The following is a 115,343-nucleotide window of genomic DNA, read 5'->3' as shown; positions in this document are numbered from 1 at the left end:
CTATTGTGTTCATTTACCGAAATAAGCAAACCGTCGGCAGCCTGAATGTGTTTGTATATTTGATTGATAGACGATGGAAATCCGTTATCGCGTTGCTCATCTTCACTATAAACAATCAAATCCATATCGGATAATTTGAACAATTCGAACGAAGTTTGTTGTAGTTGAGTGGTTAAATAAGTTACTAATTGGTGGTTGATGGAAGTAGAAGAATTACTTCCGGCAAAGGCTAAAATAGTTGACATAAAAATTCTTTTTGTAAAGGTACGGAAGAAATAAATTCAATTCAAATTAAGGTTTAATTACTTTTTAAAAATAAAACTACTCGTCTTCATCAAAGTCATCCTGATTAAAATCTTCAAAAAAATCGTCGAAATTTACCGGGTCTTGATAAGCATTTGGATCTGGCGGAATAGCTCCGGGCGGATTGAATAATTCCCATTCATCCCAATAATGATTATTCTTATCAAATCCGGCTACCCAATCGATGAACAAATGCCGGAATTCATCAATTTCTGTTCTAATCAAACGAACAAAATCTTTGTCTTTAAAATTTTCATGAAAACGAAGACTGCCTACTTGCACATATAAGTGCATTGCATAGTCACGAATGATGGCGGCGTTTTGCATTCGAATAGTGTACTCATTACCACCTTCAGCACCGGCAATTTTGGCACAAATGATAGCGATATCATCTCGCATCATATATTTTGTGTGTGATAAATAATCATCTTCTTCGGGAATTGTTTGTAACAATCCGTTAATCATTTTTAGTATTTCTTCGGCTTTTTGATAAATTGGTAAGGTATTTAATTTGTCTCTTCTGCTCATAATTAAGAAATGATTGTGAATACTGATAATAAAAAAATAAAACTACAAAAAAATCATACAATATTTCAAATGTTAAAAAATAAGGAATTTTCATTTTGTTATAAATATCACTAGAACATTTATAAAACACAAAATCCGTAACATTTTACAAAGAATAAGATTACATTATCGATGAACGGCATAAATCAACATTTTATTTAACATTTTATTATCTTTTTTTGCTTAAAATTCTGTTAAAAATGGTTAGGTTTGCAATACCCAAATTACTAAAAACTTGACTACTCATTATAAAAAAGAGCATCGTTATGCTCATGAAAGATATTGCACTGTTCTAAAGATTCCTTCTTGTAGGCTGTATCTCAATTACTTAGAAATGGTTTGCTTCGCATCCTTTAGTCTCATTGACTTTAAGGTATATTTTTCTATTGTTTCAAATTTTTTCCGCCCCTTTACAAAACCGCTATATATTGATAATAAATATTTCTTTAAATACCTAAAAATGGGTTTTGAAGATGGTTCTTGAATCGTGTTTTATTTCGGCAAAAAAAGATGACTACTTTAAAACAGATCTTTGAACAGGTCACAAAGTTATCACAACTAACTGAATCACAGCGACAAAACAACTGAATAAACGTAATTTTGCCGCCAATTTAAAAAGCTCCCAAAGCTTAACTAAAACTTAAAATACAAATAGCATGAATACTTACACTTCAAACAGATTCGTTTCGAAGGTTAGAATAAATCCAAAAATCGGTGGTTTACTGATTTATATTTTGGTTTTGTGTTTTGGTTTGTTTATTGTCCACCTAAGATCTGAGATCATCATAAAAAACAGGCAAAATGAAATGAGCAGCTTACTTTCAATTGCTCAAAAAAATATTCAACAATCGCTAAATAATTCATATACCGCCAATTTAACTTTAGCCTTAACAATAGCTCACAACAATAAACCCCGTGATTTTGAAAAGGTAGCAAGAGAAATTCTTAAACAAAACCCAACCATCGATTTGGTTCAGTTAGTTCCAAATGGCGTAATAACACATGTATATCCTTTAAAAGGAAATGAAAGTGTTATAGGATATAACATTTTAGATAGTACCATAAGTCCTATTATTAGAAATGAAGCTTTAAAAGCAATCAGCAATCGAAAAATGTTTTTTGCCGGTCCTATTGAATTAAAACAAGGTGGAATTGGAATCATTGGTCGTCTTCCAATTTTTAATAATAATGAATTTTGGGGATTTTCAGCTGTAATTATTCGAATCGAAAGCTTGGTTAAGGCTTCAGGAATTGAACATATTAAATCGAAACAGTATTATTTTCAGCTATCTAAATATAATCATGATACTAAAAAAGAGGAATTCTTTTTTGAAAATAGAAAGGAAATAAAAAACAATAGTTATAAAGTTGTAAATATTAACGATGAAGATTGGAAACTTTATATTGTTGATAAAGAAGAAAATCAACTTTTAGCAGAACTACTTCCGTCGCTACTACTTGCACTCTTATTATCCATTGTTTCAGGTCTATTTGCCTATTTTATCTTTAAAAGACCTGCAGATTTAATTCGTTTAGTAAAATTGCAAGCCAAAGAAATAATTAAAACCGAAAGTCTCTTTAAAACTATTTTTGATAAAGCTGCGGTTGGGATAGCCAAAATTTGTGTGCAACAACAAAGATTTGATACTGTTAACCAACATCTTGCCAACATCTTAGGATATTCAAGGGATGAATTGAAATCTAAAACCTTAACAGAGATTACACAACAATGCGATTATATTCGTGTGGAGGAAAAAGAACAACTTCTTAAATCTGGCGAAATTGAAGATTATACCATCGAAGTAAGATTACGAGCAAAAGACAACCGAGAAATTTGGGTAAATTTGATTGTTTCTACGGTTTCATCTTCCGTTAATATTGCTATTTTTGAAGATATAACAGAAAAAAAGGAACGTGAAAATCAAATTATCGAAAGTAATAAACGCTTAAAAAGTTTGTTTGAAGATTCGCCGATTCCTATTTGGGAGGAAGATTTTTCGGAGGTAAAAAAATACCTAAGTTCAATTAATTTAATTGGTAAAACCAAAAAGGAGATTGAGGTATATATCATTGAACATCCCGAAATCATTATAGAGTGCGTCAAACGGATTCGAATTATCAATATGAACCAGCAATGTCTCACTCTTCATGAAGCCGAAAATAAAGCTGAATTGATAGATAATTTCCAATCCATACTAACCGATGAATCGCTACAAACCGTTAAAAAACAGATTGTTATGATTTGCAAAAACAAATCTTCTTTTGAAACCACAACTAAAATTAAAACGCAAAAAGGAACTGAAAAATTTATTCATTTGCAATGGAATGTGATTTCCGGTTATGAAGATACGTTGGAACGAGTTATCATTACAACAGAAGATATAAGCGAACGAGTTATAGCATTGAGCAAGTTGGAAGAATCTGAGAAAAAACTCAACGAACTAATTAATTCAATCGATGGAATTGTGTGGGAATTAAATCAAGAAAATGGTAAATTTAGATTTATAAGTGACAAAGTTGAAACAATGCTAGGATATTCTAAAGAAGAAATTCTCCTTCATAATTCATTTTGGGAAGAACACATTGCTTCAGAAGATCAAACAAGGGTTTTAACACAAATTAAAGCTCTCAATAGTAAAAACAACTATTTAGATATTGAATACAGAATGATTTCTGCTCAAGGCAAAACGATTTGGGTTCGAGGAATAATCAACTTCCTTAAAAATAAAAGAACAAATAAAAAACTAATTAGAGGTGTAATCATTGATATCACAAAAGCCAAACAAATTGAAACCAATCTTTATCAATCATTAGATATTGTGACTGAACAAAATAGACGGATTTTTAATTTTTCACATATCGTATCGCACAATTTGCGTTCACACACAAGCAACATCCAATCAATTATTAACTTATTGGAAATAACGCAAAAACCCAAAGATCGTGAAGAACTTTTAGATATGCTTAAAGAGGTTTCATCGGATTTAGATGATTCTGTACATCATTTAAATGAAATTACAAGTATTTATACTAACATAAATATTGAAAAGCAAAAGATTCAGCTTAAACTGGCTGTAGAAAGTGTACTCTCTAACCTAGACAACATAATCACACTAAGAAAAGCAAAAGTCACAAACCTTCTCACTAATAATTTGGTTATTCATCATAACAAACTATATCTCGATAATATTATCATGAATTTCGTGATGTATATTTTAAAGAATAAAGATTTAAAGACAATTCCGAACATCGAAATTAAATCATATTTAGAAAATAATTATGTTGTTTTAGAAATAAAAGATATAGGAAACGGTTTGAATATTGACCGAAATAGCGATAAAATTTTCAGCCTTTTTCAATCACCGGAAAATGATACAGATATTAACCATGGTTTTGGACTATTTATTGCAAAATCTCAGATTGAAGCCTTAAATGGAAAAGTACAGGTAGAAAATTCAAAAAATGAAACTACTTTTAAAATTTATTTCAAATGAAAAAATCAGTTTTAATTATTGACAACGATCCAATATACCGAACAATTTCGCATAAAATCATAGAGAAGCTTGATTTAGCAGAAACTATTTATGTAGAGAAGAATGGTTATACAGCCATTCAATTTTTGACCAACTTGATAGAAAATAAGTCGTCTGTGCCCCAAATTATTTTATTGGATATAGAAATGCCGGTAATGAATGGCTGGGAATTTATGGATGAATATTGCAAATTTGAAAATATTCTGCTTCAGGAAATCGACATATTTATTGTAAGTTCATCTATTTCTCAAGTAGATAAAGACAAAGCTAACACCTATTCTGAAATTAAAGGTTTTATTTCAAAACCATTGACAATTGACACGTTAAAATCCCTTTTGAGTGATTGATAGCAGTTTTCTGTGTTCAAAATTGAAGTAGAAACTTTTCGGGATTAATTTATAATGCTAAATTTGAATAATCATTTAATCAAAAACAAATTGTTGGCATGAAAAAAATATTGTTTTGCTTATTCCTATTTTGTATTCTCTCGTCAAAAGGACAATCCTATAAAATTACTTACGAAAAATGGAGCAACGGAACTAAAATTGAAAATCAAGATCCTATTTTAGTTTTCACCAATTCTTCGTTAACTTTTGTAACCTCTATGGGAATTATTCCAGGCAAAAACAACTTTCCGTTTGAAGAAACTTATATTGATCGTAGAAAACTTTCACTAATTCAATCGGCTCAATTAAATCAAAACAAATCCATTGCCACAAGAGATTCATTAGCATTAGGAAAACAAACATTTGAATTGTTGAATGAAACCAAAACTATTTTAGGTTATAAATGCCAAAAAGCAAAAACCATTATCAATTCTAATACAATTGAATTGTGGTATACAAAAGACCTCAGCGTTCAAGGATCTCCAACTGTTTTAGGTCAAAATTTGGGATTAGTTTTAGAAATGAACCGCAACGGTAACTTTGTTATTACAGCAACCAAAATTGAAAAACTAAAAAAATTACCTGCTGAAATTGCTTTGCCAAACTCCAATTTTTCAGACGGTTTAACCTATCGTGATTTATTATGGAAAAGTCGTTTTATCACACTTTCTGTTTTTGAAAACGAAACCATTAACTTTTCAGATAAATCAAAATCAAATGATAGTATTTTGCGATTTGCTAATGGAACAGTAATTTTACGAAAAGTGAAATTTCCTGAAATCAAAAATGGTAATCCGATTTTTGCCGAATTAAAAACAAATTCTACCGGAGATGCTTATGATCGAACCGGTTCATTGTTTGTAATTCCTATAAAAGCAAAAAACAGTTTTTTTGATGGTTTAGAAAAAGGCATCAACACTTTACCTATTTTTCAAAACGGCAATGGAAAATCATATCAAGGTGTTGTTTTAAAGGATGATTATCAACCGTTAACAGAGTTAATGCGATTTTTTACTCCTTTTGGAATAAAACAATATAATCATATCTCATTAAAAGATAAAAATTGGTTTAACGAAGTACCGTATCGTCAAGACATTTCAGAATTACAACCCATTTTGAGTGGTCAAGAAATGTGGGTGGGAGCTTTTATCGGAAATTATGATCAAGGCGGCCATCGGGTTTCGGTAGAAATTACGATTCATCCGCAAGAAAACGAAACTAAAAAAACAGCTTTTGCCTTGCCTCTTTTTAATACTACCAACGTAATGGAAATGGGTGGACAGGAATATGCAACCATGTTTTCAGATGAAAAAGGTTTAGAAGTAACTTTTACGTTAGATAAACCAATTAAAAATGCTCAATTGCGATACATTACCACCGGACATGGCGGCTGGGAAAACGGCGACGAATTTGTGCCTAAAAAAAATAGCATCTACTTAAACGAGCAACTAGCTTTTTCTTTTATTCCTTGGCGACAAGATTGTGGCTCGTACCGATTGTTCAATCCGGCCTCAGGTAATTTTGGCAATGGTTTATCGTCATCTGATTACAGTCGCTCCAATTGGTGTCCGGGTACGGTAACAAATCCAATGTTGATTGAATTGGGTGATTTATCTGTCGGAAAGCATACAATCAGGGTTCAAATTCCGCAAGGATTGCCGGAAGGTAGTAGTTTTAGTGCTTGGAATGTTTCGGGAATATTGTTGGGAGAATTGACAGAGTAAACATTTTGTATATCAATTTTATTTTTTAGTTTACGTAAACTCAATCTTTTCAAAAATTGAAATTATTTAATTTAATAGTTTATTTTTGAGTTTTTAAAATAATTCATAAAATGAAGAAATTATGCTTAATAATATGCCTAACAATCAGTTTTATAAATCAAGCTCAAGTTGTGAATATTCCTGATGATAATTTGAAATCAATATTATTGAGTGCCAATAATAGCAATCATATGGCATATGATTTAAGTAATAATGTAACATCAATAGATTTAAATAATAATGGAGAAATTGAATTAGAAGAAGCTCAACAGATTGCTTTTTTATATTTGTCTTGTGAATATTGTGATGAAAATTTAAAAATAAATTCTGTTGAAGGAATTGAGTACTTTTCTAACTTAATACATTTAGATTTAAGTTTTAATTCAATTACAACAATAAATTCTTTACCCACAAGTTTAGAACTTCTAAGTATCAATAATAATTTATTAAGTTCATTAAATCTTGAAAATCTTATTAATTTAGGTCATTTATCATGTAGTTTCAATCCTTTAGATTCATTGATTATTCCAAATAATATTCAATCTTTGTTTTGTTTTGAAAATAATTTAACCATTTTAGATCTTTCAAATGCTTCTCAATTATATGAACTCAGTACTGGTAATAACAATATCAGTTCACTTGACTTATCAAATTCACACATATTATTTCGAATAGATATTTCTAACACACCTTTAACAAATATATCTATTAATAGCAATCATTTGCGATTTCTTTATATAAATGATACTAATTTAGAAGATTTAAATTTAACTCAAACTGAAGATCTTTGGCAAATTTATTTAACCAACAATAATTTATCTACCTTATTATTACCTGAGGCAAATAATATTATGGAATTATATGTTCAAAACAATAACTTAACCAATCTTGATTTATCTAATTTATATTCCTTAAGAGTGTTTCATTGTCAAAACAATAACTTGGTTTCACTTGATTTTTCAAATTCTACTAACTTATATAATTTGAATTGTTCAAATAATTTGAATTTAAATTATCTAAATATAAAAAATGGCTCAAATAACGTATTTAGTAGCTATAATAATTTATTCAATATTCATAACAATACAAACCTAACTTACCTTTGTGTTGATGAAGATGAAGAAAGTATTGCTACTATCTATTTAGATATTTATTCCATCCAAAATTGTAATGTTGGAACCTATTGTAATTTCAATCTTGGAGGAGAGTATTTTATAGTCAATGGTGAAACAAAATTTGATTTTAATATAAATGGTTGTGATTCTTCTGACGTAAATTTTCCACACGTAAATTTAACAATTTCTGACGAAAATAACTCGGGAGCATTTATCTCAAATAATTCCGGAGAATATTTTTTTCCACTTCAAGAAGGTAGTTATACTATTACGCCTATTTTAGAAAATCCAACCTATTTTACTATAAATCCAGCAAGTTTTATCGTTGATTTCCCAACACAAACAAGTCCTTTATCTCAAGATTTTTGTATTACTCCAAATGGTATTCATCATGATGTAGAAGTTGTTTTTATTCCTACAACACCTGCTCGTCCGGGTTTTGATGCTCATTATAAAATTATTTATAAGAATAAGGGGAATCAAGTTGAAAATGGTTCTGTGTCATTAACTTACTATCAAAATCTTGTATTAGATTTAGTTTCATCAAATCCGATTTTTTCAGATCAAACAGATGATACATTAGAATGGAACTTCACCAATTTACAACCTAATGAAATCAGAATAATTGATGTTGTATTTAACTTAAATAGTCCAACAGAAGTTCCTGCAGTAAATATTGGAGATATGTTAATCTACAAAGCAACGATAATACCATTTTCTACTGACGAACATCCATTAGATAATTCTTCTGGTTTACAGCAAATTGTTGTGGGTTCTTATGATCCAAATGATAAAACTTGTATAGAAGGAACTGTTGTTAATATAGATATAATTGGTCAATACGTTCATTATGTTATTCGGTTTGAAAATACTGGAAATTATCCAGCAGAAAACATCGTGATAAAAGACATGATTGATTTAGCAAAATTTGATAGTACAACTTTAATTCCTTTGCATTCAAGTCACGATTTTTTCACCAGAATTAGTGGAAATAAAGTTGAGTTTATTTTTGAAGGAATCAATTTACCGTTTGATGATGCTACTAATGATGGCTATATAGTTTTTAAAATTAAAACTAAATCAGATTTAGAAGTTGGTGATTCTTTTAGTAATGAGGCCAACATTTATTTTGATTATAATTTTCCAATTACTACTAATACTTTTACAACAAATATCCAGATTTTGAGCATAAAAGACTTTGATTTTGGAACATATTTCACTTTACATCCTAATCCTGTGAAAGATGTTTTGAATTTACATTCTAAGAACACTATTTCTATTCACTCTATTGAAATCTACAACCCATTGGGACAAATAGTTTTAGCCATTCCAAATACTGTTTCAAAAATAGATGTATCAAGATTACAAACAGGAAATTACTTTGTAAAAGTGAATACAAATTTAGGAACTTCAAATACTAGATTTATTAAAGAATAAACAGATTAAAATTGTTCTAATATAAGATTGGAATAAGGATTTATAGATTAAACTTCTCATTTACCACATTATTCAGTTTCAAAAATAACTAAAATAAAAATTATTTTTAAACATGAAAAAAACCTAAACATTTTGAATAGGGTTCTTGTTGATATAAGACCATAGGCACCTAAACAGATCAATTTAAAAGATTATAAGCCAAAGCCTTAACTCTTTATAAAATCGAAAAAAAAATTGAACGTTTTTCTCTTAGTTGTGTGACCAATCCATGCTTAGAAGAAACACCTAAAAAATAAAAAACTTGAACCCTAAAGCCGGATAAAGGCACTAAAACTAAGTCACTATTTTATCCATTACCCAATTGGTTTGAGCAGCATATTTTCCGAGTGAAGGATGATTAATTACACCTAACAAATGATCCCGCACATTTTGCACATGATAAAGTTGAATGTTTTCCGGATGTTCAATAAAGATTTCTTTTGTTCCGTTTTGATTAGTAAGCAAAAGAGGTTCTTCATCAAAAACAGCAAATTCAATTTTTCCTTTACTACCAATAATTTCTACTTTATCTTTACGTTCAAAACTACCAAAATTCCATGTTCCTGAACCGGTTACTCCCGATTCATGCAACCAATTAGCTACGATAGCATCTTTTGCAGAATATAATTTTTGTTGATTTAAACTGATTCCGTTAACCGACTTTATTTCTCCAAAATAATGAGCAAACAAATCGAGTCCGTGACTGGCTAAATCTTCAAAATAGCCGCCGGGAGCAATTTTTGCATCAGTTCGCCAATTGTAAGTTTGAGCTAAATCAATCGGAGAAGGAGTTTTACTTAAATACCAGCTAATATGACGTATTTTACCAATTTCATCAGTATCAATCCATTCTTTTATTTGATTAAATCGTGGCAAAGATCTTCTATAATAAGCAACAAATAAAGGCAACTTTTTTTCGTCAAAAGCTTTCAGAATTTCTTCACATTCGTGATAATCTACTGCCATTGGTTTTTCTATGCAACATATTTTTCCGGCTTGTGCCACTTTCAAAGCATAAAATTTATGTGTGTCGGGTGGAGTAGCAATGTAAACAGCATTAATTTCAGGATGATTTATCAACTCATCAGCATTTGAAAAATAATGCGGAACGTTGTGCCGAAGAGCATAATCTTTTACTTTTTCTGCATCTCTTCGCATTACAGCAAATAATTCAAAACCTTCTGTTTTAGAATAGGCCGGCCCGCTTTTTCGTTCGGTTACATCGCCGCAACCAATAATTCCCCATTTGACTGTTTTGTTGCTATTATTTATTTCAGACATAAATTTTGAATTTTAAATGCTAAAAATAGTTATTAAAATCCTTCGAATCACTACCAAATTTATTAAAAAATCATAATTTTTAATAAGTCAAAAATAAGTTAATACATGTAACAATAGTCTGATTTTTTGAATACTTTTGCAATCGAAATTTATAATCATAAAAAATGAAAAAAATAATTGTTTTGCTTATCACAGCTTCTTTATTTGTGGCTTGTAATAAATTAGGAGATAACGAATTTGTAATCAAAGGAACCATTGAAGGAATTGAAAATGGTAAATCCGTTATTCTTGAGACCCAAGATGAAAATATGGGCATTAAGTCTGTGGATACTGTAAAAGTTACAGATGGTAAATTTGAATTCAAAGGAACTACTGTTGAGCCGGTATTACATTTTTTACAAGTAGAAGAGGTTCAAGGAAAAGTGGTTTTTGTACTTGAAAATGGAGAAATTAATGTAACAGTTTATAAAGATAGTGTGAACAAATCTATCATTGGCGGAACTTTCAATAATGAACAATTTGCCAAATATAACAAAGAGCAAGGTAAGATTCAGAAAAAAATGGAGGATTACAGAAATGTAAACAAGGCGAAAATGGAAACAGCCGTTCAAGCAAATGATACAGTTGCTGTAAACCAATTAAGAGATGGTTTCTTAAAGTTAAAAGAAGAGGAAAAAAACTTTAATTTTACATTTTGTGAAGAAAATCCAAAAGCATTCATCTGTATCTTGATGATTCAGAGTATGCTTTACCAACCTGATGCCGATTTTGAAAAACTTGAAAAAATCTATAATGGTCTTGATAAATCGGTAAAAGAAACCAAACCAGGAAAAAGTGTGGGAGAAATGATTGGTAATTCTTCTGCTGCACAAGTTGGAAAAACTGCTCCGGAATTTTCTGCTCCAAATCCGGAAGGCAAAATGGTTTCGTTAAAAGAATCTTTAGGAAAAGTAACAATAATTGATTTTTGGGCTTCTTGGTGTGCCCCTTGTAGAAAAGAAAATCCTAATGTTGTGGCTTTATATAATGAATTTCATGATAAAGGTTTGAACATTATTGGTGTGTCTTTAGACAAAGAAGGAGATGAAACCAAATGGAAAGATGCCATTACAGCTGATAAATTAACTTGGCCACAAGTTTCTAATTTACAATATTGGAACGAACCAATTGCGAAAAAATATAATGTAAAAAGTATTCCGGCTGTATTTATATTAGATGCATCAGGTAAAATTGTTGCTAAAGATTTAAGAGGAGAAGAATTAAAAGCTAAAGTAATTGAGTTACTAGGTTCTTAATTTCATACCAATATAAAAAAGTTTATTAAATCCCCTATTTGGGGATTTTTTTATTCTACTCATATCCAAACGCTTATCAATTTATTGAAAATTATCAATAAAAAAGGTTTGCACAATGTAAAAACAATTCTATATTTGCAACCGCATAACGCAGGGGGGAGATACTCAAGCGGCCAACGAGGGCGGACTGTAAATCCGCTGATTACATCTTCGCAGGTTCGAATCCTGCTCTCCCCACAAAACAAAAATCCCTGACACGTCAAAAGTTTACTTTTGTAAGTGTCAGGGATTTTTGTTTTGGGTAAGGTTTCCTCCACTCAGGCTCACCGAAGGTAATCCTCTGTCGCCAGCAGATAATGTCCTATGAAATTCTAAGGAAACCTTACCACAAAAATTGAAATGAAAAAGCTTGCTTTTGTAAGTGTCGGGGATTTTTGTTTTGGGTAAGGTTTCCTCCACTCAGGCTCACCGAAGGTAATCCTCTCTCGCCAGCAGATAATGCCCTATGAAATTCTAAGAAACCATACTACAAAATTGAATTGAAGAAAGCTCGCTTTTGTATGTATCGGGAGTTTTTGTTTTGGGTAAGGTTTCCCTCACTCAGGTTCACCGAAGGTAATCCTCTCTCGCTAGCAGATAATTTCATCCGAAAAAATAAGAAACCTTACCACAAAATTGAATTGAAGAAAGCTCGCTTTTGTAAGTGTCGGGGATTTTTGTTTTGGGTAAAAAAAAGCCCACGTTTTAACCGTGGGCTTAGATTCTGTAAATATAATTTCGATAAAAATGTTACCTCGAATAATTCGGAGCTTCCTTCGTAATCGTCACATTATGCGGATGGCTTTCCCCTATTCCACTCGCTGTAATTCGCACGAATCTTCCTGTTTCTTGTAGGGTCGGAATATCTTTTGCTCCACAATAACCCATTCCGGCACGAAGTCCGCCAATGAATTGTTGCATACTTTCGTTTAATTCTCCTTTGTATGGAACTCGGCCCACAATTCCTTCCGGAACTAACTTTTTCACATCATCTTCCACATCTTGAAAATAACGGTCTTTTGAACCTTCTTGCATCGCTTCCACCGAACCCATTCCGCGGTATGATTTGAATTTTCTACCTTCAAAAATAATAGTTTCTCCCGGCGATTCTTTTGTTCCAGCTAATAACGAACCTAACATCACACAATCGGCTCCGGCAGCAATCGCTTTCGGAATATCTCCTGTGTATCGAATTCCACCATCCGCAATCACCGGAACTCCGCTACCTTTTATGGCAGCTGCCACTTCCAACACCGCAGAAAATTGCGGAAATCCAACTCCGGCAACCACTCGCGTTGTACAAATGGAACCCGGCCCGATTCCAACTTTCACCGCATCAGCTCCGTTTTCTACTAAATATAATGCTGCTTCCGGGGTTGCGATATTTCCAACCACCACATCCAAATCAGGAAATTTAGCTTTTACTTGTTTTAAAACCGTTACAACACCTTGTGTATGTCCGTGAGCTGTATCGATTATAACCGCATCCACACCGGCATTCACCAAAGCTGTGGCACGTTCTAACGCATCAGCCGTCACGCCAAGAGCTGCAGCAACACGCAAACGACCAAATTTATCTTTATTGGCAATTGGTTTTTGAGTCAGTTTTGTAATATCCCGAAAGGTAATTAACCCAACCAATTTGTAGTTTTTATCAATAACCGGAAGTTTTTCAATTTTGTTTTGTTGCAAAATTCCTTCCGCTTGTTGTAAAGTAGTTCCTTCCTCAGCTGTGATTAAATTTTCAGCCGTCATTACTTCTAAGATCGAACGGGAGTTAACCTTTTCAAAACGCAAATCACGATTCGTCACAATTCCTTTTAAAATTCCGTTTTCATCCACAACCGGAATTCCGCCAATGCTAAATTCACGCATTGCTGCTTTTGCATCGCCAACGGTTGCTGTTAAAGGTAAAGTTACAGGATCCAAAATCATTCCGGCTTCTGCTCTTTTCACTTTTCGAACTTTCGCAGCTTGTTGCTCGATTGACATATTTTTATGTAAAACCCCAATTCCGCCTTCTTGAGCCATCGCAATCGCCATCGAACTTTCGGTCACCGTATCCATTGCAGCAGAGGCAATTGGAACATTCAGCGTAATATTTCTGGAAAATTTGGATTGAATACTTACTTCGCGGGGTAAAACTTCAGAGTAGTTGGGAATCAGCAGAACATCATCGTAAGTTAATCCTTCGCCGATGATTTTTGTTGTGTGTGCTTTCATTGTTGCAATTTGTAGTTAAATTGCGTGCAAATATACAAAATTTAACGATACAAAATACGATGAATTAGCGGTTAAATTTAGAAGGTTTTTCTATCCGAACCAAAAAATAAGAAACCATACAATAATAGGTTGCCAATTGGAAGAAAATATTGATGTAATTAAACATATCAATCGGTTCAATAAAATGATAAAACGAATAAAATACGTCAGAAATCACGATACACAAAGCCATAATCGAAAAATACAATGCCGCTTTTGAAGCTTCTGAAAAGAAATTAATCAATGAAAGCACCGTGAGAATCAGCAATGTAAATCCGTAAAACAAAAAGATAATGTAACGTTCTGTGGATTCCGGTTCAATTAAATCGATGATGGAAAATAAGACAAATAATAAGAAAATAACAATCAAAATCCCTAAAATGATATTGGAAACAGAAAGTTTTTGCGGAACTAAATCATCAATTCCGAATTTAATCAGAATGCAATAACTAATAAAAAAGCAGAGAATTATCCATAAAACATCAAAATCAGGATCGAGTAAAACTAAAATATCGCCCACAAAACAAGCTAACAAAGAAACAGAAAACCACCAATTAATTCGTTTAAATCGATGTTGCAAATAATAAAAATAAATCGCAGGAATTACGATTGGTTTGGCGAAAAGTTCTAATTCTTGTAAATCAAAAAGTACGGCAATCACCACCAATAAACTGGAAATGAGATACAAGTACAATGCCGGTTTTTGCTTATTCATCGACCAAATGTATAAAAACTTTTTGCAAGATGAGAAGCTATTCCGTCTTTCCGCTCCAATTTTGTTTGTTCCGGTTTGTTTTTCTACAAAATCGGGAGAGCTTCCGTTGGTCGCTTCCCGCTTTTAAGAAAAAACTAAACCGCAACTGCACAAAGATTTCCGCTGCAATACGGGCTAGTAGATGAACCAAAAAAAATTCTCCTAACTAATAATTGCAATTTTTATTTAATTAACTTTCATTTTCTCAAATACTTTGTAATGGGACCACATTGTTTTAATTACATCCATTATTCTCAATGGAACAACAGGGTTACCTGGACTAAATGTAAATAGTTTATCACAAAGTACTCCTTTAAATGGTGCAAACTTTGAATTATATATTCCTCCATCATGCAAACTGTTTCTCGTATTTCGCATAACTTCAAATTCTTCAATAATTTGCAAATCATTTATTGGTTCTATTTTCTTGATTAAATCATCAAAAAGGTCTTTGATTTTAAACTTTTTCAGTCCAAAATCATTGTTACATTTTTCTCTAAGATATTTTTCATAAGCATTCCAAACAACTGAAAACTGTCCAATATTACTAATGCGAATATATTCTGGAAGTAATCCAGGTTGTCCAAAAAGTTCGTAATATTTGGAAGTGTCTGGAATTTTAGATAAATCAATCATTCTTGAATGGTCAAGTACGGTATGTGACAAATAATCGAAGTAAATAACAGATGTAAAATTCATTAATTCTTTTACAAAAGAAGTGTCAATTCCAAAATTATCAAACTCCTTTTGAATTTGAATAATTTCATTCAATGTATCTTGTATTGTGGCCATAAATTTTTACTATGTTGCCAAACTCGTAAATATCATCAAATTTGTTCAACATTATGAATTTCTACAAATTAATAAAATTTATTCATACATATTTAACAAATAAAATTTTCATTTCTTGCTAATTCCCAATCATCCCCAAAAAATCATCTTCACTAATAATTGCGATTTTTAATTGATTGGCTTTTTCCAATTTTGCCGGGCCCATATTTTCTCCGGCTACTACATAATCCGTTTTGGTGGAAATGGAACTTCCTACTTTTCCGCCGTTGTCTTCGATGGCTTTCTTTAAATCATCACGAGAAAATTTTTCAAAAACACCGGAAACTACAAATGTTTTTCCGGCAAACTTATCACTTACTTGTGTGTTTTTCTCCACTAATTCAAACTGAATCCCAACGGCTTTTAAACGTTCGATGGTTATTCTATTTTCAATATTCTCAAAAAATTCGATGACACTTTGGGCAATTTTATCACCAATTTCATCCACTAAAATCAAATCCATCAAACTGGCATTCGCAATAGCATCAATATTTTTATAATGTTTAGCTAACTTTTTAGCCACAGTTTCGCCTACATACCGAATTCCCAACGCATACAAAACCCGTTCAAATGGTACTTCTTTTGATTTTTCGATTCCGTTGATTAAATTCTCTGCACTTTTTTGAGCCATTCGTTCCAACGGAAGAATTTGTTCGATTTTTAAATCATACAAATCGGCATAATTTTTCACTAAACCATTTTGATAAAGCAACGCCACCGTTTCGCCACCCAAACCTTCAATATCCATCGCTTTTCGGGTAATATAGTGCTGAATGCGACCAACAATCTGTGGCGGACAACCATAAAAATTCGGACAATAATGATTGGCTTCGCCTTCTTTTCGCTCTAAAGCAGTTTGGCATTCGGGACAATTAGTAATGTAAACCGTTGGAAAAGATTCGTTTCCTCTTTCGGCAACGGCAATAATTTTCGGGATAATTTCGCCACCTTTTTCAACAAAAACTTTATCGCCAATGCGAATATCTAATTTTTCAATTTGATCGGCGTTGTGCAACGAAGCTCTTTTCACAATCGTTCCTGCCAATTGAACCGGCTCTAAATTAGCCACTGGCGTAATCGCTCCCGTTCTTCCCACTTGATACGAAATAGAATTTAATCGCGTAGAAACTTGTTCCGATTTGAATTTATAAGCCATTGCCCAACGAGGCGATTTTGCGGTATAACCCAATTCATCTTGGTGCTGCAAACTGTTGACTTTAATTACAACTCCATCTGTTTCATAAGGCAAATCATGTCGGTGAACATCCCAATAGGTGATGAATTCCAACACTTCTTGCATATTTTTGGCTAATTTGGCTTGCGTTGGTACTTTGAAACCCCATTTTCGGGCAGTTTCCAATCCTTCAAATTGTGTTTTGAAAGGAAGATTATTTCCCACAATAAAATACAACAAACAATCCAACGGACGTTTGGCGACCTCAGCACTATTTTGTAATTTCAAACTTCCGGAAGCGGTATTTCTCGGGTTGGAATAAGGAGTTTCACCGATTTCAATCAATTCCTGATTCATTTTTTCAAAACCGGAAAAAGGCAAAATAATTTCACCTCGAATATCGAATTTTGGCGGATAATTTCCTTTTAATTGCAGTGGAATGGAACGAATAGTTTTTACATTATTCGTCACCTCATCACCTTGAAAACCATCGCCTCGAGTAACTGCTTTTTTTAATTTTCCGTTTTCGTAAGTAATGCTTATAGAAGCTCCGTCATATTTTAATTCACACGTATATTCCAAATCAACATTTCCTAATATTTTTTGAATTCTGATTTCCCAATCCATTAAATCTTCGGTGGAATACGAATTATCCAACGAATACATCCGATGTTCGTGAGTAACGGTATTAAAATTTTTAGTGATGCTTCCTCCTACTCGTTGCGTTGGCGAATTTTCATCAAAAAACTCTGGATGTTGGGTTTCTAAATCTTGTAATTTTTTCAATAATTGATCAAATTCAAAATCGGAAATAGTGGGTTTATCCAACACATAATAGTTGTGGTTGTGCTGGTTGAGTTCTTCGCGTAAAGATTGAATAGTTGATTGAATATCCATAGTCTGAGTTGGTGAGATGCTGAGTTGCTAAGTTGCTAAGATGCTGAGTTGCTAAGTTTTTAGTTTGTGTTGACTATTTTATCAATTTGTTGGTACAATTGTCCGTCACTTAAAATCGCTCCTTGTTGGATGATGTCAAAGATGGCAGCATTTCGTTCGCCTTGGTATTCTTTTCGACCAACGTGAATGTCGATTGCATCGGTGAACAAATTTTTCACCATCCATTCCAAACCTTGTGACGTCATAAAATCGACTTCGGGTTCCAATGTTTTTAAAACAATGGATTTGACTTCTGTTTCCAAACAATGAAATAGAAAAATATGGTTTTTGGAAAAATGTTCTAAATAATTGGTTTGAGCTAAAACACCTTCCCAAATTAAATCAGAGAAAACGTCGAGTTCTTGTTCAGCTACTTCCGGTTTATTGGTTTTTATTTCATCCCATTCTTTTTTATCAATGGATTGTGTGGCTAGAAAATTAGCAAATTCTTGATGAAGGGCTTCAAATTGTTCTTTGGTTAGTCTTGAATATTTCATTTTTTTCTGAGTTGCTGAGATTCTGAGTTGCTGAGAAACTGAGAAGCTTAGTTTTTTTTAATTATTCATTATTTTTTATGAGATTCTTCCTGCGTCGGAATGACAAAATTGAGAGAGCTACTATTCAAAATTGGTTTTTATTAATCAATTTCCTTTTACCCATTACCTTTCACCAATCACCTTTTTCTAACCAATAACGTCTAGCTTCGCAAACCGAAGCAATAACTTTTTAATCCCACCCACATCAAATTTGATCTCGGCTTTTTTGTCTGCTCCTACTCCTTCAAGGTTTAAAACTTGACCTTTACCGAATCGTTCGTGCATGACGATGTTACCGGGCACTAAACCGGAATCAAACAAATTATTTCCCGATGGTGCGTTGCTGGAAACGGGCTTTAGTTTTCTAATTGTTGACGAAGGTTCTTCGCCATATTTTTTGGGTGGCGTTCCATTGGTTGGTTTTGCCAATCGCAATCTTGACTTATCTACATCGCCAAAAATATCATTGTCAATCATCGGTTTGTAGCGATAACCGGTTTCTACCGCACTGATGTATTCCAAATAGCGATCATCAATTTCTTCGATAAAACGAGAAGGTTCGCTGTCCATTAATTTTCCCCATCGGTAACGGGACTGAGCATAAGTGAGATAAGCCTGATGTTCAGCTCGGGTTAATGCTACGTAGAATAAACGACGTTCTTCTTCCAATTCGCTTCGGGTGTTCAAACTCATCGCACTTGGAAACAAATCTTCTTCCATTCCCACAATAAAAACAGTTGGAAATTCTAATCCTTTTGCTAAGTGAATGGTCATCAAAGCTACTCGATCATCGTCGCCCGTGTCTTTGTCTAAATCGGTTGCCAAGGCTACATCTTCTAAAAATTCGGATAATGCTCCTCGTGCTCCATCAATTTCTTTTTGTCCTTCGATGAAGTCTTTGATACCGTTTAGTAATTCTTCGATGTTTTCAATTCTCGCAATTCCTTCGGGAGTTCCATCTTTTTTGAGTTCTTGCACCAAACCTGTTTTCTTAGAAACGTGATCGGCAAGAAAAAAAGCATCTTGGTTTTCGTTGATGACTTGAAAACTTTTGATCATCATCACAAAATCTTCCAATTTTCGTTTGGTTCCGGAATTGAGTTTGAGGTCAATTTTATCAATATTTTCCATTACTTCAAAAATGGAACGCTTGTAGTGATTAGCTGCGACAGTTAACTTTTCAATAGTACTGTCTCCAATTCCACGAGCAGGATAATTGATTACTCGCACTAATGCTTCTTCATCTTTAGGATTAATCACCAATCGCAAATAACACAAAACATCTTTTATTTCTTTGCGTTGGTAAAAGGATAATCCTCCGTAAATTCGATATGGAATGTCACGTTTTCGCAACGCATCTTCCATCGCACGGGATTGAGCGTTGGTTCGATATAAAATAGCGAATTCACCGTTTTTCATTTGGTTTCGCATTTTTTCATCGAAGATGGTGGAAGCGACAAAACGACCTTCTTCTCCATCGGTAATGCTGCGGTTGACTTTTATTTTTGGGCCGTCTTGATTGTGCGTCCAAACGACTTTGTCCAATTTAGTTTTATTTTTATCGATGATGGAATTTGCTGCTTCCACAATATTTTTGGTTGAACGATAATTTTGCTCTAATCGAAATAATTGCACATCAGCATAATCTTTCTGGAAATTCAGAATGTTGTTGATATTGGCTCCACGAAACGCATAGATACTTTGAGCATCATCACCCACAACGCAAATATTTTGAAAACGGTCAGACAATGCTCGAACGATTAAATACTGTGAATGATTGGTATCTTGGTACTCATCCACCAAAATATAACGAAAACGGTCTTGGTATTTGGCCAATACATCCGGAAAACGATTCAGTAATTCGTTGGTTTTTAATAACAAATCATCAAAATCCATTGCTCCCGATTTGAAACAGCGTTCGACATAATTGTTATAGATTTCACCAATTCGCGGTTTTTTGCTCATTGCATCTTGCTCCATCAATTCCGGATTATTGAAATAGGCTTTGACGGTAATTAATGAATTTTTGTAGGATGAAATTCGGCTAAAAACTTGTTTTGGTTTGTAAATATCTTTGTCGAGTTGCATTTCTTTGATGATGGCTCCGATGAGGCGAACACTATCTTGAGCATCATAAATGGTAAAATTGTTTGGATAACCTAATTTTTCAGCTTCGATACGAAGAATTTTCGCAAAAACCGAGTGAAAAGTTCCCATCCAAAGGTTTTTAGCTTCGTTACTGCCCACGATATCGGAGATCCGTTTTTTCATTTCGCGAGCCGCTTTGTTAGTAAACGTGAGCGATAAAATGTTGAACGCATCAACTCCAAGGCTCATTAAATAGGCAATTCGCATCGTGAGCACACGCGTTTTTCCGGAACCTGCACCGGCGATCACAATCATTGGGCCGTCTTTTTGTAGCACGGGTGCACGTTGAGCTTCGTTGAGTTGATTTATATATTCTTGTATCATAGTTTTTTTAGCAAAGCTCAAAAATAAGCTTACTTATGATTTATTACAATTAAAATTGTAACGAATTATCAACTAAAATTCTATTTTTGCAGTAAACGTTCTAGCCCCGATTGAAGTGGAAAACATTTTTTTGGCAAATCTATTTTTTCTTGGCAAAAAAAAGCGACCAGCGGAAGCTCTTTTTTTGGCATTAGAAAAAAAGATTTTGCGGAAAAATTTTGGAACGGAAAGCAGGAAATAGCTCCAAATTAAAAAACTAAAAAATATGGAATCAATTAAGTGGATTGAACTTTTATCGTATACTTTGCCGGCGATTATTACCGGAATTGTGGCTTATTCATTTTTTCATCTGCATCATAAAGGTCTGGAAGACAGGCGAAAACATTTGATGCGAAAGGCATTGCAAAAGGAGTCGTTGCCGATTCGTTTACAGGCGTATGAGCGAATGGTTTTGTATTTGGAACGAATAAATCCGGCGAAATTGTTGATTCGAGTGGCACCGTATTCGGATGATAAAAACACGTATGAAAACCAATTAATTCAGCAAATTGAGCAAGAATTTGAGCATAATTTGACACAACAAATTTATATCACGGAAGAGTGTTGGACGGTGATTACGACCGCAAAAAACACAATTATTCAATCGATTAGAAAGTCGAATATGAGTGATCGCGTGGATACTTCGCACAAGTTAAGAGAAGTGATTTTGAGTGATTTATTAGACAAGCAATCGCCTAGTTATGTGGCAATTAGCTATTTGAAATTTGAGGTGATTCAGATGATGAGTTAGTTTTCGAGTAATCGTTTTAACTGACTTTGTTCGGCGGAATTTATCGTTGGTAACATATCTTGAAAGAACTTTTTGTGTCGTTCGGTTTTGATTAACTCACGAATTTGATTGCGTGCAAAAAGTGTAAACTGCCATTTGTGATGCGTAGTGGCGTTGACCAAATTTTGAAGAATATTTTGGTCGTTTGGATTGAGATACAACAAGTTGGTTAACGAATTTTGACGAATTGAACTTTCATATTTTGAGGAAGAATAATCTAATAATTCGTCATAAAATTTCACTTTGTTATTTACTTCGTAACCTTCTGAAATTAAGGCTAATGTGAGCCACAGAATTCGCAAGTTTTTATCATTAAATCCGACCCAGTTTTTGGATAAATTGAGGTAATGTTCTTGTCGTTCTGGGAATAATTTCCATAAAGTTCCCAATGCGATTTCTTTAGTAATATAAGAATCATCATTGAGCAATGTTTCGTATTCCGACTGAAAGTTCCGTGGAATTTCGATCATAATTCTAGAAACTGCCTGACGTATTTTTATATTATTGGAAGCTAAAGCTAGGTTTAACAATTGTTCTTTTTCTTCAAAAGGAATTTCTGCCAATTGAAAAATGACCTCTTCTTTGATGGGATAAAAATCGTTGCTTTTTAAAATGGTTTCAAACAAGGCTGACTTTTCTTCAAATGGTTTTGGCTGTAATTGAACCAATTCTAAATACGATTTCATAAAGGCATTTTTCTTAAGTAAATCGAGTGCTTGGTTGACTTGAAATCCTGATTTTTCAAGCCAATTTTGTTGAAAAGTTGCTGTGTCAAAATTGGAAACGGCGTTGACTTCTTTCAGAAAATTGGTTGTATTGACGTTTTTAAAACCATATTTTTTCAAGTAATTTTTGACTGCTTTTTGAAAGTTTTCTGCTCCGATGTTTTTACGTAAATAATGCAAAGCCCAAGCTCCTTTTTGATAAAATGTGAGCGAACTCGCTTTTTCATTCAGTAACGGAATCGTATCAGTTTTGGAGGCTTGTTGCAAACGCTCTGCCATTTCATACAATTCCCATTGAAAATAATCGTCGCCAAAAAGTTCTTTTTCAGCCAACAAAGCATAGTAAGTGGCGAATCCTTCTTGCAACCAATGGTGTTTTCCGGTTTCGGCCGTGATGAGATTGCCAAACCATTGGTGAGCGAGTTCGTGTGCGTTGACGTTGATATACGTTTTGTCATTAAAACCGATATCATCCACCACAAAATCTTGTGAAAAAATGGTGGAAGTGGTGTTTTCCATACCGGAATACAAAAAATCACGAACGGGCACTTGTCGATAAATTTCCCAAGGATACTTCACGTCTATTTCTTGTTCAAAAAAATCGAAAATTTGAGTGGTGTATTTGTACGTTGTTTCAAATTTATTAGCATCTTTTTGATCTAAATAAAATTCTAATGGCGTTCCCGATTTGGTTTTAGTGGTTTGTTTGGTGAATTTTCCGATTGCCATCATTACTAAATAGGACGACATGGGTTTGGACATCTGATAGTTCCAATTTTTGATATTGCTATTGTTATTGATATTTTTCAACTTTCCATTTGATAAAACTGTAAATTTTTCATCAAATTCAATCGATAAATTAAAGATGATTTTCTCGTTCACATCATCAAAACTAGGCAACCAATGACTCGTGTATTTTCCTTGACCTTGCGTCCAAATTTGTAAATTTTCGCCTTCTCCAATAAAATAAAGAGTTTGTTTTGGAATGGCTTTGTAATTAAAAGTAAGCGTGTTTTTTCCTTTTTTAAAACCTTCAAATAATTGTAACGCTTTTTGTGAATTTTTGAAATTTACAGTTTTTCCGTTAATTTTTACGTTAGAAAAATCCATTCTAATGGCATCAATAGCAATGGTATCGATGGAAGATAGAACTTGAAATTCATATTTCACTTCACCTGAAATGGATTTTTCAATTTGATTTGGAAGTAAAATGGCGTGTAAGGTTTTAAAATCAACTTTTTGAGATTGTTGAGCGAAGGAGATGGAGAAAAAAAGTAAAAAAAAGTATCGCATGAATTTTTTAAATGATAAACAAAGATACATAGTTTCGTTTTGATGATTTATAAGTTTAAGAAAATCAATAGAAATTTAAAAATTAACTCAAATTAACTCCACAAAAAAAGCCTCGAGTTTCCTCGAAGCTTTGCATTTCTGGGTGAAAGACGGGTCTCGAACCCGCGACCTTCGGAACCACAATCCGACGCTCTAACCAACTGAGCTACAATCACCATTTGTTTTTGCTATAAAACCTTTTCTGAAAATAAATTCGTCAGGGCTTCATTTGCGAGTGCAAATATAGTGCAATCCTTGAATTCTGCAAAGATTTTTTTGCAATTTTACATCAAATCTTCTAAGCTATTGACAGCCAAATATCTTTCTGCTGTAAAACCTTCTGCAAAATCAGTTCCGATAAGCCTTCCCATGTCTTGCGAACGGTATTTTATGCTATCTAAAAAGTTCTTTGTAGCAATTGGTGTAACACTATCATTTGTGTTTGGATTATAAAATTGTGAGTCGTATGCCATAATAGCTTCCACTTTTATATCCATAAATCCGGTAATATCTACCACAAAATCAGGTTTTAAATCTTTCCATTGAATATAATGATACACGACTTGCGGTCGCCAAGCTTCTTGCTTTTCACTATTCAAAACGGTTTCAATTCGTTTTAAACCGGATAAAAAACACGCATCAGAAACTAATTTTGCTCCTTTTCCATGATCGATATGACGGTCGTCAACTGCATTGCACAACACGATTTTCGGACGGTATTTTCGAATCATTTTTATCACTTCCATTTGGTGTTCTTCATCATTTTTGAAAAAACCATCTCGCATTTTTAGGTTTTCACGAACGGAAATACCTAATATTTCGGAAGCTTTTGCGGCTTCTTTATAGCGAATTTCAACAGAACCTCTTGTGCCTAGTTCACCTTCGGTTAAATCGATGATGCCGACTTTTCTTCCTAACGAAATTTCTTTGGCTAATGTTCCGGCACACCCTAATTCCACATCATCGGGATGGGCTCCAAAAGCCAAAATATCTACTTGTATTTTCATTTTTATAAAATGGATTTCATGATTTGTGATTTATGTTCGGTTTCAAAAAATTCTTTCTCCGGGTCACTTTCTCCAGTGATTCCGCAACCGACATAAATGTTTATTTTATTTTCCTCAACTTCTAAACAACGTAAATTTACAAAAAGATTGGCAGATGTTTCTTCTTCATTCCATAAACCTAAATAACCGGCATAGAATTTTCGCTCATAATTTTCATTTTCTGAAATAAACTGCAATGCTTTCTCTTTCGGGAAACCGCAAACTGCAGGCGTTGGATGTAAATTTTGAATGATATTTTTGGTGTTTTCTAACGAATGAACTTCAGCTGAAATAATTGTTTTTAAATGAACTAACGAACCGGCTTCCACTGTGAATGGTTCTGATACTTTCAAAGAAAGTACTTCTTTATGCAAACTATCCAAAATATAATCGGTCACAATTTGTTGTTCATTTATTTCTTTGGCTGACCAATTTTCAAAACTACTTTTTTGATGTGTTCCTGCCAATGAAACGGTTTCAAAATGATTTTTTTCCACTTTAATCAATTGTTCCGGTGTGGCTCCCATCCAACAACCAATTTGCGGATGATAAAAAAATGAACGAAAAGCAGTTGGGTAACGGTTGATTAATCTGAAAAATGTTTCAATCAAATCAATCTTTTTTTCAATTTCAATTTTTCTGGAAAGAACGACTTTTTCAAAATCGCCATTTTGAATGGATGTTATTGCTTTTTGAACAATATTTTCAAAATGATTTTTTTCATTTTCTGAAAAACCAATTAAATCTTCAGTCTGATTTACAGCATCAAAACTAAATTCCTCTTCCAAGAAATCTGAACTTTCGAAAGGAATTACATATTTTTTATAATCATCAAAAGAAGCAAAAACAAATCCGCTTTGACCTTTAAAATCGTGTATAGAATTGTCCTTTTGAAAAATACCACAAATCGTTTTTTGATTTGGAAGCACATACAAAGCAAAAGGCAATTTTTGTTCTAATTGTAATTTAATTTTTGACAAAATTGCCATCGTTAAGAAGTCTTTTTAGGTAAAACAATGTTTGACAATTTGCAAAGACAGATTAGTTTTCCTTCTTCATCTTCAATTTTAATTTCCCAAAGATGAATACTTCTTCCTTGATGAATGATTTTAGCGGTGGCAAAAACAGTTCCTTCTCGCTTACTTCGTAAATGGTTTGCTGAGATTTCAATGCCGCGTACTTCTTGTTTTTCGGCATTCACAAACAACATCGAAGCAGCACTCCCCACACTTTCGGCTAACGCCACTGAAGCTCCGCCGTGCAATAATCCCATCGGTTGATGAATTCGTGAATTTACAGGCATTTTGGCTTTTAAAAAATCTTCTCCCACATCAATGAACTCAATTTCAAGGGTTTCCATCAACGTATTTTTACTGAAATCATTACAATTTTGAAGAATTTTGGCTTTATCTAAAGTCATCTTATCTATTTTTTGGTAAAAATAAAGATTTTTCAATGGTGCATAAACTAAAATCCTCTTAAATTCGTTTACTAATTTGATTTTGCTATTTCAATTTAATGGTTAATTTTACCAAAAATCAGGCTCATGCGTAATTTACTTTTTCTATTTTTTATCATTTCTGCCATTTCTTTAACTTCATGTAGAAATGATTTTGAATTCAAACCCAGTTCAGGCGGATTGGAATTTTCAAGAGATACTGTTTATTTTGATACTGTTTTCAGTAATATCGGCTCAAGTACATATACATTAAAAGTGTACAACCGTTCCGATGAAGACATTAGTATTCCTTCTATCCGTTTAGGAAAAGGATTGGATTCTAAATACCGTATGACCGTTGACGGAATGGTAGGCAACAACCGCATTTTTGAAAATGTGGAAATGCTCGCCAAAGACAGTATGTATATTTTTATTGAAACTACGGTGGATATCGCAGAAGCCAATCCAACCGATTTTTTATATACCGATCAAATACTTTTTGGTCAAGGAACTTCAGAGCAAAAAGTAGAATTAGTTACGTTAATTCAAGATGCTTATTTTCTTTATCCGCAACGATTTGATGATGGATCATATGAAAATATAAACATTGGTGGAACTCCTCAGCGAGGCTTTATTTTAGATGAAAATGACCCTATTAACGGAAATGAATATATTTGGAACAATTCAAAACCCTATGTCATTTATGGTTATGCAGCCGTTCCTGCCAACAAAACATTAGTTGTTGAAGCTGGGGCTAGAATTCATTTTCATGCGGAATCAAGTTTGATAATTGGTGACCAAGGTAGTATAAAAGTCAATGGAGGAATTTCTAATAATCCTGATAATCCATTAGAAAGTCATGTCATTTTTCAAGGCGACAGATTAGAACCTTTATATGAAGATGTTCCGGGACAATGGGGAGCAATATGGTTGACAGAAGGAAGTAAGAACAATGAGTTTACAAATTGTATTATTAAAAACGGTGTAGTTGGACTTTTAATCGACGGAAACACCGGTTTAACAAATCCTGAAGCTGATGTTAAATTAAGGAACGTGCAAATTTACGATCATTCCAATTTTGGAATTTTAGCCAGAACAGCTTACATTTCAGGTGAAAATGTGGTGATAAATAGTGCCGGACAATTTGCTTTGGCATGTACTTATGGAGGAAAATATAATTTTAATCATTCTACTTTTAATAACAATTGGGCAAGTTCGAGACAGCTTTCGGTCTATTTGAATAATTTCTTTGATGGTGCAGAACCTGAAATTTTACCGATAGAAGAAGCTACTTTCACCAATTGTATTATTTATGGCTCAAACCAGATTCAAATGTTGATTGATAAAAGAGGAGATGGTGTTTTTAATTATAAATTTGACCATTGTTTGATTAAGTTCAATAATATTAACAATACTTACACAAACAATGAACTTTATCTATTTGCAACTGATATTACACGTTATGTTAATTGCATTATCGCTACAAATAATTCAATGGCAAATCCACAGTTTTTGAATGTGATTAAAAACAAATTGATTATTGGTGATGATTCGGCTGCAAAAGGTCAAGCAAATCCTATTTTTTCAACATTACCTGATATTTTGAATCAACCGCGAAATCCACCATTAGATATTGGTGCTTATAATTCGACAGTTTTTGAAGAAGATTAAACTTATTTTCATAATTTTACATGACAAACCTAACAAAACAATAAAATTATGAAACTAAAATTTTTATCACTAATTGCGATTATTTCGCTGGTTTCTTGTGAAAAAAAAGCGGAAACTACACCAGACACAACCGTTGTAAAAGACACAACAATTGTTGAAGAAACTACGGTAACTATTCCGGACTCTACTACAATTAGCAATGCGTGGAATGACTATATGACGCCAGGAGAACCGCATAAAATGCTAGCTTTAGAAAGTGGTACTTGGCACGAAGAAATGACTATGTGGATGGAACCCGGTGCAGAACCGATGAAAAACACTATGACGGCTGAATCAAAAATGATTTATGGTGATCGCTTTCAAGAAACTACTCACAAAGGTGATTTTATGGGAATGCCATTTGAAGGAAAAAGTACGTTGGCTTACAACAATGCTTCACAAGAATATACTTCCACTTGGATTGATAATATGAGTACCGGTATTATGGTTATTACGGGAAAATATGACGAAGCATCCAAAACCATCAATTTCTCCGGAACTACTGTAGATCCGGTTACGAAGAAAGAAAAACCAATTCGTGAAACGTACACTATTGTAGATGAGAACACTCGAAAAATGGAAATGTTTGACGTAGATTATAGCGGAAAAGAATACAAAAGCATGGAAATTATCATGACACGAAAAAAATAAATTTTGATATTTTAATTTTTAAAAGACTGTTTAACCCACAGTCTTTTTTTGTTTACAACTTAGTGAAAAAATATACTTTGAAACTACCTTTTTTCGACGTAAATTTGCACCTACAACAACACAAATATTTTTTATATGATTCATTTCTTCGGAAACGAAAGTACTAACGTTTTTGCCGTTCAGTCGCAAAACGAACTTTCGGCTCAGGACATCGCAAAATTAAACTGGCTTTTTGGCAATACAAATAAAATAGAAAAATCCGTCTTAGCGGATTTTTTTGTTGGACCTCGTGCCGCTATGATTACGCCTTGGAGTACCAATGCTGTGGAAATTACGCAAAATATGGGTATCGAAGGCATCATTCGAATCGAAGAATTTCATAAAGTAGAAAGCAATCATTCTGACTTTGATCCGATGTTATTTCAAAAATATACTGAATTACATCAAGACATTTTTGCTATCAATATTCAACCCGAATCCATCAAAGAAATTGAAGATATTGCTGCATACAATAAACAAGAAGGTTTAGCTTTAAGCGAAGAAGAAGTTAATTATTTGAATACGTTAGCCATAAAATTGAAACGTAATTTAACTGATTCCGAAGTTTTTGGTTTCTCACAAGTGAATTCAGAACATTGCAGACATAAAATTTTCAATGGTACGTTTGTGATTGATGGTGAAGAAAAACCTTCTTCCTTATTCAAATTAATTAAAAAAACATCCGCAGAAAATCCGAACGATATTGTTTCAGCATACAAAGATAATGTCGCGTTCATCAAAGGTCCGAAAGTGGAACAATTTGCTCCAAAAAGTGCCGATAAACCTGATTTTTATCAAACGAAAGAGTTCGATTCAGTTATTTCGATAAAAGCAGAAACACATAATTTCCCAACTACGGTTGAACCATTTAATGGAGCCGCAACCGGTTCAGGTGGAGAAATTAGAGACCGACTTGCGGGTGGACAAGGTTCGTTGCCATTAGCGGGAACAGCAGTTTATATGACTTCTTATTCTCGTTTGGAAGAAAATCGTCCGTGGGAAAATGCAATGGAGGAGCGAAAATGGTTGTATCAAACGCCAATGGATATTTTAATTAAAGCTTCAAATGGTGCTTCTGATTTTGGTAATAAATTCGGTCAACCATTAATTACCGGTTCGGTTTTGACTTTTGAACACGAAGAAGATGCCCGAAAATTAGGTTTTGATAAAGTAATAATGTTGGCGGGTGGAATCGGTTACGGAAAAGCCGACCAAGCTCAAAAACAAGAGCCAAAAATTGGCGATAAAATTGTGATTTTAGGTGGTGAAAATTACCGAATCGGAATGGGCGGAGCTGCCGTTTCATCAGCAGACACAGGAGCTTTCGGTTCTGGAATCGAATTAAATGCCATCCAACGTTCCAATCCGGAAATGCAAAAAAGAGCTGCCAATGCCATTCGTGGTTTGGTGGAAAGTGACGAAAATCCGATCGTTTCCATTCACGATCACGGTGCGGGTGGACACTTAAACTGTTTATCCGAATTAGTTGAAGCAACAGGTGGATTAATCGATTTGGATAAATTGCCTGTGGGCGACCCTACTCTATCTGCCAAAGAAATAATTGGCAACGAAAGTCAGGAACGAATGGGCTTAGTCATCGGTCAAAAAGATATAGAAACGCTACAACGCATTGCCGACAGAGAACGTTCGCCAATGTATCAAGTGGGTGACGTAACCGGAGATAATCGTTTTACATTTGAATCGAAAACAACGGGAGCAAAACCAATGGATTTTGAATTGGCTGATATGTTCGGAAGTTCGCCAAAAGTGATAATGAATGATGTTTCGATAGAACGAAATTTTACCGAAATTAATTATAAAGAAGCCGATTTTGAAACCTACTTAGAACAGGTTTTACAGCTAGAAGCTGTTGCCTGCAAAGATTGGTTAACCAATAAAGTCGATCGTTGTGTAGGTGGAAAAGTAGCCAAACAACAATGTGTCGGTCCTTTACAATTACCATTAAACAATGTAGGTGTAATGGCGTTAGATTATAAAGGAAAAGAGGGGATTGCTACGACAATTGGACACTCACCTGTTTCTGCTCTAATTGACCCAAAAGCCGGAAGTCGAAATGCAATTGGTGAAGCTTTGTCAAACATCGTTTTTGCACCATTAAAAGACGGTTTAAAAAGTGTTTCGCTTTCTGCCAACTGGATGTGGGCTTGTAAAAATGAAGGTGAAGATGCTCGTTTATATGAAGCTGTTGAGGCTTGTTCGGAATTCGCTATCGAATTAGGAATCAACATTCCAACCGGAAAAGATTCGCTTTCAATGAAGCAAAAATATGCCGATGCCGAAGTAATTGCTCCGGGAACGGTGATTATTTCTGCTGCCGGAAATTGCAATGATATTACGAAAGTAGTTGAACCCGTTTTTCAAAAAAATGCCGGTTCTGTTTATTATATTAATTTGTCGCAAGACGAGTTTAAATTAGGTGGATCTTCTTTTTCACAAGTTAGAAATGCAATTGGAAAAGAAACACCGACCATCAAAAATGTAGCTTTCTTTAAAAAAGCATTCAACGTTATTCAGGAATTAATCAAAAATGATGAAATTACTGCCGGACACGATATTGGAAGTGGTGGATTGATTACGACACTATTAGAAATGTGTTTTGCTGATAACAATTTGGGTGCGAAACTTGATTTTTCATCATTTGAAGAAAAAGATGTATTGAAAATTTTATTCGCAGAAAACATCGGAATTGTGCTTCAGGCGAATGATGATAATTTTTTTGAATCATTCTTGAAAGAAGAAAATATCGCTTTCCATAAATTAGGAAATGTTACTGAATCGAATATTTTAGAAATTGAAAATTATTCTTTAGACATTTCAAAATTGAGAGATATTTGGTTTAAAACTTCCTATTTATTAGATCAAAAACAAACCAAAAACGGAAATGCAACGGCACGATTTATCAATTATAAAATGCAAACGTTGCAGTATCAATTTCCATCTCATTTTAATGGAAAAAAACCGGAAGTTGATTTTTCAAAACCAAGACCAAAAGCAGCTATCATTCGTGAAAAAGGAAGTAATTCTGAACGCGAAATGGCAAACGCAATGTATTTAGCCGGATTTGATGTAAAAGATGTGCATATGACCGACTTAATTTCGGGCCGTGAAACATTGGAAGACATTCAATTTATTGGTGCTGTGGGCGGATTTTCAAATTCAGATGTATTAGGTTCTGCCAAAGGTTGGGCCGGAGCCTTTTTATACAATGAAAAAGCAAAAACAGCGTTGGATAATTTCTTCAAACGAGAAGATACGTTGTCTGTCGGAATTTGTAATGGTTGTCAGTTGTTTATGGAATTGGAAGTCATCAATCCGGAACACGAAATTCACGGAAAAATGCATCATAACGACAGTCAGAAACACGAAAGTATTTTTACTTCTGTGAAAGTTCAGGAAAACAATTCGGTTATGTTAAAATCATTAGCCGGAACTACGTTAGGCGTTTGGGTTTCACACGGCGAAGGAAAATTCAAATTGCCGTATGAAGAAAGTCAGTATCAAATTGTAGCCAAATACGGTTACGAAAATTATCCTGCCAATCCAAATGGTTCCGATTTCAACACGGCGATGCTATGCGACAAAACCGGTCGTCATTTGGTGATGATGCCACACATTGAACGTTCGACTTTCCCTTGGAATTGGGCTCATTATCCAAAAGACAGAAACGATGAAGTTTCACCTTGGTTAGAAGCTTTTGTGAATGCTAGAAAATGGTTGGAAAAACGTTAATAAAAGATTAAGCTACTGTTAAGCTAATTTTAATCAATTTGTGTTTTTACGAGAGTACATTTGACTTCCGTAAAATATCAAATGAAAAATTTATACTTTTTAAAACCTATCATAATATTTTTCTGCTTAGGGATTTTGATTACATCGCTAAGCAGATTTTTTTTATTCATTTATTTCATAGACAGAGTAATAGAAACCGAAAACTATTGGACTATTTTTCCAATAGGATTACGTTTTGATATTATTCTTTTAAGCTATATTTCATTTTTGCCTTTTGTGGTAATGACATTTATTCCTGATAAATTTCTAAAATATGTTCAAAAACCAATCTCTTTTTATTTTCTATTTTTCTTGTTTCTTATTTTATTAACCGAAATAACTTCTGCTAATTTTATAAATCAATATGATACAAGACCAAATAGAATTTATATTGATTATCTAATTTATCCCAAAGAAGTAATTGGAACTCTCGTTAAAAGCTATTTACCATCAATTATCATTACTATAATTATCTTGATAATAAGTGTTTACTTTGGAATTAAAAAGAGCAAACAACTTTTTACAGTTCATTCAAATTCTCTCTCGATAAGATTACTCTTGATGCCCATTTTTTTGTTTTTATTGATTTTTGGTGCACGGTCAAGCTTAACTTCAAAACGACCTATAAATGCGAGTAATGCAATTTTTTCAACAGATCAAATGACTAATTCGTTAGGATTGAATTCCTTATATACACTAGGATATGCAATTTATTCAATTAAAAATGAAACTGATATTTCAGATTTATATGGAAAAATGAATATCCAGGAGGCCAATGCTCGGGTTAAAAAATACATGACAACAAAAGAAAGTGGATTCACGTTTGAAAGTATTCCTTTTCTACATAAAAATAAATCAGATAGCATTTCCAACAAAAAATATAATGTTGTTATTATTTTAGAAGAAAGCTTAGGAGCAGAATTTGTAGGTTCTTTGGGTGGATTACCCTTAACACCTGAATTTGATAAACTTACGAAAGAAGGATTACTTTTTACTAATTTATATTGTACAGGAACGAGAAGTGTTCGAGGTATAGAAGCAGTGATTTCTGGTTTTCTTCCTTCTTCAGCCGAAAGTGTAGTTAAACTAAGTAATTCGCAAGAAAACTTTTTCACAATTGCCTCAGTCTATAAAAATGAGGGATATGATACCAGTTTTATTTATGGAGGAATGGCAAATTTTGATAACATGGCTTCATTTTTTAACGGAAACGGATTTCAAAACATAATTGATGAAACAGATTTTGATAAAGACAATCAAAAATATGCTTTAAAAGGAACTTGGGGATATTGTGATGAAGATTTGGTTGTAAAAGCAAATCAATATTTTAAATCGTTAGACGGAAAACCTTTTTTTTCATTGCTTTTTTCAACATCAAATCATGAACCTTTTGAATATCCTGACGGAAGAATAAAACCCTACGAAAAAAATAAAAATACGGTTAATAATGCCATCAAATATGCTGATTTTAGTATCGGAAAGTTTTTTGAATTAGCCAAAAATGAAGCCTATTATAAAAACACAATTTTTGTGATAATCGCTGATCATAATACCAGAACATATGGTAAAAATTTAGTTCCTATAAAAAAATTCAGAATTCCGGCCTTAATCATTGGTCCAAATGTTCCAAAAGGAATAGCGTTTAACTTACAATCAAGCCAAATAGATATTGCACCAACTCTATTAAGTTACAGTGGTGTAAAAGTGGAAACGCCCATGATTGGGAGAAGTATTTTCGAAATAAATTCTGAAACAAAAGGAAGAAGTATTATGCAATTTCATGATAATTTTGCTTTTCGAGTTGAAGATGACATTATTATTTTACAACCCAAATCTAAACCTTTACAATTTAAGGTGATAAATGATAGTATTCTTAAACCAGCGAAATTAGACATTGAATTATCTAAAGATGCTTTGGCTCATCTCATTGTTGCTGAGAATTTATATAAAACTAGAACCTACAAAATCAGGAGTATTAAAACTGCAAAAAACAATTAAATTTCTAAAAATAATATAACTCTAAACTTCGTTTATTTCATATAAATCAAGGAGTTGACAAATTTCAGCTCCTTTTTTTATTAAAATGATTTGAAAATGATTGTTTTTTCTCTAATTTGCATCAAATTCTTTTAAAAGATGATTCAAATAACCCGACTTTTTGATTTTCCGTACTATCAACTTGCGAAAAATAATGTTCCTGATTGCTTGGTTACTAAATACAATGGCGAATGGGTGAAAACTTCTACGCAAGAATATGTTGACAAAGCCAATGCAATTTCAAGAGCATTCATTCATTTAGGTGTTCAAAAAAATGATAAAATCGCCATCATTTCTTCAAACAATAGAACGGAATGGAATATTATGGATATTGGCTCACTTCAAGTGGGAGCACAAACGGTTCCGATTTATCCAACAATTGCAGCAGAAGATTATGAATATATTCTAAATCACTCTGAATCAAATTATTGCATTGTTTCTGACCAAGTAGTTTATGATAAATTAATCGCAATTAGGAATAATGTTCCAACTTTAAAAGATATTTATTCTTTTGATGAAATTTCAGGTTGTAAAAATTGGAAAGAATTGTTAGAATTAGGTTCTAACACATCCAATCAAGATGTGGTAGAAGACCGAAAAAACAATGTAAAGCCGGAAGAATTAGCCACAATCATTTACACATCCGGAACCACAGGAAGACCAAAAGGCGTTATGCTTTCTCACAATAATATAGTTTCAAATGTGTTGGATAGTGCTCCGAGAATTCCGTTTGCAGAAGGAACAAGCAAAGCTTTGAGTTTCTTGCCGGTTTGCCATATTTTTGAACGTTTGATTTTATACATTTATCAATATTATTCAGTTTCGATTTATTTTGCCGAAAGTATCGAAAAATTGACCGATAATTTAAAAGAAGTTCATCCCAATGTGATGACAGTTGTTCCACGTTTATTGGAAAAAGTATATGATAAAATTTACGCCAAAGGAGCTGAATTAACCGGAATCAAAAAAACACTTTTCTTCTGGGCAATTAATTTAGGTTTGCGATATAAACCATACAAACAAAATGGCTGGCTCTATGAAAAACAATTAGGGATTGCTCGCAAATTGATTTTCAGCAAATGGAAAGAAGCTTTAGGCGGCAATTTAGATGTGATGGTTTCCGGAAGTGCTGCTCTTCAACCGCGATTAGCCAGAGTTTTTGCCGCTGCCGGAATTCCGGTTATGGAAGGTTATGGTTTAACCGAAACTTCTCCTGTAATTTCTGTAAACGACATGCGAAATGGCTTATTCCGTATTGGTACAGTTGGAAAATTAATTAAAAATGTAGAAGTAAAAATTGCCGAAGACGGAGAATTACTTTGTAAAGGTCCTAATGTCATGATGGGTTACTATAAAGACGAAACGCTTACAAATGAAGTAATTAAAGATGGCTATTTTCACACCGGTGATATTGGTGAGTTTGATAGTGATGGGTTTCTTCGCATTACCGACCGCAAAAAAGAAATGTTTAAAACGTCCGGAGGGAAATATATTGCACCGCAATTAATTGAAAATAGACTTAAACAATCTTTCTTTATAGAACAAGTAATGGTGATTGGCGATGGCGAAAAAATGCCGGGAGCTTTTATTCAGCCTAATTTTGATTTTGTTCGAGAATGGGCAAAAAGACATCAGGTAACTGTTTCAGATTCTAATGATGATTTAGTAAATAACCCAAAAGTAATTGAGCGTTTTCAAGAAGAAGTTGATCATGCAAACGAAAAATTCGGAAATTGGGAGAAAATCAAACGTTTCGAATTAACTCCGGATGTTTGGTCAATAGAAGGTGGTCATTTAACGCCGACTATGAAACTAAAACGGAAAATTGTTAAAGAAAAATACAAACACCTTTACGAAAAAATTTATAATTCATAATTCAAAAGCTCTCCTATCCGAGAGCTTTTTTATTTTTTAAAAACACTTAACACAATAATAACAAGCCAACTGACATACTTTTCGTAATTTAGACAAAACTTAAATCAACAACTATGAAAAGACATGCAACAGCCGTTTGGAACGGTTCAGGAAAAGAAGGAAAAGGAAATTTAACCACACAAAGTACCGTTTTAAATAAAACACAATATTCATTTGGCTCCCGTTTTGAAGAAGGAATCGGAACCAATCCAGAAGAATTAATCGCTGCTTCACACGCAGGGTGTTTTACAATGAAACTTAGTTTCAATTTAGGAGAAGCAGGTTTTGTACCAACCGAATTAGAAACAAAATGCCATATTACGTTTGAAGACGGAGCGATAACTAAATCACATCTTACCCTTACTGCTACTGTTGACGGAATTTCTGAAGACAAATTTGCCGAATTGGTAAAGGATGCTGAAAAAAATTGTCCGATTTCAAAACTATTGAATACGGCTATTTCTGCGGAATTTACTTTGAATAAATAATTCAAACATTTAACAAAAACTATGTAAAGGCGGACTAATATCCGTCTTTTTATTTTAAATAGTTTACAGTAATCGAATTTTACCAATCTAATTCATATCAAACTAAAAAATGTTAAATTTTAAAATTTACTATGCGTGCATAATAAATTTTTATTATCTTTGAAATCGTTTGCGTAAAATATGAAAGATAAAACAATAGATTATATTCTTCGAGCCACATGGCAATCCGTTGCCAGAATGTACAACGAAGAAGCTTCTAAATTTGATGGTTCAATGGCTATCGGATTTGCATTGCTTAGCATTGATAAAGAAGAAGGAACGCCATCCTCCTACATCAGCAATAGAATGGGAATGGAAGCCACGAGCTTAACTAGAACTTTGAAAACATTAGAGGAAAAGGGTTTAATCATTCGCAAGAAAAATCCCGATGATGGTCGTGGTGTTTTAATCTACCTTACCGACTTAGGAAAAGAAAAAAGAGAATTATCCCGAAATACCGTACTGAAATTTAATGAAGTCATTCGTCAAAACGTATCCGACGAAAAATTGCAAAATTTTATCGAAGTCGCTGATGTGATTACGGAGTTGATTAATGAAAAGAAGATTTTTTAGAAAGAAAATAGAAGAAAGAGAAAAGAAAAAAGACAGTGGCGTTTAGATTTTTATAATTTCCAAACTGTTGTAAAAGAAGTAACAAATAGAACCAGCGGAAACTCGTTACCCGAAACTCGTAACTCGATACCGCAATAAGAAATAAAAAATGAAAAGAACTATCAAAAAAGTGGCTGTCATCGGTTCCGGAATTATGGGTTCCGGTATTGCCTGTCATTTTGCAAACATCGGTGTCGAAGTACTTTTGTTGGACATCATTCCAAATGCTTTAACCGAAGCTGAAGAAAAGAAAAATCTTACCTTAGAAAGCAAAGCAGTTCGCAATCGCATTGTGAATGAAAGTTTGGCAAATGCATTAAAATCGAACCCCTCTCCGATTTACAGTCAGAAATTTGCCAACCGAATTACAACCGGAAACACCACAGATGATATGCCAAAAATCGGTTCGGTAGATTGGATTATCGAAGTGGTTGTGGAAAGATTAGATATCAAAAAACTGGTTTTCGAACAAGTTGATAAATATAGAAAAGTTGGAACATTAGTCACTTCCAACACATCCGGAATTCCGATTCAATTTATGAGCGAAGGCAGAACTGAAGATTTTCAAGCACATTTTTGTGGAACGCACTTCTTCAACCCGGCTCGTTATTTGAAATTGTTTGAAATCATTCCGGGACCAAAAACAAGTCAATCCGTTTTAGATTTCTTAACTAATTATGGTTCACAATTTTTAGGAAAAACATCGGTCGTAGCCAAAGATACTCCGGCTTTTATTGGTAATCGAATTGGAATTTTCGGCATCATGAGTTTGTTTCACCAAGTGAAAGAGATGGGGTTAACTGTTGAAGAAGTAGATAAATTAACCGGTCCGGTAATTGGTCGACCAAAATCAGCTACGTTTAGAACCGTTGATGTGGTGGGATTGGATACCTTAGTTCACGTGGCAAACGGAATTCACCAAAACTGTCCGAATGACGAAGCCCACGATTTATTCAAATTACCTTCTTTCATTGACAAAATGATGGAAAACAAATGGTTGGGAAGCAAAACCGGACAAGGATTTTACAAAAAAGAAGGAAAAGAAATTTTATCATTAGATCTAGATACTTTAGAATATAGAGCGGCTAAAAAAGCATTATTCGCTACGTTAGAATTAACCAAAACGATTGATAAACCAATTGATCGTTTTCGTGTTTTAGTAAAAGGAAAAGACAAAGCCGGTGATTTTTACAGAAAGAATTTTGCTGCTATGTTTGCGTATTGTTCCAATAGAATTCCTGAAATTTCAGACGAATTATACAAAATTGATGATGCGATGAAAGCCGGTTTCGGTTGGGAAAATGGTCCATTCGAGATTTGGGATAGCATCGGAGTTGCCAAAGGAATTGAAATGATGCGTGCCGAAGGTTATCAACCGGCAGCTTGGGTCACAGAAATGGTGAAATCTGAAAACGCTTCTTTCTATACCGTGAAAAATGGAGCGACTTATTTTTATAATATTCCAACCAAAACACAAGAAAAAATTCCGGGTCAGGATGCGTTTATCATCTTAAATAACATTAGAGAAAGTCATAAAGTTTGGGGTAATTCCGATGCTACGATTCACCATTTAGGTGATGGAATTTTAAACTTAGAATTCCATTCAAAAATGAATACAATTGGTGGCGGTGTTTTACAAGGCATCAACAAAGCCATCGATTTAGCTGAAAAAGAATACAACGGATTAGTGATTGGAAACCAAGGAGCTAATTTCTCTGTAGGTGCTAACATCGGAATGATTTTTATGATGGCAGTTGAACAAGAATATGACGAATTGAATATGGCCATCAAAATGTTCCAAGACACGATGATGCGTTGTCGCTACTCCTCTATTCCGGTTATTGTTGCTCCACACGGTATGACACTTGGTGGTGGTTGCGAAATGAGTATGCACGCCGACCGAGTCGTTGCTGCTGCAGAAACCTACATTGGTTTAGTTGAATTTGGTGTAGGTGTAATTCCCGGTGGTGGTGGTTCAAAAGAAATGACCGTTCGTGCCTCCGATTTATTCCGAAAAAATGATGTGGAATTAAATGTTTTACAAGAATATTTCTTAACCATCGGTATGGCTAAAGTAGCAACTTCTGCTTATGAAGCTTTTGATTTAGGTATTCTCCAAAAAGGAAAAGATATTGTAGTTGTAAATCGTGATCGTCAAATTGCGGTTGCGAAACAAGTCGCTTTACAAATGGCAGAGCAAGGTTACACACAACCGGTTCAACGCAAAGACATTAAAGTGTTAGGAAAACAAGCATTGGGAATGTTTTTAGTGGGAACAGACCAAATGCAAGCCGGAAAATACATTTCGGAACACGATAGAAAAATTGCTAACAAATTAGCGTATGTGATGGCTGGAGGTGATTTATCAGAACCCACGTTGGTGAGTGAGCAGTATCTTTTAGATCTTGAACGCGAAGCATTTTTATCACTTTGTACTGAAAGAAAAACGTTGGAGCGTATTCAATTTATGCTAACCAAAGGAAAGCCATTACGTAACTAATCATAAATGATGGAACACAGATTTAAAAAATTATAGAAATTTTTAAAATTTTATAAATCCGTGTTCAAAAAAAATAAATAAAATGAAAACAGCATATATAGTATCAGGATTTCGTACTGCAGTTGGTAAAGCACCTAAAGGGGTTTTCCGTTTCAAACGTCCAGACGAATTAGCAGCCGAAACAATTGAACATTTAATGGCTCAATTTCCCGACTTCGACAAAAAACGCATCGACGATGTTATGGTTGGAAACGCAATGCCCGAAGCCGAACAAGGTCTAAACGTAGGTCGATTAATATCCTTAATGGGATTAAAGGTAACCGATGTTCCGGGTGTAACCGTCAATCGTTATTGTGCTTCCGGTTTAGAAACGATTGGAATTGCAACCGCTAAAATTCAATCCGGTATGGCCGATTGTATCATCGCAGGTGGTGCAGAAAGTATGAGTTTTATTCCGATGGGTGGATACAAACCAACTCCCGATTATGCCGTTGCCGCATCCGGTAATGAGGATTATTATTGGGGAATGGGTCTAACCGCCGAAGCCGTTGCAAAACAATTCAACGTGTCTCGCGAAGACCAAGATGAATTTGCTTTTCATTCACATCAAAAAGCTTTAAAAGCTCAAGCAGAAGGAAAATTTGACAAACAAATCGTACCAATCACGGTTGAACAAACATTCATCAACGAAAATGGTAAAAAAGAAACAAAATCCTATGTCGTAAAAAAAGACGAAGGTCCAAGAGCCGATACAAACGTATCAGCCTTATCAAAATTAAAACCGGTATTTGCTGCAGATGGTTCTGTAACTGCCGGAAATTCATCGCAAATGAGTGATGGTGCCGCTTTCGTATTAATTATGAGCGAAGAATTAGTAAACGAATTAGGAATAAAACCAATCGCCAGATTAGTCAATTTTGCATCAGCCGGTGTTGAACCAAGAATTATGGGAATAGGTCCGGTAAAAGCTATTCCGAAAGCATTAAAACAAGCAGGTTTGACATTAAATGACATCGACTTAATCGAATTAAATGAAGCTTTTGCGTCACAATCCTTAGCCGTTGTTCGTGAATTAGAATTAAATCCTGATATCGTGAATGTGAACGGAGGAGCAATTGCGTTAGGTCATCCACTTGGTTGTACTGGTGCAAAATTATCTGTTCAATTGTTTGATGAGATGCGTTTAAGAGGAAGTAAATATGGAATTGTGAGTATGTGTGTGGGAACTGGGCAAGGTTCAGCAGGGGTTTTTGAATTATTATAAGCCCCCTAAACCCCAAAGGGGAACTGAAAAACTGTAAAAAAATTAGTAACTAACATATAAAAAACCTACTTACCCCTAGTAGGAATTCTCCGCCAAGGCGGATTAGGGGTCTGATATGGAAGATATAACAAGAGGTGGTCAGTTTTTGGTAAAAGAAACCAAATGTGAAAACGTATTCACACCCGAAGATTTCTCAGAAGAGCAAATTATGATGCGTGATTCGGTAAAAGAATTTGTTGACAAAGAAATTTGGCCAAACAAAGACCGATTTGAAAAGAAAGATTATGCATTTACCGAAGAAGTAATGCGAAAAGCCGGAGAAATGGGCTTTTTAAGCGTTGCCGTTCCTGAAGCTTACGGCGGAATGGGAATGGGATTCGTTGACACCTGTTTAGTATGCGATTACATTTCGGGTGCAACCGGTTCATTTTCAACTGCTTTTGGTGCTCATACCGGAATTGGAACAATGCCAATTACGTTATATGGAACAGAAGAACAAAAGAAAAAATACGTCCCAAAATTAGCCTCAGGTGAATGGTTTGGAGCCTATTGTTTAACTGAACCAGGTGCAGGTTCTGATGCGAATTCAGGAAAAACAAAAGCTGTTTTATCCGAAGACGGAACACATTACAAAATAACCGGACAAAAAATGTGGATTTCAAATGCCGGATTTTGTTCTGTATTCATCGTTTTTGCAAGAATTGAAGATGATAAAAATATAACCGGTTTCATTGTAGAAAATGATCCATCTAACGGAATCACGATGAACGAAGAAGAGCATAAATTAGGTATTCGTGCCTCTTCGACTCGTCAAGTTTTCTTTTCGGACACCAAAGTTCCTGTTGAAAATATGTTGGCTGCTCGTGGCGAAGGTTTCAAAATTGCCATGAATGCATTAAACGTAGGTAGAATCAAATTGGCAGCCGCTTGTTTAGATGCTCAACGTCGTGTGACTTCAAATGCAATTAATTATGCAAATGAAAGAATTCAGTTTAATACACCAATCGCTCAATTTGGAGCTATTCGTTATAAATTAGCTGAAATGGCAACTTCTGCTTATGCGGGAGAAAGTGCTACCTATCGTGCAGCAAAAGATATCGAAAACAGAATTAAAATCCGTGAAGCTGAAGGTGCAACGCATCAGGAAGCCGAATTAAAAGGTGTAGAAGAATTCGCTATCGAATGTTCGATTTTAAAAGTAGCTGTTTCTGAAGATGTTCAAAATTGTGCCGATGAAGGAATTCAAATATATGGCGGGATGGGATTCTCCGAAGACACACCGATGGAAAGTGCATGGAGAGATGCTCGAATTGCCCGAATTTACGAAGGTACAAACGAAATTAACCGTATGCTTTCGGTTGGAATGCTGATTAAAAAAGCAATGAAAGGTCACGTAGATCTTTTAGGTCCTGCGATGAAAGTGCAGGAAGAATTAATGGGAATTCCATCGTTTGACACACCGGATTATTCAGAATTATTTTCGGAAGAAAAAGAAATGGTTGGCAAATTGAAAAAAGCCTTCTTAATGGTTGCAGGAGCTGCCGTTCAAAAATACGGAATGGATTTGGATGCTCACCAACAATTATTGATGGCTGCAGCTGATATGTTAATCGAAATTTATGTTGCCGAAAGTACTGTTTTACGAACTGAAAAATTAGCCAAAAAAGTAGGCGAAGACAAAGCGAAAGAGCAAATTGCGATGGCAAAATTATATTTATACAAAGCCGTTGATGTAGTGGCACAAAAAGGAAAAGAAAGCATCATTTCGTTTGCCGAGGGCGATGAACAACGTATGATGTTGATGGGATTACGTCGCTTTACAAAATACACCAACATGCCAAACATTGTTGGCTTAAGAGAAACGATTACCACGAAATTAGTAGCTGAAAACAGTTACTGTTTCTAAAAATTTTTAGTTTAGTTGTTGATTAAAGGCCACGTTTGAAAAAGCGTGGTTTTTTTTATAAAAAAAACTCCAAATTTCTTTGGAGTTTTTGCTTTAAACTATAATTCAACAATTAGTTTATAATAACTTTTTTAGTGACTGATTGATTTTCGGCGGTGATTTTTAAGAAATAAAATCCAGAGGATAAATTTTCAATCGTATAGGTATTATTCTGTTGAGATGGATTTTGAATTTGTTGCATCACTTGTCCATTAATTGTAATCAATTGAATTTCTTCTAAAATAGAATCTGATTCAATGTGAATTCGATTAGAATTTGACGGATTTGGATAAACTGCAAAATTAAAAAGAGTATCTCTAACAGGCACAGAAAGTGAATTTCCCCATATAACCTGAACCCATTGCGGATTATCAATAAATGGATTTCTATTTCCTTGATATTGATAAATTTCGTTATTTCTATCAATTTCCTTTTGAGAAACAGGATCATTTATATGCCATGAATAAAGAATGTCTAAAAAAGGATCAGCAATCACCTTATTAGAACTACCGTCAAACATTGAATAAGAGGACCAATTTGAAACTAAATTTTCATATCGAGTGGCAAAGTAAAAATGAATTCTGGCAATATCTCCTTTAAATTCATCAATAGGTTCAAAAACTACTCCTGAAAAACCGGTTGCAATTCCTGTGTTAATGTTATTTCCTGCTTTAGAACCATTTTGAGTAGGATTGGAAATACCTGATTGCGAAATTAAATTAGAACCAACAATTCCAAAAGGATAACTTCCTCTAAAACCATTCACTCTACCATCGGTTGGCAATAAATGATGTGCATCACCTCGCATTGGAGTGTTTGAACTAAAAACAGATTGTGGAATAATGTGTTCTTTATTATAACAATCGCCTTCACCACTGTAATTTCCACAAGCATCAGATACAAAGAAATTATATGGATCCGAACCATTCGGGTTTTCCGAATAGACATCCAAAATGGTATTATCATTTTCATAATAATTATCAATATCTGCAATTGGAAAAAAATTATCAATCTGATTATATCCTTGATCGTTATGATCTTTGATGATATTATAGAGTTGTGTCTTTAAAGTAAAACCTGTTCCAGTTGCCGTATTGTAATAACCCGCTGGAGGTTGAGCAAATGCAACTACTGTTAAAAAAATAAATAAAAAGGTAATTTTAAATTTCATAATAATTATAATTTTCGTTCTAATAAGGCCATATAAAACCCATCAAAACCAGATTCTGAGGCTAGAATTTTTTTATCTTGTACAAAGGTAAAGTTTTTACCGTTTTCTGTTGTTAAGAAATGCTTAACTTGTTCCTGATTTTCAGAGGGTAAGATAGAACAAGTAGCATAAACTAACTTTCCGCCGGGTTTTACAATTCTGGAATAATTTTCTAAAACTTCAGCTTGCACTTTTCGGATATTATCGATAAATTCAGGTTGTAATTTCCATTTGCTATCCGGATTTCTTTTTAAAACACCTAAACCACTGCAAGGAGCATCAATTAAAACGCGATCTGCTTTGTCATACAATTTTTTGATGACTTTCGTAGAATCAATAATGCGATATTCGATATTGAAAGCACCATTTCGTTTGGCACGAAGTTTCAATTGCTTTAATTTACTTTCATATAAATCCATCGCAATCAACAAACCTTTGTTTTCCATCAACGAAGCCATGTGCAATGTTTTTCCACCGGCACCTGCACACGTATCAACCACTTTCATTCCGGGCTTTACATCTAAAAACGCGGCAACTAACTGTGAATTGGCATCTTGCACTTCAAAAAAACCATCTTTAAATGCATCGGTTAAAAAAACATTTGCTCTTTCTTTTAAAACCAAAGCATCGGGTTGATCTTTTAAAAATTCTGTTTCGATGTTTAAATCCATCAAAATAGCGTGCAATTTTTGTCTGGTTGTTTTTAATGTATTTACGCGTAGAATCACTTGAGCTTGCTGGTTTTGGGCAGCAATTTCTTTAGACCAAAGTTCTTCGCCTAATTCTTTAACACCCAATTCATCCATCCAATCGGGAATCGATTCACGGTATTTTCTAATTTTTGATAATTCGTCAAAACGACCTTTAATTTTGCGTTGTGGAGTTCCTTCCAATTGTCTCCAATCCGGAATAGTATAGCCACGAAGAACAGCCCAAGTTGCAAACATTCGCCATAAATCATCACGATCGTATGGTTCTTTTACTTCTGCAATTTCGGCGTATAAACGCTTCCATCTCACAATTTCGTAGATGGTTTCTGCAACAAACTTTCTGTCAGAACTTCCCCAACGTTTGTCCTTTTTTAAAGCTCTTGCCACCACTTTGTCTGCGTATTCGCCTTCGTTAAAAATGGCATTCAACGAATCGATGGTGGTGTAAACTAAATTTCTATGTAATCTCATTTCTATAAAATAGCCAGCAAAGGTAGTATTAATTATCAGTTCATTGGAAATTAATCGTTAAAAATTCAAAACCCAACAGAAAAAAATCCGTTGGGTTTTGAGAAAAACAATGGTACTTATGGTTAGAGTTATGCTAACACATTTTCTAAAGTAGGACCGGCATAAACTAGTTTTTTACCTTCCTCTGTGTTAGTATATTGTTCAAAGTTTTTGATGTATCGAGCAGCTAAATCTTTGGCTTTCACTTCCCATTCTTCCTCCGTTTTATAAGTATCTCTTGGGTCTAAAATACCTTTGTCAACATTCGGTAATTCAACCGGAACAGTTAAATTCAAGAACGGAATGTGTTTGGTTTCCATTTGATCAATTTCTCCACTAATGATTGCATCAATGATAGCACGGGTATTTTTCAAAGAAATTCGTTTTCCGGTTCCGTTCCAACCAGTATTCACCAAGTAGGCTTTTGCTCCGTGTTCTTTCATTTTTCCAATTAATGTTTTAGAATACATTGTTGGATGTAAGGTTAAAAACGCTTCACCAAATGCAGGAGAAAATGAGGGTTGTGGTTCTGTAATTCCTCTTTCTGTTCCGGCTAATTTTGATGTGTAACCGCACAAGAAGTGGTATTGAGCTTGGTCGTCGTCTAAGATAGAAACCGGAGGCAACACCCCAAATGCATCGGCAGACAAATAAATAATTTTCTTAGCGTGACCGGCTTTAGAAGGAAGAACGATTTTGTTGATATGATAAATTGGATAAGAAACTCTTGAATTTTCGGTGATGGAATGATCGTAATAATCCACTTCGCCGTACTCATTCACAACCACATTTTCTAACAAAGCATCTCGTTTAATCGCTCTCCAAATATCAGGTTCGTTTTCTTCGGATAAATCGATTACTTTGGCATAGCATCCTCCTTCATAGTTAAAAACTCCATTATTATCCCAACCGTGTTCATCATCACCAATTAGATAACGTTTTGGATCAGCAGACAATGTGGTTTTACCTGTTCCGGATAATCCGAAGAAAACGGCAACATCACCTTCTTCACCAACATTAGCAGAACAATGCATAGATGCCATTCCTTTTAATGGAAGATAATAGTTCATCATGGCAAACATTCCTTTTTTCATTTCGCCACCGTACCAAGTTCCGCCAATAATTTGAATTTTTTCTGTTAAGTTGAAAACGATGAAATTCTCAGAATTTAAGCCGTGTTCCTTCCAATTTGGATTGGTGGTTTTTGAACCATTCATCACAATAAAATCGGGTTCGCCAAAGTTTTCTAATTCATAAATAGATGGGCGAATAAACATATTGGTTACAAAATGAGCTTGCCACGCGACTTCCATTACAAAACGAACTTTTAATCGAGTGTCAGGATTGGTTCCGCAAAACGCATCTACAACATATAATTTTTTGGATGTAGAAAGTTGTTTTAAAACCAATGATTTTAATTCACTATAAACTGCTTGTGTGGTAGGAAAGTTTACTTTATCATCCCAATAAATGGTGTCTTTTGTAATTTCATCTTTAACGATATATCTGTCTTTAGGAGAGCGTCCGGTAAAAATACCAGTTTTCACAGCCACTGCTCCAGTATCGGTTAGAGCACCTTTTTCATAACCTTTTCTCATGTGAGAAGTTTCGGCTTGAAACAATTCTTCGTAAGAAGGATTATAAACCACTTCATGATAGCCCGTGATGCCTAAATCATGTAATTCTCGAATGACTTTAATGTTTTTCATAATGATGGATATTTAAAGATTGTAATTTCATTTATCTATGTATCAAATTTCCGATTTATCACTCAAAATAAACCTGATAAATATCACTTTCCCTATAAATCTACGAAAACGTTTTCTTTGTTAATTATTGATTTTCAAAGCATTGACATGTTGTCGATTAATCTATAATAAATTAGCTAAAGTTTAATAAGTTAATGCATTAAAGTCCTCTAAAACTTTCGTAATTTTGCAATCGTTTAACTGATTTTCAACTACTAAATAAAAATATATGAGTCAATTTGATGTGGCCATTATCGGTTCAGGACCAGGCGGATATGTTGCAGCCATCCGTTGTGCACAATTAGGATTTAGAACAGCTATTATTGAAAAATATTCGGTTTTAGGCGGAACTTGCCTAAATGTCGGCTGTATTCCTTCTAAAGCATTGCTTTCTTCTTCTCATCATTACCACGATGCAGTAGCTCATTTTGAAGAGCACGGTATTGAGGTTGGAAAAGTGAAACTTAACCTTGAAAAAATGATAGGTCGAAAACAAGCTGTAGTGGATCAAACTACAGGAGGAATCAAGTTTTTGATGGATAAAAATAAAATCACGGTTTTTGAAGGAATTGGTTCCTTTGAAGATGCTACTCACGTGAAAGTAACCAAAAATGATGGTTCTTCTGAAACGATTGAAGCAAAGTATTCGATTATCGCAACGGGTTCAAAACCATCAAATTTGCCATTCATAGCATTAGATAAAGAACGCGTAATCACTTCTACCGAAGCATTGAAATTAAAAGAAGTTCCAAAACATTTAGTCATTATTGGCGGTGGAGTAATTGGAATTGAATTAGGGCAAGTGTACCTTCGTTTAGGAGCACAAGTTTCTGTGGTGGAATTTATGGACAGAATTATTCCCGGAATGGATGCTTCGTTATCGAAAGAATTGACCAAAGTGTTGAAAAAACAAGGCATGAAATTTTATACTTCTCACAAAGTAAAATCGGTTAACCGAAAAGGGAAAGCCGTTACTGTGGAAGCTGAAACACCAAAAGGAGAAATTTTATCTTTAGAAGGTGATTATTGTTTAGTTTCTGTGGGAAGAAGACCTTATACCGATGGTTTGAATGCCGACAAAGCAGGTGTAAAAGTTACCGATAGAGGTCAGATTGAAGTGAACGATCATTTGCAAACATCCGCTTCAAATATTTATGCTATTGGCGATGTGGTTCGAGGAGCGATGTTAGCTCATAAAGCAGAAGAAGAAGGTGTTATGGTTGCCGAAATTTTAGCCGGACAAAAACCGCATATCGATTATAATTTGATTCCGGGTGTAGTGTATACATGGCCGGAAGTTGCCGCTGTTGGAAAAACTGAAGAGCAATTAAAAGAAGAAGGCGTTGCTTTCAAGTCAGGAAGTTTCCCATTCAAAGCATTGGGAAGAGCAAGAGCGGGTGGCGACACAGACGGTTTTGTAAAAATCTTAGCCGATGCCAAAACCGATGAAGTGTTAGGTGTTCACATGATTGGTCCGCGTTGTGCCGACTTAATTGCAGAAGCTGTAACAGCAATGGAATTTAGAGCCAGTGCCGAAGATATTTCGAGAATGAGCCATGCTCACCCAACATTTGCAGAAGCGGTTAAAGAAGCAGCTTTGGCGGCTACGGATGATAGAGCTTTGCATGTGTAATTCTTAGTCAATAGATAATTTAGTGAAACCCGCTTTTAGCGGGTTTTTTTTATTCTCTGCGAACTTCCCACTTACTATTCATTAAATCGATTTGTAAAACATGTTGCGAGTTAGGTTCAGTATATTGTTTTGTAATTGTTGTCCATTCATCAAATTTTTTTCTATTTTTAATTAGAAAATATCTTTGCGACATCTTAAAGGCTAATTCACTTTTTTCAAAATCACTTTCAGTCATTTTAATTCCTTCTAAAATCGTTTTTTCAGCCAAATTATTTTTGTTTTGAAATACATATGAATGCCCTAACTCTCTATAAAATAAATAGTTTTTTGAGTTATTATTAATTGCTTTTTCTAAAACCAAAATCGCTTTTTCGTATTGACCTAAATGATTGTAGGCATATGCTAGTTCAAACTCTAAACCATCATAATGAGGATTCATTTTATAAGCTTTTTCCAGATAAGTTAAAGCTTTCTCACATGCCCCTAAGTGATTAAATTGAAAGCCATAATCTTTTAAAGTCTCTATGCTTTGATCATTTGAAGGCAGATAGATTTTGAGCCAATCAGGAATCTCTGGCAATCCAATTTCTTTGAGTTTATCATTCGGAATAATATAAACATTTGACGTTTTATAAGGCTCAAGTCTTATTTTTGATGAATAATTTTCATCAATTTTATTTATTTTAAAAGAACCGTCATTTTTAAGCTGAATTGTTCCTTCATAATTTAAAGTAAATCCCGCTTGTAAATCCAAATACACAAATCCAATTGGATAAAGACTATCTACTTCTTTTTTGGGAAACAAAACCCATCTGTCTTTGGCCTCATAGTATTTTGTATCAAATATTATCTCTTTATTACTTGATTGGCAATACGAAGAAAGATGTACTAATAAAATAAAAATAGTCAGACAGTATATTTTCATGATTAATTAATTTGCAAGTCAAATATACTTTTTTTCTCACACCAATTATTATCACATAATAATATTATTGTGCAAAAATTCTATATAATAATTTCATTTAAATAATTAATTTGATGAATATCAGTCATTAAGAGACTTTTAAAAAGTTTTCTTAAAACTTCCAGTCAAATTCATCCTGATTTTTAATAATTGCTCCAATTTCAACTTTGATCACTTCATCAAATTCAGTTTGTAGAATCGTCCAAAAATCTTCATTGAATAAATTTGAGAAAGAATCAAATGATTCCACTTCAAACGATTTTAATCCTTTTTTAGATAAATATTCTTTAGATTCATTTGCGTTTTTACCGATAATTTTTTCATCAAATAAAATCGCTTTTGGGTTTGAAACGATAATGTAGCCTAACTTAAAATCTTCCTCAGCATAAAAAGTTAAGCGAGCTTTCAGAGAATTATACATCAAAACCATATTATCCTCTTCATCAATAAAAGAATGATTGGGTTGGCCATAAATGGCTTCTACATCTTTTTGCTTCATTCCAAAAAGAAGTTTATCATATCCGAATTTTGGTTTAATTTCCATTATAAATTTTGTTGATTAATTAATTTTTTTGTCAGTAAGTTAAATCGATAAAACAAGAAAAGTGCAGCTACGGTCAATCCGGCCAGCAAACCAATCCAGATACCAATTGCTTTAAGTTCGGTGTACAATCCTAAATAAATTGAAATCGGAAAACCAATAATCCAATAAGCCACGAAAGTAATATACATTGGAATTTTTACATCTTGTAATCCGCGTAAAGCTCCTAAAACTACCACTTGCAATCCATCTGAGATTTGAAATAAAGCCGCCACCAATAACAAATTGGAAGCTATCGCTACAACTTCTAAATTATCTTTCAAATAAACTGCTTGTTCCAAATCTAAAAATGGCAATGGTAAAACTTTATGGAAAACGACAAAAATTAATGCAAATAAAATTTCTAAAATCGTAGCCAATAAAAAAATGGAAATGGCCACCACTCTTAACTTCGTATAATCTTGTAACCCTTTTTGATTTCCAACTCGAATCATAGCCGTCACACTCAATCCCATCGCAAACATAAACGTCAAGGAGGCTAAACTCAACGCAATTTGATTCGCAGCCTGACTCGTTGTACCAATCATTCCACTCAGCCAAATCGCTCCGGTGAACAACGCCACTTCAAAAAACATTTGCATTGCTGATGGCGTTCCTAAATTGACAATTTTTTTAATCATCGATTTCGAAATTTCATCCCAACTGAATTTTTCAAAATAGGGATGAAATTTTGGTTTTTTTACCATCACATAATGCATAAAAGCAAGCATCACAATTCGCGAGGTTATCGTTCCGATGGCTGCTCCTACTATTCCCATTTCGGGGAAAATCCATATACCAAAAATCAGAAAATAATTGATGATTACGTTCACAATATTTCCGATAATGGTTGCCCACATCGAATATTTTGTTTCGCTTTTTCCATCAGCAAACTGCTTGTAAGCCTGAAACATAATTAACGGAATGAGCGAAAACGCCACAATATCTAAATACGGTTTTGCTAAATTCACCACTTCTTCCGGCTGACCCATAAAACTAATTACCGGTTTGGCAAAAAAGATGAGTAAAAACAAAATCACACCTAATAATGTACACAAAAACAAACCATTATGAAATGCACTCCTACCCTTTTCAATCGAGTTTTCACCATCAGCTTCAGCTACAATTGGCGTGATGGCGGTAGAAAAACCAATTCCCAACGACATCGCAATAAAAATAAAACTATTTCCCAACGAAACAGCTGCTAGTTCTTTTGGTCCGAGTTGACCAACCATCGCATTATCCACAATACCCACGACCGTGTGACCCAACATTCCAATGATGATGGGATAAGCCAATCGCATATTGTAGTTGAATTCTTTGGTATATGTTTGAAGAGTCATAATTCTTAATTTCGACGGCAAAAGTACATCATTTGGACTGATAAAATGAAAAGAAAAAGTTAAGGACAGCAACATCTTTGGCTTAGTGGAAAGAAAACGCTAATTTTAACCGTAAAACTTAATCCTTGCGAAAATCAACATCTTCATTATTACTTTTCGGATTTCTTTTTCTGATGATTTTGGAAGGGAAAACACAAGCAATTAAAGACACGACTGCTCTTTCTGAAGTGATTTTGATTGGTTCGCCGATAAAAAACACGTTGCAAAAGGCGGCTTCGTCGGTTGCACTAATTTCTGCCAAGGAAATCAATCAAACAGATGGTGTGATTTTGACTCCTCTTCTCAACAAAACAGCTGGAGTTTATATGCAACAAGGAACATTAAACACGAATCGAATTACGATTCGTGGCATTGGAGCTCGTTCGCAATTTAGCACCAACCGAGTGAAAGCTTATTTTGAAGAAATTCCGCTATCCACGGGAGAAGGTGAAACCACTTTGGAAGACATCGATTTAAGTGTTTTGAATAAGATTGAAATCATAAAAGGACCTAATTCCAGCAGTTTTGGTGCGGGTTTGGGCGGTGTAATTAATTTGTTTGGGAATCAATCTTCAGAAAAAAATTCATTTGTTAAATCGGCGACAACCGTTGGTAGTTTTGGTTTGTTTAAGAATTCATTTTCAGGTCAAATGTCGAATTCCAAAACAAATTTATATGCCAATTACAGCAATTTGCAAAGCGAAGGTTTTAGAGCAAACAGCAGTTATGACCGACAATCGATTAATTTATTTGGAAAACATCAACTTTCGGAAAAAGGAAAACTGAATTTTATAGGAATTACTACTCGATTGAAAGCATTTATTCCGAGTTCGATAAACCAAACTGATTTTGATAATTCTCCCGAAATTGCGGCGGCTAATTGGGCTGCAGCTCGAGGTTATGAATCGTATGATAAATTGCTTCTTGGAATTGGTTATGACTATACATTTTCAGAAAAATGGAATTGGAATTCAACTGTATTTTCTAACTTTAAAGAAGCTTATGAACCGCGACCTTTTGATATTTTAGAAGATAATATCGTGAATTTTGGTGTTCGAAGTAAATTAAACTATACCGATAAACTTTTCTCTATACCCACAAAAATGAGTGTTGGAACAGAATTATTGCGAGAAAAATATACTTTTTCATTGTATGAAAATTTATACCAAACTCAACCCAATCAAGGAAGCATTCAAGGAAATAAATTTAGTGACGCAAGCCAGAAAAGAAATTATGTCAATCTTTTTTGGCAAATGGAAATGCAACTGTCAAGCAAAGTAAATTTAGAATCCGGCTTAGCTTTTAATCAAACAAAATATACTCAAAAAGACGAATTTGATACAAATTCAACTACGAAAGAAAATTATTCCTTTGATGCCATTTTATCGCCAAGAATTGGTTTGTCATATGAATTATCGAAAGGAAAAAATCTCTATTTTTCGGTTAGTAAAGGATTTTCGCATCCAACTGTTGCCGAAACATTGACTCCTGAAGGTCAATTGAATCCTGACATTTTACCCGAAATAGGAATCAATTATGAAATTGGATTTAAAGGAAACTTTTTGAAGAATAAAATTTATACTGAAGTGAATGTTTATGCAACAACCATCAAAAATTTATTGGTTGCAAGACGTGTTGCCGAAGATCAATATATTGGGATTAATGCCGGAGAAAGTCTTCATCAAGGAATTGAATTTTTGATTAATGGCAAATTAATTTCAACCGAAAAAATTCAATTGAATTCCTATGTTTCAGGAAGTTTAAATCATTTTGAATTTGTAGATTTTATTGATAATGACAACGATTTTTCCGGAAATCAATTGCCAAGTGTGCCGGAATTTCAATGGAATTTTGGTTTGGATTTTACGGCAAAATCATTCACTTTTTCAACATCGTATCGAACGGTAGGAAAAATGTTTTTGAATGATGCTAATTCGCTTTCTTCACAACCTTATCAATTGTTGGACATCAACACCAATTATACTTTTTCACTTTGGAAGAATTTAAAAGCAAACCTTCAATTTGGTATACAAAATAGTTTAGATGAAAAGTATGCAGCGAGTATTTTGCCTAATGCTGTTGGTTTTGGGAATGTGGCTCCAAGGTATTTTTACCCTGGAAATCCTCGAAATTATTATGGTGGGATGAGTTTAAATTATCAATTTAATTAGAATAAGAATTAAAAATAATTATAATTTACTTAATAGATTTTCTACTTCAATTTGGATTTTTTTGGGTCTTCTTGCAGGATTGTAAAGTGATGGATTTCTTGTCATCACAATTAAAGTAGCAATTTCTTCTTGATTCAGTTCAATCAGTTCTTTCTTGAAATAGAAATTTGCAGCATTTTCGACTCCTATTTGTCCATTAACAAAATCAGTCCTTTTTAGCATAAAATTCAATTGTTGTTTTGATGAAGTTTCCTTTTCAATTTTCGTAGCTAATGACAATTCAAACTTTAATATTTTAGGTGAAATTCTGTTAATTCTTTTAGGAATATACATCATTCTTGCAATCAAAATACTGACTGGCGGAGAACTTGAGGAATTCAAAGAATTAGTTAAATATTTAAAGGTTCCGCTATCCAAGGAATTATTAGTATCGATATTATACAATTCATAAAATAAACTTGGAAGATTATCGGCTTGTTTAATTTCTTTTACATAAGGTTCAATTTCATTATTTGTAAAATCAAGTCTCCAAGTACTTGTTAGTAAAATATAAAAAATCAAAATTATCAATGAAAATGATAAAAAGATATTTCGAAAAACCTTAATTAGTCTTGTCATTTTTATAACTATTCTATTTAAAATTTTAAACTGTAAGATTTTCAATAATTAAAAAATATACTTTTTCTCAACTCACTTTTTCACTGCTTTCACTTCTGAAACCGTCACCATTTTTGATTGCTTATTTCCCCAAGAATTCATAATATAATTCATCACATCGGCTACTTCATCATCGGATAAACCCATCGGAGACATTCTGCCATTATAACTTTTTCCATTCACTTTTATCGGACCGGATTGACCGTATTTTACGGCGTGAATACTTTCTTTTCGTTTATTTACCAACCAATCTGAAGCGGCTAACGGAGGAACGGTTTCGCTTCCTTTTCCGTTTCCTAAATGACATTGCATACAAAAATCAGCGTACACTTCTTTTCCTCTACTGATACTTTTTACCAACTCATCGTTTGATGGATTGATAAAATGATAAGCTGAATTTTCGTCGGCAAAAATCAAACTTCCAAAGGAGAAAAATAGCATGAAATAAATTCCTTTCATTATCCTTTTGGTACAATTTTGATGATTCCTTTTCCTTCCACAGCCATATAAATATATCCGTCAGGACCTTGTTTTACATCACGTAAACGACCAATATCGGTAGCTACTTTTTGACGACCAATTACTTTTTCGCCATCTAATTTAACCAATTCCAAATATTGAAAAACTAAAGAACCAACTAACAAATGTCCTTTCCAAGTTGGATAACGATCTCCGGCCACAAACACCATTCCGCTTGGAGCAATGGATGGCAGCCAATAATAAATAGGTTGCTCCATGCCCTCTTTTTCAGTAAGATTTGAAATTGTTGATCCATCATAATCGATTCCGTAAGTAATCACCGGCCAACCATAATTAGCCGCTTTTTTGACAATATTAATTTCATCACCGCCTTTTGGACCGTGTTCGTGAGTCCATATTTTTCCGGAAACAGGGTGCTTTGTCATTCCTTGCGGATTGCGGTGACCGAAAGAATAAACTGCTTCTTTTGCTCCTTGTTGACCTACAAAAGGATTATCGGTTGGGATTTTTCCATCGTCGTGCAAACGATATACTTTTCCACCATCTCTTTTGATATCTTGTGGGTTTTCAGGATGGTTTCCTCTGTCACCAATAGTAAAATAAACAAAACCGTCGTTATCAAAAGCAATTCGAGAACCAAAATGATGACCTTTGTTTGTGTTGGGTGTTGCTTTATAAAGTGTTTGAATTTGCGTAAGACTTTGGCCTTCTAACTTGGCACGAATAAGTTGGGTATGAGCTCCTTTTTCTTCGCCCTCGTCTGAAGAATAAGTAATATAAATCCATCCGTTTTTATCATAATTTGGATGAACTGCGATGTCCAACAATCCGCCTTGACCTCTGGCTACAACTTTTGGAACATTTGAAATTTCACTTTTTTTCTTGTCCTTAAGATGATAAATTATACCTGATTTTTCAGTCACTAACATTGAACCGTCCGGAAGCCATGTCATCCCCCAAGGGATATCAATTCCCGAAGCAACTGTTTCAAAAGTGTAATTCACTACTTCCGGTTGAAGAACAATATCGTTTGCTTTTTCTTGGGCTTTACAACTCGAAAATGTAAAAAGTATCAGTAAAATAAGTGGTCGTATCATAATTTATTTTTTTTTAAAAATACGTAAAAATGCTAAGAACAACTACTAAAATTAAGCTAAAATTGAAATTAGAACGGATAACCAATGGCTAAATTGAATACTAAATTCTCTTTTCGCCACGTTCCGCTACCAAAATTTATATCATCCAAAACCCAACGCTGACCGTCCGGCAAATAAGGTTTTCTTATCGGAAATGCAAAGTCGGTTCTCAGCACTAAAAATGAAAAGTCAAAACGAAGTCCTACTCCGGTTCCTACAGCGAGTTCATTTAAAAAATCTTTTGAAAACTTAGAACCAGGCTTATCCGGATTATCATTCATCAACCAAATATTTCCGGCATCAATAAAGACCGCTCCTTTGATAAAATTATAAATTTGAGCACGGTATTCGGTGTTGAATTCCAGTTTTACATCACCCGATTCATCCGGTAAAAATACACCGGCATTCACAGAATTATCATACGTTCCCGGACCGATAGAACGAGCTCTAAAAGCACGAATACTATTAGTTCCTCCGATAAAAAATTGTTTTATAAATGGCATTTCTTCTGAATTTCCGTAAGCGAATCCGGCTCCAACAATTAATCGACTGGCTATTTGGGATTCTTTTCCTAATCTAAAATAATGACGAAATTCATTTTCAATTTTTACAAACTGACTGAATGGAACATTAAAAATTTCAACTTGTTTATCGTTTTTTACGTTTGCTCCGGTTATTAATCCTGTAATATTCCCTGAAAAATCAATAGCTCCTCTGTAATAAAAAGTGTTCTTTTTTCTACGTTGCATTGTGTTGGTATACGTGTAGGAATACGTTGGTCCAAAAATCAATTGTCTGTCAATAATTCGTTCTAATGTCGGATTAATATCAATCTGATCTTGATACAATTGCGTTACATTTTGCGGACTTGTATACGTGATTTCGGTTAAATTCAAATGATGTTCTTTTCGCTCATTTTCCTTCCATAAATAACCAAAAGAGCCTTTGAAGGTTTGAAGAGAATATAATTTACTTCTTTTTTGAAATTCATAACCAATAGTTGCTTTTGTTTTGGGAACAAATCCACTAGCCGATTCAAATTTAAACGGAGCAATAATTCTTGGCCAAATTAAATTTGCTTCGGTTCCAACTCTATAAACATTAAAACCATTGTTTTGACCTGAAACTTGCACTTCCATTCCGCCAAAAGCTGAAATTGTTAATAATTCTGCACCTTTAAATGTATTGCGATTACTCCAATTAACATTTAATTCTGTTCCGGTATAATTGGCAGAATTGGTTTTAGCCAACAATTCCGTTCGAATTGATTTCTTTGGCATTGGTGTTAAATAATAAAATGTATTCAAGTAATTTCCGGTGGTATCGGCTACTTTAAATTCGTTTTTCACAAACTTAAAAGTTCCCATATTTACCAAACGATTTAGTGACAAATTGTGATTAGTTCTGTTGTATAAATCATTCTTTTTGAAATATAACGTTCGATCAAAAATTCGTGGTTCAAATAAATTTTCAGGATCAATAATCGTAAAATCATTATGTCGAACTACTGAATCGGATGCGATTCGGATACTATCATTTTGAATCGTATAATTCGGATAAACGACAATATCTTTTATGCGAAATTGTTTCTTAGCCAAAACCGGAATATCATCTTTAATTTTCACAACTAAATCTACTTGATGTGGAGCCACAGTTGTGTCGGCTTGAATCAATAAATAATCAGCATTGAAATAATAATATCCTTTTTCTTTCAAACGCGAATCAATGCGAATTCGTTCTTCTTTAATTGTTTCTAAACTGTAGCCTTGTTTTGGACGTAAGCGACTTCGTCTTGTTGATTCACGAATATCTTTTGCCAGCTGAGTAGAATCTTCCGGAAAAGTTACATTTCGAATGATGTATTGTTTTTTGGGTGTAACAGTATAAACAACACTTGCTTTTTTATTTCTTCGAGTAGAATCGGATTTTGTTTCAGCATTGAAATAACCACTATTTTCTGCATAATTCTGTAAAACATCTTGATTATATTGTCGATCCACTTGACTAAACAAAACCGGTGGTTCGCCAACCGTATTTCTCAACCAATGACGAAATCCTTTTTCCTTTTTAGGTTCACCAGCGATATTGTAAAAATATAATTTCGGTTTTAAACCTAAAATAGATGAATTCGGTTTTGGACGTGGTAATTCATTCAACTGAGCTTTTAACTCCTTTTTTTCGCTTTTGGAGAGACTGTCTCCTTCCACTTTTACTTTTGCTCCGGTGTATAACAATTCACCTTCAGGCAAAAAACGCGTGTTGCTGCAAGAAGCAAAAAATGCAATGATGGAAAAAATATATAGTTTATTCAAGTTCTTCATGGATTCTTTTTTGAATTCTCTTCTTTTTTCTTGCTGAAAATTTCTCTGAATTTATTGTAATCAATCGTGATAATAAATGCCACTCCGGTTTCTACAACTTCACCTAAAAGGGCCACTTGATAAAGGTTTTTTCGATAGGCTTTTACGCGATAACGACCATCTTTAGACAATTGATATTCTGCAGAAATGTCTCCCGCAATGTTCGTAGCATCTTGGTTTTCTTGTTGCGGACCTTCTAATCCGAAACTGCTTCCGACCGTAATTTTTAAACGATCGTCTAACAACTTTTTAGAGAGAGCCACATTCAAATCGGTGCGGGATTCTCTTTGTCCGGTGGTAAAATCATCGGATGAATCTAAATCGAATTCCATTTCGACACCTTTAATTAAATCGCCTGCTAAATTGTTTAGTTGTTGTGATAGAATTTTACTGGCACTATCTCTCGCCAATGATTCAGCCGATGGACCGCCTGATGATGCAAAAGTGGTTTCACTCACAAATCGATTCAATAATAACAAAGCAAAAACTTGTTTGTTTAATTCATCCGGTTGTTGACGTAATTGGGACAGTTTTGCCTGAGTCATATTGATAATATCCGCAGAAACACTATTATTTCCATCTGGTAAAACTATATCAAATGAAATGTTTGGCTTCATTAATTCACCTGTCATAATCAATTCTGTTTCAAACGGAATACGTTGCAAATAGCGAGTTCTAACATCGGCTGAAACTGCTCCTAATTGATCACTGACTAAATCCAATGGAGAAGTTTCCGTTTTATAAACTGCCGTAATACTAATATTTGCCGAAGTTGGTTCGCCTGTCCAAAGAATGTAACTGCCGGATTTAATGTCGAATTTTCGTTTGATTAAATTGAAATTCATTTCATAACTACCTTCGGTAAATTCATATCGTCCGGTTAAGGTTGTTTTTCCGGAAGGATCAATTCCGCCACTCAATTGAGCTTCACCTTTTAATTTTAAGAAATCTCCGTTGGCTTTATCAATGATGATTGAAAACTCGGCTTCTTTATCAATTTCGATGTTGACGGCGGCTAAAATTCCACGAATATCGGATGTGTTTAATGAATCTTTCATCGTCAACGCATCATCAAATAATTTTACTGTATTAGGGTCGATGAATTCAACAATTCCCTCGCGATCAGCAATAGAAGGATCGGATTGAGGCAAAACAACTGTGAATTTTGTATCTTCATTTACCTTCAAATTTCCGTTAACAACCGGACTCGCTAAATCGCCTTTGATATCTAATTTTGTATCAATATATAATTCACCATAAAATAAATCACTGTCTTTGGCAGTTGAATTAATCGCTTTAAAATTATCAGCAACAACGTTTAAATCGAATTGAAAATCTTGAAAAGTGGAAGTCAAAATTCTTCCGTTTATATTCAAATCATTGTCTTTTTCATCTTTAATTCCAAAATTGTCAAACACTATGGATTCTCCTGTAAATTTGATTTGATCATTAATGGATTTAAAACTTGAATTGAGTGAAGTTACTTTAAATCCGATTTCATTAAAATCTAACGTTCCGATTACATTTGGTTTATCAACTGTTCCTGAAATATCAAAATTTCCGGTGAAAAAACCGGTGCTGTTGGTCAAATTACCCATTGTGAAACCTTGAATACTTTTTAAATTCAATTTTTCAATGTCTAATTTCATGTCAAAACTACTGTCGCTTGTGCGATAAAAACCATTCAAATCTACTTTGTTTTCTTGGTTTGTAATCGAAACTTCTGCGTTGAAAGTGGAAGCGGTTTCATTGTTCACTTTCAATTTAACATCGCCAACCGTATCTTTTTTGAATGTGAAATTTTCAATTGTTAAATCGGAAGTAAAAATTGGTGTTGAATTGATATCTCTAACATTTGCATTTCCATTGATTTTTCCGGTCATTTCTAACTGACTTTGTTGGGCGAAACTGGTTAAGGTTTCAATCTCAAAATTCTCAAAATCGATTGAAATTGGAGAACTCATATCGCTGGTTTCAGATTGAACAGTTAATTTATTTTCGCCTTTAGACAAATCAAAATTGGTTGCATTAACTCCTCGTTGTTCAAAACGAATGAGATTATCGGCCGCCAATTGCCATTCGTTGTAATTTAGAATTAGCTTTTCCGAATCTAAACTCACTTCGTTGATATCATTTTTGGCTTCTAAAGTTCCGGCTAAATAATAACGTTCTTCGTCTTTTGCATCGAGCAATTGTAAAGCATAATTCACCACATTATTTTCAACTTTTCCGCTTACAATCGTGTGTGGAATTTGAAATTGCTCACTTTGAATGTCATCAACTTCTAAATTATAAACCAACGCATTTTCTTCTGTGTTTAAATCTATAACTGCATTAGAAACTGTAATTTTTCCATATTTCACTAATGGAATTTTGCCTTTCATAATGATCGAATCATTCACCGTATTGTATCTTCCATCGATAGAAATCGGTTCTAAACTGATTAAATCCGGAACAATTTTTTGCAGCATTGGTGTGTTTTTTACTTCAACATTAAAAGCAAGTTGTTGTTCTTCTGTGTTTTCAGTGGTCGTAGTTGCTGAAGTTTTATAATATTTTTGAATAGAATTTGAAAGTGATTCGCCAATTTTTGATAATTTGTATTTTCCTAAAATCGCCGCATCTACAAATTGAGATTCCAATTTTATACTATTATTTTCTGCAGTCGATTCAGCCGAAATTTTAATGGAATCGAGAGCAAATTGTTCTTTTTCATTGGCTACAATAAATTCGTGCAAAACCACTTCGCCATTCAAAAAGTCAATATCGGTGGAAGCCATATCGGCTTCAACAATTCCTTTGAATCGGAAAGGTTTTTCCATAAAATTGAGTTTTTCCAAATCAACCATTTCTAAATTTAACTTCAGTTTTCCGGTTGGATATTCGGTTTTGAAACTTCCTGAAGCAATTCCGTCAAACGTGACATTTGGATCTTGACTTGCGGTTGTGATTTCAAAATCGCCATTTTGGATTGCTCCTTTTAGCGAAACATTTTGGTAAGTGTATGAATTATAAGTTGCTTTAATCACCTCTAAATCGGCATCGGCGGAAGCTGTTTTGGGTTCTAAACCAACTCCTTTTACATCGGCTTTTACAGTTAAAGTTCCGATGGAATCGTTTTTAATTAATTTACCCAAATCAAATTCCGTCAAGTCAATTTGAGCATCATACTGTTCGTTTCCTTTTTTGGATTGATCAAAAAGAGCAACCACTTTTGCATCTCCAAAACTGCTTTTTAAATTCAAATTGGTTGCAAAATTATTGATTAATCCTTTGAAGTTTCCATTGAGTTTAAATGTGGTTGGAAGTTCGATGTTGGATGGAATTGTATTTGGTGGAACAAATGTCAGCACATCTTTGGAAGTGGATTGAAATTGATCTATCGCAAGATCAAAATATGTTTTTTCGATATCAGGTAAACCAACAATTCTACCCGAAAGTGAAGCGTTAGTTTGACCAATTCCGCTGATTTCAAAAAATGGAATTTCAAGGTTATCTAATTTTCCTGAAAGTTCTGTATTTAAAAGCAAAATAGCATTTGGATGACTTTTAAACGGATTATCCTGAGCCAATTGCGGAGCAAAAAGCAACAAATCTTGAAAGGCTATTTTGGATTGTAAAAATCGAGCATCAAGCGAAATAGTTGATGGATCTTCGCTGATGGATTCAAGCGAAGGAAAACCAATCACTAACTTATTTTTAATTTCGGTTTGTGGTGTTTTTATAGCTAATTTTTCAAGTGAAATTCCGGTTGGAGTCATCTTGAAATCGGTAGAAAACGACTGAATTTCCAGACCACTTTTGTCATTCACTTGAAATGAATGAATGTTGGCTGCCATATTTTCGGTGGCGTAATTTAGCTTCGAAGCATCAAGATTTAGGTTTTGAAGATGAAGGTGCTTGTAATCAATACCTTTGGCGATTGGTGCTGATTTTTCATCGTCGAATTGAAAGTCTAATTTTTCTACTAGAATTTTATCCAGTTTAAATTTCCAATTGCTGGATGCGGTTTCAGTTGATGGTTCTTTTGTGACTATTTCTTCGATTTTTCCTAAAACAAGGTTGGCTTTGGTTTGTTTCAAATGCAATGAAGCGATATCGATAAATTGTTTTTGTAAATCGATTTCATTGAAACTAACCACTAATTTTTGAAATGCTAATCCTGTTTTTAATTGATTGGATTCGCTTTCGAAACGTATATCAATTTTTCCTAAATCGACTTCGCCTATTTTTAATTTTAGGTTGGGTTCGTTTTTGGCATCTTCGGCAACTTCTTCTGTGTTTTGAAGCACTTGTGCGATACCTTGTTTTAATTGAAGTGTTAATCCATCAATCTCAATTTTTGGCACTTCGAAATCTAAATTTTCCAAATCGAAGGTCCTGATTCGGGTGTTGAAATGATATAAATTAAGTTTGAAATCGTTTTTAGTTAACGCATCATCAAAAGTGAAACGAATGTTGTTTAAGTTGATTTTGTCTAATGAAATTTCGGTTGGTTCAGATTCCGGTTTTGGTTCTTCGGAAGCGAAGGCATTGATGATGTAATCAAAGTTAAATTCGCCTTCTCCGTTTCGATTGATGTTGGCTACAACTCCGGTTAGTTCAACATTTTCGATTTGGACTTTGCTACTAATGAGTTTGAATAAGCTAATGTTGACCAACACTTTTTCGCCATACAAAAGCGTGTCTTTTTGTTGATCTTGGAGATAAATTCCTTCTACGATAACGTTTTTTGGTAAACCAATTTCGATTCGATCAATGGAAACTTTGGTTTTAATTTTGTCTTCGAGATAGCTAACGGCTTTGTCTTTTACAAAATTTTGCACGGCGGGAACTTGAAGTAAAATAACCAAAAGGAGAAAGGTCAGCACGATGGAACCGATAATCCAAAGTAAAATTCGTGCTACTTTTTTTAAGTTCTTTTTCAAAGGTTCCTTTTGGGTTTAAAATTAGCTTATTTTGTTGGGTTTTCAAGTGTTAAAAAATGAAAATCCTTACAAAGGTAATTTTCTACTAATGAAAGTGATTATATTTTAACGTTGATTTGTTACAGAATTACCATATTTTGTAATGAAATGGTTCGATGGCACAGTTTCCGCCAGGGATAGCAGCGGAAATCCCGGAGAGCCAAAACACTAAAAAACTTGCCGCAAAAAAGCGACCGACGGAAGCTCTTTTTGCGGCTTAGTTTTTTGTGTTTTGGCTTGAGGAATTGAAGCGGACCTGCCTGCCAGCAGGCAGGTAGCCCGTAGTGCGGCCAAAAAATTATTCTTCTGATTTTAGCAAATCGTGATACATTTTGATATTGTCTTTTACTTTGTCTTCGAGTTCTGGTTCCTTGATTTCGTTGTATTTTTGAAGCTCTTCGAGAATGGTTTTTGCTACGATATACCGCGATGTTTCTTTGTTATCTGCCGGCACGATATACCACGGTGCGTGCGGTTTTGAGGTGCGATTGATGGCTTCTTCGTAACAATTTTGATATTCGGCCCACAAGGCACGTTCTTTTAGATCCCCGGGTGAAAATTTCCAGTTGTGTTTCTCGGTCTCAAGTCGGCGAAGGAGTCGTTGGCGTTGCTCTTCTTTGCTGAGATGAAGGTAGAATTTGAGGATGATTACGCCATTTGAAGCGATGTGTTTTTCGAATGCATTGATGCTTTCGAAACGGTTTTCCCAAAATTCGGGTGTGATGTCTTCGACAGTTTCGATGCCGGGAATATTTTCGTTGAGAATATACTCAGGATGAACTCGTGTTACAAGCACATTTTCATAATGCGTTCGGTTAAAAACGGCGAATTTTCCTTTTTCGGGTAAAGCAATATAATGTCGCCATAAATAATCGTGTTCCAATTCGGTTGAATGCGGAGTTTTGAAACTGTGCACCACCACGCCACGAGCATTAAATTCTTTAAAAACTTCGCGAATGAGGCTGTCTTTTCCGGCGGTATCCATTCCTTGCAGGCAAATGAGTACACCGTAGCGGTTATGAGCATAAAGCGTGTCTTGCAATTTACTCAACTTTTCACGGGTTTTTTGAAGTATTTTTTCCTTCTTTTTTTCAGAAGTTTCTATGTCTAAAAAAGTGGGGGTTTTAGCTAAACTGATTTCGGAGTCGACTCTGAAATGTTCTGGTTTTATATTTTTCATTTGATATGGATTAGATTGATTAATTTTACACCAAAGTACAAAAAAGTATGGACAAATTTAAATTAGAATTGTTTTTTCAGATTTTGGGAATTGGAGCAACTTCAGGATTGGTGTTTGATAATGATTCTTTGTTTCTAATTTCTGATTCAAGTTCGTTTTTATATGAATACAATATGAAAACTGAAAAACTGGACAAGATTGAGCTTTTTGAAAACAGTCAAGAATCTATTGCTAAAAAAGACAAACCTGATTTTGAATCAATTTTAAAAAAAGGAGATTCTATATTCGTGTTAGGTTCCGGTTCGACTGAAAAGCGAATGATTTCAGCTTCATATCATACAAAAACGAAGAAATCAATCACAAAAGATTTAACTTACTTATTTGAAAAAATTTCTCAATCAAGCGGAGTTAACAAAGAAAATTTGAATATTGAAGGTGTTGCAAACTATAAAAATAAATGGCTATTATTTCAGCGTGGTAATGGGGCTGCCTCTCAAAATGGTGTTTTTATTTTAGAAGAATCGTTGACAAATCCGAGTTTAATAAAGTATGTTCCGATCATTTTACCTGAAGAAAAAGACGTTAAGGCTACTTTTACAGATGCGGTTTTGGTTAAAGATAAAATTTATTTTTTGGCATCTGCCGAAGATTCAAATTCTACTTATGAAGATGGTGTTGTTTTAGGAAGTTGGATTGGAGAATTGAATCCTACAACTTTTGAAATAGAATTCATTGAAAAAATTACTGATACCAAAAAATTTGAAGGAATAACAGTTTATAAAAATTCTAAATCCGAAATCACATTCTTACTTAGCGAAGACAATGATTCGGAGATTTTGAACGCTGACATTTACAAATTAACCATAAAAAAAACCACTCGATAGCGAGCGGTTCTTCTTAGGTTAAGGTAAATTCGGGGCAAAATTACCTTTTCATAAAAATGTTGGTGTAGTATTTTTTTCCTGTGTTTGGATTTGTTTTAACTGATATTCCGAAGTGAGTAAAATCTCCTTCAATGTTGTCTTTGTGTCCATCGCTCATTAACCAAGCATGTAAAACACCTTCATTTGATTGATAGTTGTAAGCTACATTCTCACTTACTTGAACAGCTCCCAAAACTTGTTTGATGTTGCTTGCTCTTTGGTCAAAATATTGGTGACCAACTACATCATTTTCAATCATATAATCATTATGTTCAGATGATTTGTATGAAATGTGATTAATTTTTTCTAACGGATTTAACCCTACGCTTTCTCTGTGGTTATTGATTTTGTTCATCAAATCTAACTCAGTTTCGTTGTATGAAAAACTCTCAACGATTGGCGTTACAGTATCTTCTGATGAATCAGAAGAACAAGAAATCAAAGTGAACACAATTGCGAATGGCAACAATGCTCTAAACATTTTTGCTTTCATAGTAGTAGGTTAAGTTTTAAAAGTAGATGTGGGGCAAATACCTTTTTATTATCTAAATATTTTTTAGCTTTTGATAGATGTGGGGCAAATATCTTGGTGCTTTGTAATTTATGAACGTGTTGTCTTGTTTGACGAGTCAATATTACTACAATATTCGTTTAAGTGCCAAATAAAATCGATGAAATACATCTTTTTTATTTTTATTTACTTTTTTTCCTACATATTAAGGTGCTAATCTTTCAATTTTCCAAGAATAATCATTTTGAAGTTGGTATCGAATTCGATCATGAAGTCGATTAGGGCGACCTTGCCAGAATTCTACTTCTTGCGGACGAACTAAAAATCCGCCCCAGAAAGGAGGTCGAGGAATTTCTTTTCCTTCAAATTCAGATTCCAAAGCCTTCAGCTTCTCTTCTAAAACAGTTCTGGATTCAATTACCCTACTTTGGTTGGAAACAATTGCTCCCAGTTTACTTCCATCCGGACGAGAGTCAAAATAATTATCCGAAAGTTGTGCAGAAGTTTTCTCTGCAATTCCTTTAATAATGACTTGTCTTTCCATCGAATGCCAAAAAAAAGAAAGGCAAACATTAGGGTTTGCTTCGATAGCTTTTCCTTTTTCGGATTCATAATTTGTATAAAAAATAAATCCTTCTTCGTTAAATTTTTTAAGTAAGACTACACGAGACTTAGGAAAACCGTCTTTTCCGATTGTAGAAACTGTCATGGCATTCACTTCTTCAATATTGCCTTGCTCTTCGGTTTCATAAAACCAGCGGTGAAATAAATTGATTGGATCTTCCGGAATATTGGTTTCGAGAAGTTCGCTTTTTTCGTATGATTTTCGGTAATTGCTGAGATCTTCCATTTTTTTTAGGTGCTAAGGTTCTTAGGTAATGAGTCGCTAAGGTACGAATAAATGGGTTTTCGTTAGCAGTTTGCAATCGCAGTTTTCAGCTGAAACTGTTTAGTTTGTTAACAATTAGAAGCGAATGGTTTGGGCATTTTCAGTCATCCATTTTCCCGCTTTCCGCTCTATCTTTTGTTTCGCAAGCTACACAAAAGGATGCCGCTTCAATCGGGGCTAGAAAGGAAACAAATCGCTTACTTGGAAACAAAAACCGGAAAGAAAAAATATTTCTCACAGAAAGCACAGAAGTCACAGAACAACCCGAAACTCGCAACCCGAAACTTGCAACTTTCAACTCGCAACCTTCAACCCGCAACCTTTCTAAAACTCAAACTCTTTCCCATCCTCAGCCAAAAGCACATTCGGAAAAATAGTTTCTGCTTCAGTTCTAAACAATTCAATCGATTCGTAGCGAGTGGAATAATGTCCAAGTATAAGATTTTTTACATTTGCTTTTAAAGCGATTTCGGCAGCTTGCTTGGCTGTGGTATGCATTGTTTTTTCTGCCAAATGCGATTCTTTTTCTAAAAAAGTAGTTTCGTGATACAAAACATCTACATTTTCAATTATCGGAATTAAATCTTCATCATAAACCGTATCCGAACAAAAAGCATAACTTTTTTCGTGTTCGGGATCAAACGTGATTTCTTTATTGGGAATAATTGTTCCATTATCTAAAGTGATATCGCCGCCGTATTTTATTTTTTGGTAATAAACGACATCAATTCCGAGGTTTTGAATTTTACCGATGTTGAGTTTTCGCTCTTTGTTTTTTTCTTGGAATAAAAATCCATTGGTGTAAATGCGGTGTTTAAGCGGGATGGTTTTTACAATCACTTTTTCATCTTCAAACAAAACTTGACTTTCCTTTGATTCTAATTCATGGAAATAAAGGTTGTAACCCGTAAATGAATTTCCTGCTCGTAATTGCAACAATATAATTTCTTTCACACCTTTTGGTCCGTAAATATGCAAATCACTTTCCCGATTAAGCAACATAAACGTTGAAATCAATCCCACCAAACCAAAAAAATGATCACCGTGTAAATGCGAAATAAAGATGTGATTGATTTTTGAGAATTTAATTTTATTCTTCCGCAATTGCACTTGTGTTCCTTCGCCACAATCAATCAAAAACATACGGTTTTTAATTTCTAACACTTGTGAAGTGGGATTGGTAATGGTGCGTGGTGTGGCGGCGTAACAGCCGAGGATGGTTAGTTTCAATGTTTTTTTTGTTTCAGGTTTGCTTCGCCAGTCGCCCTTTGGGCTCGTGTCAGGTTTCAAGTTTCAAGTTGAAAAACTTAATTAAAAAATTCCAACTCCAAACTAATTACTCCCAACTTCAATTAAAACCCCAAATCCCGTTCAATTTCTTCCATTTCGATGATGTCATGGGCTTCTAAAAGTGTGGGAACAACGGTTAATTTGGTTGGAACATCATTAAAATCGATATCTTGAACCACCATCACAAAAGATTTCTTTCCTTTTTTATGTGTTTTAGATAAATCACTGAACAATTTTATCTGTTTCAGTTTTACTTCTTTATCCATCGACATATCCAAAATTAAATTCTGATTCTTAAAACTATTGTGTTGTGTTGTTACTTTTTCTAAAAAAGCTTCACAATCGCCTTGAGTATTTTTTAAAATAGTAGTATGTCCTTTTTGATCGACTTTCATTTTTTTAGTTGCTGAGTTGCTGAGACACTAAGTTACAAAAAATTATTTAATCTTAGAAGCCAAAAGATAAATAACAGCCATTCTAATTGCTACGCCGTTTTCCACTTGGTCTAAAATAACTGATTGTTTGGAGTCGGCTACATCACTTGTGATTTCGACTCCTCTGTTAATTGGTCCCGGATGCATGATGACGATTTCTTTATTTAAAGAGTCTAAAATTGCTTTATCTACACCGTATTGCTGAGCATATTCTCTTGTTGACGGAAAATAATTGACATCCATTCGCTCATTTTGAACACGAAGCATATTAGCTACATCACACCATTCTAATGCTTTTCTCAAATTTGGTTCAACTGAAACGCCAAGACTTTCAATGTGCTTGGGAATTAATGTTTTTGGTCCGCATACTTTAACTTCTGCTCCTTGCATTTGAAGGGCAAAAATATTAGAAAGTGCCACTCTGGAATGTAGAATATCTCCAACAATTACCACCTTCTTACCTCCTACTTCACCCAATCGTTCACGGATTGAAAAACTATCTAATAACGCTTGTGTAGGATGTTCGTGTGCTCCGTCTCCCGCATTGATTATGCTGGCTTTGACATTTTTTGATAGAAAATATGCTGCTCCGGGATTAGCGTGACGCATCACAACCATATCGACTTTCATGGCTAAAATATTATTGACAGTATCAATTAATGTTTCTCCTTTTTTAACGGATGATTGAGCAGCAGAAAAACTAATTACATCCGCAGAAAGTCTTTTTTGAGCGAGTTCGAATGACAATTTTGTCCGCGTGCTATTTTCGAAAAAGATATTTGCAATCGTAATATCCCGTAAAGACGGAACTTTTTTAATCGGACGGTTAATCACTTCTTTAAAATGATCGGCTGTTTCAAAAATAAGTTGAATATCTTCCGGTTGAAGGTATTTTATGCCTAATAAATGGTTGACAGTTAGTTCAGACATTTTCAGGTGTTTGTGTGTTAGTAGTTATTAAATATACAGTATCTTCACCTTCATTCTCAGTCCAGCAAACTTTCACTTTTTCATTATTAATAGCATCAACTTGTCTTCCACGATAATCGGGTTGGATGGGTAAATGACGGCTAAATCTTCTATCAATGAGTACCAAAAGCTCAATTTCACTAGGTCTTCCGAAGGATTGAATAGCGGTTAAAGCCGATCGAATACTTCTTCCTGTGTATAAAACATCATCAATGAATATGACCTTTTTATCTTCGACAATAAAATCAATTTCGGTTTTATTCGCTTCTAATGGTTTTTCGCCACGACGGAAATCATCTCTAAAAAAAGTGATGTCTAATAATCCGAATTTGATGGTCTTGATGTTGTATTCTTCTTGCAATAATTTTACAATTCGTTTTGCTAAAAAAGAACCACGGGGCTGCAATCCAATAATGATTGTATTTGAGAAATCAAGGTGTTTTTCAATCAGCTGACAGGCCAAACGATGGAGAATGATATTGACTTCTTTAGAAGTGAGCAATACTTTTTGACTCATGGTTGTGTTGTTTGGTGTGTAAAGATATAATTTTTTACGATTTATTTAAAAAAAATCCCGAAACAAAGTCTCAGGATTCTATTTATAATTAGGAATACATTTTCTTTCTCAATTCTTTGATTTTATCATCTTCCAAATATTCATCAAAGGTCATGTAGCGATCGATTACACCATTTGGCGTAATTTCAACCACTCGATTGGCAACAGTTTGAGCAAACTCGTGGTCATGGGTTGTAAACAAAACCGAACCTTTAAAGTTTTTTAATGAGTTGTTAAACGCTTGAATCGATTCCAAATCCAAGTGATTGGTTGGTTCGTCAAGCATTAAAACGTTGGCACGAAGCATCATCATACGTGAAATCATGCAACGCACTTTTTCTCCACCGGATAAAACTCGCCCGGTTTTAAGAGCTTCTTCGCCGGAGAAAATCATTTTTCCTAAAAATCCACGAACATATACTTCGTCACGTTCTTCTTCTGTTTTTGCCCATTGGCGTAACCAATCAACTAACGTGTAATCATTTTCAAAAAAGGCATGATTATCAGCCGGCAAATAAGATTGTGTAGTTGTTATTCCCCAATCAAATGTTCCAGCATCTGCTTTTAAATTTCCGTTTAAAATTTCATAAAATGCAGAGGTAGCACGTGAATCCTTTGAAAAAACAACCACTTTATCACCTTTTGCCATATTTAAATCTACATTTTTGAAAAGTGTTTCACCCTCTACCGATGCACTTAACCCAACTACATTCAAAATTTGATCACCGGCTTCCCGTTCCTGGTCAAAAATAATGGCCGGATATCTTCTGCTAGATGGTTTTATTTCGTCTAGATTCAACTTCTCAATCATTTTTTTACGTGAAGTAGCTTGTTTAGATTTAGCTACGTTGGCACTAAAACGACGGATAAATTCTTCTAATTCAGCTTTCTTTTCTTCTGCTTTTTTGTTTTGTTGAGCACGTTGTTTGGCGGCTAATTGACTACTTTCATACCAAAAAGTATAATTTCCTGAATAATGTGTAATTTTTCCAAAATCAATATCGGAAACATGCGTACAAACCGCATCTAAAAAGTGACGGTCATGCGAAACAACCAACACTGTATTTTCATAATTGGCTAAGAAATTTTCCAACCAACCAATGGTTTCAAAATCCAAATCGTTGGTAGGCTCATCCATAATCAACACATCCGGATTTCCAAAAAGAGCTTGTGCCAAAAGGACGCGAACTTTCAGTTTACCTTCTAATTCACCCATTAAATTATAGTGATAATCAGCAGAAATTCCTAAATTAGACAACATAGAAGCCGCATCAGAATCGGCATTCCATCCATTCATTTCTTCAAATTGCACTTGTAACTCACCTATTCTGTCGGCATTAGCATCATTGTAATCGGCATACAAAGCATCCATTTCAGTTTTAACGGCATATAAAACTTTATTACCCATCAAAACCGTTTCCAAAACCGTATGTTCATCAAACATATTGTGATTTTGGTTTAAAACTGACATTCTTTTTCCGGGTTCCAAAATAATACGTCCGGAAGTTGGATCCATATCGCCTGAAATAATTTTCATAAACGTGGATTTTCCGGCACCATTTGCTCCAATAATTCCGTAGCAATTGCCTTGTGTGAAGGTAACATTCACTTCGTCAAACAAAATTCTTTTGCCAAACTGAACTGATAAATTTGAAACTGTCAACATGTATTTTCTATTTTTAAAAAGCGTTGCAAAAGTAGAAAAAATAAAGCACTTTTGAGTTACAGTTATTTAGAATAAATATAGGTTTATTTTAACTGTCTGTTAACAAGATGTAAACATTAGAAAAAATACTTTTGTTATAAACTAATACCACATAATGATTGCCTATTCAAAAAAAATACTTTCCACACTAAATATTGCTATACTATTTGTAGTATCCGGATGTCAAAAAGAATTTGGCAAGGACAACTATACAGCGTATTTTGGTGGTGAAGTAATAAATCCTAAAAGTAACTTTGTCTTGTTTCTAAAAGATGATGAAGTTGTTGATACCATTTTTTTGGATAAAAATAACCGATTCATTCATAAGTTTGATTCTTTAGCTCCCGGTTTATATACTTTTAAACACGAGCCTGAATATCAATATGTTTACTTTGATAAAAACGACAGTTTAATGGTTCGTATCAATCCGATTGAATTTGATGAATCAATTGTATTTTGTGGACGTGGTGATGAAAAGAATAATTTTTTGATGGAACTTTATCTAAAAAATGAAGATGACAGAAACAAAATGTTTGATGTTTTTGATTATGATGTAGATAAGTTTATCACAAATTGTGATTCATCTTATGATAGTAAAGTCAAATTTTACAATTCCAAAAAAGAAAAAATAAAATGGAATGATGATTTTGATTTGTATGCGAAAACAATGTTGAACTTTCATCATTTTTCAAAAAAAGAAATTTATCCGATGGCTCATAAAATGAGAACGGGTGAAAACGTAAATGATAAATTGCCTACTGATTATTACGATTATAGAAATGAAGTAGATTTTAATAATAAGTCATTAGTAAATTATTCGCCTTTTGTTCGGTATCTAACTAATTTTTTGGGAAATATATCGTTTAGTCAGCCCAATTCAACCAATTTGGAAGATGAAGATTTAGAACAACACATTCATAAATTAAACATTGCTGACACACTTTTTAAGAATGAGAAAATAAAAAATAAAATCCTTGATAATATTGCTTTTTCTTATTTGTTAGAAGATCAAAACATTGCTAACAATCAGAAGTTTTTGGCGAGGTACAATGAATTATCAACTGATAAAAGCAAGCAAAACGAGATTAATAAAATTGGTTCATCCATTCAGAATTTAAAATTAGGAAATGATTTGCCATCTGTTACTTTGGTTGATTTGAATGGAAATAAAATCAACAGTCAAACTATTTTAAACAAAAGAACAGTTATTTTCTTCTGGACAGAAAATGCAGAATCTCATTTATTAGCCGTTCACAAAAAAGCATTGGATTTTCACAAAAACAATCCAGACTATCAGTTTGTAGCCATTAATATTGATGAAGATCAAACGAAATGGAAAAAAGTTTTAGAAAATCATCGATTTGGAACCATCAATGAATTTAGAGCCGATAATTTTGAGGAATTAAAAGACAAATGGGTAATTACAAAATTGCACCGCACGATCATTTTAGATGAAACAGGAAAAATTCACAATGGTTTTGTAAACTTGTTTGATGTAAAATTTGCAGAGAATTTAAAATAGAAAAGTTATAAAACAGAAAATCCCGTCACTTGAAAAAATGACGGGATTTTTTTATGTTTAAAAACTATTGATTTGCTTTTGCATGATCGGCTAAAAACTGAGCCAATCCAATGTCTGTTAATGGATGTTTCAATAACCCTAAAATGGCTGATAATGGTCCGGTCATTACATCAGCACCAATTTTTGCACAATTCACAATGTGCATTGTGTGACGAACTGAAGCAGCTAAAATTTGTGTGTCATAACCATAATTGTCATAAATGTCACGAATTTCTTCGATTAAAGCTAAACCATCAGTAGAAACATCATCCAACCTTCCGATGAATGGAGAAACATACGTTGCTCCGGCTTTAGCCGCTAATAAAGCTTGTCCGGCAGAAAAAACTAACGTTACATTGGTTTTAATTCCTCTGTCTGAGAAATATTTACACGCTTTAATTCCTTCTTTAGTCATTGGTAATTTCACAACGATTTGCTCGTGTAATTCCGATAACTCTTCACCTTCTTTTATCATTCCTTCGTAGTCTGTTGCGATTACTTCGGCACTAACATCACCTGTTACAATGTTACAAATATCTACATAATGCTTTAAAACATTATTCTTTCCGCTGATGCCTTCTTTGGCCATCAAAGACGGGTTGGTTGTTACGCCATCTAAAACACCTAAAGCCTGAGCTTCTTTGATTTGATCGAGGTTGGCGGTGTCAATAAAAAATTTCATATGTGAGTTGTGTTTAAATTCGGATGCAAAATTACGAATTCAATTTCAATAGTTTAAAAAAAGTTTGTTTCAAGTTTCAAGTTTCAGGTTTCAGTTTACGCAAACTTGTTATTCCGAAGGAATCTCTATTAAAACTTAAAGTTTGTAATGCCTCATCAACATTTTTTCATAAACCTTATCAGGCAAAATTCGTTTTAAAACAACTGAAAAACGTTGGAGAAAACTTCCTACTTTATAATGAACATTTGGTTTTGAAGTTTCAATAATCTTGTGGATTGCAAAAGCCATTTCGTTTGGATTACTACCCGAATCAACGTGTTCGTCCATCATTTTTAGCGTATTTCCGTATGGAATTTTATAAGCAGAATTGTCCTTTAACGGAGTATGATAACGGCCGGAAGCAATATTGGTTGCAAAATCGCCGGGAGCAACATTTGTTAATTGAATTCCAAATGATTTGACTTCCATCCGAATGGCCTCGGTGATGATTTCTAATGCACCTTTGGAAGCAGAATAAACGCTTCTATACGGCAATCCCATATAACCGGCAATGGAAGTAATGTTGATAATTAAACCCGATTTTTGACTTCTCATTTGAGGTAAAACGGCTTTTATCACTTCAATTGGTCCAAAAAAATTAGTTTCAAAATTGTTTTTGATTTCGTGGGTGGGAATTTCTTCAAGTGGACCGGTAATTCCAACTCCGGCATTATTGATGACAACATCCAATTTACCTTCTTTTTGAATTAATTCGGAAATAGCCGATTCAATGCTAATCACATCCCTAACATCCAATTGCAACAAAGGAAAAGCGGAATCTTTTACTTGATTTGGATTTCTACTTGTTCCATAAACAACATAGCCTTTTTGATGTAAAAAAGTTCCAATTGATTTACCAATTCCGGAGGAACCGCCTGTGATGAGAATTACTTTTGACATGGTTGAAATTAAAAAATCAAAGATAGTGAAAAAGTTGTGGGTTGTCGGTTGATTGTTTTCTGTTAAATCTGAATTCCCAAACCCGAATGCTCACTCGAAACCACTTCCCCATTCACAATTTTTGAACCATTAAAATTATCATTTTCAATTAAATTCGCACCATCCAAATCGAGATAATCAGCAAAAGAAGCTAATGCAATTCCGGCAGAAATACCAACCGTTGATTCAGTCATACAACCAATCATAATTTGAAAATTCATCGCTTTTGCTTTTTGGATAATGGATAACGAAGGAGTTAATCCACCACATTTCATCACTTTAATATTGATAGTTTTATAATGATTTTGTAAAAATTCCAAATCATCAATGGATTGCAAATCTTCGTCCGCCATCCAATTAGCATAACTATTTTGCGATAAGTTTTGGTAGTTTTCTGCACCTTTTGGCATCGGTTGTTCAAAATATAAGAATTCTGCTGAAAGTGAATCGTTTTGAATAATTTCACACGTTTTCAACGTAAAACTGCCATTGGAATCAATGCTGATATTCTTTCCGGTAGCCAACAATTTATCTCGCAAAGAAGTGGACCACGAATTGACTTTTACTTTAAAATATTCCCAATCCGATTCAATTATTTTCTTAAGTTGAATGTCTTCCTCATCCATACTAATTGTAATCGAAGATTGAGGAAAATGAGTCGATTTTAGTTGATTTAATTCGGAAAATGTTTTGTTTTCAAGTTTTCCATACAAATCCCAAAACGCACAATCTATCGCAGATTGTAAAAAGGGATGAAGTGAAAAAGTTGTTAGTTTCTTGAAAAAATCAACCGGATGTTCAATTGAAAAAGTTGTGAAAATTGATTGAACTCTTTGTAAATCATTCACAAAATCATCTAAATGAATGTGATAATAATCAATTTCAGTACATTCACCAAAACCGGTTTTTTCGTCAAAATCAATAGAAACGATTAATGCTTTTCTGAAATTATATACACCATAAGCAATTTTGAAAGGTTCTTTCAGTTGGTGTTGCACTATTTTCCAATTTAAATGCATGTTTTTGAATTTGTGAAAACGAAAGTAATGAAAAGAACTAATTAGAAATCAAAAAAAGTAAATAATAGGCTTTCAACCATATAAGAAAAGTATAAGTTTGTAAAAGAAAACTAATACAAGCTAGAAAAACTTATATTTCTTATATGCCTTATACGGTTTATAAAAGTATAATCTGTAAAAAACTAATACAAGCTAGAAAAGCTTATATTTCTTAAATGTCTTTTACGGTAAATAAAATGGTGAGATTGAATTCAACTGAAGAGTAAAAAAAAATGGCAAGCGACCTACATCGCACCGCTACAACCACATACCTTTGCTGTGTTCCCACCCTGGAGGAGTTTGCAGGAGCTGGTCGTGTAGGACTTGCCGGTGCAAATATACAATCTTTTTATGTTTTTGCAAGGAAAATAGTTCGATTCAAATTCTTATATTTGTCCATTATATTCAAAAAAACCAATGAAAAACTATAACTTATTCTCATTCATTTTATTAGCCGTTCTTTTTTCAAGCTGTGAAGACTCTAAAAAAGATAAATCAGGTTTATTTTTATTGAATACTACTCAATCAAAAGCTCAATTTTCAACTGATGAAAAAGCTGTTTTGACAATTTCTAACACAAAAAACAAATCAATTGATAGCATTGTTTACTTTGCTAACGATAAAAAAATAGGTTCTGTTGACGGTGCAAAAAACATTGAATTTCCGTTAACCGATGAAAAATTAGGTTATCAAAATTTGAAAGCCTTGGTTTACTATGAAAATGACTATGCCGAAGCGACACACCGGATTGAGCTTATTTCGAAAATTGAACCAAAATTACTTAAGTACACATTGGTAAACACCTATCCGCATGACATTAAAGCGTACACGCAAGGACTTGAATTTCATCGTGACACCTTATACGAAGGAACAGGAAACGGAGCCGGAAATACAACCCGAACTAAAGGAATTTCAAGTTTACGTAAAACTAATTATAAAACCGGAGAAGTATATAAAATTGTAGAACATCCCGAAGCTATTTTTGGGGAAGGAATAACCATTTTAGACAACAAAGTATACCAATTAACTTGGCAAAATTTGGTTGGATTTATTTATGATGCGGATACATTTAAAGAAATCAAACGTTTCAATTATTCCAAACGAATTGAAGGTTGGGGATTGTGTAACGACGGAAAATCTCTTTATCAATCAGACGGAACGGAGAAAATTTATACTTTAAATCCGGAAACCTTGCAAATTGAAGGAAGTATCAACGTGTATTCCGGTGCCAATAAAATAAAATCGGTAAACGAATTGGAATGGATCGATGGAAAAATCTACGGAAACATCTATCAAAAAGATGCTCTGGCTATCATTAATCCCAAAAATGGAGCGGTAGAATCAGTGATTTATTTGGGTGATTTAAAGAAATTGGTTACCCAACATCCTGATATTGATGTATTAAACGGAATCGCTTACAACCCAAAAACAAAAACACTTTTTGTAACGGGTAAGAATTGGGATAAGATGTTTGAAATTCGGGTGGAGGAATAGTTGTCGGTTCTCAGTTATCGGTTAACTGTTTTAAAAATTTATTTTTTTACTATTACTTAATTTTCAATGCTTCATTACATTTGTTATACATGTTATTCATTCTTATTTCAGTAGTCTCTCTTTCATTACCACAAAAATAAAAAAGACCATTATTTTTTCTTCTATCTAAGTATTTTAAAGCTAGTTCATATTCTTCATCTTCGATTGCAATTGCTGCAAGTGCCATTAAGCTATCATTAATCGTAAATTTTACTTTATTATTATCTAAATTCAGAATTTTAAGAAATATTTCTTTTGCAACTTTTACATTATCTAGTTGATGTTCAAAATGAGCCTTTTCATAGAGAGCCAGAACATAATAATTTGATTCAGGATAATTAGTTATTAAATCATTAAAATAAACCAATGCTTGTGAAATAATAAAATTATAAGTTTCTTGTGTTACTTTTTTCCGCTCAAGATTAGTTGAATTTAAATTTTCATAGAAATAATAATCTTCATGTAAAAGAGCTATAATAGCCTGACCCTTTTCATAAAGAATTTTATCTTCAATTGACTTACTTTCTTGTCCGAAGAAGAGATTTGTAATTAGTACAAATAATATAACTGTTAGTTTATGCACATTTTGATTTTAATATCAATAACAGAACTAATTTATTGAAAAAATATTGCAATCCTAATTCTAAGTGACAGAAAACAGAAAACTGACATCTGACAACAGCTCTAATGAAACTCCCCAAACACCTTAGTCGCTTCATTATAAGCACTTTCAAAACTCATCGGACTGGTGTTGGTATTTTCTTTTTGAGTAGTAAAATAAGATAGTAATTTCTCCGTAGGCATATTTCCTGTCAAATCGTCTTTCGCCATCGGGCAACCGCCAAATCCTTGAATAGCTCCGTCAAAACGGCGGCAACCGGCTTTGTAGGCAGCATCCACTTTCTCAAACCATTTATCGGGAGTTGTATGCAAATGAGCTCCAAACTCGATTTCGGGATATTTTGTGATGAGATTGGAAAACAAATAATCAATTACTTCCGGTGTAGAACTTCCTACGGTATCGGAAAGCGATAAAATTTTCACACCCATACCGGCCATTTTTTCTGTCCACTCGCCTACTATTTCCACGTTCCAAGGATCACCGTACGGATTTCCGAAACCCATTGACAAATAGGCGACAACTTCTTTGTTTGATTTATCGGCTATTTCCAAAATTTCGCATAATGTTATAATTGATTCCGCAATTGTTTTATGTGTATTTCGCATCTGAAAATTCTCTGAAATTGAAAACGGAAAACCTAAATACTGAATTGCTTTGTGTTCCGAAGCCAATTCTGCTCCTCTAGTGTTAGCAATAATAGCCAACAGTTTGCTTGTTGTTTGCGACAAATCTAATCGAGCTAAAACTTCAGCTGTATCGACCATTTGCGGAATGGCTTTTGGCGAAACAAAACTCCCAAAGTCCAATGTATCAAAGCCAACTCGCAAAAGCGATTGCAAATAGGTAACCTTTCTTTCCGTAGGAATAAACGTTTTAATGCCTTGCATGGCATCGCGTGGACATTCAATTATTTTTACTGGTTGCATAGGAGTTCAAATATAGGAAAGAAATTTTTCCTACGAAATCGTTTTCAATGAAAATATTATATCTGTTGAATTCATTCAAATAATAGCATGATTATTAAAGATTTAAAAAAAATAGCAGTTTGTATTTTCTCTTTCAAACAGTAAAAAATCAGTATGACAATTATCATTTTTTTTTTAAACCAACACCAATACCTTTGAATTATATTTTTACTTCGATAGTGAGAAGTTAGGATGAAAATGTTCTCATTTATTCTTAACTTTTTACTGTTTTAAAAAAAGCGTTAAAAAGATGTCATTGATTCAAAAATATAATGTTCCCGGTCCACGATACACCAGTTATCCTACAGTTCCTTATTGGGATGAAGATGGTTTTTCGGTAGCCGATTGGAAAGAAACCCTTCAACAATCATTTGTGCAAAGCAACACTTCCGAAGGAATTAGTTTATACATTCATTTGCCTTTTTGCGAGAGTTTGTGTACGTTTTGTGGGTGCAATAAACGCATTACTAAACGACATGATGTGGAACATCCTTATATTGAAGCTGTTTTAAAAGAATGGCAATTGTATTGCGAATTATTACCAAAAAAACCAATTATCAGAGAAATTCACTTAGGTGGTGGCACCCCGACCTTCTTTTCACCTGAAAATTTAGAACGATTGATAAACGGTTTATTTGAAAATGCTACTAAACACCCGAATCACGAATTTAGTTTTGAAGGTCATCCCAACAATACCACACGAACACATCTTCAAAAATTATATGATTTAGGCTTTCGCAGAGTTAGTTTTGGCGTTCAAGATTATTCTGAAACCGTGCAAAAAGCAATTCATCGTATTCAGACGTTTCATGATGTGGCCAAAGTGACGTTTTGGGCAAGAGAAATCGGTTATACTTCAGTTGGTCATGATTTAATTTTCGGATTACCTTTTCAAACTGTTGAAGATGTTATTGATACGATTGATAAAACCAATTCACTTCAACCGGATCGATTGGCTTTTTACAGCTATGCTCATGTTCCGTGGATTAAAGGAAACGGCCAACGGGGTTTTAAAGATGAAGATTTACCAAAAGATGAAGAAAAAAGAATGTTGTATGAATTAGGCAAAAAACGTCTTTCCGAAAATGGTTATCACGAAATCGGAATGGATCATTTTGCCTTGGAAACAGACAGTTTGTATCATTCGTTTCAAGAACGAAAACTTCACCGAAATTTCATGGGTTATACCTCATCTAAAACACAAGTTATGATTGGTTTAGGCGTTTCATCTATTAGTGATAGTTGGTATAGTTTTGCTCAAAATGTAAAAACATTAGAAGAATATTATGCTTGTTTAGCAGAAAATGAATTGCCGGTTTTTAGGGGTCATCTTTTAACCGATGAAGATTTAATTATTCGCAAACACATTTTGAATATTATGTGTCAATTGCATACTTCTTGGCATGAATATGGTTTTTATTTTTCTGAAATCAATCAAGTACTAGAAAGTCTGAGTGAAATGGAACAGGATGGATTAATTATCATCACCAATCATTCATTATCTGTAACCGAAAAAGGAAAGCCTTACATTCGAAATATTTGCATGGCTTTTGATTTACGGATGAACCGAAACAAGCCGGAAACAAAGTTGTTTTCTATGACGGTTTAGAAAAACATTACTAGATTTTACATTTAAAAAGCCCGATTTTCATCGGGCTTTACGTTTGTTTGTTTGCTTGTTTTGAATTTACACTTCTTGTAATTCTTTTTTGAATGACTTAATCAGTTCGTTTTGAATTTCATAAGGCACTTTGTCATAATGCGAAAACTGCATGGCTATTTTGGCTCTTCCTTGTGATACTGAACGAACAGCGGCTGAAAATTCATGCATTTCTGCAATTGGAATTAACGCTTTAATTTTGGTAAAATGTCCTTCGGCATCCATACCTTCTACCATAGAACGATGCGATTGAATGGAACTCATCACCGAACCGGTTATTTCATCGGGAGCTGTGATAATTGTGCTATAAATTGGTTCTAATAATTGTGGATTTGCATTTACAAAATTTTCTTTAAAAGCCATCATTCCTGCAATTTTAAAGGAAAGGTCGTTACTATCCACTGCGTGCATTTTTCCGTCGTAAACAACAACACAAACATCTTGCACGTGTGAACCGGTGAGTGGTCCTTCATGCATTTTTTCCATAATTCCTTTAAGGATAGAAGGATGGAATCGCGTATCGATAGCTCCGCCAACAATACAATTATAATAAACTAATTTTCCGCCCCAAGGCAACTCTATTTCTTCTTTTCCACGGATGGAATAGCCTTTTGGATCGGGCGTATCTTCTGTCCACGGATAAATTTTCATCGAAATTTCACCAAACTGTCCTGCTCCACCGGATTGTTTTTTATGACGGTAGGTTGTGTCTGCTTCGGTTTGAATTGTTTCGCGATACGCTACTTTTGGTTTTTGAAAATTGACAGATAATTTATAGGTGTTTTCCAATTTCCATTTGATAACAGCCAAATGAAGTTCTCCCTGACAGTGCAAAAGTGTTTGTTTTAATTCGGCAGAAACTTCTACTTGTATACTTGGATCTTCTTCTACTAATTGGTGTAAAGCAGATGATAATTTTTCTTCCTCGCCTTTTTTAGTTCCTTCTACAGCAATAGTAAATGTTGGTGTTGGAAATTCGATTGGTTTAATAGCAATAGGAAATCCTTTTTCGTGAAGTGTGTTGTTGGTATGTGTGTTTTTTAATTTTAAAGTCGCACCAATATCGCCGGCAGTTAATTCATCTACAGCAATTCTTTTGTTTCCTTCCATTTCAAACAACTGCATTATTTTTTCTACTTGACCGGTTTCTTCGTTAGTCAATTCGTCGCCAACTTTTACAGTTCCGGAAAGGACTTTGAAGAAACTTAATTCGCCAACATGTGGTTCTGCAATTGTTTTATAAATAAAAATGGCTGTTTTTCCTTTATCGGAACATTCTATTTCACGGTTATCAATGGTTAATCGTGGTGGCATTTCGTAAGCTGACGGACAAACATTATCGATAAAACCCATTAATCGACCACCACCCATATTTTGCTTGGCTGAAATACAAAAAACAGGGAAAATTTCGTGTTTAATCAAGGAATGATGTAAACCTAATTTCATTTCGTCTTCATTTAATTCGCCTTTTTCAAAATAGTTTTCCATCAATTGTTCGTCATTAGCGGCAATGGTTTCAATTAATTCTTTATGTAATTGAATGGCTTTTTCTTTTTCAGAATTTGGAATTGGTAATTTTTCCGGTTTTCCACCTTCGGGAGGATATTGATACATGACCATGTTGAGCACATCAATCACTGCATTAAAATTTGGCCCTTGATTTACCGGATATTGAACGATTACAACTTGATTGCCAAAATGAGCTTTAGCTTCGGCTACTGTTTTATCGAAATCGGCTTTTTCATGATCCAATTGGTTCACGGCAAAAATGGTTGGTAACTTGAATTCATTGGTATATTGCCAAATAATATCAGTACCCACTTCAACACCCATTCGAGCATTAAGAAGCATTAGTCCGCATTCTGAAACCCGCATCGAAGCAATAATATCGCCTGATAAATCATCATAACCGGGTGTATCTAGAATATTGATTTTGTAGCCTTTCCATTTAGAATTAAGTAATTTTGAAAAAAGTGTTTTACCTTTTTCATGTTCAATATCGGTATAATCGGCAATGGTATTTTGATCTTCCACGGTACCACGGCGATGAATTATACCTGATTCAAACAACATGGTTTCTGCCAAGGTGGTCTTACCGCTTCCGGTATGCCCGAGTAAAACCACATTTTTTACGTGCTTGCTGTCAAACTGTAACATATCCTAACTTTTTTTATAATTAATACTATAAATTTCGGATTTATTAGGGATAAAAAACATGATTAAAATCAGGTACAAGCATAAAAAAAGCGGACAACATTTTGAGTTTCTGTCCGCTAAAAAAAAAATTGGAAAACTAAATAAATAATTAATGGCAATCCGGATTTGCCTGAACGATTAAATTTGTTGTTTTTGGAGAAACATAGGGTATGTCTAATCCCATTCCACGGATGATGAATAATCCTCCAATGATGATTACCATGATGGGAATGAATTTTTGAATTTTGTTTCGAACCGGTACTGTTATAAAATTTGAAATCAGCACCACGGCACTCATCATTGGAATGGTTCCTATTCCGAATAAAATCATGTAGGATGCTCCGAGCCATTCATTTTGCATGGCAATGGCTCCAAAAAGTGCGGCATAAACCATTCCGCATGGTAAAAATCCGTTTAATAAACCGATGGTAAATAAGGCATCAAATGTTTTCTTTTTGAATTGAGCTCCCAGATGACTTTTTACTTTTGAAATCAACTTATAAATTGGTTTAGAAAAGTTGTATTGAGCCATTTTTTTTTCGGGAATAATGACAAAAAGAATCATTAAAACACCAACCAAAATGGATAATTGTTGTTGAAATCCGGCCAGAAAAAGTCCTTTTCCTAAAATTCCGAAAAACAAGCCTAACATTCCGTACGCGGTTAATCTACCCAAATGATAAAGAAAGAGTTGAAAAACCCTTTTGGCTGCATTGTTTCGATCAACCGGAATCATCATGGCTATCGGGCCACACATACCGATGCAATGGAAGCTGGAGAGTAAACCAAATATGAGGGCGGTGTAGAGCATGTCGGTTGTCTGTTTTCTGTTTTTGGTTTTACGGTTTTCTTTCCAAGTAGGCGATTTGTTTCCTTTTTAGCCCCGATTGCAGTGGAAATCTTTTTGTTGGCGAGCTTTGCTCGTGAACAAAAAATTGGAACGGAAAGCGGGAATATGGATGGCTGGAAATGCCCGAGCCATTCGCTTCTTATCCGTTTTCTGTTATCTGTTGTCGGTTGTCTGATAACGGACAACGGATAACGGACAACTGCTTATAAATAAATTGTTTTTTTGGTTAAAATTTCTTTTCCTTCATAAGTCCAATCAATAGAAATGTCCCAGCGACCGCCCACCAAATTGTTTTTAGGTATGAGCAAATGTGAACCGGAAAGTGAAATCGGAACTTCAAAATCCAGTTTCTGGTTAGACGGTCGGTAAAGGGACACTTTTCCTTTGATTTTTGTGACATCTATATCTGTTGGGAAAACGATTTTTAAACCGTCTTCTTGAGCGATAACCTCAACGGGAAGAGCTAAATTTTTGTCGTTTTGCTCTTTTTCCATTCGTTTTTCAAAAACGAGTTCTTGTTTGTAATATTCTTCTACAACTAACTCGTTGTCGTATTTACTGTCTGATTGCACTTTGAACACAAAGTATAAAATGAATGTCATAAACAATGCAAATGCAATTACGATTCCTGTTCCCCAGTTTATTTTCATAATTTTTATTTTTTTTGCATCGGATTGAAGTCCGACGAAAGTTAGCTAAAGCAAGAAGATTAATTAAAGCTTCTTGGTCCCATGAAGTTTGTAGTGGTTGTTTCAATTAAATTTTCACCATCGTAGACTTCAATTTTTATTTTTATTTTATCACCTTCCAGATAAGCAGGATTTATTTCTATGAATAAAGTTCCTTTGGCAATTCCGTCCGGTTTTACTTTTACTTTTGGTTTTCCAACCAAAATAATTTTACCTTTAGGTTCTATAAGTTTAAACGTAACTTCTTCAAATTGTTTTGTTGTTTTATTGACAATTTTATAGGTGTAAACGTTGCTAATATTTTCTCCTTTGTGTTGGAAAAGTTGACCAGGAAGTCTCAAAACAGTGGCTTCTACATCATTTCGTAAAAAAAGCATTCCGATTAAAACACCAATTAAAATTACTAAAACTGCGGCATAGCCTTTCATTCTTGTGGTAAAAACGAATTTTTCTTTTTTTACAATTTCGTTTTCACTGGCATATCGAATTAAGCCTTTTGGTAAACCAACGCTTTCCATGATGGTGTCGCATTCGTCGATGCACGCTGTGCAATTGATGCATTCTAATTGCGTTCCGTTACGGATGTCTATTCCTGTTGGACAAACATTAACACATAATTTACAATCGATACAATCTCCTTTTCCGGTTGACGCTCTGTCTTCTTGTTTATTGAATTTGGCTCTTCCTAATTCTTTTTCACCACGCACATAATCGTAGGCAACATTTATGGATTTATTGTCTAATAAAACCCCTTGCATTCTTCCGTAAGGACAAGCAATAATGCAGACTTGTTCTCTAAACCATGCAAAAATGAAATAAAATACAGCTGTAAAAATCAACAAGGCAATAAGTGTACTGGTGTGTAAAGCCGGGCCTTCTTTTATCATTAATAACAGTCGATCACTACTCACCAAATAGGCTAAAAAAAAATTGGCGATGAGGAAAGAAAATATAAAAAAGATAATCCATTTTGTAACTCTCTTTCTAATTTTTTCTGCGTTCCATTCTTGTTTTTGTAAACGAATTTGTGCACCTCTATCGCCATCAATCCAGTATTCAATTCTGCGAAAAACCATTTCCATAAAAATAGTTTGTGGGCAAAACCAACCGCAAAAAATTCTTCCAAAAGCAACTGTAAACAGAGCTAATCCCACTACCCCAATTATCATGGAAACTACAAAAAGGTGAAAATCCTGAGGCCAAAATGGAAAACTAAAAATATTAAACCTTCTTTCTAATACATTGAACATCAAGAACTGATGTCCGTTTATTTTAATAAAAGGTGCAGATACCAAGAAGACTAATAAAAAATAACTTAGTAGTTTTCTCTTATCATAAAAAGGACCTTTTGGCTTTTTAGGAAAAATAAAAGCTCTTTTCCCTTCTTTATTGATGGTTCCGATCGTGTCTCTAAAACTTTCTTCGGGTAACTTGTTCATGCTTTTGTTTTTAAATTTACAAATCCCGCTTTGAAACGGGATTTGTATTTTTTATTTTATGGCAACTTCTGCCACTGTTTTGGTAGAATCTGTAACAGTAGAATCTTTACTTGTTTCAGTTTTTGGTGCATTTTCATCAACCCAAATATCTCCTTCGGCAGGTTTTGCATCTGGTGGATTTGTTCCTTGAAGTGATAAAACATAACTGGCTACTTTTTGCAAATCAGACGGTTTTATGGTGGCTTTCCACGACACCATACCTTTTCCTTCGCGACCACCTTCCATTAATGTATTGAAGACGTTTTTAATACCTCCGCCTAAAATCCAATGCTCATCTGTAAGGTTTGGTCCGATAGAACCTCCTCCATCTGGTTTGTGACAAGCTACACAATTTGTTTCATATAATTTTTTACCTTCTGCTAATGCAGTAGCATCTGTTAATAAAGTAACTTTATCCTTATCCATTAAGTCCGGAGCCGTTAATTTATATTTTTCAACCTCTGCTTTTGCGATAGCCATTTCGGTTTCAAATTCCGAAGCTTGATCATAATCATTATATATGTGGAATCTCACCAAATAAATAATGGCAAAAATGATAGTTAAATAGAACAAATTCACCCACCAAGGTGGCAATACATTGTCTAATTCTTTGATGCCGTCATAATCGTGGTCCAGCAATATATCGTGCTCTTCTTCGATTTCTTTAGAACGAGTTAATTTTTTTGACAAACTTTGATAAAAAGCACTTTCCGTGAAAGGTAATGACTGTGCTTCCTCCAATTGTTTTTTCTGTTCTTCAGAGAGCATGTGGTAGGTTACTTTATCTACGGCACTTACTACAATTTCTATAGCGACCAATAAGAAAAGGAAAACTCCTAAAAATAAGGCAACCATTGGGTACTCGATAAAAGCCGGTTTGTCTCCTGAGTCTATAAAATATTCCATTGCACCCATTACAAGGGCAAAAATCAATGGAACTCTGACGTATGATGGAATTAATTTTTTCATTTTTTACGTTTAATAGGTTTTACTAATTATCTTCTTTTAAAGGTATATCACCTAGTTCATTGATTGTTTCTTTGCTATAGGAAAATACCCATACTAAAAGCAATACAAAGAATAGAAAGAAAATGCTCAATGAGATGATAGGATATATTTCAATTCCTACAATCGTATCCATGTGGTGTTTGATAAACTTTAGCATGACTATTTATTTTGAACAGTTTCTTTTACTTTAATATCAGTTCCTAAACGTTGCAGATAGGCAATTAACGCTGTAATTTCTCTGTCTTTCATCGGAACAAATTCTTCTCCACGAGTTGCTGCATTCTTTTTACTTTCTTCATACGATTTTACAAAATCAGGATCGGCATGAAGATTTTTTTCGATTAAAGCACCTTGTTCATCAATGGATTTTCTGGCATTTTTAATATCCTCTTCTGTATAAGGAACACCTAACGTTACCATCACTTCCATTTTTTTCTCAATTAATGAATAATCCATCGGCTTATTATCATACATCCATTTGTAGCCTGGCATGATTGAACCCGGAGATGTACTTTGTGGATCCCACATGTGGTTAAAGTGCCAGTTATCATTGTATTTGGCTCCAACTCTATGTAAATCCGGACCTGTACGTTTAGAACCCCACAAGAATGGGTGATCATATACATATTCTCCTCCTTTTGAATATTCACCATAACGTTCTACTTCTGAACGGAACGGACGAATCATTTGCGAGTGACAGCCCACACAACCTTCACGGATATATAAATCACGACCTTCTAATTCCATTGGTGTATATGGTTTTACAGAAGCAATAGTTGGAATATTAGATTTCACTACTATAGTTGGAATAATTTGAATTATACCTCCAATTAAAATTGCTACTAGCGATAAAACTGTAAATTGAATTGGTCTTCTTTCTAACCAAGAGTGCCATTTTTCACCTTTCATTCTTTTTGAAGAAATTACGGCTAAGGCTGGTGCTTCGGCTAATTCATCTTCTACTTTTGAACCGGCAGCAACTGTTTTGATTACGTTATATACTAAAACTAGTAAACCTGCAACATATAAAGTTCCTCCGATGGCACGCATCCAATACATTGGCATGATTTGCGTAACTGTTTCAAGGAAGTTACCATATACTAAAGTTCCGTCTGGATTGAATTGTTTCCACATAGAAGCTTGGGTAAATCCGGCAACATATAATGGTAAAGCATATAAAATGATTCCTAATGTTCCAATCCAGAAATGGAAATTGGCTAATTTTTCAGAATATAATTTGGTTTTGGTCATTCTAGGTATTAACCAATAGATCATACCAAAAGTCATAAATCCGTTCCAAGCTAATGCTCCAACGTGAACGTGTGCAATAATCCAATCAGTAAAGTGAGCAATAGCGTTAACGTTTTTAAGCGAAAGCATTGGTCCTTCAAACGTTGCCATACCATAACCGGTGATTGCAACAACAAAGAATTTTAACACGGCATCTGTTCTAACTTTATCCCAAACACCTCTTAATGTTAGAAGTCCGTTAATCATACCACCCCAAGATGGAGCAATTAACATCACAGAGAAAACAACTCCTAAGTTTTGAGCCCAATCCGGTAAAGCTGTGTATAATAAATGGTGAGGTCCGGCCCAGATATAAATGAAAATCAACGACCAAAAGTGAATGATAGATAATCGGTATGAATAAACAGGACGGTTTGCCACTTTAGGAACAAAGTAATACATCAATCCCAAGAATGGTGTTGTTAAGAAAAAGGCAACAGCATTGTGTCCGTACCACCATTGCACCAAAGCATCTTGAACGCCGGCATATACCGAATAACTTTTTAAACCGGAAACCGGTAATTCTAAACTATTAAAAATGTGAAGAATAGCAACTGTTACAAATGTGGCGATATAAAACCAAATCGCTACATAAATATGACGCTCTCTACGTTTTAGAATTGTCATAATCATATTAATACCAAATACCATCCAAATTAAAGCAATGGCAATATCAATTGGCCATTCTAATTCGGCATATTCTTTAGAAGTTGAATACCCTAATGGTAACGTAATTGCAGCCGCAACAATGATTAATTGCCATCCCCAAAAGTTGATGTTACTCAATAAATCACTGTACATTCTGGTTTTTAGCAATCGTTGCATTGAATAATATACTCCGGCAAAAATGGCGTTTCCAACGAAGGCAAAGATTACTGCGTTGGTATGTAAAGGTCTTAATCTACCAAAACTTAGGAACGAGATTCCATCGGTTAAATTGGGAAATAAAAACATGATGGCCAAGATGAGGCCTACTAACATTCCGACTACACCAAAGATGATACAGGCGTAGAGGAACTTCTTTACAATTTTGTTGTCGTAATAAAATTGTTGCATCTCCATAATTATACTTGTTTTTCTTTAATTGTTTGTATTGGTTTTTTGTTTGTTGAGATTTTGAGTTCATCGTCAAAAAGCATTCTGACTGATGGAGTGTAGTCATCATCATACTGCCCTTTTTTTACTGCTCTTATAAATGCATACAGAAAAAAAATAGCTACAATAATGCTGATAGTGATTAAAATGTAAATGACGCCCATACCTTAAATTTATGTTAACAAAATTAGACTTACTCGATTTTATAAAATATGATAATTGTCATGCAGGATTATTTTTTGTTGCGGGTTGAAAGTTACGGGTTGCGGGTTGCGAGTTTCGTGCATAAAAATTTGTCATAATCGTTACAAAACTTACTATAGTAATGGTGCTCAATGGCATAATAATCGCTGCCACTAAAGGCGATAAATTACCAGAAACTGCATACGTCAATCCAACGACATTGTACGCTAAGGAAAGTCCGAAACTCATAAAAATCGTTTTCATAGCTTTTTTAGAATAGTTCATAAAAAATCCAATTTTTTGAAACTGAGAAGCATCCAAAATTCCGTCACAAGCGGGCGAAAAAACATTAACATTTTCGGAAATAGAAATCCCGATGTTACTTTGTGCCAATGCTCCGGCATCATTTAAACCATCGCCAATCATCATAACATTTTTACCTTGTTTTTGAAGTTCTTCAATGTATTCCAGTTTTTGTTCCGGCTTTTGATTGAAAACCAATTTCGTAGTGGATGGAAGCATTTTCTCTAAAATTTTTCGCTCTCCATCATTATCACCTGATAAAATAATCAGATTATATTTCTTTGATAACTGATGAAATAATTGCTCTAAACCTTCACGATATTGATTATTAAACACATAACTTCCTTTATAAACACCATTAATTTCTACATGCACTTTGGTTTTCTTATGCGTGTTTTCAGTCATAGTTTTTAAAAACTGTGAAGAACCCAATTTGATGGTATTGCCATTTATTTCGGCATAAATTCCTTTTCCAATTATTTCTTCAAAATGAGTTGGAATAAGTTTAATTTGGTTAGGAATAAATTCATACAACCGCCTGCTCAAGGGATGATTGGAACCTCGAAGAGCATTGTTCAATAACTTTAAATCAAAATCAGTTAAAGGAGTTCCTTCATAAGTGATAGACGTTTTTTTATTGGTTGTAATGGTTCCTGTTTTATCAAAAACGATACTATCTACTTTGGCTAATTGTTCAATAACAATGGCATTTTTTAGATAGAATTTTCGTTTGCCTAAAATTCGTAACACATTTCCCAACGTAAATGGAGCGGTTAATGCCAATGCACACGGACAAGCTACAATCAAAATTGCTGTAAAAACATTAAAGGCTGTGTTGGTATCAATGAAAATCCAATACAAAAAAGAAATAATTGCTAAACCAAGCAAAGCCGGTGTGAAATATCGACTGATTTTATCTGTGATTGTTTTGTGTTTTATATCGATTTTCTTCTGAAAAACATCGTTACTCCACAATTGAGTAAGGTAACTTTGAGAAACCGAAAAAAGCACTTCAATTTCGATTACTTTGCCCATTTGTTTTCCGCCTGCGAAAATTTTATCGCCTGATTTTTTTTCGATGGCAACTGCTTCGCCCGTGACGAAACTATAATCAATAGATGCTTTTTCGGAAATTAAAATGCCATCTACCGGAATTAATTCTTGATTTCTAATTAAAAGTCGATCGCCTTTTTGAATATCATACACTTGAACAGAAGTTTCTGAACCATCTGCTAAAATCTTAGTAATTGCAATCGGAAAGTACGATTTATAATCCCTTTCAAAAGAAAGAAAATCGTATGTTTTTTGCTGAAATAATTTTCCCAAAAGCATAAAGAAAATGAGTCCGGTCATGCTATCAAAAAAACCTTGTCCGTAATCAAAAACGATATCAACCGTACTTCTGATAAACATCACCACAATTCCCAACGCGATCGGAATGTCGATGTTGAGCATTCCCGATTTGATGCTTTTGTATGCCGAAACATAATATCCGCTTGCCGAATAAAAGAAGGCCGGAAGCGAAATAGCAAATATCAACCAACGGAAAAATCCTCGGTATTCATTTATCCAATATTCTTCTACTTCAAAATATTCCGGAAAGGAAAGCAACATAATATTTCCAAAACAGAAAAAAGCAACGCCAATTTTGTAAATCAAACTTCGATCGATGACTTTTTTACCTTCATCAAAATTGTCTAAACTGATGTACGGTTCATAACCAATGGAACAGAGAAGTTCCACAATTTTCTTTAATGAAGTTTCTTCGGGATTGAATGTAATTCTAACTCTTTTCTCCGGAAAATTTACTTGAGAAGTGTTTATTCCCTGCTGAAGTTTCTGTAGATTTTCCAAAATCCAAATACACGAACTACAGTGTATATGAGGAATATAGAGTGAAACAATGTGTGTTGCATCCTCTTGGAATTCGAGAAGTTTTGAAACAATATCTTCATTGTCTAAAAAATCATATTTGCCTTTAATGTCAAGTGGTGTTGCACCTGGAGATGCTTGAAAATCATAATAACATGATAAATCATTTTGACTAAAAATTTCATAAACCGTCTTACAACCGTTACAACAGAAACTTTTTTCATCATAAATAATCTCTTCTTTTTTGTTGATTTCTAAACCACAATGGAAACAATTTCCAGTGTTCATAATTTGCTCATTTTACCTGTAACAAAGGTTGCAAAAGGATGAAAATTAAAATATGATATTTGTCATACTTTAATTATCTTTGTAAATACCAATAAATCTAAATAGTAATGAGCAAATGTGAACAATGTATTGTGAGGGAATTCAGTTCATTAAAAGCCCTAAACAAAGATGAGCTATTAAAAATGGCTAATTGTAAAACATCTTACACCATAAAAAAAGGTGAACCTATTTTTGAAGAAGGTGAATCTGTTAATGGTATATACTGCATTAAAGATGGTGTTTGTAAACTATCTAAGTTAAGTGCCAACGGAAAAGATCAAATTGTAAAATTGGTTAAACCCGGTGAACTTTTGGGTCAACGTTCGATGATTAGCGATGAGCCTGCGAATTTGAGTGCCGTAGCTTTGGAAGATATGGAGGTTTGTTTTATTCCTAAATCGGAAGTACTAGGGTTTTTCAACAATAACAACCAGTTTTCGATGAATATGATGAAAACTATTTGTGGCGATTTAAAAGACGCAGATGATCATATGGTTTCAATGGCTCAAAAAACAGTGAAAGAACGTTTAGCTGAAACTTTGCTCTATTTAGAAGACACCTTTGGCAAAAATGAAGATGGTTCACTTCACATTCAATTATCAAGAGAAGAGTTAGCAGGAATGATTGGAACGGCAACTGAAAGTTGTATTCGATTACTTTCTGAATTTAACAAAACAGGTTTGATTGATATTACCGGAAAAAAAATAGTGATTTTAGATAAAAATAAATTAAAACGAATGGCGGAGTAATTTTTTGGATAAAGTATATTTTAAAACTGTTTTTTAAACAGTTTTTTTTATTTTTAACGGTACTTAGTTAATTAAAAATAATTTATGCACTCAGGAAGACAATACTCACTCAAGGAATTTTTATTTTGGACCAGAAGAGACATTTATGTTCTCTTATTTTTAGCCATTATCCCTACTCTACTTTTTCAGGTGTTTGAATGCAAATGGATGTCTATTCCGTGGGTTCCGATTGCATTAGTCGGGACAGCCGCAGCATTTATAATTGGTTTTAAAAATACGCAAACCTATAATCGTTTATGGGAAGCTCGTCAAATTTGGGGAGCAATTGTCAATTCAAGTCGGTCTTGGGGAATGATGACGAAAGATTTTGTTATAGCGGATAAAACTATTCACCAGGAATTAATTTATCGTCATTGTGCTTGGTTGACTGCTTTGCGTTATCAATTGAGAGAACCCAGAAATTGGGAAAATATGACCAAAAGTTATAACGTTGAATACAGCCGTTTGTTTACTATTTTAGAAAAATCAATTCCGTTGGAGGAAGAATTAAAAAAATATTTATCCGAAGAAGAACAAAAGTACATCTTATCAAAAAAGAACAGAGCCACTCAACTCATTGCTTTTCAATCCAAACGATTAGCCGAATTATATCAACAAGGAAAAATCGAAAATTTTCAATATGTTGAAATGGAAAAACGCTTAGCCGATTTATATGACCAACAAGGAAAATGCGAACGAATTAAAAACTTTCCTTATCCTCGGCAATTTGCCAGTATCAATTTATTCTTTATTTGGTTGTTTGTCATTTTGTTACCGTTTGGAATGTTAAACGAATTTCAAAAATTGGGTGAACATTACGTTTGGCTAACCATTCCTTTCAGCATCGTCGTTTCGTGGGTTTTTGTATCGATGGAAAAAGTAGGCGAAAGTACTGAAAATCCATTTGAAGGAAGTGCAAACGATGTCCCAATTACAGGATTGAGTCGAACAATTGAAATCGATTTAAGAGATATGTTGGATGAAGAAAATCTTCCTTTGCCAATAACAGCAGAAAATAAAATTTTAATGTAAATCTAAAAAATATCAATTATGGAAATTGAAAAAGTATTTAAAAACAACGAAAAGTGGATCGCTGAAAAACTATCAGTTGATGCCAATTATTTTGAAAATTTATCAAAAGGGCAAAGTCCTGAAATTCTCTACATCGGTTGTTCCGACAGTCGGGTTACAGCCGAAGATTTAATGGGTGTTGAACCCGGAGAAGTTTTCGTTCATCGAAATATTGCCAATATGGTGATTAGCATTGATTTAAACGTAATGTCGGTTATGAATTATGCCGTGGATCATTTAAAAGTTAACCACGTGGTGGTTTGCGGACATTATTTCTGTGGAGGTGTTAAAGCAGCAATGCAAGCTCAGGATTTAGGAATTTTAAATCCGTGGTTACGTAACATTCGCGATGTGTATCGTCTTCATAAAAAAGAATTAAATGCTATTGCTGATGAAAATGCACGATACAACCGTTTAGTTGAATTGAATGTTCAGGAACAATGTGTCAATTTAATCAAAACAGCTGCCGTTCAAAAAGCGTATCGCGAACGGAATTTACAGGTTCACGGTTGGGTTTTTGACATTCATTCCGGAAAATTAATCGATTTAAAAATTAATTTTAAAGAAGTTTTAAAGGATATTATGGAAATTTATAATTTGGGAGAGTCTTAAAAATAAAAATGCCATTAGCAAAACTAATGGCATTTTAACAACAAATTCTATATTAATTTCTAACTAACTTAATGGTTTGTATAGCATTGTTTGCATTGACTTTTGCAAAATAAATTCCGCTTGTTAATCCGTTCCCATCAATTGAAACTTGACTTAATTTTGGTTGAATAGAAATGACCAGTTTTCCGGTAATATCAAAAAGTTGAACTTCATCAATTTGATTTTCCGCAACACTCAAATTCCAACTTGAAGTAGCTGGATTTGGATGTACAGTTAGTTTCACCAAATTATTATCATTTACACTTAATACTTCTTCAAAATTATATTCTCCGGTTACTCTATTAAATGAAATGTTGTAAACTCCGGCAACTGTTGGAATATCCATACCATTTTGCGTACCCGTTCCGGTAGGAAAGTCGGCACTTCCCCAATTTTTACCCCACGACGAATTTGCTCTAAACTTTACAAATCCATTCACTAGTTCAAAATTTTCTAATAAAAATGTAACGCCACCATCTGTTGTAGGTAAGGCAATGTCTGTTTCCCAACCTTGAGCTCCATCACCAATAATTGAAACAGGAACTTGGATAAATGTGTAGTTTAATCCACTGTAATTAAAAGCAACATTATAAAAACCAGACGTTAATGGAATGTCATTTCCCCCCGGAACAGCTTCTCCGGATGGAAAAGTAGTTCCTCCCCAATTTACATCCCAAGAGTTATCTTTTCGAAATTTCATATTATTAGCTGTAAAATGAAAATCATCTTTAGTATATAAAACACCATCAAAAGTTGTCATAGGTTCACTTTCCGTCCATTCATTAAATCCGCCAATAAATCCGATATCGTCATAAACAGATTCAACTTCGGTAAAAACATAAGCTCCAGTATCTTTATTAAAAACGATATCATACGTTCCAACCGGTACAGGGATATCTGGTCCACCTTGAACACCTGTTCCTGTTGGAAAAGTGTTTGATCCCCAATCGGTTACCCATGCATTATCTTTTCTAAATTTAGCTCCACCAGCTACTCCGAAATTTTGAGAAGAGAGTGTGTAAATAATTCCGTCTTCGGTAACCAATGGAACATCGACAGACCAATTGGTAAACTGACCAATAATGGATATGTTGTCGAATTGTGCAAAAACAATCGAAACATTACAAACCATTACGAAAGATAAAAGTAATTTTTTAATCATAAGACTATTGATTTTTAGTTAATTAACAAAGTTAACTTACTTAAAATCAATAGCAAAAAATGAGATTATGATTTATGAATAATTCAAAATTAAGTATTTTTTAACACTTTTAAAGTATGAAAATGCAACAATAATTTGTTTTTGTTGTATAAAATTCAAAGATATACGAAAACGTTTTCGTTGATGGTTTTTATAGCTTTTTTGCTTCTTCCCAAAAGACATCCATTTCGGCTAAAGTCATATCTACAAGGGGTTTTCCTAACTCACCAGCTTTACTTTCTAGGTACATAAATCGTTTCATGAATTTTTTGTTTGTTCGCTCCAAAGCATCTTCAGGATTAATTTTTAAAAACCGTGCATAATTGATCATCGAAAACAAAACATCACCAAATTCGGCTTCCATTTTTTCGAAATTTCCTGATTTTACTTCCTCCTGAAATTCTGAAATTTCTTCCTGAACTTTATCCCAAACTTGATGTGGTTCTTCCCAATCAAAACCAACACCTTTCACTTTATCTTGAATTCGACTTGCTTTTACAAGAGCCGGCAAACTCTTCGGAACACCTTCTAAAACAGACTTTTTACCTTCTTTGAGTTTTAGTTTTTCCCAATTTTGTTTCACTTCTTCTTCATTGGCAACAACTACATCACCATAAATATGTGGGTGACGATCTATCAATTTATCACAAATACTATTGGCTACATCAGCAATATCAAAATCATTGGTTTCGCTACCTATTTTGGCATAAAAAACAATATGTAACAACAAATCGCCTAATTCCTTTTTGATTTCTTGTAAATCATTATCCAAAATAGCATCGCCTAATTCGTAGGTTTCTTCGATGGTGAGATGGCGTAAACTTTCTAAGGTTTGCTTTTTATCCCAAGGACATTTTTCACGCAAATCGTCCATAATGTCTAACAAGCGACCAAAGGCTTCGAGTTGTTTTTCTCTTGTATTCATTTGATTTTGATTTATGTAAAAATAAAAAATCCTACTCGAAAGCAGGATTTAATTATGATTTAATTTTTTATAAAATTATTCAGCCGGTTTTTCAGCCTCTTTTAATTCTTTTGATAATGCTTCAACCGAAACTAATCCTTTTGGTTGCAACATATTGTACCAATTAATGATTTTTTTAATATCCGAAGGATAAACTCTGTCTTCATCAAATTCAGGTAAAACTTCTCTAAAATAAGTTGATAAAATACTGTTATCGTCTTTATGAGAAATTGTAGTTGGTCCGTCATTTTCTTTCGTAGCAATAGCTTTGAAAACTTCGGCTAATTTAATTTCTTCGTTGTAGGTGTAAACGGCTATTTCAGAAAGTAAACTCACATTGCTTCGCATACCGACAGTGATTTTTTTTCCGTCTAAAAAGCTTTCTGAAACAAATCCTGTTCTGGTTTGAATTTTTAATTCGAATAATCCCGGTTTTCCCGAAATGGCTAATATTTTTTGTAAACTCATTTTTAAAATATAAATTAAACTTGTGTATTATCTTCCTTTTTTGTTGAAAAACTTCATTCTATAATCAGGAAAAATTTTTCCGTCAATGATGTTTTGCAATCTTTTTTTAATTAACGTTTTTTTGAGTGATGATATTTTATCAGTAAACAAAATTCCTTCAATATGATCGTACTCGTGCTGAATCACTCTGGCTATTAAACCATCATAAACATCGGAATGTTTAACAAAATTTTCATCAACATATTCAATTGTAATTCGCTCTTTTCTGAAAACGTCTTCACGCACTTCGGGAATGCTCAAACAACCTTCGTTGAAACCCCATTCATTGCCTTCTTCTTTAACAATTTTAGCGTTGATGAATGTTTTTTTAAATGATTTTAATTGCTCTGTTTCTTCTGTTGATAAATCATCGCTTTCGGCAAATGGTGCGGTATCAACAATAAATAAACGAATAGCTAAACCAATTTGAGGAGCAGCTAAACCAACGCCATACGCATTGTACATGGTATCGTACATGTTTGCAATAAGTTCCGATAAATTGGGATATTCCGGTGAAATTTCTGCACCTACTTTTCGTAAAACCGGATCACCATATCCAACAATTGGTAAAATCATAAGAGCAATTTTAGTGAATTAGAATTTAAAAATTTTGATTAAATTCGGATGCAAAAGTAATAAAAAGAATCTTGATTTTTGCTTTAATTCAGGTAGGTTTTCTGTTAAATCATTTTTCTGGTCAAATAATCCTGTAACAAAATGGTTGCGGCAATTTCATCAACCAAACCTTTGTTTTGGCGTTGTTTTTTACTTAATCCGCTGTCTATCATCGTTTGAAAAGCCATTTTCGAAGTAAATCGTTCATCTACACGAATGACTTTCATCTCCGGAAATTCAGTTGTAAAGTTCGTCACAAATTTTTCAATAATTGGTGTGCTTTCTGATGGTAAACCGTTCATTTGTTTGGGTTCGCCAATTAAAACAGTAGAAACATTTTCTTTCGAAAAATAGTCTTTTAAAAAAGGAATAATTGTTTCTGATGGAATGGTTGTTAGTCCGGATGCAATGATTTGCAATTCATCTGTAACGGCAATTCCGGTTCGTTTGATTCCGTAATCTATGGCGAGGATTCTTGGCATTATTTGATTTTAAATTATTATTTGATTGCTTCAAATCGAGCTAACGGAGCCATTCTTGCTCTATTGAATGATAAATTATTTCCGTTTATACTGTAATTATCTACTTTTTCTAGCATTTCTGCAAAATCTTGTTCAGTCGTCATATCAGGGCAAGCCATCATAGTCGATGCTCCTTTGGTGAATTTGATTCTCATGGCATCTTCTTTGATTTCATAACTTCCCATCATATTATTGCATCCGGCAAATGCAGCATAACGATTTTCTTTATTTAATTGAATAAACATTTCTTTTTTGGAATCCCTAGTATTTTGAACTGGTTTACCGTTTAATTCAACTAGTTTCCATTTATTAAATATAAATAAGGTCTTTTGAGGTTTTATTGAATCTGGTGCTGGTGGTGGAGGTGGCACAGTTTTGTTCAATACATACTTATCAGCCAAATCACCTGTAATTTTATTTCCTTTCAAATCCAATTGAATTAAGTAATTTTCACCCACAAAATACTGTGAAGGTCCATTATCAATTCCTTCTAAAATTATTGTATTGCCTGCCTCATTCCAAGAGTAAGTTCCTTCTTGTTGAGAAAATTTATCATTGCCTATGTTTAAATACATCGTTTTCAAAACATAGAATTTCTCTTCTAAAATTAATTCTGTTTGAATGCCCTCACAATCAGCACAGGGAATAATTCCTCTATAATATCCCATATAATCCAATGAATTCTTTGCATTATGATCGTCATTAACAACAACTTCTGTTGAATCTACAACCATTGTATCGGTTGTTTCATTTTTATCCTTTTTAGCACAACTCACTACTAAAAAAAATAGAGTCATCAAGATAATTACTTTTGTTTTCATATTTGTTACTTTAAGGTTTATCACAAATTTACTGCTTTTTGTTTTCAAAAAATTTAAAGTTTACAAAAATCAAACCATTTTTTGTGGCTAAAAGATTTTATCTTTGTTTCAAATTAAAATAACCATGAACGAACTACAATCTATCATAGAAAAAGCTTGGGAAAACAGAGCTTTATTGCAAGAAGAAACTACAATTTCAGCCATTAGAAATGTTATTGATTTATTGGATAACGGAAAACTTCGCGTGGCAGAACCGATAACAGATGGTTGGCAAGTGAATGAATGGGTAAAAAAAGCCGTAGTGATGTATTTCCCAATTCAAAAAATGGAAACGTGGGAAGCCGGTATTTTTGAATACCACGACAAAATGCTTTTAAAACGTGATTATGCTGCAAAGGGCATTCGTGTTGTTCCTCCGGCTGTGGCGAGATATGGATCTTATATTTCAAAAGGTGTGATTATGATGCCAAGTTATGTGAATATCGGAGCCTACGTTGATGAAGGAACAATGGTTGATACATGGGCTACCGTTGGAAGTTGTGCTCAAATTGGAAAAGACGTTCACTTGAGTGGCGGAGTTGGCATTGGTGGTGTTTTAGAACCGCTTCAAGCTGCACCTGTTATCATTGAAGACGGAGCTTTCATTGGTTCAAGATGCATTGTAGTTGAAGGAATTAGGGTAGAAAAAGAAGCCGTTTTAGGTGCGAATGTTGTGTTAACCGGTTCAACAAAAATTATTGATGTTACTGGCGAAAGTCCGGTTGAATATAAAGGTTATGTTCCTGCTCGATCTGTGGTGATTCCTGGAACTTATACCAAAAAATTTCCTGCAGGTGAATTTCAAGTTCCGTGTGCTTTGATTATTGGTCAGCGTAAACCATCCACTGATTTGAAAACTTCACTAAACGATGCGTTGAGAGAATATAATGTGGCGGTTTAATTTAATGAACTATCTTGATGAAAGTACTTGTAATTCAGAATAAAATGATTGGTGATGTGCTGGCTAGCACCGTGATTTGCGAAGTTCTTAAAAGAGAAAATCCTACTTGGGAGATTCATTACATGATTCAAAAAAATACAATTGCTGTCGTAGAAAACAACCCTTATATTGACAAGATAATTCTATTTGACCCGAATGAGCACAAAGGTTTCTTTAAACTAATGACATTTGGAAAACTGCTTAAAAAAGAAAAATATTCTATTGTTATTGATGCTTACGGAAAATGGCAAAGCATACTTCCCGCCTATTTTAGTGGAGCTAAAACAATTGTAGGTCATTATAAATGGTATAACACATTTTTTCACACAAAAACCGTAGTTCCTGACACAGAATGCAATGGAACGGCAAATGCCTATCGAATTTTATTAGCGAAAACTGCTTTGGAAAAAGAGGTTAAACCTATTTATCCTAAAATTCATCTGACAAAAGATGAAATTTTGAAAGCCAAAAATACAATTGGTCAACAGTTAAAAAATGAAAAACCTTTGTATATGATTAGCATTTTGGGAAGTGGAAAAAACAAAAGTTTACCACCAAAATATATGGCTCAGGTTTTAGACGAAATTGCTTATCAGCGTGACATCCAAATTTTATTTAATTATATTCCGAATCAAAGAGAGCAAGTTCAGGTTATATTTGACCTTTGTTCTGAAGAAACTAAATCAAAAATAAACCTTGATTTTTATGCCAATAGTTTACGTGATTTTCTTGGATTATTATCGCAATGTGATGCTTTAATTGGTAATGAAGGTGGTGCAACGAATATGGCAAAAGCACTTTCAATTCCAACTTTCACCATTTATGCTCCATGGATTAACAAAACATCATGGAATATTTTGGAAGAAACAGGTTTGCATGACGTTGTTCATTTGAGTGATTATTATCCTGATTTATATCAAAATAAGCATCCTAAAAACTTTAAAGATAAAGCGTTAGAATGGTATGAAAAATTTAATCCGGAATTGTACAAAGATAAACTCAATGCTTACTTAAATCGATTAGAAAAAAACAAATAATCTTTTTATTTATTCAACTCTTTTTTAATTCCGTAAGGAGTCCAAACAATTTTATTGTCTTTTACATCTTTTCTAATTGCAAGATTTGCTGCCAATGATTCGGATGTTTTATAACCTCGAGCATGATCTAAATGCAAAACAATGGCTTGATAACGAATTTGCTTTCCTTTTATTCCATTATTTTCAAGACGTTCTCCAAACTCTCTGTCCGGACCACCATATTTCATTCGTTCATCATAGCCGTTAATAGCAATCATATCTTCTCTAAAACCTGAAGAATTGCAATTATTAAAGGAGGGTGTTGTGGGTGTAACAGTATCTAATATTGTTGCCATTACTCCATCGGTAGAAAGTTTAAGGGTTTGAGAGAAACCAAGTTTGTCTTTACTTTTCAACCATTTAACATCAAAGCAAGTGCCTGTTTTAATATCCTCTTCAGAAATTAATTTACTTACTTTCATGCTTAATTTGCAATAACCACCGGATAAAAACCTTCCCTTTTCAGCATATTTAGCATGCACTTCTACAAAATCTTTTCTGGGAATACAGTCACCATCTGTCATAATAATGTATTCATAATTAGCTTCTACGATAGCCACATTTAAAATTTCTTGACGTCTGTAACCTAAATCTTCATGCCACAAATGACGAATTGGAACCGGATAATTTTGGCTGTAACGATCGATTAATTCTTTAGTCAACGGTCTGGAACCATCATCGGCAATGATTAATTCAAAATCAGAATAAGTTTGAACACTATATCCAATAAGTACTTTTTCCAGCCATTCTTCGGCATTGTAGGTACTAACTATGACAGAAATTTTCATATTTAGGAGTTGCATTATTATATGATACAAAAATAAGCATTAAATGTGTGAATCGGAATTCATACTGTTTAACTTATTCATTTTTTTAATTCCTTTGGGAATCCAAGTAATTTTATTTTTTTTGTTGAACTTTCTAATGGCCTGATTTCTGGAGATGCTTTCTTTTGTTGCATAAGAGCGTTTATGATCTAAATGCAAGCAAATTGCAGAATACCGAATTTGCTTAGAAAGCATTCCGTTGTTAAACATTCTCTCTCCTAACTCGCGATCTAAACCACCATATTTCATATCTTCATTAAAACCATTAACGGCTAGAATATCTTTTTTAAAGCCTGATGAATTATGACCATTCCATGACCTCTTGGTAGGAGTTAACCAATTCATAAACGCAGCAAACCATTTATTTTTTGTGAGTTTAGTGAGTTTAAAATTAAATTTCAAGCCTTGTTTTCTCAACCAAGAACTATCAAAACAATTTTGAGAAACAATATCTATTTCTGAAATGGCATTGGAAATTGACATGGGAAGTTTGAAATATCCCCCGGATAAAAAATAACCTTCTTCTTTGTGAAGTAAATGCGTTGCTATAAAATCATTTCTCGGGATACAATCTCCATCTGTAAACAAAAGATAATCGGAGGATGATTTAAGAATGGCTTGATTTAAAATTTTTGATTTTTGAAAACCATCATCTTCATGCCAAACATGAACAATTGGGTGTTTAAATTTTGACAAAAAACTATCTACTACTTCTTTCGTTTTTTGTGTAGAACCATCGTCAGCAATCACAATTTCAAAATCATCAACAGACTGAACGCTAAATCCAATTAAGACTTTTCGCAACCATTCCTCTGCATTGTATGTCGTGATAATTATTGAAACTTTCATTAATCCTATATCGAGGATGGAAAATTAGTGGTTTTTTTAGATATATTATTTCCAAAAAAGAAATTTCTTTTTTAATCTTTTCTTTCTTTGAAATTTATTTTGAAAATCAGAAGTATACTTCCATAAAATTTCAAAAATTAATTGTTCAGATTCTTGCGAACTTTTTGCATATTCATTACTCATTATAGCAATCATTTCTTTATGAGGCGTTAAACGACATAAATTTTTCATACGCATATTAAAACTCATTGTACTGTGAAATTCCATTCGATTTAAATCAACTAAATAAAAATCATAATCATTATTTTCATTTTTTTTAATTAGAGTATTTCCCGGAGAATGATCTTTAAATTCGATTCCCTTTTGATGAAGTTTATAAGAAAACTTCGTAAACTTTCTTAAAATCAACTCCCATTCAGGATAATCGGGTTGTAAAACTAACTCTCTAAAAGTCAAATCGCAATTCAAATGCTCGCTAATATAATAGCTATCATTTAACCCAATTAAATCAAAATTTTCATAAAATGCTATGGGTTGAGGAGTACCAATTCCATTTTCCAACAATTTATTAGCAAACTCAAAAGAACGTTTCGCTTTTGATTTTCTGAAATATCGATAAACTATTTTATTAATAAAATTGGGTTTTTTAAACGATTTTACATTAATTGTAAATCCGTTAAATTCAAAAAGTTTTATTTTATTTCTTATTCTATTATCAAAAAGTTTACCCTTTTCATTGAAATTATCAATTACATCAAGTAATTCATTCTGAAACAATTTAAACTTAGTACTAATAATTACTGACTTCATTTGAAATATCTAATGTTGAGGCAAATGTAAATATAGTATTTTATACTTCAAATTTAAAGCTTAAATTTACCCAAATTTAATTCTTATGGAATATCCTGATTGTAGTCTTATCATTTCCACCTATAACTGGCCAGAAGCTTTGGATCTGTGTTTAAAAAGTGCTATCAATCAATCTATATCTCCAAATGAAATTATCATTGCAGACGACGGTTCGAGAGAAGAAACCAAGTATTTAATAGAACACTACACCAAAATTTCTAAAGTTCAAATTGTTCATGTTTGGCATGAAGATACAGGGTTCAAACTAGCCGAAATAAGAAATAAAGCAATTGCAAAATCATCTTACTCTTATATAATCCAAGTTGATGGTGACGTTATATTGAATTCTAATTTTGTGAAAGATCATTTAATTTTTGCTAAAAAAAAACAATATCTTTTTGGGTCAAGAGTAAACATAGTTAAATCATTTCTTCCCACACTATTTTCTACCAAAATGATTAATTTTAATTTTTTTTCATTAGGTATAAAAAAAAGGTTTAGAAGTTTGCGATTGCCTTTTTTAATGAAAATGCAAAAACCTTTGAATTCAGTTTCTCTAAAATTAAGAGGTTGCAATATGTCTTTTTGGAAAGAAGATTTTTTAAAAATAAATGGGTATAATGAAGATTTTTTTGGGTGGGGAGGAGAAGACTATGAGTTAGCACATCGATTTCACAAAATTGGTTTAGTTGGTAAGCGATTAAAATTTACGGCTATTATTTATCATATATACCACAAAGAAGCAGCAAAAAACAACCTAGATTACACACACCAAGTTCTAGATAAAAGCTTAAATTCAACCTCTTTCTTTACTGAAAATGGAATTGATAAACACATCCAATCATAAATATTCTAAACTTTTTTTGAAGCAACTGTAGCAAATTGCAGATAAAAAATATCCTTTTGAGTAAACAAGAATAAAATATTATAAAGAATAGGTTTTAATGATTTTGATTTATTGATTCCTTCATTTATGAGTACTGAATAACCTGCATCTTCATACATTCTTCTAATACTTTTTTGTGTAAAAAACCGCATGTGTGTAAAATCCATAACACCATGTTGTTCATATTTCCAATCTTTCTTGATTAACAATTTTCTTAGTTCATTATGATACCGCATATTAGGTATCGAACTTATTACAACGCCATTAGAACTAAGCTTACTTTTAATGCTACTAAGTAAAGAATAAGGGTCAAATAAGTGTTCTAAAACATCATTAAAATAGATTACATCAAAATAATTATCTGGTAATTCGTTTAAAAAATCCTCACATTTTCCGACAAAAACCTTGTCTAACACCTTTTTAGCAGACTCCGCTTCATCTTCCATCATTTCAATTCCCCAGATTTCTACTTCAGCATTTTTCTTTATTTCTTCTCCTAAACATCCATTTCCACAACCAACTTCTAATATTCTTTTTGTACCAACAGGCATATATTTAAGCATCTCGTGCCTAACTTTACTGTAGTAATGACTTGGCTTATTATCGTAATTCATTGTATTTATTTATTTTTCTCAAAAGTATTAAAAAATTTAATCAAATATTCCATAATTATTTTTAAAATAAAAACGTCAATTATAATTCATTTATATTTGTAAAAAAATAGGTTTTTAAATATGAAAATTACAATAATTAGTTATGATAATTGGGGTTTTAACGATTACTTAGTTGACTATTTGAAACAAAATAATCACGAAGTAAAGCACATTGACTTTAGTAAATTTAAATATAAGTATCCGAATGTTTTTTTTAAAGTATATAATTTTTTTTTAAAGATAATAGCTAAAAAAGATTTAAAAAGAATATTTTACGGAAAAAAAATTATTGCAGAATTAATCCCAAATCAAGATATTGTTCTTACTATCAAAGGTGACTTTATTGACCCTAAATACCTTGAGGAAATTAAGAAATATACTAATGTTTCAGTAGGATTTTTTAATGATAGTTATGCAAAATGCCCAAAAATAAAAAATGTTCTAAATTGTTTTGATGAAGTTTATTCTTTTGAGAAAAACGATTGTAAAAATTTTAATTTAAAATTTGCTACAAATTGGATTTACAAACAATCAAACAAAAATGAAATTCATGATCATAGTTATGATGTGTTTAATATTAGCTCAAAAGACAGAAGATATCCAATAATTTTAAGGATTGCTAAAAATCTTCTCCAAAATGGTATTAAATCTAAAATACTAATTCATGATAAAAAGAATGAAACAAATGACTATGGAATTGAAGTCATCACCAATAAACTAAGTTTAAATGAAGTTTATCAATTAATTGACAAATCTCGAGCATTGTTAGATATAAACAGACCTAAACAAAATGGATTAACATTCAGGGTTTTTGAAAGTTTGGGAACTAATAAAAAATTAATTACCACAAATTCCGATATCATTAATTATGATTTTTATGATGAAAAAAATATATTAATTATTGATGAAAAAAATCCTGAAATTCCAAGTTCTTTTTTTAAAAATGATTACGTGGAAGTACCTAATGAGGTGTTTAATAAATATACAATTGCCGGTTGGGTAGAAAATGTAATTCTCTCTAACATCAAAAAATGAAAAAAATAATTTTAAAATGCCATTAAATGAATGATATAAATAACGAAATCCTCAACGCCTTCGAAGTCATCCAAAACGGAGGCATCATCCTCTACCCGACCGATACCGTTTGGGGAATTGGCTGTGATGCGACAAATCCTGAAGCTGTTAAAAAAATATACGAACTCAAAAAAAGAGAAGAATCTAAAAGCATGATTGTGTTGATGAATGGCGAAAAGATGATGTACAATGTTTTCAAAGACATTCCGGAAGTAGCTTGGCAAATTCTTGATTTATCTGAGAAACCCACCACATTAATTTTGGATAAACCCAAAAATGTGGCACCAAATATCATTGCAGAAGACCAATCTTTAGCCGTTCGTTTAGTGAAAGAACCATTTTGTTTTAAATTGATGGAACGCATGAAAAAACCTTTGGTTTCTACTTCTGCAAACATTTCCGGTCAACCCACTCCAAAATCATTCAAAGAAATCAGTCCCGAAATTATTAAAGGTGTAGACTATGTTGTAAATTTGCACCGCGAAAAAATTTGCGATAAGCCATCCACGATTATCAAATTGACGTTGGATAGTAAAGTTCAGATTATTCGGAAATAAAGTTAAAAGCCACAAATTCACGAATTAAATTTTAATGACAGATATTTTATACAAAACGGAAAGCTATAAATTAGTAGGCATTTTATTTGAAGTACATAATAATTTAGGTAAAGGATTTTCTGAAATCGTATACAAAGATGCACTCGAATATGAATTTAAAAATTCATTAATTCAATTTGAAAGAGAGAAAGAGTATTCAGTCAATTATAAGAATACTATTTTAAAACACAAATTTTACGCTGATTTTGTCGTATTGGATAAAATAATTTTAGAAATAAAATCATGTAAATCTTTAAATGACGAGCATATAGCTCAATGCATAAATTATTTAAAAGTTTCAAATAATAAAATAGCAATCTTGGTAAATTTCAACAAAGATTCATTAGAATACAAAAGAATTATTCTTTAGATAGAATTTGTGAAAAAAAATTTTTATTCGATTAAAATTGCTACAGTTAATTCTAAGTTATTATTTGTGAATTCGTGGCAAAAAAACAAAAAAGTGGTTGTAAATTATAATAAAGCATTAAAAAAACCAATCTTCAAAATCATCTCGCAAGCAGCACAAGAGCTTGGTGTAGAAAGCTACGTTATTGGTGGTTTTGTACGTGATTTTTTGTTAGAACGAGATTTTAAAAAAGACATCGATATTGTAGCCGTTGGTAGCGGAATTGAATTGGCTCTTAAAGTTTCAGAACTTCTTCCTAACAAACCAAAAGTGCAAGTTTTTAAGACTTATGGAACTGCGATGCTGCGATTCCAAGAAATTGACATTGAGTTTGTTGGTGCTCGAAAAGAGAGTTATCATTTTGAAAGTAGAAATCCGGTTGTAGAAAACGGAACGTTGAAAGACGATCAAAACCGACGTGATTTTACCATCAATGCCTTAGCTTTTTCGTTGAATGAAAAAAATTATGGCGATTTAATTGATCCTTTTAATGGTTTGGAGGATTTGGAAAATAAAATCATCAGAACACCTTTGGATGCCGATATTACCTTTTCGGATGATCCATTGCGAATGATGCGAGCGATTCGTTTTGCCTCGCAATTGAATTTTACGATTGAAGAAAAATCATTAGCCTCAATTTCTAAAAACTGTGAGCGAATCAATATCATTTCCGGTGAGCGAATTGTAGATGAATTGAACAAAATTTTATCCACAGAAAAACCTTCCATCGGGTTTATTTTATTGTATGAAACCGGTTTGTTGGATTTGATTTTACCGGAATTGACCGCTTTAAATCAAGTGGAAGAAATTGAAGGTCACACCCACAAAAACAACTTTTATCACACATTAGAAGTCGTAGATAATATTTGTCCAAATACCGATGATGTTTGGTTGCGTTGGGCGGCTTTGCTTCACGACATTGGAAAAGCTCCCACCAAAAAATTCAACAAAAAACAAGGTTGGACATTTCACGGACATGAATTTTTAGGTGGAAAAATGGTCAAAAAAATCTTTGAAAGATTACACATGCCTCAAAATCATAAAATGAAATTTGTTTCCAAATTGGTAATGTTGAGTTCGAGGCCGATTGTACTTTCGCAAGATATTGTAACCGATTCTGCTGTTCGACGTTTGTTGTTTGATGCCGGCGAAGACATTGAAGATTTAATGATTTTGTGCGAAGCGGATATCACGACCAAAAACCCAAATAAATTTAAAAAATACCATAATAATTTTAAGGTCGTTCGTCAGAAAATTGTTGAAGTGGAAGAACGCGATCACGTACGAAATTTTCAACCGCCTATTTCCGGCGAAGAGATTATGGAAATTTTCAATTTAAAACCATCTCGTGAAATTGGTATTTTAAAAGAAGCAATTAAAGAAGCAATTTTAGAAGGCGAAATCCCTAATGAATATGATGCTGCTTATGCTTATATGTTGAAAAAAGCTGAAAAAATAGGATTGCAAACGCACAAAAATTAACGATAAGATTAACTTTTGTTTATTAAAACCAATAAATAAAAGTGATGTATTTTTGCATTAAGTTCAGTAAATATGAAAACAAACAAACCCGTTATAATTTGGCTTCTTTCCGGCTGTGTGTTATTGTTTATTATGGTGATGGTTGGTGGAATCACTCGCCTAACCAATTCCGGACTTTCTATGACCGATTGGCATTTGGTTACGGATACTTTCCCTCCTACTTCCCAACAAGCTTGGAATGAAGCTTTCGAAGAATATAAAAAATTTCCCGAATACCAGAAAATCAATATCCACAATGATTTTACATTGGATGATTACAAATTTATCTATTTCTGGGAATGGTTTCACCGCTTTATCGGAAGAATCATCGGAATTGTGTTTATCATTCCGTTTGTTTATTTTTTAATAAAGAAAAAGTTAGACGCTTCTACCATCAAAAAATGTATTATTTTGCTTTTTATGGGAGGGTTTCAAGGATTTTTAGGTTGGTTTATGGTGAAAAGCGGACTGATTGATAATCCTGATGTGAGTCATTATCGATTGGCATTACACCTAACTTTTGCCTTCATCACTTTTGCATACACTTTGTGGGTCGCTTTAGATTTAATCTATCCCAACAAAATTGAAGTGATTTTACCTTTACGAAAACTAGCCCGAATTGCAATGATTGTTTTGGTCATTCAAATTATTTATGGTGGATTTGTAGCAGGTTTAAACGCCGGCTTAATTCACAATTATTGGCCATTGATGAGTGAAGGAAAATTGATTCATGAAACGGTTTGGATTGAACAGCCCACTCTTTTACAAAACTTAACCGAAGGAAAAAGCGGCGTGCAATTTGTTCATCGAACATTGGCTTATGTTGTGGTTGGTTTGATGATATTATTATTTGTTAGAAGTAAAAAATATTCTCTTTCAACAATTCAATCAAAATCAGTTAAAACATTGGTTTTGTTTGTATTTATTCAATTTATTTTGGGTATTTTTACCCTTTTATTTCATGTTCCGCTTTGGCTGGGATTGGCTCATCAATTGATGGCTTTTTTATTGCTGAGTGCCATGACGTTTACTTTACATCGTTTTAGTAAATAACTTTCAGACTATATTGTCGCAGTTTCGTTAGAATACATTAAATGTCTAAACTCGCAGTCGAGGATAAATTTTTAGATTTATCAGATTATGGAAGAAGATTCGGAAGAATTTTTGCTTTACAATTAAAAAATACTCGCTTTACACCTATTCATGTGACGCTCCTTTTTGGAATCAGCGGATTACTTGCGATGTATTGCATCCTCTACAATCACTATGTTTGGGCTGCTTTTTTTATCATTTTGAAGTCCATTATTGATGCCGCCGATGGTGAATTGGCTCGGTTGAAAAAAACGCCATCCTACTCCGGAAGATATTTAGATAGTATTTTTGATATTTTCTTAAACTTCGGATTTTTAATGACTATTTGTTATGTTTCTTCCACCTCTTTATGGTTTACTATCGTAGCATTTCTTGCCATTCAATTACAAGGAACTTTATACAATTATTACTATGTAATCTTACGAAACAAATCAGTTGGAGGCGATTCAACCAGTAAAATTTTTGAATATAAAACGCCAAAAGCATTGTCGGGTGAAAGTCAGCAAACTGTGAATATTCTCTTCAAAATTTACACTGTTGTTTATGGAAGATTTGATAAAATAATTCACTTTTTAGATTCGGATGCATACAAAGTCAAAACCTTTCCAAATTGGTTTATGACGTTACTTTCTGCTTATGGATTAGGCTTTCAATTGTTAATTATTGCCATTATGCTTCCATTGGGCTGGATAGAATGGATTGTGCCGTTTTTTGTAATTTATTCTGTTTTACTATTTGTTTTAATTGCAATTAGGAAAACATTCATTTCTTAAATTACTTCAAGCTTATTTTTAGTTATATTTGATAATTAAGCCAAAATTATCACAATGAATTTACTTTGGAAATATTTAAAACCATACAGCAAATGGGTTTTTCTTGCCCTATTTTTAGCCGCAGTTGCACAAATTTTAGCCTTGTACGACCCAATTATTTTTGGTCAAATTATTGATGATTATGCTCTGAATCCCGGAGATAAAACCAATGAAGAAAGAGTTAACGGTGCTACAAAATTACTTTTTCTTGCCATCGGAATTGCATTGGCTTCGAAACTGATTTTATCCTTCAAAGATTATTTTATTCGTTTAGTAGTTCAAAAATTTGGTATGCAGATTTTTAACGACGGACTTCGACAAACTTTGCGTTTACCTTTTCAAGAATTTGAAGATCAAAGTAGCGGAGAGATTTTATCAATTTTACAAAAAGTTCGTTCGGATACAGAGCGATTCATTTCTTCTTTTATCAATATTTTATTTTCCTCTGCGGTTGGAATTGGATTTCTACTTTGGTACGCTATCACAAAACATTGGGCTTTAATTCCTGTTTTCTTAATCGGAATTGTGTTGCTTGGCGGATTAACGAGTGTTTTAAGTCGTTCCATCAAAACTTTACAACGTTCATTAATTCGACAAAATCGTCAAATGAGTGGTACGATTACAGAAAGTTTACGCAACATCGAATTGGTTAAAAGTTTAGGACTCACTTATCCTGAAATTCGACGATTGAAAGTTCATACGCAAGAAATTTATGATTTGGAAATGGCTAAAGTCAAGAAAATGCGAGTGCTTACTTTTTTGCAAGGAAGCATTTTGACACTTTTGAAACAATCTATTTTATTCATTTTGTTATGGTTGATTTTTAAAGATGTTTTAACGCCGGGAGAATTAATTTCGATGCAATTTATTTCCACGGGAATTATTGGTCCGTTGCAAGATTTAGGAAGCATTATTTTGTCATATCGCGAAGCTGAAACTGCCTTGCAATTGTTTAATGAATTGATGCAAAAACAACCCGAATTCAGTCCCGAAGAACCTGTAGATATTGGTCCGATTGGAGAATTGTATTTTAAAGATGTTGTTTTCCGACATAAAAACGCAAATTACAATGCTATTCAAAATATTTCATTTAAAGCAAAATTAGGTGATACAATTGCATTCGTGGGTCCGTCCGGTTCAGGAAAATCGACTTTAGTGAAATTATTGGTTGGATTATATCGACCGATTGAAGGTGATATTTTGTATGATTCCATTTCGATAAAAGAATTGCGATACAACAGAATTCGTCGACAATTGGGATTTGTAACGCAAGACACTCAACTTTTTTCGGGAACCATTCGTGAAAACTTATTGTTCGTAAAACCCGAAGCTACCGAAGAAGAAATGTTAGAAGCCATCCAAAAAGCATCGGCGATTTCAATTCTACAAAATTCAGAAAAAGGGTTAGATACTATTTTAGGCGAAAACGGTAAAAAACTTTCCGGTGGCGAAAAACAACGTTTGTCAATTGCCAGAGCTTTACTCAGAAAACCACGTTTATTAATTTTTGATGAAGCCACTTCTGCTTTAGATTCGTTGACCGAAGAACAAATCACGGAAACCGTTAAAGAAATTTCGGCCAATAAACAACAAATGACCATTTTGATTGCACATCGATTATCAACAATAATGCACGCTGATACTATCTATGTTTTAGAACGAGGAAAAATTGTTGAAGAAGGTAACCACGAAGAATTAGTGGCTAAAAAAGGATTATATTTTGCGATGTGGCGTCAACAAATTGGAGAACGAAAAGTTTTTGAGGTGGTTGAGGATTAATCATTTTTGCCACAAATTTCACTAATTGCACGAATTAATTTGTGGATATTTGTGAAATTCTTGGCAAAACTAAAGTTCAGAATTTTAAACTATTTCCAAACCAATAAAAAACCACAAATTCTCAAATTTTAAATTCGTGAATTTGTGGTTGATTAATGATTTCTATTTTCTATTTCTTAAAATGCTGTATTTATCGAAAGTGAAAAACCTGTACTTTCCGGAACAAAACGACAAACACCTCCAACACATACTAAACCACCACGTTGACGACCATAATTCATGGCGATTCGTGTTGAATTAATTCGGTAGGCTCCACCAAAATTATAGTAGTGTTTTTGTTTGGACGTATCATCATTACCGTAATTGATAATATCCCAAACATAAAAAGAATATTTATCATTTAAGTTAAGTTCAACGGTTCCACCAGCCCAATTCTTGAAATCGGCATCGGCCCACAAATGTTCTGCTTCAAAACGGATGGATTTGTTAGGTTGAAAATTATAAACGGCTTCTGCTGTAACGATATTCGTGCGAACATCTGAACTTCCGTCTTCTACCCAAGGTTTATTATAGTATTGATTGATGTAGTAGAATCCGGTTCGCCAATTTTCAGACAATTGTTTTTTAACTTCTAAATTATAATCAGAAAAATATTTGGTTCCCACTCCAAAAAAGTTTGTTTCATATTCAGCTGGAATAAGTCGGTATTGCCCCGGTAAATTATACCATGATGCCATATTTAAAGCGACTTTAGTTCCATATCTTCCACCAAATTTGGTGTCTTTGGCAAATTCATAAAACAAATCGATTTGACCTCCTGTTTCACCTACTTTCAAAATTCGTGGATCTTTAAAATCAAAACCTGCTTGAGCTTGATAAACATAAATATTAGCCAAATTAGAATGGTGTTGTTTAGTTAAAGCAGGAGTGAAATTCAATACCTTATCATTAAAATTCAAACTTGTGTTATCTCCTGAAACGGTTGGAACTCGTTCTGATAAAAAAGTCATATTTTCTGTTCTTCGCAAAGTAGCATCAATTCCTAAACCTTGCTTAGAATAACCTAAATTTAAACTTACAGCATTACCATCTTTAATTAAATTTTCATCCAATGTGTTACTGATTCGGTTTAAAACAGCATCTTTGGATTTGTAATTGTATTCAAAATTAGAATAAAAAGCATTATAACTATAATTCACTCTTCCTGAAATTCCATGTGTAATTTCATCAAATTTAGGATTTTCAATGGATGGGTCAATATCCTCATGACGACCAACGTAACTCATTCCAAACGACAAATCAGATTTATCTAATTTTAATAATTGTGATAGTTGAAAATCGGAATCAAAACCGAAAATTTTTCCGTCAGAAACATGAAAACCTGTTCTTTGCTGCCCGTACAAAGCAGTAAGTCGAACATTATCAGAAGGTCGATAAATAATTCTTCCGCCACGTAGAGCCGTATTAATACCTAATGCTCTGTCTTCCCAAGCACGAAGAAGCATTCCGTTACCAAATTGTTCGTAGAAATAACCGGCTGTAACATCAAATTTATCGGTTTTATAATTGATGAAATAGGTAGCAACATCTGTACCTTCGAACTCAGGATTATAATTCAAGAGAGCATTTTTTTCATACGCTTCTACTTGCACTCCGGCCGTCCATCCCTTAATTTGATAATTTAAAAATAAATAATTGTTTGAACGAATTGGATCTTCCGGCTGAATAATTCCACGACCTTTGTCATTCAAATACCACTGTGAATTGGATTCGAATCCACCAAAAATTCTGCCGTAATCTTTTTTAACTTCGGTTGAATCAACTTGAGCAATTGCAAAAAAGGAACAGCTTAAAAAAGCAGTTAATAATAAACTTTGAAATCGCATTTTAAAGTTGTTTCAATTTGTTAAACAACTCTTTCTCTGCACCTTGACTGTATCCATTATGTACATAAACTATCTTTTGGTTTTTTACAACAACAGTATATGGGACATTTGCAATGGATAAAGCTCTTTTTAAGTCTTGGTTAGTATCAAGCAAAACTGTATAAGGCCAATTTTTACCATTTAATAAAGGTTTTACACGTTTTTGAGTACGCGTATCATCAATAGAAACAGCAACAACTTCCATATTCAGTTCTTTTGTCCATTCGGAATAATTTTCTTTGATAGCATCTAATTCATTAAGGCAAGGTGCACACCAAGTTGCCCAAAAAGTAAAGACATACAATTTATCTTTTTCATTAAAGTCATTTTTCACATTAAATGATTTGTTGTCATTTGACTTTAAAACAACATTTGGCATTTGTTTTTGTGCGTGAAGGCTTAAACTTAAAATAAAAAGTAATGTAATAAAAGTAGTTTTCATTGTTTTTGTGGTTTGTGAAAAGTAGTTGAGTTATTATTT

Annotated in this window: 92 protein-coding genes, 2 tRNA genes and 1 other RNA gene (1 of these 95 running past the window's edge); 36 read left to right on the top strand and 59 right to left on the bottom strand. The window is 33.7% G+C overall.

What is annotated here, in order from left to right; translation table 11 throughout:
- Nucleotides 1-245 carry the 5' portion of an NADPH-dependent FMN reductase gene (locus B4N66_RS07900; protein ID WP_291093766.1) on the bottom strand. 295 nt of this gene lie to the left of the window's left edge, so only the first 245 of its 540 coding nucleotides appear in the window; the start codon lies at nt 243-245; the stop codon falls past the left edge of the window.
- Between the two features lie 76 nt (nt 246-321).
- Nucleotides 322-831, bottom strand: a complete 510-nt coding sequence (locus B4N66_RS07895; protein WP_291093765.1) for a hypothetical protein — start codon at nt 829-831, stop codon at nt 322-324.
- Nucleotides 832-1,676: 845 nt separating this feature from the next.
- Here B4N66_RS07895 and B4N66_RS07890 point away from each other — a divergent pair.
- From B4N66_RS07890 to B4N66_RS07875, 4 genes are all read left to right on the top strand, one after another.
- On the top strand, nt 1,677-4,364 hold the full coding sequence (locus tag B4N66_RS07890) for a PAS domain S-box protein (RefSeq protein ID WP_291093764.1): 2,688 nt from the start codon (nt 1,677-1,679) through the stop codon (nt 4,362-4,364).
- Nucleotides 4,361-4,750: a response regulator gene (locus B4N66_RS07885; RefSeq protein WP_291093763.1), complete on the top strand. Its 390-nt coding sequence runs from the start codon at nt 4,361-4,363 to the stop codon at nt 4,748-4,750. The genes B4N66_RS07890 and B4N66_RS07885 overlap by 4 nt, the downstream gene beginning before the upstream one ends.
- A 98-nt stretch (nt 4,751-4,848) precedes the next feature.
- Nucleotides 4,849-6,513 (top strand): GLPGLI family protein, encoded by a 1,665-nt coding sequence (locus B4N66_RS07880; protein ID WP_291093761.1) that lies wholly within the window; start codon nt 4,849-4,851, stop codon nt 6,511-6,513.
- Between the two features lie 110 nt (nt 6,514-6,623).
- On the top strand, nt 6,624-9,104 hold the full coding sequence (locus B4N66_RS07875) for a DUF7619 domain-containing protein (protein ID WP_291093760.1): 2,481 nt from the start codon (nt 6,624-6,626) through the stop codon (nt 9,102-9,104).
- 333 nt (nt 9,105-9,437) lie between these two features.
- On the opposite strand, the gene B4N66_RS07870 is transcribed toward B4N66_RS07875, so the two are convergent.
- A complete protein-coding gene (locus B4N66_RS07870) occupies nt 9,438-10,424 on the bottom strand; it encodes a Gfo/Idh/MocA family protein (protein ID WP_291093759.1) in 987 nt (328 codons plus the stop codon).
- Between the two features lie 164 nt (nt 10,425-10,588).
- Between B4N66_RS07870 and B4N66_RS07865 the strand changes: the two genes are divergently transcribed.
- The gene (locus B4N66_RS07865; RefSeq protein ID WP_291093757.1) at nt 10,589-11,719 is read left to right on the top strand and encodes a TlpA disulfide reductase family protein; all 1,131 of its coding nucleotides are present in this window, start codon (nt 10,589-10,591) and stop codon (nt 11,717-11,719) included.
- Nucleotides 11,720-11,874: 155 nt separating this feature from the next.
- A tRNA-Tyr gene (locus B4N66_RS07860) sits at nt 11,875-11,956 on the top strand.
- Between the two features lie 552 nt (nt 11,957-12,508).
- On the opposite strand, the gene guaB is transcribed toward B4N66_RS07860, so the two are convergent.
- From guaB to B4N66_RS07830, 6 genes are all read right to left on the bottom strand, one after another.
- Nucleotides 12,509-13,981, bottom strand: a complete 1,473-nt coding sequence (gene guaB, locus B4N66_RS07855; protein ID WP_291093755.1) for an IMP dehydrogenase — start codon at nt 13,979-13,981, stop codon at nt 12,509-12,511.
- A 64-nt stretch (nt 13,982-14,045) separates the two neighbouring features.
- Nucleotides 14,046-14,735, bottom strand: a complete 690-nt coding sequence (locus B4N66_RS07850) for a lysoplasmalogenase family protein (protein ID WP_291093754.1) — start codon at nt 14,733-14,735, stop codon at nt 14,046-14,048.
- Nucleotides 14,736-14,960: 225 nt separating this feature from the next.
- Nucleotides 14,961-15,566, bottom strand: coding sequence for a hypothetical protein (locus B4N66_RS07845; protein ID WP_291093753.1), 606 nt, complete (start codon nt 15,564-15,566; stop codon nt 14,961-14,963).
- 118 nt (nt 15,567-15,684) lie between these two features.
- Complete coding sequence (ligA, locus tag B4N66_RS07840; protein WP_291093752.1) at nt 15,685-17,676, bottom strand: NAD-dependent DNA ligase LigA; 1,992 nt, start codon at nt 17,674-17,676, stop codon at nt 15,685-15,687.
- Between the two features lie 59 nt (nt 17,677-17,735).
- The gene (locus tag B4N66_RS07835) at nt 17,736-18,212 is read right to left on the bottom strand and encodes a DUF6495 family protein (RefSeq protein ID WP_291093751.1); all 477 of its coding nucleotides are present in this window, start codon (nt 18,210-18,212) and stop codon (nt 17,736-17,738) included.
- 186 nt (nt 18,213-18,398) lie between these two features.
- Complete coding sequence (locus B4N66_RS07830) at nt 18,399-20,723, bottom strand: ATP-dependent helicase (RefSeq protein ID WP_291093749.1); 2,325 nt, start codon at nt 20,721-20,723, stop codon at nt 18,399-18,401.
- 265 nt (nt 20,724-20,988) lie between these two features.
- Between B4N66_RS07830 and B4N66_RS07825 the strand changes: the two genes are divergently transcribed.
- Entirely contained in the window at nt 20,989-21,513 is a 525-nt protein-coding gene (locus B4N66_RS07825; protein ID WP_291093747.1) for a hypothetical protein, read from the top strand.
- Here the strand turns inward: B4N66_RS07825 and B4N66_RS07820 are convergent.
- From B4N66_RS07820 to B4N66_RS07800, 5 genes are all read right to left on the bottom strand, one after another.
- Nucleotides 21,510-23,570, bottom strand: a complete 2,061-nt coding sequence (locus B4N66_RS07820; protein ID WP_291093746.1) for a M1 family metallopeptidase — start codon at nt 23,568-23,570, stop codon at nt 21,510-21,512. The two genes, B4N66_RS07825 and B4N66_RS07820, sit on opposite strands and share 4 nt — an antisense overlap.
- Nucleotides 23,571-23,710: 140 nt before the next feature.
- Nucleotides 23,711-23,786, bottom strand: a tRNA-His gene (locus tag B4N66_RS07815).
- 107 nt (nt 23,787-23,893) lie between these two features.
- Complete coding sequence (gene bshB1, locus B4N66_RS07810; RefSeq protein WP_291094437.1) at nt 23,894-24,610, bottom strand: bacillithiol biosynthesis deacetylase BshB1; 717 nt, start codon at nt 24,608-24,610, stop codon at nt 23,894-23,896.
- Nucleotides 24,611-24,618: 8 nt separating this feature from the next.
- Nucleotides 24,619-25,644 carry a chorismate-binding protein gene (locus B4N66_RS07805; protein WP_291093745.1) on the bottom strand — a complete coding sequence of 342 codons (1,026 nt, stop codon included), beginning with the start codon at nt 25,642-25,644 and terminating at the stop codon, nt 24,619-24,621.
- A gap of 2 nt (nt 25,645-25,646) precedes the next feature.
- Entirely contained in the window at nt 25,647-26,075 is a 429-nt protein-coding gene (locus B4N66_RS07800) for a PaaI family thioesterase (protein ID WP_291093744.1), read from the bottom strand.
- Nucleotides 26,076-26,201: 126 nt separating this feature from the next.
- On the opposite strand from B4N66_RS07800, the gene B4N66_RS07795 reads away from it, so the two are divergent.
- The 10 genes from B4N66_RS07795 (at nt 26,202) to B4N66_RS07750 (ending at nt 43,042) form a co-directional block, all read left to right on the top strand.
- Complete coding sequence (locus B4N66_RS07795; protein WP_291093743.1) at nt 26,202-27,764, top strand: hypothetical protein; 1,563 nt, start codon at nt 26,202-26,204, stop codon at nt 27,762-27,764.
- A 48-nt stretch (nt 27,765-27,812) separates the two neighbouring features.
- A complete protein-coding gene (locus tag B4N66_RS07790; protein WP_291093742.1) occupies nt 27,813-28,454 on the top strand; it encodes a DUF1579 domain-containing protein in 642 nt (213 codons plus the stop codon).
- 135 nt (nt 28,455-28,589) lie between these two features.
- Complete coding sequence (gene purL / locus B4N66_RS07785) at nt 28,590-32,243, top strand: phosphoribosylformylglycinamidine synthase (protein ID WP_291093740.1); 3,654 nt, start codon at nt 28,590-28,592, stop codon at nt 32,241-32,243.
- An 81-nt stretch (nt 32,244-32,324) separates the two neighbouring features.
- Nucleotides 32,325-34,280 carry an LTA synthase family protein gene (locus tag B4N66_RS07780; protein WP_291093739.1) on the top strand — a complete coding sequence of 652 codons (1,956 nt, stop codon included), beginning with the start codon at nt 32,325-32,327 and terminating at the stop codon, nt 34,278-34,280.
- A gap of 138 nt (nt 34,281-34,418) precedes the next feature.
- Entirely contained in the window at nt 34,419-36,194 is a 1,776-nt protein-coding gene (locus B4N66_RS07775) for an AMP-dependent synthetase/ligase (RefSeq protein ID WP_291093737.1), read from the top strand.
- Nucleotides 36,195-36,307: 113 nt separating this feature from the next.
- Nucleotides 36,308-36,721 (top strand): OsmC family protein, encoded by a 414-nt coding sequence (locus tag B4N66_RS07770; RefSeq protein WP_291093736.1) that lies wholly within the window; start codon nt 36,308-36,310, stop codon nt 36,719-36,721.
- Nucleotides 36,722-36,901: 180 nt separating this feature from the next.
- Nucleotides 36,902-37,333, top strand: a complete 432-nt coding sequence (locus B4N66_RS07765) for a MarR family winged helix-turn-helix transcriptional regulator (protein WP_188363186.1) — start codon at nt 36,902-36,904, stop codon at nt 37,331-37,333.
- 148 nt (nt 37,334-37,481) lie between these two features.
- Complete coding sequence (locus B4N66_RS07760; protein ID WP_291093733.1) at nt 37,482-39,872, top strand: 3-hydroxyacyl-CoA dehydrogenase/enoyl-CoA hydratase family protein; 2,391 nt, start codon at nt 37,482-37,484, stop codon at nt 39,870-39,872.
- Nucleotides 39,873-39,954: 82 nt separating this feature from the next.
- Complete coding sequence (locus B4N66_RS07755; RefSeq protein ID WP_291093731.1) at nt 39,955-41,136, top strand: acetyl-CoA C-acyltransferase; 1,182 nt, start codon at nt 39,955-39,957, stop codon at nt 41,134-41,136.
- A 115-nt stretch (nt 41,137-41,251) separates the two neighbouring features.
- Complete coding sequence (locus tag B4N66_RS07750) at nt 41,252-43,042, top strand: acyl-CoA dehydrogenase family protein (RefSeq protein WP_291093730.1); 1,791 nt, start codon at nt 41,252-41,254, stop codon at nt 43,040-43,042.
- A gap of 112 nt (nt 43,043-43,154) precedes the next feature.
- On the opposite strand, the gene B4N66_RS07745 is transcribed toward B4N66_RS07750, so the two are convergent.
- From B4N66_RS07745 to pckA, 3 genes are all read right to left on the bottom strand, one after another.
- Nucleotides 43,155-44,252, bottom strand: coding sequence for an endonuclease (locus tag B4N66_RS07745; protein ID WP_291093729.1), 1,098 nt, complete (start codon nt 44,250-44,252; stop codon nt 43,155-43,157).
- A 5-nt stretch (nt 44,253-44,257) separates the two neighbouring features.
- Nucleotides 44,258-45,472, bottom strand: coding sequence for an RsmB/NOP family class I SAM-dependent RNA methyltransferase (locus B4N66_RS07740; protein WP_291093728.1), 1,215 nt, complete (start codon nt 45,470-45,472; stop codon nt 44,258-44,260).
- Between the two features lie 128 nt (nt 45,473-45,600).
- Nucleotides 45,601-47,220: a phosphoenolpyruvate carboxykinase (ATP) gene (pckA, locus tag B4N66_RS07735; RefSeq protein ID WP_291093727.1), complete on the bottom strand. Its 1,620-nt coding sequence runs from the start codon at nt 47,218-47,220 to the stop codon at nt 45,601-45,603.
- 268 nt (nt 47,221-47,488) lie between these two features.
- Here pckA and lpdA point away from each other — a divergent pair, with 268 nt between their 5' ends.
- A complete protein-coding gene (gene lpdA, locus B4N66_RS07730) occupies nt 47,489-48,892 on the top strand; it encodes a dihydrolipoyl dehydrogenase (protein WP_291093726.1) in 1,404 nt (467 codons plus the stop codon).
- A 49-nt stretch (nt 48,893-48,941) separates the two neighbouring features.
- On the opposite strand, the gene B4N66_RS07725 is transcribed toward lpdA, so the two are convergent.
- The 3 genes from B4N66_RS07725 to B4N66_RS07715 all read right to left on the bottom strand — a co-directional run bounded on the left by B4N66_RS07725 (nt 48,942) and on the right by B4N66_RS07715 (nt 51,779).
- Nucleotides 48,942-49,697 carry a tetratricopeptide repeat protein gene (locus tag B4N66_RS07725; RefSeq protein ID WP_291093724.1) on the bottom strand — a complete coding sequence of 252 codons (756 nt, stop codon included), beginning with the start codon at nt 49,695-49,697 and terminating at the stop codon, nt 48,942-48,944.
- 271 nt (nt 49,698-49,968) lie between these two features.
- Complete coding sequence (locus B4N66_RS07720) at nt 49,969-50,400, bottom strand: hypothetical protein (protein WP_291093722.1); 432 nt, start codon at nt 50,398-50,400, stop codon at nt 49,969-49,971.
- Nucleotides 50,400-51,779, bottom strand: coding sequence for an MATE family efflux transporter (locus B4N66_RS07715; protein ID WP_291093720.1), 1,380 nt, complete (start codon nt 51,777-51,779; stop codon nt 50,400-50,402). The genes B4N66_RS07720 and B4N66_RS07715 overlap by 1 nt, the downstream gene beginning before the upstream one ends.
- Before the next feature lie 125 nt (nt 51,780-51,904).
- Between B4N66_RS07715 and B4N66_RS07710 the strand changes: the two genes are divergently transcribed.
- Nucleotides 51,905-53,989 (top strand): TonB-dependent receptor family protein, encoded by a 2,085-nt coding sequence (locus B4N66_RS07710; RefSeq protein ID WP_291093717.1) that lies wholly within the window; start codon nt 51,905-51,907, stop codon nt 53,987-53,989.
- An 18-nt stretch (nt 53,990-54,007) separates the two neighbouring features.
- Here B4N66_RS07710 and B4N66_RS07705 read toward each other — a convergent pair whose 3' ends face one another.
- The 6 genes from B4N66_RS07705 to B4N66_RS07680 form a co-directional block, all read right to left on the bottom strand.
- Nucleotides 54,008-54,607, bottom strand: coding sequence for a transglycosylase domain-containing protein (locus B4N66_RS07705; RefSeq protein ID WP_291093716.1), 600 nt, complete (start codon nt 54,605-54,607; stop codon nt 54,008-54,010).
- A gap of 72 nt (nt 54,608-54,679) precedes the next feature.
- On the bottom strand, nt 54,680-55,105 hold the full coding sequence (locus tag B4N66_RS07700) for a c-type cytochrome (protein ID WP_291093715.1): 426 nt from the start codon (nt 55,103-55,105) through the stop codon (nt 54,680-54,682).
- On the bottom strand, nt 55,105-56,223 hold the full coding sequence (locus B4N66_RS07695; protein ID WP_291093713.1) for a PQQ-dependent sugar dehydrogenase: 1,119 nt from the start codon (nt 56,221-56,223) through the stop codon (nt 55,105-55,107). The genes B4N66_RS07700 and B4N66_RS07695 overlap by 1 nt, the downstream gene beginning before the upstream one ends.
- Nucleotides 56,224-56,291: 68 nt before the next feature.
- Nucleotides 56,292-58,583 carry a BamA/TamA family outer membrane protein gene (locus B4N66_RS07690; RefSeq protein WP_291093710.1) on the bottom strand — a complete coding sequence of 764 codons (2,292 nt, stop codon included), beginning with the start codon at nt 58,581-58,583 and terminating at the stop codon, nt 56,292-56,294.
- A complete protein-coding gene (locus B4N66_RS07685; protein WP_291093707.1) occupies nt 58,580-63,550 on the bottom strand; it encodes a translocation/assembly module TamB domain-containing protein in 4,971 nt (1,656 codons plus the stop codon). The genes B4N66_RS07690 and B4N66_RS07685 overlap by 4 nt, the downstream gene beginning before the upstream one ends.
- Before the next feature lie 337 nt (nt 63,551-63,887).
- Nucleotides 63,888-64,769, bottom strand: coding sequence for a PPK2 family polyphosphate kinase (locus B4N66_RS07680; RefSeq protein WP_291093704.1), 882 nt, complete (start codon nt 64,767-64,769; stop codon nt 63,888-63,890).
- A 47-nt stretch (nt 64,770-64,816) separates the two neighbouring features.
- Between B4N66_RS07680 and B4N66_RS07675 the strand changes: the two genes are divergently transcribed.
- Nucleotides 64,817-65,653, top strand: coding sequence for a DUF6929 family protein (locus B4N66_RS07675; RefSeq protein ID WP_291093701.1), 837 nt, complete (start codon nt 64,817-64,819; stop codon nt 65,651-65,653).
- Nucleotides 65,654-65,693: 40 nt separating this feature from the next.
- On the opposite strand, the gene B4N66_RS07670 is transcribed toward B4N66_RS07675, so the two are convergent.
- The 7 genes from B4N66_RS07670 to B4N66_RS07640 all read right to left on the bottom strand — a co-directional run bounded on the left by B4N66_RS07670 (nt 65,694) and on the right by B4N66_RS07640 (nt 72,007).
- Nucleotides 65,694-66,185: a CAP domain-containing protein gene (locus tag B4N66_RS07670; RefSeq protein ID WP_291093698.1), complete on the bottom strand. Its 492-nt coding sequence runs from the start codon at nt 66,183-66,185 to the stop codon at nt 65,694-65,696.
- Between the two features lie 223 nt (nt 66,186-66,408).
- Nucleotides 66,409-67,053 carry a pyridoxamine 5'-phosphate oxidase gene (gene pdxH / locus B4N66_RS07665; protein WP_291093695.1) on the bottom strand — a complete coding sequence of 215 codons (645 nt, stop codon included), beginning with the start codon at nt 67,051-67,053 and terminating at the stop codon, nt 66,409-66,411.
- 363 nt (nt 67,054-67,416) lie between these two features.
- On the bottom strand, nt 67,417-68,322 hold the full coding sequence (locus tag B4N66_RS07660; RefSeq protein ID WP_291093692.1) for a ribonuclease Z: 906 nt from the start codon (nt 68,320-68,322) through the stop codon (nt 67,417-67,419).
- A gap of 122 nt (nt 68,323-68,444) precedes the next feature.
- Nucleotides 68,445-68,777: a ribonuclease Z gene (locus tag B4N66_RS07655; protein WP_291093689.1), complete on the bottom strand. Its 333-nt coding sequence runs from the start codon at nt 68,775-68,777 to the stop codon at nt 68,445-68,447.
- A 42-nt stretch (nt 68,778-68,819) separates the two neighbouring features.
- A complete protein-coding gene (locus B4N66_RS07650) occupies nt 68,820-69,746 on the bottom strand; it encodes an aspartate carbamoyltransferase catalytic subunit (RefSeq protein WP_291093686.1) in 927 nt (308 codons plus the stop codon).
- Entirely contained in the window at nt 69,739-70,302 is a 564-nt protein-coding gene (pyrR, locus tag B4N66_RS07645) for a bifunctional pyr operon transcriptional regulator/uracil phosphoribosyltransferase PyrR (RefSeq protein WP_291093684.1), read from the bottom strand. The genes B4N66_RS07650 and pyrR overlap by 8 nt, the downstream gene beginning before the upstream one ends.
- An 88-nt stretch (nt 70,303-70,390) precedes the next feature.
- Nucleotides 70,391-72,007, bottom strand: a complete 1,617-nt coding sequence (locus B4N66_RS07640; RefSeq protein ID WP_291093682.1) for an ABC-F family ATP-binding cassette domain-containing protein — start codon at nt 72,005-72,007, stop codon at nt 70,391-70,393.
- Nucleotides 72,008-72,161: 154 nt separating this feature from the next.
- Here B4N66_RS07640 and B4N66_RS07635 point away from each other — a divergent pair, with 154 nt between their 5' ends.
- Nucleotides 72,162-73,568: a TlpA family protein disulfide reductase gene (locus B4N66_RS07635; RefSeq protein WP_291093679.1), complete on the top strand. Its 1,407-nt coding sequence runs from the start codon at nt 72,162-72,164 to the stop codon at nt 73,566-73,568.
- 64 nt (nt 73,569-73,632) lie between these two features.
- On the opposite strand, the gene fsa is transcribed toward B4N66_RS07635, so the two are convergent.
- The 4 genes from fsa to ffs form a co-directional block, all read right to left on the bottom strand.
- Nucleotides 73,633-74,289, bottom strand: coding sequence for a fructose-6-phosphate aldolase (gene fsa / locus B4N66_RS07630; protein WP_291093676.1), 657 nt, complete (start codon nt 74,287-74,289; stop codon nt 73,633-73,635).
- Between the two features lie 135 nt (nt 74,290-74,424).
- Nucleotides 74,425-75,228, bottom strand: a complete 804-nt coding sequence (locus B4N66_RS07625; protein ID WP_291093674.1) for an SDR family oxidoreductase — start codon at nt 75,226-75,228, stop codon at nt 74,425-74,427.
- 62 nt (nt 75,229-75,290) lie between these two features.
- Complete coding sequence (locus tag B4N66_RS07620; protein WP_291093672.1) at nt 75,291-76,286, bottom strand: enolase C-terminal domain-like protein; 996 nt, start codon at nt 76,284-76,286, stop codon at nt 75,291-75,293.
- Nucleotides 76,287-76,557: 271 nt separating this feature from the next.
- An RNA gene (ffs, locus tag B4N66_RS07615) (signal recognition particle sRNA small type) lies at nt 76,558-76,655 on the bottom strand.
- Nucleotides 76,656-76,742: 87 nt separating this feature from the next.
- On the opposite strand from ffs, the gene B4N66_RS07610 reads away from it, so the two are divergent.
- Entirely contained in the window at nt 76,743-77,819 is a 1,077-nt protein-coding gene (locus B4N66_RS07610; protein ID WP_291093670.1) for a glutaminyl-peptide cyclotransferase, read from the top strand.
- A gap of 52 nt (nt 77,820-77,871) precedes the next feature.
- Here B4N66_RS07610 and B4N66_RS07605 read toward each other — a convergent pair whose 3' ends face one another.
- A complete protein-coding gene (locus B4N66_RS07605) occupies nt 77,872-78,441 on the bottom strand; it encodes a tetratricopeptide repeat protein (protein ID WP_291093668.1) in 570 nt (189 codons plus the stop codon).
- A gap of 101 nt (nt 78,442-78,542) precedes the next feature.
- Nucleotides 78,543-79,406 (bottom strand): hydroxymethylglutaryl-CoA lyase, encoded by an 864-nt coding sequence (locus B4N66_RS07600; RefSeq protein ID WP_291093666.1) that lies wholly within the window; start codon nt 79,404-79,406, stop codon nt 78,543-78,545.
- Nucleotides 79,407-79,695: 289 nt separating this feature from the next.
- Between B4N66_RS07600 and hemN the strand changes: the two genes are divergently transcribed.
- Nucleotides 79,696-81,054 carry an oxygen-independent coproporphyrinogen III oxidase gene (gene hemN / locus B4N66_RS07595; protein WP_291093663.1) on the top strand — a complete coding sequence of 453 codons (1,359 nt, stop codon included), beginning with the start codon at nt 79,696-79,698 and terminating at the stop codon, nt 81,052-81,054.
- A 78-nt stretch (nt 81,055-81,132) separates the two neighbouring features.
- Here hemN and B4N66_RS07590 read toward each other — a convergent pair whose 3' ends face one another.
- The 8 genes from B4N66_RS07590 to B4N66_RS07550 all read right to left on the bottom strand — a co-directional run bounded on the left by B4N66_RS07590 (nt 81,133) and on the right by B4N66_RS07550 (nt 92,357).
- A complete protein-coding gene (locus B4N66_RS07590; protein ID WP_291093660.1) occupies nt 81,133-83,262 on the bottom strand; it encodes an elongation factor G in 2,130 nt (709 codons plus the stop codon).
- 148 nt (nt 83,263-83,410) lie between these two features.
- Complete coding sequence (locus B4N66_RS07585; RefSeq protein WP_291093657.1) at nt 83,411-84,112, bottom strand: sulfite exporter TauE/SafE family protein; 702 nt, start codon at nt 84,110-84,112, stop codon at nt 83,411-83,413.
- 242 nt (nt 84,113-84,354) lie between these two features.
- Entirely contained in the window at nt 84,355-84,801 is a 447-nt protein-coding gene (locus B4N66_RS07580; protein ID WP_291093654.1) for a FixH family protein, read from the bottom strand.
- Nucleotides 84,802-84,860: 59 nt separating this feature from the next.
- A complete protein-coding gene (gene ccoG / locus B4N66_RS07575) occupies nt 84,861-86,279 on the bottom strand; it encodes a cytochrome c oxidase accessory protein CcoG (protein WP_291093652.1) in 1,419 nt (472 codons plus the stop codon).
- A 51-nt stretch (nt 86,280-86,330) separates the two neighbouring features.
- Nucleotides 86,331-87,287 carry a cbb3-type cytochrome c oxidase N-terminal domain-containing protein gene (locus B4N66_RS07570; RefSeq protein ID WP_291093649.1) on the bottom strand — a complete coding sequence of 319 codons (957 nt, stop codon included), beginning with the start codon at nt 87,285-87,287 and terminating at the stop codon, nt 86,331-86,333.
- A 198-nt stretch (nt 87,288-87,485) separates the two neighbouring features.
- Entirely contained in the window at nt 87,486-89,678 is a 2,193-nt protein-coding gene (gene ccoN / locus B4N66_RS07560; protein ID WP_291093642.1) for a cytochrome-c oxidase, cbb3-type subunit I, read from the bottom strand.
- 2 nt (nt 89,679-89,680) lie between these two features.
- The gene (gene ccoS / locus B4N66_RS07555) at nt 89,681-89,875 is read right to left on the bottom strand and encodes a cbb3-type cytochrome oxidase assembly protein CcoS (RefSeq protein ID WP_291093639.1); all 195 of its coding nucleotides are present in this window, start codon (nt 89,873-89,875) and stop codon (nt 89,681-89,683) included.
- 58 nt (nt 89,876-89,933) lie between these two features.
- Nucleotides 89,934-92,357 (bottom strand): heavy metal translocating P-type ATPase, encoded by a 2,424-nt coding sequence (locus tag B4N66_RS07550; RefSeq protein ID WP_291093637.1) that lies wholly within the window; start codon nt 92,355-92,357, stop codon nt 89,934-89,936.
- Nucleotides 92,358-92,464: 107 nt separating this feature from the next.
- On the opposite strand from B4N66_RS07550, the gene B4N66_RS07545 reads away from it, so the two are divergent.
- The 3 genes from B4N66_RS07545 to B4N66_RS07535 all read left to right on the top strand — a co-directional run bounded on the left by B4N66_RS07545 (nt 92,465) and on the right by B4N66_RS07535 (nt 94,867).
- Nucleotides 92,465-93,145 (top strand): Crp/Fnr family transcriptional regulator, encoded by a 681-nt coding sequence (locus B4N66_RS07545; protein WP_248433361.1) that lies wholly within the window; start codon nt 92,465-92,467, stop codon nt 93,143-93,145.
- An 84-nt stretch (nt 93,146-93,229) separates the two neighbouring features.
- Entirely contained in the window at nt 93,230-94,216 is a 987-nt protein-coding gene (locus B4N66_RS07540) for a bestrophin family protein (RefSeq protein WP_291093635.1), read from the top strand.
- Between the two features lie 18 nt (nt 94,217-94,234).
- Entirely contained in the window at nt 94,235-94,867 is a 633-nt protein-coding gene (locus tag B4N66_RS07535) for a carbonic anhydrase (protein ID WP_291093633.1), read from the top strand.
- Between the two features lie 52 nt (nt 94,868-94,919).
- Here B4N66_RS07535 and B4N66_RS07530 read toward each other — a convergent pair whose 3' ends face one another.
- The 6 genes from B4N66_RS07530 to B4N66_RS07505 form a co-directional block, all read right to left on the bottom strand.
- Complete coding sequence (locus B4N66_RS07530; RefSeq protein ID WP_291093632.1) at nt 94,920-96,068, bottom strand: T9SS type A sorting domain-containing protein; 1,149 nt, start codon at nt 96,066-96,068, stop codon at nt 94,920-94,922.
- Nucleotides 96,069-96,258: 190 nt separating this feature from the next.
- A complete protein-coding gene (gene mazG / locus B4N66_RS07525) occupies nt 96,259-97,032 on the bottom strand; it encodes a nucleoside triphosphate pyrophosphohydrolase (protein ID WP_291093630.1) in 774 nt (257 codons plus the stop codon).
- A gap of 75 nt (nt 97,033-97,107) precedes the next feature.
- Nucleotides 97,108-97,539, bottom strand: a complete 432-nt coding sequence (locus tag B4N66_RS07520) for a DUF5606 domain-containing protein (RefSeq protein WP_291093629.1) — start codon at nt 97,537-97,539, stop codon at nt 97,108-97,110.
- A gap of 27 nt (nt 97,540-97,566) precedes the next feature.
- Nucleotides 97,567-98,154, bottom strand: coding sequence for a peptide deformylase (gene def, locus B4N66_RS07515; RefSeq protein WP_248433355.1), 588 nt, complete (start codon nt 98,152-98,154; stop codon nt 97,567-97,569).
- Between the two features lie 104 nt (nt 98,155-98,258).
- A complete protein-coding gene (gene ruvX, locus B4N66_RS07510; RefSeq protein WP_291093628.1) occupies nt 98,259-98,675 on the bottom strand; it encodes a Holliday junction resolvase RuvX in 417 nt (138 codons plus the stop codon).
- A gap of 17 nt (nt 98,676-98,692) precedes the next feature.
- Entirely contained in the window at nt 98,693-99,535 is an 843-nt protein-coding gene (locus tag B4N66_RS07505; protein WP_291093627.1) for an META domain-containing protein, read from the bottom strand.
- A gap of 124 nt (nt 99,536-99,659) precedes the next feature.
- On the opposite strand from B4N66_RS07505, the gene B4N66_RS07500 reads away from it, so the two are divergent.
- The gene (locus B4N66_RS07500; protein ID WP_291093625.1) at nt 99,660-100,475 is read left to right on the top strand and encodes a 2,3,4,5-tetrahydropyridine-2,6-dicarboxylate N-succinyltransferase; all 816 of its coding nucleotides are present in this window, start codon (nt 99,660-99,662) and stop codon (nt 100,473-100,475) included.
- Between the two features lie 17 nt (nt 100,476-100,492).
- Nucleotides 100,493-101,551, top strand: a complete 1,059-nt coding sequence (locus B4N66_RS07495; RefSeq protein ID WP_291093624.1) for a glycosyltransferase family 9 protein — start codon at nt 100,493-100,495, stop codon at nt 101,549-101,551.
- 5 nt (nt 101,552-101,556) lie between these two features.
- On the opposite strand, the gene B4N66_RS07490 is transcribed toward B4N66_RS07495, so the two are convergent.
- Genes B4N66_RS07490 through B4N66_RS07480 form a run of 3 tightly spaced genes read right to left on the bottom strand, consistent with a single transcriptional unit; the run spans nt 101,557 to nt 104,076 of the window.
- Nucleotides 101,557-102,378 carry a glycosyltransferase family 2 protein gene (locus B4N66_RS07490; protein WP_291093623.1) on the bottom strand — a complete coding sequence of 274 codons (822 nt, stop codon included), beginning with the start codon at nt 102,376-102,378 and terminating at the stop codon, nt 101,557-101,559.
- Between the two features lie 39 nt (nt 102,379-102,417).
- Nucleotides 102,418-103,266 carry a glycosyltransferase family 2 protein gene (locus B4N66_RS07485; protein ID WP_291093622.1) on the bottom strand — a complete coding sequence of 283 codons (849 nt, stop codon included), beginning with the start codon at nt 103,264-103,266 and terminating at the stop codon, nt 102,418-102,420.
- Nucleotides 103,267-103,311: 45 nt separating this feature from the next.
- Nucleotides 103,312-104,076 (bottom strand): lipopolysaccharide kinase InaA family protein, encoded by a 765-nt coding sequence (locus tag B4N66_RS07480; RefSeq protein ID WP_291093621.1) that lies wholly within the window; start codon nt 104,074-104,076, stop codon nt 103,312-103,314.
- Nucleotides 104,077-104,161: 85 nt separating this feature from the next.
- Between B4N66_RS07480 and B4N66_RS07475 the strand changes: the two genes are divergently transcribed.
- Nucleotides 104,162-104,962, top strand: a complete 801-nt coding sequence (locus B4N66_RS07475; RefSeq protein ID WP_291093620.1) for a glycosyltransferase family 2 protein — start codon at nt 104,162-104,164, stop codon at nt 104,960-104,962.
- A 5-nt stretch (nt 104,963-104,967) separates the two neighbouring features.
- Here the strand turns inward: B4N66_RS07475 and B4N66_RS07470 are convergent, their stop codons facing one another.
- The gene (locus B4N66_RS07470; protein ID WP_291093618.1) at nt 104,968-105,615 is read right to left on the bottom strand and encodes a class I SAM-dependent methyltransferase; all 648 of its coding nucleotides are present in this window, start codon (nt 105,613-105,615) and stop codon (nt 104,968-104,970) included.
- 180 nt (nt 105,616-105,795) lie between these two features.
- On the opposite strand from B4N66_RS07470, the gene B4N66_RS07465 reads away from it, so the two are divergent.
- From B4N66_RS07465 to B4N66_RS07435, 7 genes are all read left to right on the top strand, one after another.
- Nucleotides 105,796-106,689, top strand: a complete 894-nt coding sequence (locus tag B4N66_RS07465) for a hypothetical protein (protein WP_291093616.1) — start codon at nt 105,796-105,798, stop codon at nt 106,687-106,689.
- Nucleotides 106,690-106,715: 26 nt separating this feature from the next.
- A complete protein-coding gene (locus tag B4N66_RS07460; RefSeq protein ID WP_291093614.1) occupies nt 106,716-107,285 on the top strand; it encodes an L-threonylcarbamoyladenylate synthase in 570 nt (189 codons plus the stop codon).
- A gap of 34 nt (nt 107,286-107,319) precedes the next feature.
- The gene (locus B4N66_RS07455) at nt 107,320-107,694 is read left to right on the top strand and encodes a GxxExxY protein (protein ID WP_291093612.1); all 375 of its coding nucleotides are present in this window, start codon (nt 107,320-107,322) and stop codon (nt 107,692-107,694) included.
- A 93-nt stretch (nt 107,695-107,787) separates the two neighbouring features.
- Nucleotides 107,788-109,215, top strand: coding sequence for a CCA tRNA nucleotidyltransferase (locus B4N66_RS07450; RefSeq protein ID WP_291094436.1), 1,428 nt, complete (start codon nt 107,788-107,790; stop codon nt 109,213-109,215).
- A gap of 72 nt (nt 109,216-109,287) precedes the next feature.
- Nucleotides 109,288-110,307, top strand: a complete 1,020-nt coding sequence (locus B4N66_RS07445; RefSeq protein WP_291093611.1) for a COX15/CtaA family protein — start codon at nt 109,288-109,290, stop codon at nt 110,305-110,307.
- A gap of 41 nt (nt 110,308-110,348) precedes the next feature.
- Nucleotides 110,349-111,119, top strand: coding sequence for a CDP-alcohol phosphatidyltransferase family protein (locus tag B4N66_RS07440; RefSeq protein WP_291093610.1), 771 nt, complete (start codon nt 110,349-110,351; stop codon nt 111,117-111,119).
- 54 nt (nt 111,120-111,173) lie between these two features.
- Nucleotides 111,174-112,937 (top strand): ABC transporter ATP-binding protein, encoded by a 1,764-nt coding sequence (locus tag B4N66_RS07435; protein ID WP_291093608.1) that lies wholly within the window; start codon nt 111,174-111,176, stop codon nt 112,935-112,937.
- Between the two features lie 176 nt (nt 112,938-113,113).
- On the opposite strand, the gene B4N66_RS07430 is transcribed toward B4N66_RS07435, so the two are convergent.
- Together B4N66_RS07430 and B4N66_RS07425 are read right to left on the bottom strand one after the other, a co-directional pair.
- On the bottom strand, nt 113,114-114,823 hold the full coding sequence (locus B4N66_RS07430) for a DUF6029 family protein (protein WP_291093607.1): 1,710 nt from the start codon (nt 114,821-114,823) through the stop codon (nt 113,114-113,116).
- A 1-nt stretch (nt 114,824) separates the two neighbouring features.
- The gene (locus B4N66_RS07425) at nt 114,825-115,304 is read right to left on the bottom strand and encodes a TlpA family protein disulfide reductase (protein ID WP_291093605.1); all 480 of its coding nucleotides are present in this window, start codon (nt 115,302-115,304) and stop codon (nt 114,825-114,827) included.
- Between the last annotated feature and the right edge of the window lie 39 nt (nt 115,305-115,343).

Source organism: Flavobacterium sp. UBA2787 (genome assembly GCA_002352205.1).
Lineage (GTDB): Bacteria > Bacteroidota > Bacteroidia > Flavobacteriales > Flavobacteriaceae > Flavobacterium.
This window is presented reverse-complemented; position numbering and strand designations above follow the sequence as displayed.

Coding starts and splice junctions, on each gene's coding strand:
- B4N66_RS07895 (WP_291093765.1), bottom strand. CDS start 831: ATGAGCAGAAGAGACAAATTAAATACCTTACCAATTTATCAAAAAGCC.
- B4N66_RS07890 (WP_291093764.1), top strand. CDS start 1,677: ATGAGCAGCTTACTTTCAATTGCTCAAAAAAATATTCAACAATCGCTA.
- B4N66_RS07885 (WP_291093763.1), top strand. CDS start 4,361: ATGAAAAAATCAGTTTTAATTATTGACAACGATCCAATATACCGAACA.
- B4N66_RS07880 (WP_291093761.1), top strand. CDS start 4,849: ATGAAAAAAATATTGTTTTGCTTATTCCTATTTTGTATTCTCTCGTCA.
- B4N66_RS07875 (WP_291093760.1), top strand. CDS start 6,624: ATGAAGAAATTATGCTTAATAATATGCCTAACAATCAGTTTTATAAAT.
- B4N66_RS07870 (WP_291093759.1), bottom strand. CDS start 10,424: ATGTCTGAAATAAATAATAGCAACAAAACAGTCAAATGGGGAATTATT.
- B4N66_RS07865 (WP_291093757.1), top strand. CDS start 10,589: ATGAAAAAAATAATTGTTTTGCTTATCACAGCTTCTTTATTTGTGGCT.
- guaB (WP_291093755.1), bottom strand. CDS start 13,981: ATGAAAGCACACACAACAAAAATCATCGGCGAAGGATTAACTTACGAT.
- B4N66_RS07850 (WP_291093754.1), bottom strand. CDS start 14,735: ATGAATAAGCAAAAACCGGCATTGTACTTGTATCTCATTTCCAGTTTA.
- B4N66_RS07845 (WP_291093753.1), bottom strand. CDS start 15,566: ATGGCCACAATACAAGATACATTGAATGAAATTATTCAAATTCAAAAG.
- ligA (WP_291093752.1), bottom strand. CDS start 17,676: ATGGATATTCAATCAACTATTCAATCTTTACGCGAAGAACTCAACCAG.
- B4N66_RS07835 (WP_291093751.1), bottom strand. CDS start 18,212: ATGAAATATTCAAGACTAACCAAAGAACAATTTGAAGCCCTTCATCAA.
- B4N66_RS07830 (WP_291093749.1), bottom strand. CDS start 20,723: ATGATACAAGAATATATAAATCAACTCAACGAAGCTCAACGTGCACCC.
- B4N66_RS07825 (WP_291093747.1), top strand. CDS start 20,989: ATGGAATCAATTAAGTGGATTGAACTTTTATCGTATACTTTGCCGGCG.
- B4N66_RS07820 (WP_291093746.1), bottom strand. CDS start 23,570: ATGCGATACTTTTTTTTACTTTTTTTCTCCATCTCCTTCGCTCAACAA.
- B4N66_RS07805 (WP_291093745.1), bottom strand. CDS start 25,644: ATGGCAATTTTGTCAAAAATTAAATTACAATTAGAACAAAAATTGCCT.
- B4N66_RS07800 (WP_291093744.1), bottom strand. CDS start 26,075: ATGACTTTAGATAAAGCCAAAATTCTTCAAAATTGTAATGATTTCAGT.
- B4N66_RS07795 (WP_291093743.1), top strand. CDS start 26,202: ATGCGTAATTTACTTTTTCTATTTTTTATCATTTCTGCCATTTCTTTA.
- B4N66_RS07790 (WP_291093742.1), top strand. CDS start 27,813: ATGAAACTAAAATTTTTATCACTAATTGCGATTATTTCGCTGGTTTCT.
- purL (WP_291093740.1), top strand. CDS start 28,590: ATGATTCATTTCTTCGGAAACGAAAGTACTAACGTTTTTGCCGTTCAG.
- B4N66_RS07780 (WP_291093739.1), top strand. CDS start 32,325: ATGAAAAATTTATACTTTTTAAAACCTATCATAATATTTTTCTGCTTA.
- B4N66_RS07775 (WP_291093737.1), top strand. CDS start 34,419: ATGATTCAAATAACCCGACTTTTTGATTTTCCGTACTATCAACTTGCG.
- B4N66_RS07770 (WP_291093736.1), top strand. CDS start 36,308: ATGAAAAGACATGCAACAGCCGTTTGGAACGGTTCAGGAAAAGAAGGA.
- B4N66_RS07765 (WP_188363186.1), top strand. CDS start 36,902: ATGAAAGATAAAACAATAGATTATATTCTTCGAGCCACATGGCAATCC.
- B4N66_RS07760 (WP_291093733.1), top strand. CDS start 37,482: ATGAAAAGAACTATCAAAAAAGTGGCTGTCATCGGTTCCGGAATTATG.
- B4N66_RS07755 (WP_291093731.1), top strand. CDS start 39,955: ATGAAAACAGCATATATAGTATCAGGATTTCGTACTGCAGTTGGTAAA.
- B4N66_RS07750 (WP_291093730.1), top strand. CDS start 41,252: ATGGAAGATATAACAAGAGGTGGTCAGTTTTTGGTAAAAGAAACCAAA.
- B4N66_RS07745 (WP_291093729.1), bottom strand. CDS start 44,252: ATGAAATTTAAAATTACCTTTTTATTTATTTTTTTAACAGTAGTTGCA.
- B4N66_RS07740 (WP_291093728.1), bottom strand. CDS start 45,472: ATGAGATTACATAGAAATTTAGTTTACACCACCATCGATTCGTTGAAT.
- pckA (WP_291093727.1), bottom strand. CDS start 47,220: ATGAAAAACATTAAAGTCATTCGAGAATTACATGATTTAGGCATCACG.
- lpdA (WP_291093726.1), top strand. CDS start 47,489: ATGAGTCAATTTGATGTGGCCATTATCGGTTCAGGACCAGGCGGATAT.
- B4N66_RS07720 (WP_291093722.1), bottom strand. CDS start 50,400: ATGGAAATTAAACCAAAATTCGGATATGATAAACTTCTTTTTGGAATG.
- B4N66_RS07715 (WP_291093720.1), bottom strand. CDS start 51,779: ATGACTCTTCAAACATATACCAAAGAATTCAACTACAATATGCGATTG.
- B4N66_RS07705 (WP_291093716.1), bottom strand. CDS start 54,607: ATGACAAGACTAATTAAGGTTTTTCGAAATATCTTTTTATCATTTTCA.
- B4N66_RS07700 (WP_291093715.1), bottom strand. CDS start 55,105: ATGAAAGGAATTTATTTCATGCTATTTTTCTCCTTTGGAAGTTTGATT.
- B4N66_RS07695 (WP_291093713.1), bottom strand. CDS start 56,223: ATGATACGACCACTTATTTTACTGATACTTTTTACATTTTCGAGTTGT.
- B4N66_RS07690 (WP_291093710.1), bottom strand. CDS start 58,583: ATGAAGAACTTGAATAAACTATATATTTTTTCCATCATTGCATTTTTT.
- B4N66_RS07680 (WP_291093704.1), bottom strand. CDS start 64,769: ATGAAAAATATAAAACCAGAACATTTCAGAGTCGACTCCGAAATCAGT.
- B4N66_RS07675 (WP_291093701.1), top strand. CDS start 64,817: ATGGACAAATTTAAATTAGAATTGTTTTTTCAGATTTTGGGAATTGGA.
- B4N66_RS07670 (WP_291093698.1), bottom strand. CDS start 66,185: ATGAAAGCAAAAATGTTTAGAGCATTGTTGCCATTCGCAATTGTGTTC.
- pdxH (WP_291093695.1), bottom strand. CDS start 67,053: ATGGAAGATCTCAGCAATTACCGAAAATCATACGAAAAAAGCGAACTT.
- B4N66_RS07655 (WP_291093689.1), bottom strand. CDS start 68,777: ATGAAAGTCGATCAAAAAGGACATACTACTATTTTAAAAAATACTCAA.
- B4N66_RS07650 (WP_291093686.1), bottom strand. CDS start 69,746: ATGTCTGAACTAACTGTCAACCATTTATTAGGCATAAAATACCTTCAA.
- pyrR (WP_291093684.1), bottom strand. CDS start 70,302: ATGAGTCAAAAAGTATTGCTCACTTCTAAAGAAGTCAATATCATTCTC.
- B4N66_RS07640 (WP_291093682.1), bottom strand. CDS start 72,007: ATGTTGACAGTTTCAAATTTATCAGTTCAGTTTGGCAAAAGAATTTTG.
- B4N66_RS07635 (WP_291093679.1), top strand. CDS start 72,162: ATGATTGCCTATTCAAAAAAAATACTTTCCACACTAAATATTGCTATA.
- fsa (WP_291093676.1), bottom strand. CDS start 74,289: ATGAAATTTTTTATTGACACCGCCAACCTCGATCAAATCAAAGAAGCT.
- B4N66_RS07625 (WP_291093674.1), bottom strand. CDS start 75,228: ATGTCAAAAGTAATTCTCATCACAGGCGGTTCCTCCGGAATTGGTAAA.
- B4N66_RS07620 (WP_291093672.1), bottom strand. CDS start 76,286: ATGCATTTAAATTGGAAAATAGTGCAACACCAACTGAAAGAACCTTTC.
- B4N66_RS07610 (WP_291093670.1), top strand. CDS start 76,743: ATGAAAAACTATAACTTATTCTCATTCATTTTATTAGCCGTTCTTTTT.
- B4N66_RS07600 (WP_291093666.1), bottom strand. CDS start 79,406: ATGCAACCAGTAAAAATAATTGAATGTCCACGCGATGCCATGCAAGGC.
- hemN (WP_291093663.1), top strand. CDS start 79,696: ATGTCATTGATTCAAAAATATAATGTTCCCGGTCCACGATACACCAGT.
- B4N66_RS07590 (WP_291093660.1), bottom strand. CDS start 83,262: ATGTTACAGTTTGACAGCAAGCACGTAAAAAATGTGGTTTTACTCGGG.
- B4N66_RS07585 (WP_291093657.1), bottom strand. CDS start 84,112: ATGCTCTACACCGCCCTCATATTTGGTTTACTCTCCAGCTTCCATTGC.
- B4N66_RS07580 (WP_291093654.1), bottom strand. CDS start 84,801: ATGAAAATAAACTGGGGAACAGGAATCGTAATTGCATTTGCATTGTTT.
- ccoG (WP_291093652.1), bottom strand. CDS start 86,279: ATGAACAAGTTACCCGAAGAAAGTTTTAGAGACACGATCGGAACCATC.
- B4N66_RS07570 (WP_291093649.1), bottom strand. CDS start 87,287: ATGAAAAAATTAATTCCATCATACGTCAGAGTTCCATTGATTTTTGCC.
- ccoN (WP_291093642.1), bottom strand. CDS start 89,678: ATGGAGATGCAACAATTTTATTACGACAACAAAATTGTAAAGAAGTTC.
- ccoS (WP_291093639.1), bottom strand. CDS start 89,875: ATGGGCGTCATTTACATTTTAATCACTATCAGCATTATTGTAGCTATT.
- B4N66_RS07550 (WP_291093637.1), bottom strand. CDS start 92,357: ATGAACACTGGAAATTGTTTCCATTGTGGTTTAGAAATCAACAAAAAA.
- B4N66_RS07545 (WP_248433361.1), top strand. CDS start 92,465: ATGAGCAAATGTGAACAATGTATTGTGAGGGAATTCAGTTCATTAAAA.
- B4N66_RS07540 (WP_291093635.1), top strand. CDS start 93,230: ATGCACTCAGGAAGACAATACTCACTCAAGGAATTTTTATTTTGGACC.
- B4N66_RS07535 (WP_291093633.1), top strand. CDS start 94,235: ATGGAAATTGAAAAAGTATTTAAAAACAACGAAAAGTGGATCGCTGAA.
- B4N66_RS07530 (WP_291093632.1), bottom strand. CDS start 96,068: ATGATTAAAAAATTACTTTTATCTTTCGTAATGGTTTGTAATGTTTCG.
- mazG (WP_291093630.1), bottom strand. CDS start 97,032: ATGAATACAAGAGAAAAACAACTCGAAGCCTTTGGTCGCTTGTTAGAC.
- B4N66_RS07520 (WP_291093629.1), bottom strand. CDS start 97,539: ATGAGTTTACAAAAAATATTAGCCATTTCGGGAAAACCGGGATTATTC.
- def (WP_248433355.1), bottom strand. CDS start 98,154: ATGATTTTACCAATTGTTGGATATGGTGATCCGGTTTTACGAAAAGTA.
- ruvX (WP_291093628.1), bottom strand. CDS start 98,675: ATGCCAAGAATCCTCGCCATAGATTACGGAATCAAACGAACCGGAATT.
- B4N66_RS07505 (WP_291093627.1), bottom strand. CDS start 99,535: ATGAAAACAAAAGTAATTATCTTGATGACTCTATTTTTTTTAGTAGTG.
- B4N66_RS07500 (WP_291093625.1), top strand. CDS start 99,660: ATGAACGAACTACAATCTATCATAGAAAAAGCTTGGGAAAACAGAGCT.
- B4N66_RS07495 (WP_291093624.1), top strand. CDS start 100,493: ATGAAAGTACTTGTAATTCAGAATAAAATGATTGGTGATGTGCTGGCT.
- B4N66_RS07490 (WP_291093623.1), bottom strand. CDS start 102,378: ATGAAAATTTCTGTCATAGTTAGTACCTACAATGCCGAAGAATGGCTG.
- B4N66_RS07485 (WP_291093622.1), bottom strand. CDS start 103,266: ATGAAAGTTTCAATAATTATCACGACATACAATGCAGAGGAATGGTTG.
- B4N66_RS07480 (WP_291093621.1), bottom strand. CDS start 104,076: ATGAAGTCAGTAATTATTAGTACTAAGTTTAAATTGTTTCAGAATGAA.
- B4N66_RS07475 (WP_291093620.1), top strand. CDS start 104,162: ATGGAATATCCTGATTGTAGTCTTATCATTTCCACCTATAACTGGCCA.
- B4N66_RS07470 (WP_291093618.1), bottom strand. CDS start 105,615: ATGAATTACGATAATAAGCCAAGTCATTACTACAGTAAAGTTAGGCAC.
- B4N66_RS07460 (WP_291093614.1), top strand. CDS start 106,716: ATGAATGATATAAATAACGAAATCCTCAACGCCTTCGAAGTCATCCAA.
- B4N66_RS07455 (WP_291093612.1), top strand. CDS start 107,320: ATGACAGATATTTTATACAAAACGGAAAGCTATAAATTAGTAGGCATT.
- B4N66_RS07445 (WP_291093611.1), top strand. CDS start 109,288: ATGAAAACAAACAAACCCGTTATAATTTGGCTTCTTTCCGGCTGTGTG.
- B4N66_RS07440 (WP_291093610.1), top strand. CDS start 110,349: ATGTCTAAACTCGCAGTCGAGGATAAATTTTTAGATTTATCAGATTAT.
- B4N66_RS07435 (WP_291093608.1), top strand. CDS start 111,174: ATGAATTTACTTTGGAAATATTTAAAACCATACAGCAAATGGGTTTTT.
- B4N66_RS07430 (WP_291093607.1), bottom strand. CDS start 114,823: ATGCGATTTCAAAGTTTATTATTAACTGCTTTTTTAAGCTGTTCCTTT.
- B4N66_RS07425 (WP_291093605.1), bottom strand. CDS start 115,304: ATGAAAACTACTTTTATTACATTACTTTTTATTTTAAGTTTAAGCCTT.